Raw genomic sequence first — 109608 nt, 5'->3', positions numbered from 1 at the left:
AGTTGCTCGACGACATGGCGATGAGCGGCGCTGTCCGGTTCCGGGGCAGCGCCGAGCGCCGCTTCAAGCTCGGCGCGCGTCGCGAAGATCATCGTCGAGGGGCTTTCCTCGGCGAAGAAATACCAGCCGTCGTGATCCGGCTCACAGCCGAAGATGCGTGACAAAAGCAGCCGTTCGAGCGGCGTCATGTCGGCATCGGGAATGGTCTGCTGGATCACGGTCTGTTCGAAGTAATCGGCCATGGGGTGTCTCCAGAAACAACAAACCCGGCACAATGGCCGGGCGGGTGGAAGGGAATGGCTGGCGCTGTCAGTCAGGGTCTCTCGCGTCTGCGAGAATGGCTTCGGCCTTCGCGATCGCAGCGTCTGCACGCTCACGCCAGTACGCTGCGTCAGCCGGGCCGCCCTCGGGCGCGTGCGCGAAGACTTTGAGGAGCCCGAGCAGGACCTCGTAATGCTCGGACTTGCGTTGGAAGCTCTCTCCGAACTGCGTGGGGATTGCTAACGCCGGCCCGCTGTAGGGCTGTGTGTCACCAGGCCAGGCGCCGGTGACATAGGTCTCGCCAGAGGACTCGTAATCTTCCTTCTGGTCCGACCAGTCGTCGTCTTCGATGGCGAGACGACAGGCGGCTGCGAGTGTATCGGCTTCGTAGCTGTGCTGCCGGAAGATCGGCAGCCTATAGGTGGTTTCGATGGTGAATTTGGCCATGATGACCTCCTTGAAATGCGAAAAGCCCGGCGTGACCGGGCTTTTGCGAGCAGAACGGGAGTGGTTGCGGCTAGGACGGTTCAGGCGGCTCGGGCTCGGGATTGCCGATCTTTCCGTCGATCACACGAACGTCGAGCGTGTAGGTTCCGATCAGGGTATCGGCGTCGAGGAATCCCGCGCCCATGAGGCGCGACCGGATGGCGTCGTCGGTCGCTTCGGCGGCCCAGATATATTCGCGACGATCCGCGATCGGATGGCCGTCTTCGTCCTCAAGGTCGAATTCGAGGATAGCTTGAATCTTCATGACGTCCTCCTCACGCTCGGGCAGCTTGCCGCACCGAGGGGGTTGCGGCAGGTTCATGATTGCCGGATGTTGCCGCGAACGGATCGACCAGCTTATGGATCGGCTGCGCGCGACCCATCCAGGGTTCGGGCCGGATGCAGCGAACCCAGTCGGCGAAGCTCGGGATGAACCCGAGGTCTTCGATGACGTGCTGTTCGCCGATCAGGCGGACCGGCACGACACGGCCTGTCGAGATGGTGATCGTCGGGCCGAAGAATCGCTCCAGCATGAAGATGCCCTCGGCATGATGCCGCAGCGCGCGATGCCGGAAGTCGGCGGTGATCGCCTTCGATTCATCGAACCATTGGTGCAGCGGCAGATAGTCTTCCGCGACGCCGCCCCACTTCCTCGCCGAAGAGAGCGCATGGTGATAGCAATGTCCCATCGCTGCCTCCTCAGAATGTGTGGGTGTAGTTTTCGGACGCCGTGTAACGCTCGTTGTAATCGAGCGCGATCGTCCGTTCGGCGACATCGAAGGTGAAATCGCCATAGGCGCCGTCGTTGTTCTCCCAACCACAGTGGGTGTCGGCGAGCAGATCGTAGACGAGACGATCGATCTCGTCGGCGATGCTGATCGTTGTGCGGCCGGGCTCCGGCTGACCCCACACGGCTTCAGCAACCTCGATCCTGGCTTCGGGCATAGTGATGATCGTATCCCCGGCTTTCACCTCGACATTTTCGATCTGGCCGCTGTCGCCATAGCCGTCGAAGCTGACGATGACGTGCGTGACGCCGGCGGCCGCGAGTGCATCGAACAGGGCGGTCTTGTTTAGCGGTTGCAACTCGGCATGCAGTTGGTCCTGGGCGGCACGTTTCGCCTCCCAGGCAGACGGGTCGTTGTTGTCGACTGCGGGGATGTCGGAAGGATTCGTCATGGTTGTCTCCTGAAACAAAATCGCCCGGCGCGACGGCCGGGCGGAGTGAGGTGGATAGGGAGATGAGCGGGACGGCGCGTGCCGCCCCGCTCCCGGTCGTTACTCGGCGGCGACCGCAGCGGGCTCGTCGGTCTCGTCCTCGCCGCTGCCGTCCTCGTCGTCGGCGAGAAAGGCGGGGAGTGCTTCCTCGTCGCCATCGGCGTCGGCATCGGCCGTGTCGGCACCCATCGCCTCAGAACCCCGGAGCGGCTCAGGCAGCCAGCCGGTGCCGTCGAGCAGCCGTTCGGCTTCCTTCGCCATGTCCGCCTTCTTGAGATGGTCGATGAGCTGCGCCGATTGCTCGCCCTTCGCCTCCCGTACCGCTTCCAGGATGCGAGGCTTGGTGACGCGGCCGAGATAATTGTCGACCGTCGGCCGCCATCCGGCGTCCACCATGTCGAGCCCGACGGCGTGCGCGAGCCGGTCGGCCTGGACGAGACGACGCTGGACGCCGTGAACGGAGACGCCAGGACCGCCGTAGCGATCGCCCTTTTCATAGAGGGCGTTGACGCCGAAGGAGACGCAGTGCGCCAGCAACGCGCCCCGGCTGGCGTCGTCGAGTGCAGCGAGCCAATCCCACAGCGCAGCCTCGTCTTTCGGCATGTCGGCCTTCCAGGCGTCGTGCCGTTCCGCGACCGCTTTGGCGGACGGGCTGTCCTTGAGGTCGGCAGACTGGATCGAGAAAAACACCTGCCGCACCGATGCCTCGAGGCAATTGCCCGCGGCGCTGTGCTGGAAGCTGTCGAGGCAGAGCTTGTGCAAGAGCGCCGTCATCGCGACATGCGGGTTGTTCGCTACGGCATCGCGGAGCGCCAGCGTGCGGTAAGCGGTCAGCTCGCTGACCAGCCGATCCGGCAATGGCTTCACAACATCATCGTCGTCGTCCTCCGGCTCGGGTTGGCCGCCGATGGTGATGATGGCGCGTTGAACTGCCGGCGTGGCGGTGTCGGTCCCAGCTTGCTCGACGGAGGACTCGTCGCCTTCCTGGTCAGGTTCGATGACCGGCGCCTCGTCCTCGGGACGGACATAGCCGCGATCGACCAGGAGCTGGCCGTCATGGTCGATGCTGACGAAAACGCCGGCACGGGCGATGTCAGCCGGATCGAAGATCTGCGGCCGGGTTTCGAACGCCTGAAGCGCGGTTTCGATCTCGCCGAGCCGCTGGTCCACCTCGTCGGGCAACTCGTCGGCATCCTGATATTGCGCCTCGAGCTGGTCGTACTCGGTGCGCAGCGCCTCGCGCGTGGCGCGCTCCTCGTCGGTGAGATCGGCCGGCACACCGTCGAGTTGGCGCAGGCCGTGGTCATGGCCATAGGGAAATTCGATCCCCACGGCGATCCACTTCCAGCCCTCGGCTGCGACGGTCTCGGCTTCGGCCTTCAGCTTCTCGGTGACCAGGGTTTCGAGAAGGCCGACATTCTCCAGCCAGCCGCCATCGTCCTGCTGGAAGAGATCGCGCATCACGATGCCTCCGGCGCTCTCGTAGGCGTCGATGCCGACGAACAGCACGCGCTTGTCGGAGGCGCGGACCGTCTTCTCCGTCAGCATACGACGGATCTGATACGGCTCCTGGCCATAGGAGCGCTGGAGCGCATCCCAAACCTGCTCCTGGCGCGCATGATCGGTCGTCACGGTGAACGCCATGAGCTGTTCGAGCGAGATGCCATCCTCGGCATAGACGTCGAGCAGCTTCCCGGAGACCGCGGCGAGGCGTAGCCGCTGCTTGACGACGTTCACGCCGACGAAATAGGCGGCGGCGATGTCTTCATCCGACAAACCCTTCTCGCGCAGGGTCTGGAAAGCCCGGAACTGGTCGAGCGGGTGCAGCGGCACGCGCTGGACGTTCTCGGCCAGCGAGTCGTCCTCGGCGAGAATCTCGGTCGAGGGATCGCGGACGACGCAGGGGATCGGGGCGGTCTTCGTCAAGCGCTTCTGCTTGACGAGAAGCTGCAGCGCCTGGAAGCGCCGGCCGCCGGCGGGCACCTCGAACATGCCGGTCTCGGCGCCATCGGCATCGAGCACCGGCCGGACGTTGAGGCTCTGGAGCAGGCAGCCGCGACGTGCAATGTCGGCGGCGAGGTCCTCGATCGAGACGCCGGCCTTCACGCGCCGGACGTTCGACTGGGAGAGGATGAGCTTATTGAGGGGAATGTCGCGCGAGGCGCTGAGGGTGATCTTCTGAACGGCACTGGCCATCGGGATATACTCCGCGACGGGCGCCGGGAGACTCTCTCTCGGTTTTCGACCCGTCACGAAGACCGGCGCAGCCCTCTTCCTCTCGGAGGACCGCGCCGCAAAGCCGACGAACCGGAAAGACGCGAAGCCGGAATCCCGCATTTCCGCATTTCCGGATTTCCGGGAAATCAGACCCCGCACATGCCTTCACACTCGTTGGGCCAGAGATCGAGCTGGCGGTGATCGCCGGCGTTGGAGAGATCGGCCTCGTCGAGCGGCACGGCGGAGCGATGCAGGAAGACCTGGCCGCGAATGCCGCGAAAGCCGGTGCGGATCGCGCGATCGACAAGAACAGCGTCGGCCCAGGCTTCGGCATCGCTGTCCCGCATCCGGCGCCAATGGGCGTCGGAGTGGAAGGGACAGCCGATGCAGGCGCTCTTCGGCGGAACGGGATAGTCGTGCCGTGCCAGCCAACGGAGGCAGTCGTGCCGCGTCATTCGCCGCTCGATCAGCGGCCAACGATTGACCTGCCAGTCCTCAAACGAGGGTTTCATGCGGATCGCCTCGTCGAGCGAGATCCCGATCCATTGCTCGACGATGGGAGCGCGGGGCGAGCGGCGGCCCGCGAGTCCGACGAGCTCGCGCACCTTCCGTCGGATCGGCACGATCTTGTAGTCCTTGGTGCATTGGCGACGGATCATCCCGACGTCGATGCGGTCGGTGGCCACGATGCGTTGGCCGACGACGATGAGTTCGCCATTGTCGTCTTCATCGAGAACCGGGATGGCCGTGCCTGCGCGCGTCACGTTGCGCGTGAAGGCGGGGATCGACGCCCACCTTGCGCCCTGGGCGCCTGCGATCAGGTCGTCGCGGATGTTGCCGCCCGAGACGATGTGGACGGGGTACGGCAGTACGTTGGGCGACATGAGCCAGGCCAGGTGGTCGTAGACGGCCTTCGGCTCCCAGCCGGTGTCGGAGAAGATGGCGCAATCCGGCATCGGCCCAACCTCGCCGTGGGCGGCCATGAGCGCCAGCGTCGTCGACTGCACGCCGGCGCCGAGGCTGAGCACCCGGAGCCGGATCGAATCCGGCACAGGGGCGTCGCTGAGAGCCGTGGGTGTGAGGAGGTCCAGCATCACGCCGCCTCCGCTGTGGATGCGGCGTGGGTGCCGGCATCGGCTTCGGGCAGGAAGCCGAGAATCCAGTCGGCCGCCTTGCTGGCCTGCGACGCCGCTCGCACGACGGCGCGATTGTCCTCGCGCATCACCTCGAGCCAGGAGCCGATGTAGTCGGCATGGCGCACGGTTGGGACGATGCCGAGCGAAGCGCAGCAGAAGGCTGCATTCATCTCCGCCACCAGCTCCTCGAACGCATACTTCTTCGTGCCGAAGGCGCCGGTGAGGTCGCGGCCGAGGCGGGAGGGGTGGCCGCTGGCATGCCCCAGCTCGTGTTAGGTCCTGCCCACAGGATGTCCTTTCTGTCCTTTCAGGGCTATCCAGAAGGACACCCTGCACAGGCCCCACTCTCCTTCTTCGCCGAATGGGGTGGGCCCGAGGGCCCACCCCATTCGGCAGCGATCGAGGAGAGGTATGGCGGAGTTGTTGTTCTCGGCAGAAACGTTCAGGCCCGATGGCTCATCGGTTCTGGGCGTGCCGATGCTGCTCGACGCGAAAATGCGACTGATCGAGCCGGCCTGTGCCTGGCTGATGCATGTCGCGCTGGTGCGTGGGCGGACGCGCAGCCCCGAGACCTGGCGCACCTACGGCGAAGCGCTCTATGACTGGTGGCAGACGATTGAGGCGAATGACTGGCGCTGGGACAGTGTCGGCTCTGGTGAGATCGCAGCATACCGGGACAATATGTTGCATCCACCTGATGACGACGAAAAGCCGCTGGCGCGCAGTACGATCAATGGCCGGTTGCGCACCATCGCCCGGTTCTACCACTGGTGTGCCGGGACCGGCCTGATTGATCGAACGCCGTTTACGGCAAGCGACGTCGCACTGTCGCGAAGCCGCCCGCCAGGCTTCTTCGCTCATATCGATGCGAGTGGCGGCCGCGAGCGCGTCAACGAGCTGACCGTGCGCCATGTGACGATGCTGCCGCGTCCGCTGGCGCCGTCGGCGATCCGGCGGATCATAGCGGAAATGCCGGTCAGGGACCGGCTCGTTGTCGAATGGGCGGTCACGACCGGGATAAGGCGCATGGAGATCGCCGGGTTGAAACTCCGCCTTCTTCCGAAGGCCTGCGCCGAACCGATGATGCCGGTGCGAATCGACGCAACAAAGGGCGGAAAAGCCCGCGTCATCTATCCGCCGCCCACGCTTCTGGATCGGACGTGGGCTTATGTGCGGGAGGAGCGCGCCGTCACGGTTAGAAAAATGCAAGCTCGCGCTGGGCCCACTGACCCTGACGCGCTGTTCCTGACCGTAAGGGGGCAGCCGATGACGCCCCGGCGGGTTGGCGCGATGTTCAAAGCGGCGGCAGACGGCGCAGGCGTACCGGCGACGTTCCATGCGCTGCGCCACACGTTCGCGGTAGCGATGCTGAGGTTCCTGCAGCGCGAGGCACAAACCCATCCGGACCTCAATCCGCTGCTCGCGCTGCAGGTGTTGATGGGGCACGCCGATCTTGCGACCACAGCGATCTACCTCCGCGTCGTCGCAACCGACCTCTCGATCATCGAATCCTCAGTCGATGATCTCTATGCGGCACTGCTGTAGTGGCACGCCGCCGGAAGAATTATCGGGTCGCACCATCGCCGATCCCGCTGATCAGCGAGCCCGGTACGCTCGTCGTCAACTTCGTACAAGCAGACGGCACGCTCAAGCGTTCGTTCGATTTTACAATGTTCGGAAAAGTGCCGATGGCGGCCGAGCTGGCGCTGGCGTTCCGACATCATCTTGGCGACAAAGCAGCGTCAACTCGCATCAGCACCTATCGTCGGCTTCCCCTGTGGTTCTCGTTCATCAAGGAACATGATGATGCAATCACGTCGATGCGTGACGTCGATACAGCGGTGCTGCGCGCGTTCATCGCATCGCTCGATACCAAACCCTGGGTGAAGGCGACGAGACATGGGGCATGGTCGTGCATCAAGCAGTTGATCGCATGGTTGCAGCGAAACCGGCCCGAGCTGACCCACTCCGACCTTGATATCCCGTTCAACGCCTTCCCACGCAAGAATGCCGAGACACCGCCTCGAGCGGTGCTGAGCCGAAACGAGATGGAGCGCGTGCTAGCCGCAGCCCGCGCCGATATCACTGCCAGCTGGGCGGTGTTCCAGGCTGGGTGCGCGGCGCTTGCGCGCCTCGACCGTGCCGCGATCGCGGCTGAGGACGATCTGGCGCGGCTTGATCTGGACGATATCGGGGTTCTGCTTGCGATAATCTGCGATCGGTTCGGCGGGATCGTGCCACCGACGCGGGTGATGTCGAAGCCGGGAGCGAAACTGTGGCGCCTTCACTTCGCGATGCTGCGCCATGGCGCCAATCTGAAGGTGGCGGCTCATCTCTACATGATGCCGGAAACGATCGTGCCCTACATGATCGCGATCGGCGCGCAGACCTACGCCAATGCCGAAGCGCTGCGCTTGCTTCGTCGCGACTGCATGAGCGAGCACCTCCTGCTTGACGGCCGCGTGCTCGTCACCTGGAGCAAAGGGCGCTCGAGCCGCGAACAACGGCGCAGCTTCCTCAAGGATAAGAGCTTCTCGGTCCCGACGTTGATCGAGCAAGTGCTGGCAATGACGGCTGCGCTCATCCCGCATGCGCGGCCCGAGGACCGGGACCGCCTGTTCCTGATCGACAATATGAACAGCTCGCGGATCGTCGGCGTGATACCGAACTATCTGGTATCGGCGCATGTCCGGCGCTTCGTGAAGCGTCACGATCTGCGAGACGATCTGGGCAGGCCCTTGCAACTGAGCATCGCCGCGCTTCGGGCATCTGGGCTGACGCTGGCGCATGAGAGGCTGGGCCATGATATCCTGAAAACCCAGGCGCTGGCGAACCATGCGACGCCGGACACCACGCAGCGTTATGTGGATCGGCCGCTCGTCCGACAAGCCCAAGCCATCGCCGTTGGCGCCTTGCAGGCCCGGTTCGTCGAGATCGTGCGGGGGGAGCCGGATGCGGAAATACCCGAACAGCCTGACGTCGACGTTCGCCGTGCGTCGGCCTCGGGCTTCATCTGCGCCGATCCGATGGGTGGGGCGGCGGAAGGCCAGCGTGCGGGCCAACTCTGCACGGCCTGGCTGGGGTGCTTCACCTGCCAGAACGCGGTCATCCCGCTCGATGTGGAGATGCTGGTTCGGCTTAACGCGACGCGATCGGCGCTGATCGACGCGCGAAACGGGATGGTGCCGGGTCGTTGGCGGCTGCTCTATGCCCCCAAACTGGAGATCCTCGAACGCGATATTCTGCCGCGCTTCCCGGACACGCTGCATGATGCAGCGGTCGACCGTGCGCTGCCCGTGCTGCCGCCGATCGAATGAGCGTGCGGCCACAAACGAGGGCGGGGGCGCCGGCCTGGGAAGATATGGCCGTCTCGCCCTGGAGCCGATTCGGCGACGACGAATGGCGCCTCGACATCAGGACGTCGGGTCGCCGCGCCGATCAGAACCGGCTGCGCTGGGTCGTTGCGATGCCAAAGGATGCGAGGATCGGCATCGGGGAGCGCGCGGCCCTGATCCATGCCGCGAAGCACTTCCTCTGGTCGATGCGCGTCGATCCGCCAGCGGGACGAAAGCGATCATCGCTCGCGTCGCTTCATATGAAAGGCCTGATTCTGCGCACGCTGATCGGGTGGATGGCGATCGAGGGGCTGCGCCGCTTCTCCGACATCGACCCGAGCGCTGTCGATCGCCTGTGCGTTTGGTTGCGCGGTCGTCCCGCCCGCAATGGAAAGGCGCGGGTCAGCCCAAGCACGGTGAGCAACTACCTGCTCGCCATAAAGGATCTCTATCGGCAAAGAACCAAGCTGAGCGATGCTCCGCGCGTCGATCCGCTGCCGTTGGACACGACCTTCGAGGCGGCGGGCGTCACGCGCGCGACCAAAGGGACAATCCCGTTCATCCCGGATGAGGTCGCCGTCGCGATCCTTGGCGAAGCGTTGCGCTGGGTGGAGGAGCATGGCGAGACGATCATCGAGGCTGAAACGATCCGCTTACGAGCCAGGGCCATCGGCCTCGCTACCGGCATCTCCCGCCAAGCCTCCTACTATGTGCGCAGGGCGCTGCGGCAAGCGCATCTGACGGGACCGCTGGGGGACAAGTTGGATGGCGCTTACGCCGTCCGTCACGCCGCATGCCACCTCGTCGAAGCCTGCTACATCGTCATCGCGGGCTTCGTCGGGATGCGGGTGAGCGAGATCCTGTCGATGAAGGTCGGGGCGATCGAATACCGCCCGATCGGCGAGACCGGCGTGGATCAGGCCTATGTGGTGGCGCGGTTGTTCAAGACGGTAGACCATCCCGAGGGGCGGGAGGAACGCTGGGTTGCCCCCGCGCCGGTGGTGCGGGCCGTCGATCTGCTCGAACAGCTGAGCGCCCCGCTGCGTGCCGCGTCGGGACGCGATGAAATCTTCCTGGTCAAGAACACGCAATATGGCGAGATCGTGCCGGTGACCCACATGCACATCGGTTGGCGGATCAACGACTTCGCGCGGCACGTCGGCGTGCCCGAACATGAAGGAAAGCCTTGGTCGTTCAGCACGCACCAGTTCCGCAAGACCTTCGCTCGGTTCGTGGCACGGCGGGATCGATCACAGCTTCTCGGGCTGGCCGAGCACTTCAAGCATGCGTCGGTCGCGATGACGGCCCGAAGCTATGTGGGGAACGACTTCGATCTGCACGGCCTTATCGACCATGAGAGCCGCGCCGAAACCGCCGCAGCGCTCGATCAAATGCTGACCAGCAAGCGCCTTGGTGGCCGGATGGGGGAGCGTATCGTTGCCGGCAATGTCCGGTTCCGCGGCCGTGCCGGTGAGCAGGTCCGGCGCGACTATATCGCATTTATCCTCGCGGAGACCGATCTCCGGGTGCATGCCTGCGATTATGGCTGGTGCGTGTTCCAGCAGGAAACGGCGCGCTGCGGCGGTGAGGCCGGGCCGAGCGAAGCCGGGAGGGCGCCAGCGGTGTGCCTGTCGTGCGCGAATATGGTCGTTGAGGAGCAGCATGCCGGCTACTGGCGAGATCGGCGTGCGCGCAATGCTGCCCTGCTTCCCCGAGCCGGAGCGATGACAGCGGCGGTGCTGACCGAGGCGATCGAACAGTGCGACGGCGTGCTGGCAAAGATCGGAGGGCAATATGAGGGGAACTGATGCGTTGCGCCGATCTGACGCGGTCGCAAGGAGCTACCGGGCTGCACTCGCCAGACTTGTGCGCGGCGAAGGGCGGCATGCCGATCATGCTGGGCGCGTCGTGCGGATCAGCCCGGCTTCGGTCGCGCGCGAGGCTGGGCGTAGCCGCAATCCGCTCTACACGACCCATCGCGACATCCTCGACGAGATCGAGGCGGCGGCGGGTGGCCCAACACCGGCGACCGATCTGGCAGCGCGCATCGCCGAGCTTGAATCCGATCTGGCGGACCTGAGGGCAGCCGCGCGCCGTCATGCGGAAGAGAAGCGTCTTTTGGCGAGCGAGAACCTGACGCTGCTTCATCGCGCGAGGACGGCCGAGGACCGGCTCGCCGGCAGCCTACGGCGGATGCCGGACGCACCCGCCGCAATCCCAATTACGCCGCAGCGCTGAGTTGCAGCGCCGGCTGCTGTGCGTGCATCCAGTCGACCCCCGCCTGGGCTTTGCTCGCCGCAGTGAAGATGGCGGAGGTATCGTTCTACAGCACCCTCGCCCGCGCCGCCCGCGACAAGGACACTTGCGATGTTACCTACTTCATGCAGGGCCGTGCGATGCCAGTTGATCGGTTCGAAATAGGCCTGTGGCGGCGGCACCATCACGAAGTCGGGGTCTGGCGCGTAGAAGGCGCGGTTACCGCCGATGCGGAAGTCGACGCCCGTCGCGCGGATCAGGGTCTCGACCCGGGGTTCGATCAGGTCGGGCGGCAGCGGCGGTGCGACGGCCGCCACGTCGGCCGGCAGGTTCTCGCACTGCGCGGCGTTGAAGACGGTGAACCGCTTCAAGAACGGGATCGCGGCGGCTTCCTCGCCGGTCTCACGCGCCCGCCGCTTCTCGTCCTCGGGGGTAAAGCGGTCGGCATAGACGACGGTGGTGCCGTGTTCGCCCTTGCGCACGTTGCCGCCGAGGCCGAGGGCCTGGCGAAACGTGAGCCAGCTCTGGGCGGGGAAGCCATGCTCGATGACGGCGCCCCAGAGGATCAGGACATTGATTCCCGAATATTGCCGCCCGGTCGCGGCGTTCTTTGGCATGGCGAGCGGCGCCTTCGCCGCCGCCGTGCCCCACGGCTGGACCCAGGGCAGTCGGCCTGCCACCAGCTCGGCGATGATCTTTCCGGTGATTTCGTCATAGAGGCTCGCCCGGTCCTGGCCGGGGCGCGCCGAAGCGGTCTTTCTGGACATCGCGGATCTCCGCGACGGGCGCCGGAGGCCTCTCCTCCAGCCCTGAACCCGTCACGGCGAACCCGGTCCGCACTCTCACTCTAAAGGGGGCGTTGCGGGGCAGGCTGTGCTAAAAGTCGCAGCCGCCACGATCATATCGCAGCCGCTCAGGCGGCGCGGAGCGCCTCGATCAGCGGACAGCCTGGATCCTGCCCCGCGTCGCAAGCCCGCACCGAGTCGGCCAGCACCCGCTCCATCCGCTTCAGGTCGGCGATGCGCGTGCGCACGTCTTTCAGATGCGATGCGGCGAGGTTGCGCACCTCGGCGCAGGACGCGTGCCCGCCGCCTGCAAGGCCCAGCAGGGCGCGCACCTCGTCCAGCGTGAAGCCCAGCTCGCGGGCCCGTCGCACGAAGCCGAGGCGGCCCACGTCGTCCGCGCCATAGCTCCGGTAGCGGCCCCGCCGGGGCGGGGCCGGCATCAGGCCGATCCGCTCGTAGTAGCGGATCGTTTCGATGTTGCAGCCCGTGCGCCGGGACAGTTCGCCAATCGGAATCGCGGTATCCGCCATGCTGTTCGCGCCTCTCAATTTTGGGCTTGAGTCTGTAGTCGCTACAGATCGTATGTAGTGATCCTCAGCCCCCACGGGCAAGCTGCAGTCCTGATTGTAGCGTCGCTCTGACGGTTCCACGAAGTCGCCGAGGCTATTGCGATGCCCATCCAGAATCCCCTCACCCGCGCGGCCGACAAGGCGGGCGTCATCGGCTCGATCGTCACCGCCATGGGCTGCGCGGCGTGCTTCCCGGCTCTTGCGAGCCTTGGCGCCGCGCTGGGCCTCGGGTTTCTGAGCCAGTACGAAGGCGTCTTTATTCGTTACCTCCTGCCGCTGTTCGCCGTGATCGCCCTCGTCGCCAACGTGGTCGGCGGACTTCGCCATCGCCGGTGGCCGCGAATGGCGCTGAGCGTCATCGGGCCGATCTTGGTGCTGGCGGCGGCTTTGCTCATGGCCACCCGCGGTTGGCCGACGGCGTGGCTCCTCTATCCCGGACTGACCTTGATGGTGGTCGTCGCGATCTGGGATCTCGCTGCACCGCCTCGCAATGCGCCCGCGCCACCCCGCGAAAGGGCTGTTTCCTAACGTGATGGCGGAGTTGATCGGAAGGAGAGTCGACTTGTCAGAACCCAAAAGCGGCCGCAGTGCGTTGGCGCTAGGAGGCGTAGCCGCCATTCTGGCATCGACCTGTTGCCTCGGCCCGCTCGTCTTGGTCGCCCTCGGGTTCAGCGGCGCCTGGATCGGCAACCTGACCGCGCTGGAACCGTATCGTCCGTTGTTCATCGGCGCAGCGCTGATCGCCATGGTCTTCGCCTACCGCCGAATCTTTCCCCCGGCCCGCGCCTGCGAGCCCGGCGAAGTCTGCGCCGTGCCCAAGGTCAGGACCACCTACAAGGTCATCTTCTGGGCGGTCGCAGCGCTCGTCCTTGTCGCGCTGGCGTTCCCCTACGTCCTGCCCCTGTTCTACTGAAAGGAAGTCCCCATGAAGACGCTCGTCTCCCTGATCGCCCTGATGGGCGCGCTCAGCTCGCCCGCGTGGGCCGCGACGAAGACGGTCACCCTGGCGGTGCCCGGCATGACCTGCGCGGCCTGCCCGATAACCGTCAAGACGGCGCTTGCCAAGGTCGACGGCGTCGAGAAAACCGAGGTCAGCTTCGAAAAGCGCGAGGCCGTCGTCTCCTACGATGACGCCAAGACCACGGTCGCCGCCCTGACCAAGGCGACGGCGGGCGCGGGCTACCCGTCCACCGTGAAGCGCTGAGGAGCCTGCCCCGTGACCGCCGCGATCGCCCTGCGCATTGACGGAATGACCTGCGACTCGTGCGCCACGCACGTGAGGGAGGCGTTGGAGCGCGTCCCAGGCGTGCGCTCGGCCGCCGTCTCCTATCTGAAGGCGCGCGCGGAGATCGCGGCCGATGCGGGGGTTAGCTCCGAGGCCCTTGCGGCCACGGTCGCGACGCTCGGCTATCGCGCCTCGGTCGCCGACGCGGGCGGCGCGCAACGCGGCGCCGGCGGCGTCCCGCTGCACATCGCCGTCATCGGCAGCGGCGGCGCGGCGATGGCGGCGGCGCTGAAAGCCGTCGAGCAGGGCGCGAAGGTCACCCTTGTCGAGCGCGGCGTCATTGGCGGAACCTGCGTCAACGTCGGCTGCGTGCCGTCCAAGATCATGATCCGCGCGGCGCATATCGCCCATCTACGTCGCGAAAGCCCGTTCGATGACGGGATCGGGGCCTGTACGCCAGCGATCCTGCGCGAGCAGCTGCTGGCCCAGCAGCAGGCGCGCGTCGATGAGCTGCGGCAGGCGAAATACGAGACCATCCTGGCCGACACCCCGTCCATCACGGTGCTGCGCGGCGAGGCCCGCTTCGCGGACGCCCACAGCCTGCTCGTGCGCCAGTCCGACGGGGTCGAGCAACATGTGACCTTCGAACGCTGCCTAATCGCCACCGGCGCCAGCCCGGCCGAGCCGCCCATTCTGGGGTTGTCGGATACGCCGTACTGGACCTCGACGGAGGCCCTTGAGAGCGAGACCCTCCCATCGCGCCTAGCGGTGATCGGCTCATCGGTCGTCGCTGTCGAACTGGCCCAGGCCTTCGCTCGGCTCGGCAGCAAGGTGACGATCCTGGCGCGCCATACCCTGTTCTTCCGTGAGGACCCGGCCATCGGCGAGGCGGTCACGGCCGCCTTCCGCGCCGAGGGCATCGAGGTGCTGGAGCACACCCAGGCGAGCAAGGTCGCCTACGCCGATGGCGAGTTCGTCCTCGCCACCGGCCAGGGCGAACTGCGCGTGGACAAGCTGCTCGTCGCGACGGGCCGGGCGCCCAACACCCGGACGCTTGTCCTGGAGGCGGCCGGCGTCGCCGTCAACGCGCAGGGCGGCGTCGTGATCGACACGGCCATGCGCAGCAGCACGCCGCACATCTACGCCGCCGGCGACTGCACAGACCAGCCTCAGTTCGTCTATGTCGCGGCGGCGGCCGGAACCCGGGCGGCGATCAACATGACCGGCGGTGAGGCCGCCTTGGACCTGGCCACGATGCCGGCGGTCGTGTTCAGCGATCCGCAGGTCGCCACGGTCGGGCTCAGCGAGGCGGAGGCCCACCGCGCCGGGATCGAGACCGACAGCCGGCTCCTGACCTTGGACAACGTCCCGCGCGCGCTCGCCAACTTTGACACCCGCGGCTTCATCAAGCTGGTCGCCGAAGCTGGTAGCGGCCGGCTCATTGGCGTCCAGGCGGTGACGCCGGAGGCGGGCGAGATCATCCAGACGGCCGCGCTCGCCATCCGGGCGCGCATGACCGTCGGCGAGCTGGGCGACCAGCTGTTCCCCTATCTGACCATGGTGGAAGGCCTGAAGCTCGCGGCCCAGACCTTCTCCAAGGATGTGAAACAGCTTTCCTGCTGCGCCGGTTGAAGGTTCAGTTTGGGTGGCGAGCGGAGCGCGCGTGATGACGACGCCCACCTCACACGCTGAAGCCACCGGATGGCCCGCCGTCGAGTTTCGAGGCGGCGTGATCATCCCAGACTGGGGAGCGGTCACGACACCACAGGCCCAAAACGCCCTGAGGGCCGTCGTCGAGGCCTTCATCGGCCCCAAGTGGGATGGGCTGGATGAGACCGAGAGCCGAATCCACGGCATCGTCCTGAGCGCCTACGCCATGAGCGGGCACGCTCCGGAGGCCGCGGACGTCGCCGCCGGGGCCGGACTCGCCATCGCTGAGACCGACAGCGTGCTGCGGCGTCTGGCCGGGCGCGACCTCCTCATTCTCAACGTTGCCGGCCGGATAGGCGGCGCCTATCCGTTCACCGATGGTCCGACTGAGCATCACGTCGAGACCGGCGGGCTCTCCGTGGGCGCCATGTGCGCCATCGACGCGCTCGGCGTCGGGGCGATGCTGGAGCGCGACATCACCGTCCGCTCGGCGTGCCGTCAGTGCGCCCGTGCGCTCGCCATCCACACACGGAGCCACGGCCGCCAACTGGATCAGGTCGAGCCTTCGGGGATCGTCGTCTGGTCCGGCCATCGCTACGCCGCCGGTTGCGCGGCGTCTTCGCTCTGCACCCTGCAGGCCTTCTTCTGCGATGACGCTCACCTGGAGACCTGGCGCACGAACAGCCTGGCCGCCGATCAGGACGGGGTGCGCCTGAGCCTGTCCGAAGCGCTGGAGGTCGGCCGCGCGATCTTCGCGCCGATGCGGATGGAGTTGCGGCCATGGCCTACGACCTGATCGTCATCGGCAGCGGCACGGCGGCCCAGGTTGCCGTTGCGAAGGTCCGCGCCGCCGGCTGGTCCGTCGCCGTGATCGATCACCGGCCGTTCGGCGGCACGTGCGCGCTCCGCGGCTGCGATCCCAAGAAGATGCTGGTAAGCGGCGAGGAAGCGATCGACGCGGCCAGGCGCATGGCCGGGCATGGCGTCGAAGGCGCCCTAGCGATCGACTGGCCCGGCCTGATGGGGTTCAAGCGGACCTTCACCGATCCCATCCCCGCCAAACAAGAACATCGCTACGCCGAGTTGGGCGTCGACGCCGTCCACGGGCTCGCCCGCTTCGCCGCCCCAGACACGATCGAGGTGGACGGCCGGACCTTGCAGGCCCGCCACGTGCTGATCGCTACCGGGGCGCGGCCGATCCCGCTTGGCATCCCGGGCGAGGGACTGGTCGTCACGAGCGACACCTTCATGGAGCTTGAACGCCTCCCGCGCCGGATCGTGCTGATCGGCGGCGGCTACGTCGCCGCCGAATTCTCGCACCTGGCGGCGCGCGCCGGGGCCGAGGTCACCATCCTGCAACGGCCTGCGCGGCTGCTGCCGAATTTCGATCCCGACCTGGTCGGCTGGCTCATGCCGCGCTTCCATGAACTCCGCATCGCCGTCGAGACCGGCGCTACGGTCACCCGTGTCGAGCCGGTCCAGGGCGGCCTGCTAGTCCATGCCAGCCGTCCGGGCGCGCCGGACCTCGCTGTCCCGGCCGAACTGGTGGTGCACGCCGCAGGCCGCGGGCCCGACCTCGACGCATTGGACCTCGCGGCGGGCCAGGTCACCGTGCGCGACGGCCGCATGCAGCTAAACGACCATCTGCAAAGCGTCTCCAACCCGCGGGTCTATGCCGCTGGCGACGCGGCCGGCGTCGGGCCGCCCCTGACGCCGGTCTCCAGCCACGACGCCAGGGTGGTGGCCGCCAACCTGTTGGACGGCACGTCGCGCAAGCCGGACTATCGCGGGGTCCCGAGCGTTGCCTTCACCGTGCCGCCGATCGCCGCAGTCGGACTCTCGGAGGCGGAGGCCCGTCGCCGCGGGCTGGTGTTCCGCATCAACGCCGCCTCGACGCCGGACTGGTTCACCGCCCGCCGCTTGGCCGAGCGGGTCTACGGCCACAAGGTGCTGATCGAGGAGCACAGTGACCTGGTCCTCGGCGCGCATCTTGTGGGGCCGGGCGCCGACGAGGTGATCAACCTCTTCGGCCTGGCGATCCGCCACGGCCTGACCGCCGCCGACCTTCGCTCCACCATGTTCGCCTATCCGACCGGCGCATCGGACCTGGGTTACATGCTGTAGCGCTCGCCAATGCCTTAGACTGAAGGCCCTCGGCCGATGTAGGAAAATCTCAGTGTACGAACGCAAGACTGTGACTACGTCTGTCCGAGAGGCGCGAACACTACTAGAATCTACACCTGATTCAGGCCTGCCCTGAGGTGTTCGTGAGCTTTATCGAAGGAACAGAACGCGGTCAGGCCAGCCTGCTTCCGCCTTGCCTCGACGATTATGTCGCCCCGGACGCGCTCGTGCGCATCGTCGATGCGTTCGTCGCTAGTCTCGACCTGACTGAACTGGGTTTTGGCCGCACCGTCGCCGCGTCCACCGGCCGTCCTGGTTACCGCCCGGGCGACATGCTCAGGCTCTATATCTGGGGCTATCTCAACCAGCTCCGATCCTCGCGCCATCTGGAACGCGCATGCACTCGCGACCTTGAAGCGCTCTGGTTGCTCCGCCGATTGGCCCCAGACTACCGCACGATCGCCGCCTTCCGGCACGACAACCCGGAAGCCATCATCGCTTCGAGCGCCGCCTTTATTCAGTTCTGCAGGGAAGCCGGCCTGATCAGCGGCCGTCTCGTCGCACTGGATGGGACCAAGATGCGCGCGGTCGCCAGCTCCAAGAATATCGCCGGCGCAGATCGGCTTGCGCGCGACCTGGCGCACACGGAAAAGGAGATCGGCTACTACCTGGACCGGCTCGACATCATGGACGAGGCGTCGGCCAAGGGCTTCGACGATCAGCCGAAGCACCGCCAGGCGTTTACGGATGCAATCGCCGCTCTGCGCCGCCGAAAGGATCGTCTTGTGCGCCGCCAGCAGGTTTTGGCGGATCGCGATGAGAAGGTGCTCGTTTTCGGCGAGCCTGACGCCAAGCCTATGGGCTACGGCCGCGCGCCCAAGTTCCCTGCGTACAACATGCAAAGCGTCGTCGATGTCGACAGCGGACTGATCATTCATCACGACGTCGCCAACGAGGCGAACGACAGCCAACTCCTTCACCCCATGTCGCTGGCGGCGATGGAGGTGTTGGAGATCGACCGGCTCAAAATCCTGGCCGATGGCGGCTACTCGAACGCCCAGGCTGTCGCCGAATGTGAGCGTGACAACATCGAGGTGGCTGCGCCGATCAAGCGTGGCGCGATGAGCTCCGACTTCTTCCGGCCGATCCAGTTTACCTACGATGAAGTGTCCGACACCATCCGATGTCCGGCCGGCGAGACCCTGAGGCCGTCGGGCAAGCACACGCGCAACCGCGCCATCCGATACCGAACGTCCACGTGCAAGGACTGTCGACTGAAATCCCGATGCACGCCCGGCGCCCAGAGGACGATCCATCGACTTTTCGATCAGGCGGCCCTCGATCGGATGGAGGCTAGGATCTACGCCGATCCGAGCTTGATGGTGACGCGCCGATGTACTGTTGAGCACCCGTTCGGCACGATTAAGCGAATGTCGGGCGGCGGCAGATTCCTCACACGAGGGCTCAGAGCGGTGAAAGCGGAGGCCGCGCTCTCGATCTTGGCTTTCAACATCCTCCACGCGGTGAACGCCTTCGGTGCGGAGCGTCTAACGCCAGCGGCCTGAGCCGCACGGCGCATCGCTGCAGTCGCCGGTGCTCTGTGCCGCCGAGTTTTGGCACAGCCTGGGGGTCTCCCCGCAGATGGGGGTGTGCCGGCGACCGCGGCGCCGGCCAGGGGGAAGACTTTCCCCTTCTAAATCAGAGAGTCTTGGTTCACGGCCGTCTTGCGCTTGACCCAAGGCTCAGTCGTTCGATTCATCTCAATCAGGTGGTCGGGAAAGCATCGCTTCTGAAAGTCCATCAAATCGTCGAACGTGCCGTGGAGCCACTGATCGTATTCGTGCGCCAGCAAGAGCACCGGCATGCGGTCATGGATAGGCCTGATCGCCTCGTTGCAGTCGGTCATGGCGCCGGAATAGACCGGCCCCCATTCCTCGCTGTCGCGCCACAGACCGCCCCAGCCGAAGATGGGCTGGTTTTTGACATTGAACCACGTGCGGGTCTTGGAGCCCTTCGCGCCCTCGGCCTCGGCGAAGCTTGTCACCGGGATGATGCAGCGCCATTCCGGTTTGCGCGCGAGCCCTATCCAGAAACCCTTCGCGAGATCGGCGATATTGTTGACGGGAATGGGTTTTGACCCCGGCTTCATTGTCTTCAGCCGTACTGGAAAGCCCCAGGTCATCGACTGAAGGACGCGGGTTCCGTCGACCTCACGCATCACCATGCCGGGGGTGCCGGGATAGACCTCTTCGCCGGCGTTGGTAGCCGGCGTCGTCGAGACGCCGAAGTGGTCGGCGAGATCCTGCAGGCTGCTCTTGACGGTGTAGAGGTTGCACAAATCTATCGACTCCGGCGTCGTTGGGCTGCGGGGTCGCAGCGTATCACGTCCGGGTCGACCATGCGCAGGAGGGCTGCCGGGTCGCCAGGAGCGTCGCCCAGCCAGACCGGCCAGTCCGCGGCCTCGAGGATCAAGGGCATGCGGTCATGAAAAGGAGCGATGGTCGCGTTGGCCTCGACGGTGATCACGCAATAGCTGCGCTCGACGCGATCACCCGGCCAGACGAAGGACTCCCATAAGCCCGCCCAGGCCATCGGCTTGCCATCGGCGCGGGTGACCACGTAGCGCTGCGGCCGGCCGTCCGTCTCGGTTCTGACGTAGTATTCTGTCGCCGGCACAATCGCCCGCCGGCTTCGAAAGGCGTCGGCGAACATCGGCAACTCTTGAACCGTTTCCGCCCGCGCATGGATCGGCCGCACCGCCGTCGCCGGCCGCTCGGTCTTGTACGGAAGCAGGCCCCAGACCAGGTCGCCGAATTCGCGCTGGCCGGATTTGGGATTGCGGCGAATGACCTTGGCGACCGCGCCGGGCTTACCTTCTTCCATGATCGCCTGACGCCTCCTCGGTCCTGTCGAGCGCTTCCAGACGGTCGGGCATATCGAGCATCTTCAGGGCGGCAGCGGTCAGCGCCTCGGCCATCGTCGGATAGGTTTCGGCGGAACTCATCGAGACTCCGTCCGGAAAGGTCACGGTGGCCTGATAGCCGTTGCCCTTGGGCGTGGCCGACAGCGTGATGGTGGACATGGGCGCGGCTCCCGTATTCCCGCGTGGCGATGAAGTTTAGCGTATGGCTGAGCTTTGAGACATTCGTCGGCTGCTGGAGAGATCAGTGGAAGTTCCGGCTCTTCACCTTGATGGTGTCGATGTGAAGGTCGGGAATATAGATGTCGCGGGTGCGCAGCCCCTTGGGCGGCAACTCGCGCGGATCGGGCCCGCCGCCAGCATGGGTGACTTGGTCGCCTCGGCCGTGCGGCAGTGGGAAGGCGTCTCGCTCGCCGACTGTGCCAAGCTCGGCCGAGAGGTCGGTGAGCTTGTGCGCGACCAGGTGAACGACCTCGCCCTCGCGCTGGATGCGGCCGCGGACGGCCATCATGCTGGCGCCCATCACGACGCGGCGGAATCTCTCGAACACCTGTGGCCAGACCACGAGGTTGGCGATGCCGGATTCGTCTTCCAAGGTGATGAACATGACGCCCTTGGCGCTGCCCGGCCGCTGGCGGACAAGCACGAGGCCGGCGGCCTCGAGCCAGCGGCCGTCGCGTGCCTGCATGGCTTCAGTGCAGGTGACGACACGACGTGCGATGAGGTCGTCGCGCAGGAACGCGATCGGATGGCGGCGCAGTGTCAAGCCGACATGACCATAGTCCTCGACCACCTCGCTGCCGGCCGTCATCGACCGGAGCGTGACGGCCGGCTCGTCGATCTCTGGGAGGGGTTCATCGTCGCGCGCGGCGGCCGCGAAGAGTGGAAGCGGCTCGTCCCGCAGCGCCTTGATCGCCCACAGAGCTTCGCGGCGTGCGAGCGCGAGCGACGGCCGGAAGGCGTCGGCTTCGGCGAGCTGGACGAGCGCTGCGGCGGGCACGCCGGCGCGCCGCCAGAGGTCATCGATCGAGACGAAAGGCCGGTCAGCGCGAGCGGCGACGATCGTGGCGGCCTGGGCGTTGGCCAAGCCCTTTACCATGCGCATGCCGAGGCGCACCGCGAAGCGATCTTCGTCGCCAGCGGTCTCTAGCGTGCAGTCCCAGCGGGAGGCGTTTACGCAGACCGGGCGAATTTCGACGCCATGGGCCTGGGCGTCGCGAACGATCTGCGCCGGGGCATAGAAGCCCATGGGCTGCGCGTTCAGGAGCGCCGCGCAGAACACGTCGGGATGCCAGCACTTCACCCAGGACGAGGCGTAGGCGATCAGTGCAAAAGAGGCTGCGTGGCTTTCCGGAAATCCGTAGCTGCCAAAACCCTCGAGCTGCTTGAAGGTCTGTTCGGCGAATTCCTGCTCGTATCCATTGGCGACCATGCCAGAGATGAGCTTCTCGCGGAAAGCCGAGACGCCGCCGGTGAACTTGAAGGTGGCCATGCTCTTGCGGAGCTGGTCGGCCTCGCCGGGCGTGAAGCCGGCACAGACGATCGCCACCTTCATCGCCTGCTCCTGAAACAAGGGCACGCCGAGCGTCTTGCCGAGCACCTGTTCCAACTCGGGTTTGGGATAGACGACGGGCTCCAGCCCCTCGCGTCGGCGCAGATAGGGATGCACCATGTCGCCCTGGATCGGGCCCGGCCGGACAATCGCGACTTCGACCACCAGGTCGTAGAAGGTCCGCGGTTTGATCCGCGGCAGCATCGACATCTGCGCGCGGGATTCGATCTGGAACGTCCCCAGCGTGTCGGCCTTACGGATCATCGCGTAGGTGCGCGGATCTTCGGCTGGGATCGTCGCGAGATCGAGGTTGATGCCCTTGTGCGCGGCCAGCAGGTCGAACCCCTTCTTCATGCAGGTCAGCATGCCGAGCGCCAGCACATCGACCTTCATGAAGCACAGCGCGTCGATATCGTCCTTGTCCCACTCGATCACCTGGCGATCGATCATGGCGGCCGGCTCGATCGGCACGAGGTCGTCGAGGCGGTCATGGGTCAAGACGAAACCGCCCGGGTGCTGGCTGAGATGGCGCGGCGCGCCCATGAGCTGGCGGGCGAGATCGAGCGCCAAGCGCAGGCGCCGGTCGGAGAGATTGAGGTTCAGCTCTTGAACGTGCTTGTCCTCGACGCCGTCTTCCGACCAGCCCCAAACCTGCGAGGACAGCATCTTGATGAGATCCTCGGTCAGGCCGAGCGCCTTGCCGACATCGCGGATCGCGCCCTTGGTGCGATAGCGAATGACGGTCGAGCAGAGTGCCGCGTGGTCGCGCCCGTACTGCTCGAAGATCCACTGCATGACGATCTCGCGCCGCTCGTGCTCGAAATCCACGTCAATGTCGGGCGGCTCGCGACGCTCCTCGGAGACGAAGCGTTCGAACAAGAGGTCGTTCCTGGCCGGATCGATCGAGGTGATGCCGAGCACGTAGCAGACGGCGGAGTTGGCGGCGCTGCCCCGGCCTTGGCAGAGGATGTCTTTCGAGCGGGCGAAGCGGACGATCGAAAAGACGGTGAGGAAATAGGGCGCATAGCGCAGCTTCTCGATCAACCCCAGCTCATGGCGTAGGGTCTGCACGACCTCGTCGGGAAGCCCCTCGGGATAGCGCCAGGCCGCGCCCTCCCAGGTCAGCTTCGCCAGCGTCTCCTGCGGGGTGAGCGACGGGTCAGCGCGCTCTTCCGGATATTGGTAGGCGAGCTCGTCGAGAGAGAAGCGGCAGCGCGCCACGATCTCGAGCGTCCGCGCCAGCGCCTCGGGATAGCGCGCGAACAGGCGGTGCATCTCCTCGGGCGGTTTCAAGTAGCGATCCGCGTGACGCTCGCGGCGGTCGCCGATCTCGTCGATGGTGGCGTTGTGGCGGATACAGGTCACGACGTCCTGCAGGATGCGTCGGCCCGGCTCATGGAAGAGCACGTCATTGGTGACGATGGTCGGCACCCGCATGGACGTCGCGAGATTGGACAGTTCGTGAAGGCGGAGCTGGTCGTTGGGGCGGCGACGCAAGGAGAGCGCCATGTAGGCGCGATCGCCGAAGGCCTCGCGTAGGCGCCGCAGGTGCAAGCCACACTCCTCGTCGGCGGTGTCCGGCACGAGAACGGCAATCAGGCCGTCGCCATAGGCGACGAGATCGGCCCAGGCGAGGTCGCACTGGCCCTTGCCGGCGCGCTTCTTGCCGAGCGACAGCAGCCGGCAGAGGCGCGAATAGGCAGGCCGGTCCGTCGGATAGACCAGGACTGATACGCCGTCGTGGAGGTCGAGGCGACAGCCGACGACAAGCCGGACGCTCGTGGCCTTTGCGGCCTCGTAGGCGCGCACGATGCCGGCCAGCGAGTTGCGATCGACGATGGCAAGCGCCTCGATGCCCATGACCGCGGCGGTGGCGAACAGCTCGTCGCAAGACGATGCGCCCCGCAGGAAGCTGAAGTGCGAGGTCACCTGCAATTCGGCGTAGCGCGGGCTGCTCATCCGAAGATCCCATGCAGGAACCAGCGCTGCGAGCCGGTCAGTGGATCTTCGCCGTCGCCGGCGCGGAAAACCCAATAGCGCTCGCCCGCGTCGTCCTCGATGCGAAAATAGTCACGCACCGCATCCAGCTCGGGATCGCGCTTCCACCATTCGCCGAAGACGCGCTCGGGACCGTCCGCGCGCTTCACCCGTCGGCGCATGCCGCGCCAGGTGAAGTATACGGGCGGATGGTCCGGCAGTAGGGCGACGGTGTCGATCGGTTCGGGCGGGGCGAGCAGGCGCGAGGGCCGTGGCCAGTGGCCCGGCCACTCCGCGCCGGTCTCCGGCGCCAGCGCGTGGATGCGCCGCACTGAACGCTCCGGTACATCGCTCGCCACAGGCGCCGCGCGATAGAGGTTCGCCTCGCCAACGCGATTGGCGAGCAAATCGATCAGGCCGGACACATCCGGCTCCGGCTCTTCGACCAGGCTCGACGCCGCCTGCTTCGGCGCCAGCGGTTCTGCGAAGGTGGCGGCGAGCGTCATGACCTCGATCCCGAAACCCGGGTCGATGGTCTCGATCTTGTCGCAAAGCAGCCGGGTCATGCGCTTCGCGTCGCGCAGGGGCAAGCCGGTGCCGACGCGCACCGCCTGCGCGCGATTGTCGACGCGCTGGCAGATCAGATCGAGCCGTCGCGCGCCGAGGCCCTTCAGTTCCAAGGCGTCGCAGAGCTGGACGGCGAGCTTGCCGATATAGCGCGCGATCGTCTCCGCCGCGCCGATGGGCTCGGCGAAGGCGCGGCGGACTTCGATCAATGCCTCGGGACGGACGGGCTCGATCGGCTCGGCGAGGCGGCCGGTCGCCTGGTCAAGGCGCCGGCCTACTTCGGGACCGAAGCGCAGCGTCAACGGCGCGCGTGGTTGCGACAGCAGGTCGGCGACACGCTCGAATCCGAGCACCCGAAGATCGGCCACCAGGACGGGTGCGAGCCGCAGCGCCGCGAGCGGCAGCGGCGCGACATCGCCTGCGACCGCCCCCGGCTCCGACACAAACCCTGGCCGGGCGCAGAAGCGCGCCAGGGCATGAGCCGCGCCCCAGGAGTCAGCGATGGCGGCGCGGGCGCGCAGACCGACGCTGGCGAGCTTCTCCACCAGCATCGCCACCATGGCGGCCTCGCCGCCATGGAGGTGATCGGCGCCGGTGGAATCGATGACGATGCCGTCGGGCGGATCGGCGGCGACGATCGGCGCAAAGCGTTGCAGCATCCAGAGCGCCACCCTCTCCAACGCCTCGGCGTCCGCCGCCGTGTCGGCGTCCTGGATCACCAGGCCCGGCACCAGCGCCTGGGCCTTGGTCGCGGGCATGCCGACGCGCAGGCCGGCGGCCTGGGCGGCGGCATCCGCCGCCAGAACCACCCGCCTTTGCCCGTCCCGGCCGGCCAGGATCAGCGGCGTCTCAGGCGGAGGCGCTGTGTTGCCCGCCTTCCGCCTGACCCGGTCCGTGGACAAGGTCGGCAGGAAGACGGAGATGACCCGTGTCATCGCACGCCTCCAGTTCGAAGTCCGCGCTCTCCCCGGCGCGGCAGCGGATCAACTCGACCAGCCAGCGCGGGCGGCCGACGCCCGGGACAGGCAGCGCGGTCGAAGGCAGCGCCGAAATGCGCCAACGGGTCGTGGCGGCGGTGGGCTGACCGAAATCCGACGCTTCGGTCTGCCGGCGCCAGCGACGCAGCGCGATGCCGATTGTTCCAGACCCTTCGGCGGCGAGTTGCAGCCGCCGGGAGGCTGTCATGTTTAGCCGGGCGACTTCCGCCACCACGGCGCCGAGACCGCCGTGCCGCAGGCCCTCCTCAACACAGGCGAGGACCGTCTTTTCGTCGCCACCCTCGAGGTAGATGACGCGGTCGGATTTCAGACCCGCTTGGGAAAGCGCCGGCGCGAACAGGTCTGGCCTGGTGACACACCAGAGCACTTTGCCCCGCGTGCGCGCTGCAATGCCGGCCGAAAAGAGTGCGGCGGCGGCGCCATCGATCGCCCCGTTCCCGCCGCCAGCGACTTCATGCAGCGCACCGCACGGGAGCCCACCGTCTGGAAGGCGCGAGTCCACTGCGGCGAGACCGAAGGGCAACACCGTTGTGCCACGCCGGTGCCGCCCCTCGATTTGGCGGACTTGGGCGCGCAAGGACTCGATAGCGGACAGCGGCCGCACGTGTAGCGTTGACCTCTTGAGCGGAAGGGGACATAATGTTCCTTATTTGTTCTACACAGCATGCGTCAGAGTCAAGAGCTGTTGCGCGCGGTCGTAGGCAACCGTCCGACGATCACCGTCCTCGATACGCCATTGGGTCAGGGTATCGGTTGACCGTGCCATCGGGGTTCAGGCAATCGGCGCGGGATGCTTTTAGAATGAGGCTGCTGGACTCGTAGATGACCCCGCCGAGCCGCCAACTGAAAATCCCTCGCTGTTCGACAAAGGTCAGCAATGGCGCTCCGCTGCAGCCGCCAAGCGCCCAATCGCTGGGGATGCTGGGACGCAACCCGACATCGAAGTCATGCTCATGGTCGAACACCAGAGTGATATCGGTGTTGCTAACGCCACTGGCAACGGCGAGCGCGGTGTAACCGACCCAATCGATTTCCACGAGCGAATTACCCCGATAGGGGCGCATCTCCCGGCCGTCGCCAGGAAAGCCCACAAAGAAGACGCCGCAGTCGATCGCCGGCGGCGCGGGCGGCCACGACATCTGACTGCCGGTCAGGATGATCTTGCCGTTGGCGTAGTTGGCAAGCTTGTCGACTTCGTCATGGGCGACCCGGAACGTCGCAACGTCGTAGGCAGAGTCAGAGGCGATGTGTCGGCTCGCCAAGTCGAAGCGGACATCGCCGACCATGCAGACTGCGTCGGGGTGCTCGTTCTTCGCCGCAAGGAAGCCCTGATAGACATGGTTCGCTGTGACCAGAAACGGACCGGCGCCGCAATCGAGCAGAAAGGCGGACCCGTTGTCGAGGATCAAAGGCTTGCGATCGCGCGCGGTGATCCAGCAGATCGGCATGACATAGCTCGCGGCGAGGTCCCGCATCGCCTTAGCCAAACCGCCGCGCATCAAGCGGATCGCTTCGTCGCGCGAGGGTTGGCTGACGGAAGCCAGCCCGGCGGCGGGTTCTGCGAGATTTCTCCCTGCTACGGCCACGGCGCCTGTTCTGCCCGGAATTCACGCAGACACGCTTCGATCTCCCGGTCGCATTTCCCCTCGGGGTCGTCGAGCCACTCCTTCCAGTCCGGGGTCTGCATCAAGTCGAGCACGGTGGGTTCACGGCGATCGGGATCGTCGAGGGTCTCACCATACTGCTTGCGCACCAACGGCGCGGCCAGTTTGGGTGGGATCGGCACGCGGGCGTGCGGATTATGATACAGGTCGATCACCAACGCGCAGCCCGAAGGTTGGCGCATCACCGCGACCGCGCTGATCGAAGTGTTGTCCTGGCGGGTCAAGGCCGCTTTCCTTCCGTATCGCGTCCCAAGGAAGCGCGGCTCGTGTGCCGGGTCAGCCGAGACCTCGAAATGCAGTGTGTCGCGGCCGAACATGGCTTGGAGGACGTGAACCCGCTCCAGGTGAAAACCGATCGTCTTGTCGAAGAAGCAGACGACGGTGGGGAAGCCCCGCTTAGACGCCTTCCGCAACTGGGCTGACGCGGCCTTGATTGGCCGCCGCAGCCTGGCGCCTGGGTCGACCCAGCGAAAGCCGGCGCCGCCATCCAGCATCTCGCCCATCAGCGCAGAATCCTCGGGCGTTTCGTCGAGTTCCTTGATCTCGACGAAGCACCAGTGCGGCTGGAGGTGGAGGGCGTAGTCGGGGCGCTTATGGCCTGGGGTATGCGCTTCGCGGATGCGCCGATAGGTGACGCCCTGTGCTCGGCACCAGGCTTCGAAGGCGAGTTCAGACTTGGTGGACACGACACTCATGGCGGTCGGACTGGTCCGGGTTGCAACTGCGTCGGTCAAATGTGGCGTGCCCAGCCTGCCGCAACAAGTCCGCCGGCCGGTCGGCGCTCTCCACCTCATTCAGGCTGCGCTCAATCGTTCCGTCGCACGAAGGCCCCAAGTCCGGCGAAGATCTGATCGACGGTCGCCAGGCAGTGCTGCACGAACGTCTCGCTCAGATAGAAGACCCACGGTTTGCCGTCGCTGGTCGCCTGGTTGAACCAATCCTCTGGCCAACCGGCCGCCACGATTCTGCGTTCGAACGCGCTCCGCTCATCATCGGGCCACTCAAAGCCGAGATGGAACATCTTGTTCCGGTAGCCGAAGAGCGCCGACAGCGTCTTGTGCAGATCAGCCGGCAGGTCTGCGGCAAGTCCGGTCGCATCTGCCAGCTCCACAATGCCGTCGACCAGATGAGGCCGATCCGGGGACGCGCGTCGGCAGTCCCACTGCTTATCTTTCGGCATGGTCCATCGCGCATGAGGGATGGGAGCTCGGCCGTTGCGGTCCAAAAGATCGCGGATGCCGGGAAACGCTTGCTTGAATAGCGACTCGACGAATGGAGCCAGCATGCCCACCGCCGCCATGCTGTGCGCGGCATCCTGAAATACCGACTGATGCAGGTGATCAATCCAATCATCGACGGCGCGCTCGTTCGCGCTGCCGGATGCCTGCTTGGCGAAGGCTTCGATCTCCTTGATTTCGTTCGAAAGCGCTTCGTCGGCTTGGCCATGGAGACGCAGCAAACCACGGATGGCGTAGAGTTGGGCGTCATAGTCTGGCGAACCCAGGACAAACGACGCCAGAAACCGATCGTCAAACTCTGATAGATCCATCGGCATGTGTAGCTCACCGTCCGAATTGGAGGCGGCGCAGGAACGTCCGTGCCGTGATGAGGACCAGGTGCAGCCGGAACGTGCTGTGGTCCTCGTCGGAGAGCCCGGGATGCGAACCTTCGGTATGCAGCATCTTGAACACGCCGTTGATGTAGTTCTTGCCGTCCTGAGTCCATTCGTTTCTGTCGACAGCTAGAAAGCCGATCTCGGCGAGCAGGGCCCGGCGGTTCTCCGACGTTGGAAGCTGGGCGGCCTCGGCGGGGCGGACGTTGCGAGCGATATCGTCGAACAGGCTCTCCATGAAGGTTCGAAGCTGACTATTTGCAGCGGCCCAGTCGCCCCGCGTGTGCGCCTCGATCGCTTGGCCGAGGTGGCCCAGCGGTGTTTCGAACCGGAAGGTCTTGAGGAGCTGATGAACCTCGTCGTCGGTGACGGGCAGGTTCAGTTCGTCTGGCAAGGCCGCGCGCAGCGTGGGATTCCGCCCGTAGTCGTCCCACGACAAAACATAGCCGTCGCGGGCCAGCCCGCGCGCGAACGCGGTCTGGATGGGGAGTGTGGGTTCGCTATGGGCGAGCTGAACGGCCTCCCGCACGATAGCCTCGGCGAGCGTCATGCTCCCCTCGGTCGTTTCAAGGACTGCCGCCGGCCTTTGAACAACGATCCTGCCGAGGAGGTCGCACTTCTTGGTGACGCTCAAGCCAGTGCTGGACGGAATGTCATCCTCCAAGCCAAGCCGCAGTACCATCTGGTTGAAGCGACCTTGACTATGCCCTTCGAGAAGCTCGACCGCAGCGATCAATGTGGGCCGCGTGAAGGGCATGGTGCGCATGAAGTACTACCTCGCTGGTGATCGTCGCGGTCGAGACTATGCCATTTTGCCCACCGATGACGCTGTCATCTCAGAGATCATATCTCGATAGGCGTAGTGAATAAGGTCTCGCACCAATTCGAGGAGGCCGCTCCAGGGAAGACCATCGAACGGATCGCCGTGGGCCATACTATTGCGGATAGCCGCCAGCGTAGTCTGCGGAGGTGACTGCGTTGCTTGGCGCGCAGTGCGCGCGGCATCAGTCTCGTACAGGTGCGGAAGGACCGAACCGCCGTATTTGCGCACGAAGGACAAGGCGCCGTCGGTGAGGCCGTCGCCCTCGACCATATAGCGCAGCAGACCTTCTAGTGTTGCCGGATGCCGGCCGCGCTTTGGCGCCCGGGCGCCATATCGGTCGCGCAATGCCAGTTCGAGCGCGGTGAGCGCCACGAGTTCGCCGGCCTTGATGAGGTCGAATTCTAGCCAGGCGAGCGTGTAGAGCTTCTGGGCGCGCCGATATTTCGCCGACACAATCAACGGCACGGCAGGATGAAGATCGTGCTGTCGCAGAAACGCCAGCCATTCGGAAGCGGCGCGGAATTCTAGCATGCCGCCGATGTTGCCTCTCGTCGGCCATGGGACGATGAGAGGCAACGCGGTCCGATCGGGCCAATCAAAGAAGATCGGCGACTCCTCTGGATCAAGCATCGCGGCTTTTGTCAGTCAATTCAGCCAGGAACGCCGTGCCCACGGAGACGGCTTGTTCGGCGGCGTCCGGGTCAACCTCGACGCCGTGAGACGCTTCATTCATGACGCGCAGCGCCTCTATGAATTTCCGCGTGGTCGGTGGGGCCAAGCCGCGCCGCTCGAGATCCTGCAACATAGGGCCGATGCCGGTTGGGCGCGTCGGGGCAAAGCCATTGGCTGCAGCGTAGTCGCGGAGCGCGCGTTCGATCTCGATGCGCAGCTTCACCACGGACATCAACGGAAACTCCCGTCCGAGTTCCTCGATCGTCGGAAGCTCCTTCTGGAGTCGAGACGGTAGCGACGGGGAGACTTTGTATTGGGCGACCCCCATTGGCTTGGCGGTGTCGCGGAGTGAGTATTCGACCACCACCTCGTTGCGGCCCTTGCAGAGGATAATTCCGATAGTCGGTTGGTCATCCTTATGCCGTAGTTGGTCGTCGACGGCCGAAAGATAGAAATTCATCTTGCCGGCGAATTCGGGCTTGAAGTCCTCGATTTTAAGCTCGATCACCACGAAGCAGCGCAGGCGCAAATGGTAGAAGAGCAGATCGAGATAATAGTCCTGACCGGCGACTTCGAGATGATATTGGCTGCCGACAAACGCGAACCCTTTGCCAAGCTCGAGTATCAGCGCGCGGAGATGCTCGATCAAACCGCGCTCAAGATCCCGCTCCAGCATCTCAGGTCCGAGCGATAAGAAATCAAAGCTGTAGGGGTCTTTGAGAATCTGCTGCGCGAGTTCGGACTGACCGGCTGGCAGCGTCCGGGTGAAATTCGTAAGGGCGCTGCCTTGGCGGGCAAACAGGCCACTTTCGATCTGGTGGACGAGGACGTTGCGGCTCCAACCGTTCTCGATAGCCTGGCGAGCGTACCAGGCCCGCTCCGGGGGCGCCTTTACGGCGTCAAGCAGGCGGACGTTATGGCCCCAGGGCAATAGTGCAACAACCTGTTGCACAAATTCGAGATCGGGCCATGCCTCCGCGAACGCACGCATGTATTTGAGGTTTCGGGCGGAAAGGCCAGTCATTTGTGGGAAGGCGCGCCCGAGATCGACCGCAAGCCGGTCGATGACCTTGGTGCCCCAGCCCTCGCTTTCCTGACGGGAAAGGATGTCTCTGCCGATCTCCCAGTAGAGAAGCACGAGTTCGCGGTTCACCGAAAGCGCCGCGCGCAACCGAGCCTCGGTGATGCGCTGCTTCAGTTCCTCGACGAGCGCGGCGTATCCATGCGCGTCCCCGCTAGGAGCCGCGGTCGTGGTATTCCCTAGGTGGTGGTCCCCCTTGGTGGGCCGTGCTTTGGGGGAACGTCGGCCCGCCACTGGTCAGGCCGCTTCCTGAGACTGCGCATCAGTCGTCGCGACAATCCGCAAAGACTTCTCCTTTGCCGCCCTCGTGCGCTTCTTGTTCAGCATCGCCACGACGAACGCATTCCACTTCTTCATCGCGGCCCGCTTCTCTGGCATGTAATTCCACCGATCGTAGCTCTTCGAGCTGACGTCCTGGAGCGTGTGATTTTGGAGGCGGTCGCGAATCTCCTTCGACAGGCCAGCCTGGCCAGCCAGCGTCTTCCAGGTGCGGCGCAGATCGCGGTTGGTTACAACCGGGATCACCTCCCGCTCTCGTTGACGCCACATGAACGAATAGAGCGTCCCGTGGCTTACGGGTTTGGTCGGGTCGGTCGCGGATGGAAAGAACCAGCCATGCGCGTTGGGCTTGATCGACTCGATCAACTCAGCCGCCACTTCCGGTACGGGGATGGCATGCGGCTTACCATTCTTGGTCTTCGACCAATCGATAATCCGTTCCTTGGCGTCCCATTGATCGATATGCAGGCGGGCAATCTCTTCGACGCGCTGTCCGGTGAGCATCAGAATGCGTACGGCCCGAGTGTAGGGTGGGTGTACTGGCGCATCAGGACATTCCAGCCAGCGATACAGACGCATGAACTCCTCTTCGTCGAGCCAACGGGTTCCGACGTTTTTAGGCTCTGTCGGAATGCCGGCCGCGGGATTGTAGACGAGCCGGAATCGCCGCTGCGACGCGCTTCGGTAGTCATGTTCCGATTTCAGGCCCCAGCTATATGCGGATCGAATGTAGCTGCGGACGTGGTCCGCCATTGAACGCTTGCCGCGATCGTAGATCGGTCGGATGAGGTCGGTGATTTCATCGGGCTCGATGTCACGAGCAGGGCGGTTCCGGCCCAGCGTGTCGGCGATCTTGTTCAAGCCCTTCTCTGCTTCTTTCCAAGACGATTTGCCCGATGCCTTGAGGTGGGCGACGTAGGCTTCGAACAGATCTGCCACGGTGCCGGGTCGGGTATCTCCAGCGATCTTGATGCTGCGACCCTTCTGGATCATATCGGCGAAGTCGCGGGTGAAAACTTCGCGCGCCTTGCTGAGCGACATTGACGGGTAGGAGCCCAGCTTCTTCTTGAGGCGTTTTTGATCGCGCCACTGCTGCGCCATCCAATCGGCTGTGACGCGAGTTGGCATCGGCTTCATAACGAGGACGAGGCGGCCGGTGCCGTGTCCCTCGCCGTCGACCAGACTTAGCTGTTTGCCGGTCTGCTCCACCTGCTTCAGGGCGCGGCGGATTTCTCCATCGGTAAGGCTTGGCACTGGGCTCTCCCATTGGCTCTCAAGTGGGGTCGCCAGCCGGGTAGCAGGGGTCGGCGACTGGGGTCACGAGGGCGACTGATCCCCCTCGAAACCGACCCCAATATGCCACAGCGTCCGGCTCTACGACAAGCCAGAAAATCCAAGTGATTCAATAGGAACGAACGTGATCGAGCGTGATCTAGAAAGCCAGAGTGGGATGGTTGTGGACGAGGATCATCGCCGCCGCGCCTGATTCCATCGCTCCCTTGATCACCTCGCGAACATGGACGGCGGCCTGGTCGACGGTGCCCTCACTCATCAGCAGGTCGGCGATCAGCTCGTTCCTCGAATTGAGGTGGAGCACGCGGAACGCCTCGCGGGTGCGGCCGGCAAGATCGACGCGGAGGTAATCGAGCAGCGCTTGCCAATTGCCGAGCACCGGCCGGTTGATCACTTGCGCTTTCAATTCCCGGTTGAGGATCGCCTTTACCAGCCGGATTGCCGCGGCCGACGCGTCGCCCATGCCGTCGACCTTGGCAAGCGTCGCCGCATCCGCCGCCAGCACGCCCGAAAGACCGCCGAACCGGGTGAGCAGCGCCTTGGCGAGCGGCTTGGTGTCGCGGCGGGGGATGGCGAGGCCGAGCAGATATTCGACCAGCTCATGATCGGCGAACGCCTCGCCGCCCGCGTTCAGCAGCCGCTGGCGCAGCCGGGCGCGGTGGCCGTGATGATCGGGGGTGGGGGCATCCATATGCTGTGGTTAATCTGGCGACGGGGCGGGGGCAATTGATTGTGCGCGGACAAGAAACTGCCTTTCTTCCCGCGTCACCCCGGCCTTGAGCCGGGGTCCCGCTCGATCCCGGCAGTCGAAGAAGCAGGACCCCGGCTCAAGGCCGGGGTGACGGGAAAATCTTGGTAAAGGACCGCTGTGACGCCGCCCTGACAAGCCCGCATCGCCCAACGGTTGACTCGACCCCCGGTGCTTTCTAAACGGGCCGCGCTTTGGGGGCTTGGTCTTCCAGTGCCGGCTGTCGCCGCCCTTTACCAAAGGCGGCGGCATTTTCTTATCAGGATGGGCTGTGGGTTTCGCGTTGGCCGACGATCGCCAGAACGGATCAGACGACCTTAGCGCGCGCATCGCGCGGGCGAAGGCGGCGGCTGAGCGCCCGGCGGTGGGCGACAAGATCGCCGAGACGCGCGGCTGGTCGGTCGCGATCGAGTTCGTCGGTATGGTGCTGGTGTCGGCGGCGATTGGCTATGGCATCGATACTTATGCGGGGCTGGGCACCAAGCCGTTCGCGCTGATCGGCATGCTGCTGCTCGGCTTTGCTGGCGCGGTGTACCGCGCGATCCAGGAATCGCCGCAGTTCGACGTCGATTCCGGAAACGAGAAGGATTGAAGGCGACCGACATGGCCGGCCCGATGGAACAATTTGCGATCAAGGTGCTGAAGCCGCTGGCGCTTGGCGGCTATGACGTGTCGTTCACCAATTCTGCGCTGTGGATGGCGGTCGCGACCGTCGCGATCGCGGCGTTCCTGTTCATCGGCACCGCGCGCCCGCAGCTGGTGCCGGGGCGGATGCAGGCGGCAGTCGAATATCTCTACGATTTCGTCCGCAACATGATCGACGCCAATGTCGGGGCAGAAGGCCGCCGTTTCGCCCCGCTGATCTTTACGATCTTCATCTTCGTGCTGGTGTGCAACCTGTTGGGGTTGATCCCCTGGGCCGGGACCTTCACGCCGACCAGCCATGTCTCGGTGACGTTCGGGCTCGCGCTGATCGTCTTCGTCACGGTGTGCATCGTGGGCTTTGCCAAGCATGGCTTGCATTTCTTTTCGCTGTTCTGGCCTTCGGGCACCAATGTCTTCATCGGCGCCTTTGTGTTCGTGATCGAGATTCTCTCGTTCCTCAGCCGCCCGTTCACGCTCGCTATTCGTCTGTTCGCCAACATGACCGCGGGGCACGTGCTGCTGCAGGTGTTCGGTGGCTTCGTGATCGCGCTCGGCTCGATCGGCGCGCTGCCTTATGTGCTCGGCGCGGTGCCGCTGGCGGTCAGCGTGGCGCTGTGCGCACTCGAGCTGCTGATCGCGGTAGTGCAGGCCTATGTTTTCGCGCTGCTCGCGTCGCTCTATCTGAACGACGCGATCAATCTTCACTAACGTTTTGACCTATCAAGAGAAGGAAACGACAATGGACGTGGCAACTGCAGCTAAGATCGGTGCTGGCCTGGCAGCGATGGGCGCCGGCTTCGCGGCAATCGGCGTGGGCAACATCTTCGGCCAGTATCTGAACGGTGTGGCGCGCAACCCGGAAGCCGACGCCAAGCTCGGCGGCCGCGTGATCTTCGGCTTCGCGGTGACCGAAGCGCTCGGCCTGATTGCGGCGGTTATCGCCTTCGTGCTGGCGTTCCGCTGAGTATTTCACCTCTCGGCTGATCGGATCGACCCTTGCCTCAGTTTGAATTCGGCACTGTCTTCTGGCCGCAGGTCTTCTGGCTCGCGGTGTTTTTCGTCGTCCTGTATTTCGGCGTCGTCGGCCCGACCCTGCCCAAATTGGGCCGTGTGATGGCCGAGCGCGAGAACAAGGTGACGGGCGACATCGCCCAGGCCGAGGCCGCCAAGGCTGATGCTGATGCGCTGCAGGCCAGTCACGACGCGAGCGTTGCCGTCGCTCAGGACAAGGCGCGCGCCTTGGTGGCCGAAGCACGTTCAAAGGCCAATGCCAAGGTCGAGGCCAAGCTGAAAGACGCCAACGCCAAGCTCGACGCCCAAGCGAAGGCTGCCGATGCCGCGCTGGCGCAGGCGCGCGGCAAGGCGCTGGCTGAAATCGAGGCCGTCGCCGCGGATGCTGCCGCGACGATCGTCGACAAGCTGACCGGCGTGCGGCCTGCCGACAACGCTGCCCAGGCAGCCGCGCGCGCGGCGCTGGGCTGAGGGGGGCGCGACGATGTTCGAACTGCTCACTGCCGCCGCCGGCGCCAATCATGCGGAAGGCCCGGTGCTACTCGGCTTTGACGCCGAGGGCTGGGTCTATATCGGCCTGTCCATCTTCATCCTGCTCGCGATTTTTGTCGGCAAGGCGCCGCAGAAGATCACCGAGACGCTCGATGCGCGGATCGCCGAAACCAAGCGCCAACTCGACGAAGCCGCGCGGCTGCGTGCCGAGGCCGAAGCGCTGCTTGCCGAAGCCAAGGCCCGCAACGAAGCGAGCGCGGGCGATGCCGCCGCGATCATCGCCAATGCTGAGGAAGAAGCCAAGGCGCTGATCGCCAAGGCGGAGACCGACGCCGCCGATCTGGCGCAGCGCCGCGCCAAGATGGCCGAGGACAAGATCGCCGCGGCCGAGCGCGCCGCGATTGCCGAGGTCCGCGCCACTGCCGCCGATGCCGCCGCGCGCGCCGCCGCCGCGATCATCGCCGAGCGCCACGATGCCGCCGCCGACAAGCCGCTCGTCGACCGCGCGATTTCGGGGCTCGTGCGGATCAACTGATCCTGCCGGGCGGCCGCGACAAGCGACGCCTTTATTCCGCCGCACCGGTTGCGTTAAGCTACCGATCAAGCTCCCGCGACTCGCGCGGGAGGATATGGAAGGATGCCCGCATATGAAGTCCGCTGCTGCCATTGCCTTGCTTGCCCTGACGACCGCCGCGCCCGCTTTTGCGCAAACCGCGCCGACGACGCCCGCCGCGCCGACCGCGCCTGCGGCGACCGGCAAGTTCACGCTCGACACCCCGATCGAGACGATCGTCGCCGATCCCAAGGGCAAGGCGGTAATCGACGCCGATATTCCGCCGCTCACCAGCCACCCGGCCTATGATCAGTTCAAGTCGATGAGCCTCAAAGCGCTGCAGCCGCTGTCCAACGGCGCGATCACCGACGATCTGCTCAAGAAGGTCGCCGCCGACCTCGCCGCGATCAAGTAAGCGTTGCCCCCGCCGCTGCCGGTTCCGCCAGGTCCGGCAGCGGCGAGGCCTGGCCGGTCACTTCCCTCTTGTCGACGGCGCGGTACGCGCGCACGATAGGGCGTTGCTCAATGGTCGAGGGGAGCGATCATGCGTGCGATCCAGCTGCTGATTTCGGTCGTCATTTACGCGATTTTTTTTGCGACATTTCTGTATCTGATCGGCTTCACGGTCGATTTGCCGATGCTGCCGATCACCGTCGACCGCGGCCCGGCGGCGCCGCTGGGTGAGGCGCTCGCCATCGATACGCTGCTGATCGCGGCGTTCGGCATTCAGCACAGCGTGATGGCGCGGCAGGGGTTCAAGCGCCTCTGGACGCGCATCGTGCCGCCGGCGATGGAGCGCAGCGTCTACGTGCTGGCCGCGAGCATCATGCTCCACATCCTGTTCGTCGGCTGGCGGCCGATCACGACGCCGCTCTGGTCAGTCGGGGGATCCGCCGCGCTGGTGCTCTGGGGCGTGAACGCGCTCGGCTGGGCGATGGTGCTGCTCTCGACCTTCCTGCTCAACCATTTCGAGCTGTTCGGCCTCGCCCAGGCATATCGCGCGCTTGCCGACCGCCGCGCCGCCGATCCTGCGTTCCACACGCCGTTGCTCTACCGGCTCGTGCGCCACCCGCTTTACCTCGGCTTTTTCATCGCCTTCTGGGCGACGCCGGTGATGACCGTCGGGCATCTGGTGCTCGCGCTCGGCATGTCGGTCTACACGCTGATCGCGATCGGCTATGAGGAGCGCGATCTGGTGGCGGCGTTCGGCGACCAGTATCGCGCTTATCAGGCCCGCGTCGGCATGCTGGTGCCGGGGCTTGGCAAAACGCGGGGGTGACGGATCGCGCGGGAGTGCCCAGACGGGGCGTCCTCCCGCGCCAGTCCGGCCGCTGTCGATCAAAGCTCGGCGAAAAGATCGACTCGGTTGCCGTCGGGGTCGGCCAGGAACGCGTAGCGCTGGCCCCAAAAGGCGTCCCAGGGCTCTTTGAGACCAGTGTGGCCCGCGGCCACCATATGCGCATAGACCGCGTCGACTTCGGCGGCGTCGTCGCACCGGCACGCAAAGGTCACGCGCTGGCCGACCGGGGTAACCCAATGCGGGTTGCTCTGCCGCACCATCTGCTCGCTCACCAGGCCGATCGTCGGCGCGCCGGGCGTGGCGATTTCGACCTGCGGCTCGTCGGCGCGGTCGAGCGGGGCGTTCAAGCCCAGCGCGGCGTAAAAGGCTAATGACTTGCCCATGTCGCTGACAACGATATCGATGGTATTGGGGACAACGGCCATGGGATCAACGCTCCTTGATTGATTCGATACGCTACGGTAGCGTTTCATATGACTGAGTCAATCCCAACCGGTCGGCCGCGCAGCGAGGAGACGCGTCAACGCTTGCTTGCGGCAGCGCTGACCTTGCTGGTCGAGCGGGGTTATGCCGGGCTGTCGATCGAGGCGGTCGCGGCGGCGGCAGGATCGGCCAAGACGACGATTTATCGCTGGTGGCCGAGCAAAGCCGAATTGGCGGTGGACGCCTTTTTCGACGGGACCGAAGCTGATCTCCGCTTGCCCAATGGCGGCGCGGCGCGCGACGATTTCCGAGCGCAGATCCTGGACCTTGCGGAGCTGCTGCGCGGCGACCGCGGGCGAGCCTTTGCCGAAATGCTGGGCGGCGCGCGCAGCGACGCGGTGCTGGCCAAGGCGCTCGGCGAACGCTGGCTGGCGCCGCGCCGCCGCTGGGGCTTTGAGCGGATGCAGCGCGCGGCGGCGGCGGGGGAGTTGCGCGCCGGCGTCGCGATCGGCCCGGCGCTCGCGCTGCTCTATGCGCCGCTCTACACCCCGCTGCTGTTCGGCGAGCCATTGCCCAATCGCGACACGGTAGAGGCAACGCTGGCGCTGGCGTGCAGCGCCATCTTCGTTTGACCTTTGCGCAAGCCCGGGTGCGACCCTAGATCGGCGCTGCAATGACCGATCCCAATGCCCCGACGCGCTTCAACGAGGAAAAAGCGACCTACGCCGTGCGCGGTGCCGACGCGCCCGATCTGGAGGCGGGCGTCGCGGCGATCCGCAATGTGCTGAAAACGCTGCCGGCGCGGCCCGGCGTGTATCGCATGCTCGATGCGCGCGGCGATGTGCTTTACGTCGGCAAGGCGCGCGCGCTGAAGAACCGCGTGACCAATTACACCCAGGTCGAGCGCCTGCCCAAGCGGCTCCAGCGCATGGTCGCGCAAACGCGCGCGATGACGATCGTCACCACCAATAACGAGGCGGAAGCGCTGCTGCTCGAGGCGCAGCTGATCAAGCGCTATCGCCCGGCGTACAACGTGCTGCTGCGCGACGATAAGTCGTTTCCGTTCATCCTGCTCCGCGCCGATCACGAATTTCCGCGCATCCAGAAGCATCGCGGCGCGCGGCGGATCAAAGGGGACTATTATGGCCCGTTCGCCAGCGCTGGATCGGTCAACACCACGCTGAACGCGCTGCAAAAGCTGTTTTTGCTGCGGAGTTGCACCGACGGCTTCTTCAAGACGCGCGACCGGCCGTGCCTGCTCTATCAGATCAAGCGCTGCTCGGCGCCGTGCGTCGGGCGGATCGACGCGGCGGGCTATGCCGAGCTGGTGAGTGATGCCAAGGATTTCCTGGCGGGCAAGTCGACGCAAGTGCAGGCCAAGCTCGGCGCGCAGATGCAGGCGGCCGCCGAAGCGATGGATTTCGAGCTCGCCGCGATTCTGCGCGACCGGTTGCGCGCGCTGACCTTCATCCAGGGCAGCCAGGCGATCAATGCGGAAGGCGTGGGCGACGCCGACATCTTCGCGCTCGCCGCTAAGCAGGGGGTGATGGGCATCCAGGCGTTCTTCATTCGCGGCGGGCAGAATTGGGGGCATCGCAGCTTCTTCCCCGCCCACACCGCCGATGTGCCCGAGGAGGAAGTGCTGACCAGTTTCCTCACCCAATTTTACGAGGAAGTGCCACCCGCGAAGAATGTGTTCGTCGATCGCGAGCTGCCCGAGGCGGCGCTGCTGACCGAAGTGTTGAGCACCCAGGCGGGGCGGCGCGTCGAGCTGTCGGTCCCGCAGCGCGGCACGCGCCGGCGGCTGCTCGACCAAGCCAAGCGCAATGCCAAGGAAGCGCTCGACCGGCGGCTGGCGGAGTCGACGACGCAGGCCAAGCTGCTGCGCGAAGTCGCCGAGCTGTTCGAGCTGCCCGAACCGCCGCAGCGCATCGAAATCTACGACAACAGCCACATCCAGGGCACCAATGCGCTGGGGGCGATGGTCGTCGCCGGGCCCGAGGGGTTCCGCAAGGGCCAGTATCGCAAGTTCAACATGAAGCGCGCCGAGACCGTGGCGGGCGACGATTACGGCATGATGCGCGAGATGTTCCAGCGGCGGTTTGCTCGCGCGCAGGATGAGGATCCCGATCGCGAGGATTGGCCCGATCTGGTGCTGATCGACGGCGGGCGCGGGCAGTTGAACGCGGTGCGCGAGGCGCTGGAAGAGCTGGGCATCGAGGATGTCTGCTTGGTCGGCATCGCCAAGGGTCCGCATCACGGTCGCGACGGGCGCGAGGTGTTCCACCTGATGGACGGGCGCGAATTCCAGCTGCCGGTCAACGCGCCCGTGCTGTTCTACCTCCAGCGCTTGCGCGACGAGGTCCATCGCTTCGCGATCGGCGCGCATCGGGACAAGCGCGCCAAGGCAATCGGCGCCAGCCCGCTCGATGAAGTGCCCGGCATCGGCCCGGCGCGCAAGAAAGCGCTGTTGATGCACTTCGGCACCGCCCGCGCGGTACGCGGCGCGAGCCTGGAGGATTTGCAGAAAGCGCCGGGGGTATCGGCAGCGGTCGCGCGGCAAGTCTACGATTTCTACCATAGCCGCTAAGGGCACGCTTGCCCCTAGCGGCCATGGCAATCATCAGAAGCGGATGCCGAAGCCCGCCAGCGCGCGATGGCGTGAGGTGTGGTCGTTATATTGCGAAAAGCGATATTCGGTATCGATGAAGAAGTGCTTGCCCAGCGCATATTCGGCGCCGCCGCCAACGGTGAAGCCCTCGCTATTATACCGCTGATAATAGCTGCCGGCGCCGCCGGGCGCGCTGCTGTTGAAGAATTTGCGCTGGTAATTGGTCACGTAGCCGCCTTTGCCGTAGATCAGCAGCGCCGGCGCGACTTGTAAGCCGACGCGCGCGGTGGCGGCGACTTCGCGGAAGCTCTTGGTGCAGGCATTGCCGCCCGATTGCGGCGCGCAAACCTGCGCATCATCGCCGCGATAATAGCTCACTGAAGGCCCGATCACGACCGGGCCGATCTGCCCGTCAAACCCCGCTTCGGCGCCATAGCCGACGCCGTCATGCGTCTTGCCGAGCGCCTGGAAGCGATCATAGGCGACCTGGCCGGCGACGCGAAAGCCCAGGAAGCGCGACCCGTTGGTATCCGATTCGTTTGCGGTGCCCTCAGGCGCGCTCGTGGTGGTGTCGGGCGCGGGCGCAGGGGGAGCGGGTTGATCCTGGGCGAAGGCGGGCGCTGCCGCGATCGATAGGGGCGCGAGCGCGCAGGTGGCGATGAAACGCAGGGTACGCATGGATTAACCTCCGAGAACAGGCCGATTTTCAACGACCGCCCCCGAACCACCGACCGCTTCGATTGGTTCCGCGCTGGTGTCAATTCGTGACACAGCAGCGATTCTTGGCGGCGAGGTGGTGCTTGGCAGCAACAGTTGCGCGCGGCATAACCGCTGCCGGGGTAAAATCCGTTGGGGACGGGGAGTATGGCGTCAGTCGCGGGGGCGTTCGGGTTGGAGCAGCAGCAAGTCGCGCAGCCGGAGCAACGGCGTGGAGCAGCGGCTGCCGAACCACGCCCCGCCAAGATCGCCGATGCCGCATTGCGCGCACTGCAGCACCGCCTGATCCCGGTCGATATCGCGCTCGATGATGCGCTGGCGGGGCGCTTGCCCGTGCTGCCGGTGCTCGATCGGGCGGCACAGGGCTATGCCGTGGCGGGGCTCGCGGTCGAGAAGCTCGACGATCTCGCGACGGCAAGCGGCGGCATGATCGCGGTGGTGCGGCGTCACCATGTCCGCAGCTATGCCGAGCTCGCCGGCGGGTTCGATCGCTATTTCGCGATGCTGCCGCCGCGCACGCGCTCGATGCTCGCTGTGCAGGCGGAACGGATAGCGGCGCTGTCGGGCGGAGCGGTGGCGGTTGCGCGTTTTCATCATGCCGCGGCGGTCGAGCCGTTCCTCGATCAGGTTCATCGGCTGGCGCGGCGCGGGGTGCAGCATCGCGCGCCGGGCGCTCTGGCTGCCGATGCGGATGTCGAGCGCGGTCTTGTCGCCGCCGCCCAGCACAACAAGCTGCGCTGCTGGGTGCTCAGCATCGCGGGCGAGCCGGCAGCTTATCTCCACGCGCGCATTGCCGGCGATACCGTGCGGATCGAGCATTATGGCCAGGATCCCGCCTTTGCCGATCTGGCGCCGCTTGCGGTGCTGCTGCTCGATGCGATCCGCGACTTGTTTGGCGAGGAGCGGTTGCGGCGAGTGGATTTGAGTGCCGCCCGGTCGCGGTTGTTCGACGATCTGGCGACGGGCGGCGTCGCGAGCGTCGATGTCACCTTGCTGCGGCCGTCGCTCGCCAATCGCATCGGCGGGGTAGTGCTGCGCGGTTATGATCGCACCCGGCGCATGCTCGCGCCGCTAGGCGGCATGGTGCGCTTGCCCAATCTGCGTCGGCGCCAGCCGCAGGATTGAGCCCGCGATTTCCGCCGCGCCGGGCGCCGTGCTAGCGCGGCGGCGATGCAGTTTCGCGGTGAAGCCCTGGTCCTCGCGGTTCGTGCGCATGGCGAGCATGGCGCGATCGTCCGCGCGCTGACGCGCGAGCATGGTGTCCAGCCCGGCTATGTTCGCGGCGGCCATTCGCGGCGGCTGCGCCCGGTGCTGCAGCCGGCCAACCGCGTGATCGGCGAATGGCGCGCGCGCACCGAGGAGCAATTGCCGGCGCTGACGGTCGAGCTGATCCACAGCCTGGCCCCGCTCCACGCCGAGCCGCTGCCCGCTGCCGCGCTTGACTGGCTGACCGTGCTGACCGTGGCGGCGCTGCCCGAGGGCCAGGCATTTCCCGCGCTGTTCGACACGCTGGAAGCGGTGCTGGCGGCAGTCGAGGCAGCACCGGCGGCGCGCGGCTGGGCAGCGGCGCTGGCGCGCTATGAGCTGCTGTTGCTCGCTGAGCTGGGCTTCGGGCTCGATCTCAGTCGTTGTGCCGCAACGGGCGCGACCGACGATCTCGACTGGGTCTCGCCCAAAAGCGGCGGGGCGGTGAGCCGCGCGGCGGCAGCGGGGTATGAAGCGCGGCTGTTCCCGCTGCCGGCGTTTCTGCGCGCGGGCGGCGAGGCGGATTGGCCCGATATCCTCGCGGCGCTGGCGATCACCGGGCATTTCCTGGCGCGCGATGTGCTGACCGATCGGCAGGCGGAAATGCTTGTGGCGCGCGCGCGGCTGGTCGATCGGTTGAAACGAGCGGTTGCGTGAGGCGCGTCGCGCTCGCAAAGCGGGTGCAAGGAAAGGGGACCATCGTTTGACCTTGATCGCAATCCTGCCCGGTGACGGCATCGGCCCGGAAGTGACGCACGGCGCGCGCCGCGTGCTTGAGGCGCTGGGGCTCGGCCTCCGCTTCGAGGAAGCCCTTGTCGGTGGCGCGGCGTATCACGCGACCGGGCATCCGCTGCCGCCCGAAACGCTCGATCTGGCGCGCCGCGCCGACGCCATCCTGTTCGGCGCGGTCGGCGATCCCAGCTGTGATGCGCTCCCCCGCGCCCTCCGCCCCGAGCAGGCCATTCTCGGCCTGCGCAAGGAGCTCACGCTCTTCGCCAATCTCCGCCCGGCAAAGATGTTCGCGGGCCTGGAGGATGCCTCGGCGCTCAAGCCCGATGTCGCCGGTGCGATCGACCTGCTCATCGTCCGCGAGCTTAACGGCGACGTCTATTTCGGCGAGAAAGGCCTGCGCACCACGCCCGCGGGCCTGCGCCAGGGCTATGACGTGATGAGCTATGACGAGGCCGAGGTCCGCCGCATCGCCCATGCCGGCTTCCAGGCGGCGGCCAAGCGGCGTGGCCGGCTCTGCTCGGTCGACAAGGCCAATGTGCTGGAAACCTCGCAGCTGTGGCGCGATGTGGTGATCGAGGTCGCCGCTGATTACCCTCAGATCGCGCTCAGCCATATGTATGTCGACAATGCCGCGATGCAGCTGGTGCGCAATCCCGGCCAGTTCGATGTGATCGTGACGGGCAATCTGTTCGGCGACATCTTGTCCGACCAGGCGAGCATGTGCGTGGGGTCGATCGGCTTGCTGCCGTCTGCCTCGCTCGATGCGGCAGGGAAGGGGCTGTACGAGCCGATCCACGGCTCGGCGCCTGACATTGCCGGGCAGGGCAAGGCCAATCCGTGTGCGGCAATCCTCTCGGCGGCGATGATGCTGCGCCATTCGCTGGGCGAGACGGGGGCGGCGGATCGGATCGAAGCGGCGGTGGCGACGGCGCTCTCAGCAGGCGCGCGGACTGCCGATCTGGGCGGCACACTTTCGACCGAGGCGATGACGGAAGCGGTGCTGGCGGCGCTCGCCTAGGGCCAGCTCGCCAGCCACATCCAGCGGAGGAACGCATCCGGCCCCTCCAGCGCCGCAGCGGAGAGGATCGGGTAGAACCACAGGAAAAGCGCGGTGCTCACCGCTACCGCGATCCACCCCAAACGCCGCCGTCCGTCCGGGTCGAGCGCATGCGCCATCCCCGCAATCGCCAGCGGCAGGCACAGGCTGGCGCCGTAATAATAATAGAAAAAGCCGATTTTCTTGGGGATGATGATCCACGGCAGATAGGCGCCCGCCCAGAGCGCCACCGGCGCCAGCAGCGGCCAGGCGCGGCGGCGCGCGCCCTCGATCAGGCCGTAGCCGAGCCCGATCAGCCCGCCCCACATCACCGCCGGATTGCCGAGCATCAGCACGCCGCGCTCGACGCCGTCGACGGGCTCGTAAAGATACCAGATCGGCCGCAGATCGAGCGGCCAGCTCCACCAATTCGATTGATAGGGGTGGCTCGGCATCGGCAGCGTCTGCTCGGCATAGATATCGGCCTGGAACGGGATCAGCGTGGCGAGCGTCAGCGGCTGGTCGGCATAGAAAAAGGCCGGCGCGAAGGTGATGAAATAGGCAAGCACCGCCGGCGCCGCGAACAGAGCGCCCGCCGTGATCGGGCCAAGTCCGCCAAACAACCCGCGCGGCCGCAGCGTCGCCGCGCCCAGCGCCAATCCAGCCAGCCCGAACCACGGCAGCGCCGCCCATTTCGCCGCGACCCCCAGCCCGAACAGCGCGCCGGCGAGCGCCACATAGCGCCCTGCGTTCCGCGCGTGGACGGCGGCGAGCAGCACTGCGATTGCCGCCAGCGCTAGCGCCGCCATCGGCCCGTCGAGCATTGCCAGCCGCGCTTCGACGAACAAAGTGAAGCCGGTCAGCGCGATCAGCGCGCCGACGATCGCCGGCCTCACCTCCCGCCACAGCTGCCAGCCGATCGCGAAAATCGCTATCACCGTCGCCGCGCCGCACAACGTCATCGGCACGCGCCAGCCCCAGGCATTGTCGCCGAACAGCAGGATGCCGGCGGCGATCAGCTCCTTGGCGAACAGCGGATGCTCGATATTGACCGGCCCGGTCAGCGCGAGCAGCGTGCGCGCCGCCGGCACATAATGCGTCTCGTCGAAATAGGGGCGGGGATCGCGCGCCAGCCCATTTAGGAACAGCACTTCCGCCGCCGCGCCGAGCCCGATCATCGGGCGCCAGGGGAAGCGAGCGGGGTCGGCCATGCGACCGCGCTTATCGCCCGGCCAAGATTTGCTGTCACGCCCTATCGCGCTTGGGCATTGACGCGGGCTTGGCGGGCGCGGCAAAGCGGCTCGGATGAAGCGCCGCACCGGACAGGACCGATCGATCACGCAAGCCTGGCGTCCTGCCACCCAAGCGGTGCGCGGCGGCACCGCGCGATCCGAATGGGGCGAGACGTCGGAAGCGCTCTTCCTCACCTCGGGCTATGCTTATGATTGCGCGGGCGACGCCGCCGCGCGCTTTGCCGGCGATCAGATCGGCATGACCTATTCGCGGCTGCAGAACCCGACGGTCGAGATGCTCGAACAACGCATCGCGCTGCTCGAAGGCGCGGAGGCGTGCCGGACGATGGCGACGGGCATGGCGGCGATGACCGCGGCCTTGCTCTGCCAGCTCCAGACCGGCGATCATGTCGTCGCCGGGCGCGCCGCGTTCGGCTCGTGCCGCTGGCTGGTCGATACGCTGCTGCCCAAATTCGGGATTGCGACGACGGTGGTCGATGCGCGCGATCCCCAGGCGTTCATCGATGCGGCGCGGCCTACGACCAAGGTCTTCTTCTTCGAAACGCCGGCCAACCCGACGATGGACGTGGTCGATCTGCAAGCGGTGTGCGACATCGCGCGGGCGCGGGGCATTACGACCGTGGTCGACAACGCCTTCGCCACGCCGGCGCTGCAGCGCCCGCTCGAATTCGGCGCCGATGTGGTTGCTTATTCGGCGACCAAGATGATGGATGGGCAGGGCCGCGTGCTCGCCGGCGCGGTGTGCGGCACCGAGGAGTGGATCACCGGCACATTGCTCCCCTTCACCCGCAACACCGGCCCCACGCTCAGTGCGTTCAACGCCTGGGTGGTGCTGAAGGGGCTTGAAACGCTCGACCTGCGCATCCGCCGCCAGAGCGAGAATGCCGTGAAGGTCGGTCGCTTCATCGAAGGCCGCGTGCCGCGCATCCTCCATCCCGGCCTGCCCAGCCACCCCCAGCACAATCTCGCGAGGAGCCAGATGGCGGCGTGCGGGCCGATCTTCGCGTTCGAGGTCGCCGAAGGGCGCAAGCAGGCGCATGGCCTGCTCGATGCGCTGGGGCTGATCGACATCAGCAACAATATCGGCGATTCGCGCTCGCTGATGACGCATCCCGCCTCCACCACGCATTCGGGCGTCGCCGAGGACAAGCGACTGGAGATGGGCGTGACCGAGAATATGCTGCGCCTCAATGTCGGGCTGGAAGACCCGGAGGACCTGATCGAGGATCTCGATCAGGCGCTGACGGCGGTGGGGCTGTGAAAGCGCTGTTCCCCTTCACTGCCGAAACGCATGGCGTCACCGTGCGCGTGTCGGTCAGCTATCTCGCCGAACAGTCCGAGCCGGATCGCGGCCGCTGGTTCTGGGCGTACCATATTCGCATCGAGAATGAGGGGCCGGTCGCGGTGCAGTTGCTCACCCGGCACTGGATCATCACCGATGGTCGCGGCGCGCGCCATTCGGTCGAGGGCGAGGGCGTGGTCGGCGAGCAGCCGTTGATCCTGCCGGGCGCGAGCTTCGATTATGTCTCGGGCTGCCCGCTGGCGACGCCGACCGGATCGATGCAAGGCAGCTATCACATGATCGACGCCGACGGCGCGGGGTTCGACGTCGCTATCCCGAAATTCGCGCTCGTCGCGCCGGCGGTGGCGAGTTGAAGCGGACCCATCTGCCCTTGAACGGCCTGCGCGTGCTCGATGCCGCCGCGCGGCATTTGTCGTTCACGCGTGCGGCCGATGAGCTAGCGGTCACCCCCGCCGCCGTCGGCCAGCAGATCCGCGCGCTCGAGGAAACGCTGGGCGTCGTCCTGTTCCGCCGCACGACCAAGGGCCTGGAGTTGACGCCCGAGGGCGAAGCGGGGCTGGCGGCGCTGCGCCATGGCTTCCTCCAGTTCGAAGAAGCGGTGCGCGCGATGCAGGCGGGGCAATCGTCCAAATCGCTCACCATCGCCGCGCCGCGCGATCTTATGCACAAATGGCTGATGCCGCGCCTCGCCGAAATCGCGCGCAATGATGGCGAGCTGCGCTTCGTGCTGGTGCCCGCCGACGACGATCTCGATTTCACCGAAGCCAATCTCGATCTTGCGGTGCGCTGGGGCGAGGGGCCGGGCGAGCATGAGGGCGAGGCGCTCGAGTCGGACGGGATGATCACCGTTGAGCGGCCCGGCGGCGGTGTCGATACGCGGATTTCCTGGCCGGGCTGCCTCAACGATCCCGAGGTGTCGCTGGTCCGCGTCGGCGATGCCGGGTTGGCGATCGACGCGGCGGCGGAAGGGCTGGGCCGCGCGACGGTGCCCGAATTGCTGGTCCGCGCCGATCTCGCCGCCGGTCGTGTCGTCGCGATTGGCGAGCCGCGCCCGTATCGGTTCGGCTATTGGCTTGTCGCGCCGCTTCCCCAATGGCGGCAGAAGAAGGTTCGAGCGCTGGTCGATGCGCTGACCGCATGAGCGAGCGCTTCGCAAGCGCCCGGCTCGACATGCGCCCGCAAACCCCCGACGATGCCGAGGCGCTGTTCGAGGCTTATGGCGATATCGAGCTGATGACTTATTGGTCGAGCGCGCCGCATGCCGATGTCGAGCAGACGCGCGCTTATCTCGCCACGCGGTTCAGCCCGACCGGCGGCTATGACCCCAATGCCGATTGGCGCGGCTGGTCGGTCTACCTGAAGGGCGATAATCGCGCGATCGGCACGCTGGCGGCGGGGCTCAAACGCAACGGCGTTGTCGAGATCGGCTATATGGTCGTGCGCCGGCTCTGGGGGCAGGGCTATGCCCGCGAAGGCGTGACGCGGCTGCTCGACTTGCTGTTTGTCGAGGAACGCCGCCGCCGCGTGATGGCCGATACCGACCCGGACAATGCGCCCTCCAACGCGCTGCTCAAATCGCTGGGCTTCACGCTCGAAGGTCATCTCCGCGGCGAGTGGGACACGCATATCGGCATCCGCGACAGCCTGATCTGGGGCTTGTTGCGCGACGAATGGCTGGCGCGGCGTTAGTCGGCTGTAACCGATCAGCGACCTCCTACGAATGCTCCCTCGTCTCACTCTTGGGGGTTCATCATGCCATCTCGTTTTCCCGCGCCCAGCATGGACAGCGCGATCACCGTGCTCCGCTGGTCGCTCGTGTTCATCTTCCTGTTCTTCGGCACCGCCAAGTTCGCGGCTTATGAGGCGGAAGGGGTCGCCAAGATCGCGAGCCATTATCCGCTGTTCGCGTGGATGTACCCGCTCTGGGGTCCCTATGTGGCGAGCAAGGTGATCGGCGTCATCGAGCTATCGACGGCGGCGGCGCTGGCGCTCGGCCAGTGGAACACGCGGATCAGCCTGCTCGGCGGGCTGATGGGCATGGCGACGTTCCTCGTCACCTTGAGCTTCACGCTGGGCGCACCCTTATGGGAAAAGGGATATGGCTTCCCCTTCATCGGCGCGATCGCGCAGTTCCTGTTCAAGGACGCCGGGCTGTTTGCGGCGAGCTATGCGGTCTTTGTATTCTCAGCGCAGCGATTGCGGGCCGCCGACACCTCGGCCGCCTGAATGGTCCAACGGTTTAGTTGCTGGCGGCAGGCTTCGCGGGCGGCGCGTCCACGGAAAGATCGAGCATCTCGATATGGCCGTCGACCGACCGTTGTTGAATGCCCGTCCCCGTGCCTTTTCGCCAGAGCGAGGTAAGGGTGTAGCGTTCGACGCGCGCCACACCAGGGTCATTGGCATCGCGGTCGAGCGGCAGATAGCGGCGGGCGGCGATTGACGCGAGCAGCTGTTTTACCCAGCCCGAATCGTCCAACTTGCTGCTTTTGCGAATAACGTCGGGCTCGCTGACATGGCCGTCTGGTGTTACGAAAAACGCTATGTCGACCCATTGGTCGTCAAAATTTTGCGTTGCCAATTGGTCGAGCTGGGTTTCCCAAGCGCTTCGACCCGCCGGGCTGGTCGGAGCGACACCCTCAATGAAATCAGCTCGCCCGTCCACGCCGCGCGCGCTTTTGCCGATATCGGCGATCGACGGCGCGAAGACCAATACCGGCCGGGACGTTCCCGGCAGCGTCTTGATCGCCTGCTCGACCAGCATCGGGGCGCGGGGATCATGCGCGCGATTGGCCATCTGCGCTTTCAGCAGCAGCGCTGCGCCGACAAATGATTTTTTTTGAGGGTCCTTTTCGGCGATCATCCCGTCCAGAATGCGTTCCGCCTCGGGGCTTAGCTTGCCTTCCTCGCTGCCCTGCTTGTCGAAAAGATTTGCCAGCCGCAGCAAGGCGAGGCCCTCGACATTGGCGACCCCCAACCGCTTGGCGCGATCAGCTGTGTCCTCGTAGATGCGCTGCGCTGTCAGCAGCGCACCCAGCCGCGCCTGCATGTCGCCGATCTCCAGGCGCCCCGCCAAGACACGGGGATCGTCGCCGGGCAGGCCTTGCTTCAGTGCATCAAGGGCGTCGATTGTTTCGATGCGATAGCTCTCCCCTTCGCCCAAATGAGCAGAGACGCGCGCGCTGGCCCGGACCAGACTGGCAACCTGCACGGGGAATTTGCTGGCGAAGCGACGGTCGCGCCCACGCGCGGCGTTCAGCGTGTTGCGGGCACCTCGATAGTCCCCGCTGATGAACTGATTTTCGGCATGGGCGAGGGCAGCGGCGATGTCCTGATCGGGCGGGCAGTGGCGCTCGACGCAGCGTCGCACCGCATCGGCACTGTCCTTCAGCCTGATCGCGGTGACGATAATTGGCTTCTGTGCATTGGTAGCGGCATCAGCCTTGTTCGCCGGTTTGGGCGCGGCAGCTTCCAGATCGGTACCCGCCAGGACGAGCAGTGACGCCAAAAAAAGCATGTCCGTCTCTCCGCTACTTCACCCGCGCATCGTATCATGCGGCCATAACAGCGGCAAGTGAAGGACTTAGGGCGGGCAAGCCCTTATCGCGCCGCGTCTAGCGACCTTGGGTTGGGTAGGTCGGCTCCGGGAAGTTGTTCACACCGAAGGACACACCAAAGGAGCGTTGATCAGGCACATAGAGCGAGCGGTTATCATCGCGGCGCGGGCGATTGACGAAGGCAAGCATCGCACGCGCATCAGCGCGCAGCGCCGGATTTGTGCGATCATCCTGGATCACCTCGAGCAGGGCAAACCTGACCCAACGCTCGTCGCGCGCGATCAGCTGAACATAAGCGGCCTTGACCTTCAGCTCGTTCGCCAATGAGGAGTCGCCCAAGCGCGCTGCGCTGCGCGACAATTGGAGCAGTTGCGCAGACGTGCGATGGATTGTCTCGGCATCCCGCGGCACAAAGTCTCGCTCGACTTGCTGGGCTTCGACCAAAATAGCGCGGCGATCAGTAACGTTGACGGTTGGGTTGGCAGGAGCGGCCAACGCGATTGCCAGGGCGATGCAGGGCAGCATAATATTGTCCCCGCTTGTAAATGCCCTTTACTATCTTATGGCTTGTGAGGGCGAGTCAAGTAGCCGACTTGACTAAAGAATTTACGCGTCGATCGCGTCTTCTTCCACTCGCGCGGCATTTTCCTGGATGAAGGCGAAGCGGTGGGCGGGGTTGTTGCCCATCAGCCGGTCGACCAGGTCTTTTACGCCGGCCCGCGCTTCATATTCTTGGGGCAGGGTGATGCGGATCAGGCTGCGGCTCTTGGGGTCCATGGTGGTTTCGCGGAGCTGGCCGGGGTTCATTTCGCCCAGCCCCTTGAAGCGGCCGACTTCGACCTTCTTGCCCTTGAACTCGGTTGCTTCCAGCTCGGCGCGGTGGGCGTCGTCGCGGGCGTAGAGGCTCTTGGTGCCCGCCGTCAGCCGATAGAGCGGCGGCTGGGCGAGGTAGAGATGCCCCTGGCGGACGATGTCGGGCATTTCTTGGAAGAAGAACGTCATCAGCAGAGTCGCGATATGCGCGCCATCGACATCGGCGTCGGTCATGATGATGACGCGGTCGTAGCGGAGGTTGGCGGGGTCGCAATCCTTGCGGGTGCCGCAGCCGAGCGCCTGCACCAAGTCGGCGATTTCCTGGTTCGCCAATATCTTGGCACTGGTTGCTGAGGCGACGTTCAAGATTTTGCCGCGAATGGGCAGGATTGCCTGGGTCTTGCGATCGCGCGCCTGCTTGGCCGAGCCGCCGGCCGAGTCGCCCTCAACAATGAACAGCTCGGTGCCTTCGGGGCTGTCGGCCGAGCAATCGGTGAGCTTGCCGGGCAGGCGCAGCTTGCGGGCGCTGGTCGCGGTCTTGCGCTTGACGTCGCGCTCGGCCTTGCGGCGCAGGCGCTCGTCCATCCGTTCGAGCACATAGCCGAGCAGCGCTTTGCCGCGCTCCATATTGTCGGACAGGAAATGGTCGAAATGGTCGCGCACCGCGCGCTCGACGAGCGTGGCGGCCTCGGGGCTGGTCAGGCGATCCTTGGTCTGGCTCTGGAATTGCGGATCGCGGATGAAGACGCTGAGCATCAGCTCGCTGCCGGTCATCACGTCTTCGGGCGCGATGTCCTTAGCCTTTTTCTGGCCGACCAGATCGCCGAACGCGCGGATGCCCTTGACGAGCGCGGCGCGCAGCCCCGCTTCGTGGGTGCCGCCATCGGGGGTGGGGATGGTGTTGCAATACCAGCTATAGCTGCCATCGGACCAGAGCGGCCACGCGACCGCCCATTCGACACGGCCCTGGCTGTCCGGGAAGTCTTGGCTGCCGGAGAAGAAATCGGCGGTCGCGCAGTCGCGACCACCAAGCTGTTCGCGCAGATGGTCGGCGAGGCCGCCGGGGAACTGGAACACCGCCTCCGATGGAGTGTCATCGGTGATGATCTCCGGCGCGCATTTCCAGCGGATTTCGACGCCGGCGAACAGATACGCCTTGGATCGGGCCAGCTTGTAAAGCCGCGCCGGCTTGAAGTGCATCTCCGGCCCGAAAATCTCGGTATCCGGCACGAAGCTGACCGAGGTGCCGCGGCGGTTGGGCGTGCCACCGAGATGTTCGATCGGGCCGAGGGTGACGCCGCGCGAGAATTTCTGTCGATATAGCTCACGGTTACGCGCAACTTCTACCACAGTGTCCGAAGACAGCGCGTTGACGACGCTGACGCCCACGCCATGCAGCCCGCCGCTGGTCGCATAAGCCTTGCCGGTGAACTTGCCGCCGGAATGGAGCGTCGAAAGAATGACTTCGAGCGCGCTCTTGTCAGGGAATTTCGGGTGCGGGTCGACCGGGATGCCGCGGCCATTGTCGGTGATGGTCAGGCGGTTGCCGGGCTCCAGCACAACCTCGATCCGCGTCGCATGGCCGGCGACCGCCTCGTCCATGGCATTGTCGAGCACTTCGGCTGCGAGGTGGTGCATGGCGCGCTCGTCGGTGCCGCCGACATACATGCCGGGGCGGCGGCGCACAGGCTCCAGCCCCTCCAGCACTTCGATCGCGCTGGCGTCATACTCGGTCGACGCCTTGGATTGGGAAGCGAACAGATCGTCGGACATGGCGCGGCTATAGGGGGCGGCGAGTCGCACGCGCAAGACGCGTGCTCAACGGCGCTGTGGATGACTGGCCGGTGAGCGCAGCGTTTGCGGCGTGCGTCAGCGCACGCGCGGGCCGCCGAACGGCAGCGGCGGCGGCGGGCGACGATCGCGGCGCGGCAGCTGCGCCTGATAGGCATGGCCGCAATGATCGACGCAATAGGGGAAGCCGGGATTCACCTTCTCGCCGCAGAAATGGAAATCGGGCTCGCCAGGGTGACCGATCGGCCATTTGCAGATGCGGTCATTGAGGTCGAGCAGCGTGGTCTTGCCGGCAATCTCGGGCGAGGGCTTGGCGGGGACGAGCCGGCGCGGTGGCGCGGGCGCGATCGGTGCCTGCTGCTCGCCGGGTGCCTGGCGCAAGAAGCCGCCGGGGCCGACCGAGCGCATGATGACGGTGGGTGCGGCATCGCTCGCCGGTGCGGCTGGCGTCGCCGGGGCAGGCTGCGGCGGCACGGGATTGGCGGCAACGGGCGCGGGTCGCGGTTCGGCCTTAGGCGCCGGTGCCACAGCGGGTTTCGGCGTCGCAGCCTTGGGCGCAACGGGCGGGGGCGCGGCGGCGGGCTTGGCCTCGGGCTCGTTGGGCTTGACCGGGGAAGGGCGCGCCTGAAGGCCCAGGCGATGGGCCTTGCCGATCACCGCGTTGCGGCTCACGCCGCCCAGCGCCTCGGCGATCTGGCTGGCGGTCATGCCTTTTTCCCACATCGTCTTCAGCGTATCGATCCGCTCGTCGGTCCAGCTCATTCACTCTCTTTCACTCTTCAGCCGTCGCGCTTCATGCCTGCTTGGCAGATGGCGCGCCAGCGATTACCGGCGTGGTGATGACTGACCCAGTCCCCAGCACGCCCCGGGCCGCATCGCCCGCAATGATCAGCACCGCACCGGGCGTGCCGGTGATCAAGAGCGTCAATTGGGGCGGGATGCGCACCCTCTATGTGAAGGAGGTGCGCCGCTTCTTCAAGGTCCAGTTGCAGACGATCTGGGCACCGGCGGTGACGACGCTGCTGTTTCTGGTGATCTTCACGGTCGCGAGCGGCGCGCGCCGGCCGGTTTCGGTCGGTGGCGAGACGGTGGCGTTTGCCGATTTCATCGCGCCGGGGCTGATCGTGATGGGCATGCTGCAGAACAGCTTCGCCAATTCGAGCTTTTCGCTGCTCGTCGGCAAGATCCAGGGGACGATCGTCGATTATCTGATGCCGCCCTTGTCGACGGCCGAACTGCTCGTCGCGATGGTCGGCGGCGCGGTGACGCGCGCGGTGCTGGTCGGGCTGGCGGTGTTTCTGGCGATGCAGCTTTGGCCAGGCGTGCACGTGTTTCCGCGCAACATCGGCGCGGTGCTGTGGTTCGGGCTGCTCGGGGCGAGCTTCCTTGCGCTCGTCGGCATCACCACGTCGATGTGGGCGGAAAAGTTCGATCACGCCGCCGCCATCCAGAATTTCCTGATCGCGCCACTGACCTTGCTGTCGGGTACCTTCTATTCGGTCGATCGGCTGGCGCCGGCGTTCCGCGCGTTCAGCCATGTGAACCCGTTTTTCTACATCATCTCGGGCTTTCGCTATGGTTTTCTGGGAGTGAGCGACTCGCCGGTGTGGATCGGCGCGATCGTCGTGTTGGGCTTGGACGTCGTCATGGCAGTGCTGTGCTACACCCTGCTCAGGCGCGGTTGGCGGCTGAAGAGCTAGCCCGAAATCCCGTATCCGTGCCGCAACAATATCAGTTGCTGGTTGAAACCTAATCCGCTAAATCCGCGCCATAACAGGAGGTGGGGATGCGGTTGGGGGTTGTCGCAATACTGGGCGCGCTGGCGGCGATGCTCGCCGGGTGCAGCAGCCCGACCACCACGACCGCCGCGCCGCCGCCGCCAGAAGTCCGCATCGCGACGATCGGCGCGACCGATCAGCCCGCCAGCGTCACCGGCGTCGGCACCGTTGCGCTGCGGCGCGAGGCGCAGCTCGGTTTCACCAGTGCCGGGCGCATCCTGAGCATCGCGGTCAATGAAGGCGATCGCGTCCATGCCGGGCAAGTGCTCGCGTCGCTCGATACGACCACCGTCCGCGCCGACCTCGCCCGCGCCGCGGCCGAGCGCGATCGCGCCGTTGCCGAATATAAGCGCAGTGCCGTGCTGATGGGGCAGGGGTGGATCACCCGCCCCCGCCTGGAAACCGCCAAGGCCGCGCTCGAAGCTGCCGATGCTGCTGTCGCCCAAGCGCGCTTCCAGGCGAGCCACGCGACGATTGTCGCACCCGGCCCGGGCGTCGTACTGTCGCGGCTCACCGAGCCCGGCCAGGTCGTCGCGGCAGGCACGCCAGTGCTCAACGTCGGCGACGAGGCAAGCGGCTATGTGCTGCGCGTGCCGCTCTCCGATCGCGATGCCGCTCGGCTGGTGATGGGCGCGCCCGCGCGCGTGACGCTGGCGGCGCTCGGCGGCGCGACGCTTACCGGCCCGGTGATCGAAATCGGCGGCCGCGCCGACAAAGCGACCGGCACCTTCATCGCCGAAATCCGCTTGCCCGCCGATCCGCGGCTCAAATCGGGGGAAATCGGCGACGCAACCATTACCGCGACCGGCGCCCCCGACCGGCAATTGAGCGTGCCCGCGCCTGCTATTTTCGCCGCGCGCGCCGGCACCGGCTTTGCTTATGTGCTCGATCCGGCGCGGCCGATCGTTCACCTTCGCCAGGTGTCGATCGGCGAGGCGACTGATGACGGTATCCGCGTGCTCGTCGGCCTGTCGCCGGGCGAGCGTGTCGTCACCTCGCGCGTCGATCGGCTCAAGGACGGGATGACCGTCCGCGTCATCGGGCCAGCTAAGTGAACCTTACCGCGCTGGCCGTCCGGCGCTGGCAGCTGACGCTGCTCGTCTTTCTGCTGCTCGTCACGATGGGCGTCTCGGCGTTCCTGTCGATCCCGCGCTCGGTCGATCCGCATTTCCCGGTCCCCAACATCGTCGTCATCGTCAATCTGCCCGGCGCCGACGCCGCCGACATGGAAGAAACCGTCGCCAAGCCGATCGAGGATCAGCTCCAGGGTCTCGACCATGTCCGCGAAATCCGCTCGACCTCGACCGACGGCTCGGCGAGCGTAGTAATCGAGTTCGAGCACGGCACCGATGCCGAGCAATCGCTCGACCGGGTGGTGCGCGAAGTCGGCTCGATCCGCGATCAGCTGCCGCAGGGCATCCGCCAGATAACCTATCGTCGCTTCCGCACCACGGAAGCTGGCGTGCTGCAGCTCGCGCTGGTCAGTGATACCGCCGATTGGCTGCGGATGAACAAATACGCCAAGGATTTGCACGACAAGCTCAACGTCGTCCCCGGCGTGCGTGCGACAGTGATCGACGGCGCGGCGAGCCCGGAAGTGCGCGTCGCGGTGGATAGTGGGCGATTGTCGGAGGCGCGGCTGCCGGCCTCGGCGGTGTCGAACGCCATCCAGCAAGGCGGCATCGATGCGCCGGCGGGCACGGTGACGGGCGGCGGCCGGCGCTTCAACCTCGATGCCGGCGGCGCGTATCGCTCGCTCGACGCCATCCGCGCCATCCCCTTGCGCGCCAGCGACGGGCGGCTGGTGCGGGTGGGCGACGTCGCCAATGTGAGCTGGGGGATTGCCGAGCAGCTCCACATCGCGCGCTTCAACGGCCATCGCGCGCTGTTCGTGACGGTGAAGCAGAAGGACGAGGTCGACGCGGCAACGCTGCGCAAGGCATTGGTCGATGCGGTGGAGGCGTTCCGCCCCAATCTGCCGCCCGACATCAAGCTGGAAGTGGCGTTCGACCAGACGCAGGACATTGCCCGACGCCTCAACCAGCTCGGCCGCGATTTCGGCATCGCGCTGGCGCTGGTGCTCGTCACGCTCTTCCCGCTCGGCTTCCGCCCCTCGCTGATCGTGATGATCTCGATCCCGTTGAGCCTGGCGATGGGCGTGCTGTGGCTGGCGCTGCTCGGCTATTCGCTCAACCAGATCAGCGTGTCGGGCTTCATCCTGTCGCTCGGCCTGCTCGTCGACGATTCGATCGTGGTGACCGAGAATATCGAGCGCCACATTCGCGATGGCGACACGCCGGTCGACGCCGCGATCAACGCGACGCGCGAAATCGGCGCGGCGGTGCTGGGGGCGACGGGGGTGCTGATCTTCGCTTTCCTGCCGCTCGCCTTCCTGCCCGAAGGGTCGGGCGATTTCGTGCGCGGTCTGCCCGTGTCGGTGATGGTCACGGTGGCGAGTTCGCTCGCCGTGTCGCTGACGATCATCCCCTTCGTCGCCAGCCGCTTGCTGCGCCCGCACCACCAGCCCAATCGCGCGCTGCAACTGGTGATGGCGGGCATCCACCGCCTCTACGCGCCGGTGCTCCACGGCGCGCTCAACCGGCCGCTGCTATGGTTCTGGGGGGCGCTGGCGCTGTGCATCGGCGCGTTCGCTTTGGTGCCGGTGCTCGGCTTCAGCCTGTTTCCGCCTGCCGAGACGCCCTATTTCGTCGTCCGCGTCGAAACCCCGCAAGGCAGCAGCCTCGCCGCGACCGATCATGCCGTCCGTGATGTCTCCGCCATCATCGCGCAGGAACATGGCGTGGTCACGCGGATGGACAATGCCGGGCGCGGCAACCCGCAGATCTTCTACAACACGCCGCAGCAGGAGCTGAACGCGCGCTATGGTGACATTTTCGTCACGCTCGACAAGTGGGACCCGGCGAGCTCGCCCCAGCAGATCGAGCGGTTGCGGGCACGGCTGAACCGCTATCCCGATGCACGCGTGACCATCAAGATTTTCGAGAATGGCCCTGGCGTCCAAGCGCCTGTCGAGGTCCGCATCAGCGGCCGCAATCTGGCGGAACTCAAGCGCTTGTCGGACGAGGTGGTTGCGCAAATGCAGCAGGTCGATGGGCTGCGCGATATCGATAGCCCGATCGCTTATGACCGCGTCGACATGGATTTGGGGCTGGACGAGGCCAAGGCGGCGCTGCTCGATGTGGCACCGGGCGAGGCACGCCGCGCGCTGCGGCTCGCGATCAGCGGCGAGCAGGCAAGCCGGCTGCGCGACAGCGAGGGCGATAGCTGGCCCGTCACCGTGCGCCTGCCGCTCGGCGATACCCAGCCGATTTCGGTCTTGAGCCATGTTTATGTGCCGACGCTCGCCGGCGGCAGCGTGCCCTTGCTGTCGATCGCGCAGCCGCATTTGAAAAGCGTGCCGCCCGAAATCACGCGCTACAAGCTCAAGCGCACGGTCACGGTGACGGCGTTCAACAAATCGGGCTATCTCACCTCGAAGCTGACGACCGAGGTCGTGAAGCGGCTGAAGAATATCGCGCTTCCCGATGGCTACAGCTTCAGCCTGGGTGGCGAGGCAGAGTCGGCGCAGCGCAATTTCTCCGGCCTTGGGCCGATCATCCTGCTCGCGACCTTCGGCATCATCGGTGTGCTGGTGCTGGAGTTCGGGCGGTTCCGCGAGACCGCGGTCGTCGCCGGCGTCATCCCGCTCGGCACGTTCGGCGGGCTGATCGCGCTGTTCCTGACCGGCAACTCGCTGAGCTTCCTCGCGATCATCGGCTTCGTCGCGCTGATCGGCATCGAGATCAAGAATTCGATCCTACTCGTCGATTTCACCACCCAATTGCGCGAGCGGGGCATGGCGTTGCGCGAAGCGATCGAACGCGCGGGCGAAATCCGCTTCCTGCCGGTGCTGCTCACGTCCGTCACCGCGATCGGCGGCCTGCTGCCGCTCGCGGTCGGCGGCTCGGCGCTCTATTCGCCGCTCGCCTGGGTGATCATCGGCGGGCTGGTGAGCTCGACCCTGCTCAGCCGCATCGTGACGCCGGTCATGTACCTGCTAGCGGTGCGTCGGAGCGAGCCGACGCATGGTGTTGCACTCCCCGTCACCACCCCGTAAAAAGCGCCTCCAGGCGGCCGCTGGGGTCGCCTTTTTGCGTTAGGGAGCTTTTCCGATGCCGATCACCCCGCTGATGCCTGTCTATCCCCGGAGCGGGGTGCGGCCGGTGCGAGGCGAGGGCGCGTATCTGATCGGCGAGGACGGCCAGCGCTATCTCGATTTTGCCAGCGGCATCGCGGTCAATTGCCTCGGCCATGGCCATCCGCGTTTGGTGCAGGCGATTGCCGACCAGGCGGCGGCGCTGATGCACGTCTCAAACCTCTACGGTAGCCCACAGGGCGAGGCGCTGGCGCAGCGCATCGTCGACATCAGTTTCGCCGACACGGTGTTCTTCACCAATTCGGGCACCGAGGCGATCGAATGCGCGATCAAGACGGCGCGGCGCTATCACTTCGCCAATGGCCAGCCGCAGCGGCACAAGCTGATCACCTTCAACAACGCCTTTCACGGCCGCACGATGGGCGCGATCAGCGCGACCAACCAGGCCAAGATGCGCGACGGCTTCGAGCCTTTGGTGCCGGGCTTCGCTTATGCGCCGTTCAACGATCTCGACGCCGCGCTGGCGCTGATCGACGATACGACTGCCGGTTTCCTGGTCGAGACGATCCAGGGCGAGGGCGGCATTTCGGTCGGCAGCCCCGAGTTCATCACCGGTCTGCGCAAGGCCGCCGATGAGCACGGCCTGCTGCTTGTGCTCGATGAGGTCCAGTGCGGATATGGCCGCACCGGCAAGATGTGGGCGTACGAGCATTACGGCATCGAGCCCGACATCATGTCGGTCGCCAAGGGCATTGCCGGCGGCTTCCCGCTCGGCGCGTGCCTGGCGACCGAGGAAGCCGCCAAGGGCATGGTGATCGGCACGCATGGCTCGACCTATGGCGGCAATCCGCTGGCGATGGCGGCGGGTATGGCGATCCTCGACGTGATGGGCGAGCCGGGCTTTCTCGATCATGTGACCGCGATGGGCGATCGGCTGCGCGCGGCGCTCGAGCAGATGATCCCCAATCACGATCACTTGTTCGAAAGCGTGCGCGGCAAAGGGCTGATGATCGGCCTGAAGCTGAAGGACGGCGTCACGCCACGCGATTTCGTCGCGCATGCCCGCGACAATCACCAACTGCTGACGGTGGCGGCCGGCGACAATGTCGTCCGCATCCTGCCGCCGCTGGTGATCGACGAAAGCCACATCGCCGAGGCGATCGAAAAGCTGAGCGAGGCGGCGCGGGCCTATGTGCCTGCCGAGGCAGCGTGAGGGCTAACCAAATCCTCCCCCATGGGGGGAGGTGGCAGCCGCGCCAGCGGCTGACGGCGGGGGTGGAGGCCCAGCGATCGTCGCTCGCGGCTAACCCCCTCCACCACTTCGTGGTTCCCCTCCCCCGGCGGGGGAGGATTTAGCGGTGCGCCACTTCCTCAACCTCAGCGATGCGGGCGGCGACGCCATCGCCGCAATGATCAACGACGCTATCGATCGCAAGGCGGCGCGCGCCGGCTGGCCCAAGGGGCGCCCAGATGCTGACGCGCCGCTGGCCGGGCATGTGCTGGCGATGGTGTTCGAGAAGAACTCGACCCGCACCCGCTTCAGCTTCGACATGGCGATGCGCCAGCTTGGCGGCACCACGATTGTGGCCGAGGCGGGCAGCATGCAGCTCGGCCGCGGTGAGACCATCGCCGATACCGCGCGCATCCTGTCGGGCTATGTCGACGCGATCATGATCCGCACAGATGATCACGCCAAGGTCGAGGAAATGGCGGCTTGTGCCAGCGTGCCGGTGATCAACGGCCTGACCGATTATTCGCACCCCTGCCAGATCGTCGCCGACCTGCTGACCATCATCGAAAGCGGCAGGGCGCTGCCGGGGCTGAAAGTCGCTTGGCTGGGGGATGGCAACAACGTGCTGACCTCGATCGTCGAGGCGGCCGGGCTGATGCAGTTCGACGTCACCGCCGCTTGCCCGCAGGGTTTTCAGCCCGCCGATGAGGCAATCGCGCTCGGCAAGGGTCGGGCGCGCTGCGTCTCGAGCCCGCAGGAAGCGGTCGAGGGCGCCGACATCATCGTCACCGATACCTGGATTTCGATGGGTCAGGCGCATGCCGACACCAAGCTCGCCGCGTTGATGCCGTATCAGGTCACGCCCACGCTGATGGCGGCAGCCAAGGCGGACGCGAAATTCCTCCACTGCCTGCCTGCGCATCGCGGCGAGGAAGTGGTTGCGGAGGTGATCGACGGCCCGCAGTCGCTGATCTGGCACGAGGCGGAAAACCGCCTGCATGCGCAGAAGAGCATTCTGCGCTGGTGCTTCGGGCAGATCGGGTGAGTTGAACGGGCCGATAGAGAGCCTATCTTCGGCGCTTTCCGTTGCACTTCCTGCAGCAATGACCCGTCATGCCGGACTTGTTCCGGCATCCACCGCGCCATTGCTTGCAGCGATTGCGATGGCGGCACCGTGGACCCCGGCACAAGGCCGGGGTGACGAAAAGGATTGCGCGCGTCACGCTCGCTGACGGGATGATAGGATGACCATGGACACCACCCCCAATCTCGACATCGCGCTCGGCTTCACCATCCCCGATCGGCACGCGCGCGGCCGGTTCGTGCGGATGGGGCCGGTGCTCGACGAGATATTGTCGAAGCACGCTTACCCGCCGGCGATCGAAAAGCTGCTCGCCGAAGCGCTGACCGTCACCGCGCTGATCGGCTCGACGCTCAAGGATGCGGGCGGCCAGCTCACGCTGCAGACGCAATCGGAAACCGGCGTCGTCCGCTTGCTGGTCTGCGATTTCAAGGGCGGCGAGGTGCGCGGCTATGTCGAGTTCGACGCTGACCGGCTCGCCACCGCCCCCGCCGAGCCGACGCTGTTCGCGCTGTTCGGCCAGGCGTATCTGACGATCACCTTCGATCAGGCGCTGACCGGCGAGCGCTACCAGGGCATCGTGCCCTTGGACGGCGATACGCTGGCCGAAGCGGTGCAGAGCTATTTCGTCCAGTCCGAGCAACTGCCGACGCTGGTGCGAGTCGGCATGCGCAAGCACGCCAATGGCCATTGCATCGTCGGTGGGCTGTTCCTCCAGCATTTGCCGGAGGGCGAAGAAGGGCGCGAGCGGCTGCACACTCGGCTCGACCATCCCGAATGGCAGCATGTCGAAGCACTTGGCGCGACGATCGAGGCAGATGAACTGACCGATGCCGACGCGACGCTGGAGACGCTGATCTGGCGCTTGTTCAACGAGGAGGGCGAAGTGCGCGTGCTCACCGCTTTGCCGTTGGCGCGCGGCTGCCGGTGCACGGCGGATTATATCGCGCAGGTGATCTCGAAATTTCCGATCGAGGAACGGCGCGCCATGGCTGACGAAAATGGCGTGATTACCGTCGATTGCGCGTTCTGCGCGACCAAATTTCCGTTTCCGGTGACTGATCTCGCCGCGTAACGGTCATTGCTAAACCGCTCGCGATACCCCATGATATAAGGTGACGGGATAGAACAACGTCGCGCCGTCGCATGTTACCCCGGGCGAGCTGATTGGGGGCTCGCCGGTTGAGTGCAGGAGCGGCAATGATGATCAGGCAAGGGCGAATGGGTTTGAGCGAGCGCCGCGTCGCGCTGGCGGGCGCTGCTTTGGCGGCGCTGACCGCCGCCGCGCCGCTTCATGCGCCGATGCTCGCCGTGATGCGGGCGATCGAGCCGGGCCAGTGGGAATTGCGCGAAGTCGGCTCGTCGGCGGCACCCCATCTGATGTGCCTGATCAGCGCCGATCAGCTGATCCAGCTGCGCCATGCGACCGCAAGCTGCACGCGCTATGTCGTCGAGGACAAGCCCGAGACCGCGACGGTCAATTATAATTGCCAGGGCGCGGGCAGCGGCCGCACCACGATCTCAATCGATACGCCGCGCCAGTTCCGCCTGCAGACGCAAGGGATCGCGCAGGCCGCGCCGTTCGATCTCGATTATGCCGGCAAGCGGGTCGGCGCCTGCCAGACGACGAGCCGTTAACCGCGGCTTTACCGGTGTTTGCTAGGGAGGGTGACGTGTCTTCTTGGGCACGCTTTCCTCCCATGGCTTCTTGAAAGAAGCTAACTGGGCCGCCTCCTTCAAAAGGGGCGGCCCGCTTCTTTTGTGGCCGTGATTGGCGGACCACTCAAAATCCTCCCCCGCCGGGGGAGGTGGCAGGCGGAGCCTGACGGAGGGGGCAGCCCCCTTACGCGCCATGGGCATTCCTCCCCCTTCACCAGCTTCGCTGGTCCCCTTCCCCCGAAGGGGTAGGATTGATTGGTGACACCGGTTGCACCCGTCGCCCCTAGCCATTAGCTCGCGCAGCGATGACTATACCCCAATCCCTTGCCGTCGCGCTCGTGTCCGGCGGGCTCGACTCGATGGTCTCCGCGGCGCGCGCGCGCGAGGAGGGCCATCAACTCCTCGCGCTGTCGATCGATTACAACCAGCGCCATCGCGTCGAGATTGCGGCGGCGCGGCGGATCGCGGCGGCGCTCGGTGCGGTCGAGCACATCGTGCTGCCGATCGATTTGTCGGCGTTCGGCGGATCGGCGCTGACCGACGATATCGCGGTGCCCAAGGATGGCGTCGGGCCGGGCATCCCGGTGACGTATGTGCCGGCGCGCAACACGATTTTCTTGAGCCTGGCGCTGGGCTGGGCAGAAGCGGCGGGCGCGAGCGACCTCTATATCGGCGTCAACGCGCTCGATTATTCGGGCTATCCCGATTGCCGGCCCGAATTCATCGCCGCGTTCGAAGCGATGGCGAAGCTGGCGACGCGCGCCGGCGTGGAAGGCGCGCCGTTCCGCATCCACGCGCCGCTCCAGCACATGACCAAGGCGGAGATCGTCAAGGAAGCCGCCCGCCTCGGGCTCGATGCGGGGATGAGCTGGTCCTGCTACGATCCCGCGCCGGGCGCGCTGCATTGCGGGCTGTGTGATAGTTGCCGGCTGCGGCAACGCGGTTTCGAGGAAGCGGGCGTTCCCGATCCGACCGTCTACGCCGCGCACCCCTGAGCCGCCGGATGAGCTACGCCGTCAAAGAGATGTTCCTGACATTGCAGGGCGAAGGCGTGAATGCCGGGCGCCGCGCGGTGTTCGTCCGCTTTGCCGGGTGCAATTTGTGGTCGGGGCGCGAGGCGGATCGGGCGAGCGCGGTCTGCCGTTTCTGCGATACCGATTTCGTCGGCACTGATGGCGATGGCGGCGGCCGTTTCGCCGATGGCGGCGCGCTGGCGGCAGCGGCGGTGGCGCTGTGGGGCGCGGGTAGGGCCGATCGCTTCGTCGTGCTGACCGGGGGCGAGCCAATGCTCCAGGTCGATGATGCGCTGGTCGAGGCGCTGCACGCCGCCGGCTTCGAAATCGCCATCGAAACCAATGGCACGCTTCCCGTTCACCCCGGTATCGACTGGGTGTGCGTCAGCCCCAAGGCTGGCAGCGTCGTCGTCCAGCAAGCGGGCGATGAACTGAAGTTGGTCTGGCCGCAACCGGGCAGCGATATCGACGCGATCGAGCGCTGGGATTTCCGCCACTGGCTGATCCAGCCGATGGACAGCCCGACCGCCGAGCAGAACCGCCAGGCCGCGATCGATCTGGTGCTGGAACGCCCGCGCTGGCGCCTCAGCCTGCAGACGCACAAGCTGTTGGGGTTGCGGTAGCGAGGACCTCCCAACCGTCATCCCAGCGAAAGCTGGGATCGCTGGCAGAAAAGTCCGTCGCTATCGGCAAGCGATGCCAGCTTGCGCTGGCATGACGTTAGTCGCGTCAGCTCGGCTGCGGGCCGCAGCGCTTGGTGTCCCATCGGTTCTTGCGGATCCAGCAATTGGGGGCAGTGAGCCGCGTGTCGAACAAGGTTTCCTCGAACGGCCCGCGCCCGGGGAATTGCTGCTCGCCCGCCGGTTTCAGGCTGTTGCGCAGCTCGCGCAGCCGGGCTGCCGCCAGGTCGCTGAACCCGCCGCGCTTGGTGAAGATCGCATCGGTCGCGATCTGCGAGGCGGTCAGGCAGAAAATATATTGCGCGGTCACCGTCGAATAGCCCGAATAGAGCCGCTCACCGAAATGGTCGAGCGCGGTGGTGCCCTTGGCCTTGTTGCCCTTGTTGGTCCGCGCGAAATAGCCCTGCAGCGTCGCCCATGATTTGGCGAGCTCCGCCTTATGGTCGACGAGGATCGCGTTGTAATTGTCGACCGCCAGCAGCTGCGGCTCGAACTGGCATTGCAGCGCGGCGACGTTGAGCGCCGAGCGCATCGCCCAGGTCATGCCCGCGCGCAGTTCCGCCGGCGTCGCGCCGGGCAGTTGATAGCCGATATCGGCTTCGTCGCCATTCATCGGCGCGCCGGTCATCACGGGATTGCGCAGATAGAATTGCGCCGATGCCGGCATTGCCGCCGCCAGACTTGCCCCGGCGAGCACCAGACCAATGACCAAACCCCGCACCCACGCCATGTTACGCTACCCTCATGCTGAATCATTCCCGGCGGTGCCTGCGTTAAAGGCTTTGCGCGTCAATCCCAAGACCCATTCGGCGCAGCCCTGACGCGTTCTGCCCCGCCGCGGGGCATCGAAAGCAGTGCATAACGAAAAAGGGCCGCCCGTTCGCCGGACGACCCTTTCCTCAATGCAACGGGCGGCCGCGCGCAGCGGCCGGCCTGATCAATGCTTGTTCGACGCCATCGCGTCGCCCGACGACATCGCGTCGTTCGAGGCCATCGCATCGTTCGACGCCATCGCCGCGTCATTCGAGGCCATCGCGCCATCGGTCGAGGTCATGTTGTCGGTCTGCATTTCGTCGGTGGTGTTCAATTCCGAAGTCATCGCATTGTCGGTCGTCGCCTCGGTCTTGTGGCCGCAGGCCGACAGCGCCAGCGCCGCGCTAGCGACCATGGTGCCGGCAATCGTCTTGGTGAAGAGTGCACGCATTGAAGAAGCTCCCGGAAAATAGAGACGGATTTGGCCGGCTTGGCTTGCCCTGATGTCCAAATCTGCGCCGCATTTAACCGGATAGGGCAGGCCCCTCAAGATTCTAATTGTCGCAGCTTGTAAAGCTATTGAGAAAGCTTGAGAATTCATGGCGCAGCGCCAGATCGAACGCGGCCATATCGGCAGCAACGCCAAGGTCCGCGACGCTCGTCACGCCGAAATCGCTGATCCCACATGGCACGATACCGGCAAAATCGGCCAGGTCCGGCGCGATATTGACCGAGAAGCCGTGGAGCGTGACCCAGCGCTTCACCCGCACGCCGATCGCGCCGATCTTGGCTTCGGCGCCATGCCGGTCGATCGTCCAGATGCCGATGCGGCCCTCGGCGCGGAATGCCTCGATGCCCAGCCGCGCCAGCGCCGCGATCACCCAGCCTTCCAGCGCGTGGACGTAGCAGCGCACGTCGCGCCCGCGCTGCGCCAGGTTGATCTGGACATAGCCGATCCGCTGGCCCGGCCCGTGATAGGTATAGCGGCCGCCGCGACCGCTCGGGAAGACGGGGAAGCGCGGGTCGATCAGCTCGACCGGATCGGCGCTGGTGCCGGCGGTGTAGAGCGGCGGATGCTCGAGCAGCCAGACGAGCTCGCGCGCTTCACCGGCCAGGATTGCGGCGGCACGCGCTTCCATCGCCTCGACGGCGGCGGGGTAGGGGACAGGCGCGGTATCGACACGCCACTCGATGTCATCGGGAGCCGGGCTCATGCCCGTGCCGATGCGCCACTCGCGTGCGCCGCGCAAGCATTGGCAAGCGACGCGGCAATCGATTAGAGTTGAGCGGATTGCGGTTATCATGGCTGCGATAGGGAGACGGGGCGATCATGGTTCGAATGAGCGATGTGTGGGATCGGGCAACCGAATTTCTGGGTGACAATCTGCGCGCGCTTGCCCCGATCGGGCTGCTGATCGCGCTGCTGCTCGCCTTTCAGCAGGGGCTGACGGTGATGAAGGATGGCGCGGCGCCGGGGACCAGCGCGCTCATCTCGATCGTCGGGTTCGTTGCCTCGATCGTCGCGCTCGTGGCGCGGCTCGGGGTGCAGGCCTTCGCGATCGACACCAATGCCGGGCTGAGCGAAGCGCTGGCGCGCGTCCGGCGGCGCGTCTGGGTGGTGATCGGCGTGTTCTTCCTGCTCGGCATCGCCGCGGTCGTGCTGTTCATTCCATTCTTTGCGCTGATGATCGCCGGCGGCGTGCCGCCGACTGCCTTTAATGGCAACAAGATCGATCCGGCGGTGTTCCAGAGCATGCCCGGCTGGGTTGGCTGGTCTTTGTTCGTCTACGGCTTGGCGCTGGTGGTGGGCCTTTTGTGGATTGCCGCGCGACTGTCGCTCACCGTGCCGGTCGTCCTGTTCGAGCAGCAGGGCATTGGCGCGTTCGGTCGCTCGTTCGAGCTGACGCGCGGGCTGGCGCTGCGCATCCTCGGCGCGCTCATCCTGATCGGGCTGGTTGGCGCCGTCGCGGCCCTGGCAGCGAAGGCGGTGTTCGGCTCGGTGCTGCGGCTCGCGCTTGGCGATGGTGGCCCACTCGGCGCGGGTGCGGTGCTGACCATCCTGATCGTGGCGATCGTCGCGACGGTGTTCTCGCTGATCGGCGATGCCTTCACCGGCAAGCTTTACGTCGCCGCGCGTGGTGGGCTCGCGGACGCCGGCATCGACGCTGCATGACGATGGATCTGCCCCAGGCGGTGACCGCCGCCTGGGCGATGTTTCGCCGCGACCATGAGGTGATGGTCGCGCTGGCCGGGCTGTTCCTGCTCGTGCCGTCGCTTGCCGTGCTGTTGCTGGTGCCTGCGCCGCCGCCGCCCGTCGCCGCGAGTGCTGGCGAGGCCGCGATCGAACATTGGGTGGACCTTTATTTCACCTGGGCAGGGGCGAATGCGCCGGTGATGCTGGCGGGGGTTGCCTCCTCGCTGTTCGGCGCGCTTGCCATCACCGTTTTCGTCATGGATCGCGCGCGGCCCAGCGTCGCCGAGGCGATGGCGCGCGCGCTCCGGTTGTTTCCGGTCTATGTCGTGCTCTCGGCAGGCGTGGCGATCGTCGCGTTCCTCGGCATGCTCGCGCTGGTCGTGCCCGGGCTGTGGATCGCGGGCCGGGCGATGCTGATCGCGCCATCGCTGGTTGAGGAAGGGACGCAGCCGCCCGGCCCAGTGATGCAATCGCTGCGGCTGACGCGCGGCAATGGCTTGCTGGTGGCGGGGCTCGCCGGCATCGGCCTGTTCGGGGCGCAGCTGGCCGCGCTGCCGCTGCTCGCGCTCGACGATGCGTTGCGGGCAAGCATGCCCAACCCCATCGCGATCACGCTCGTCGATACGCTGATCGCCGCGATCGAAGCATCGCTGGCGCTGGCGCTGGTGCTGATCCGCATCGCGCTGTACCGCCAGGCGACCGGCGCGGCGCGCTAGGCTCGGCTCAACTCCACGTCGCGAGCGGCGGCAGGCTCATCAGGATCGCGTCGATATTGCCGCCGGTCTTGAGGCCGAACAGCGTGCCGCGATCATAGACCAGGTTGAATTCGGCATAGCGCCCGCGCCATTCGAGCATCCGCGCGGTGTCCTCCGCCCCGAACGGCGTCGCCATCCGCCGGCGGACGATGCGGGGATACACATCGAGGAATTGCCGGCCGATATCCTGGATGAACGCGAAATTGGCGGCGAAATCGCCTTCCAGATGATCACAGAAAATCCCGCCGACGCCGCGATGGACCTTGCGGTGCGGGATGTAGAAATACTCATCCGCCCATTTTTTGTAGCGCTCATAATAATCGGCGCCGTGCGGGTCGCACGCGGCTTTCATCGCCGCGTGGAATTCGGCGGTGTCCTGCTCGTACGGCGTCGGCGGGTTCAAATCGGCGCCGCCGCCGAACCAGCGCTTGGTCGTCACCAGGAAGCGCGTGTTCATGTGCACCGCCGGCACATGCGGGTTGGCCATGTGCGCAACGAGGCTGATGCCGGTGGCGAAGAAGCTCGGGTCTTCCGCCGCGCCATGGATCGACTTGGCGAAATCGCCTTCGAACGCGCCGCCAACGGTCGAGACGTTGACGCCGACCTTCTCGAACACCTTGCCCTTCATCACCCCGCGCACGCCGCCACCGCCCGGCGCGCCTGAAGGATCGGTGCGGTCCCAGCCGGTATAGTCGAACGCCGCGTCCGAGCCTGCTTCGCGCTCGATCGCCTCGAATTCGGCGCAGATCAGGTCGCGTAGATGCTCAAACCACTGGCGGGCGGCGGTCTGCTGGTCATCGAGAGGCTTCATCGGTGTTCCTGGTGCGGATGTTAGTGGTGATCAGGGCAATCGCGATCGAGCTCGCGGTCGATCAGCGCTTTCACGTCATAGCCGAAGATGGTGAGGCCAGTGATGTTGGCGTCGGTAATGGCGACGCCCGAAAGGTTGACATTGTTGATCGTCGCGCCGGCGAGGTTGATGTTGTCGAAGCGTGCATTGCCCAAATTGACATTGTCGAACTCGGCATCCTTCAACGAGCAGTCGTTGAAGCGCACCCCGTCCCAGCGTTGTCCTTTGATCTCGCGTGGCGCGTTCATGCGTCTGCCTCCCCCGGCCAGCCCCCGGTCTGGCGCAGCGCTTCGGCAAGCGCAATCCCCGCCGCAATCGCGACGTTGAGCGAGCGCCGGCCCGGTGCCAGCGGGATGGCGACGCGGGCATCGGCGCGATCATGGACATGCGCCGGCACGCCGCTCGATTCCGCGCCCATCAGGATGATGTCGCCGGACGTGAAGGCGAAGCGATCGATCCGCTCGGCGCCCCGCGTTGTCATCAGCACCAGCCGGCCCGGCGTCGCAGCGAGGAAAGCCTGCCAATCGGCGTGGCGGCGGACCTCGGCTTGCGCGGCATAATCCATGCCGGCCCGCGCCAGCGCGCGGTCGCTATAGGCAAAGCCCATCGGTTCGATCAGGTCGACGGGCACATCCAGGCACGCGGCGAGGCGCAGCATGGTGCCGACATTGCCGGCGATATCGGGCTGGAACAGCGCAAGCCGCATCTGCAGCGCTATGGCCAAGCGGCAAACACACGTCCAGCGACAAGCATAACGGCGCTTCCGCCGCGCTCGCAATATGGTCAAAATGCTGTTGGCAAAACCGCGAGCGCGCGTCTATCAGGCCTCGAATCGCTGCCCTCACCGGGGCGGCGGCGCAATCGTATTGCCGGGGTCTCAACGGGCCGATCCTCGCGATATCAACTGTGCAAGGGAAGCTAGATGGCAAGTCTTGAAACCGCTGCTCCGACCGGCGACCTGACAGGCCAAGGGGAAGGCGGCCATCGCCGGCGCGATTTCCTCAACGTCGCTGCGGTCGCCTGGGCCGGCGTGGGCGTTGGCGCGGTCGCGCTGCCGCTGATCAACCAGATGAACCCTTCCGCCGACGTGCTGGCGGAATCGACCACCGAGGTTGATCTCTCCAAGATCGAGCCCGGCCAGGCGATCAAGGCGCAGTTCCGCAAGCAGCCGCTGTTTGTCCGCAACCTGACGCCCAAGGAAATCGCCGAGGCTGATGCGGTCGACATTAAGACGCTGCGCGATCCGCAGACGCTGGAGCAGCGGACCAAAGGCAAGAAGAACTGGCTGGTGACGCTCGGCGTCTGCACCCATCTGGGCTGCGTACCATTGGGTGCGGGCGAGGGCGAGGAAAAGGGCCAGTTCGGCGGCTATTTCTGCCCGTGCCATGGCAGCCAGTACGACACCGCCGCGCGGATCCGCAAAGGGCCGGCGCCCAAGAACCTGGCGGTGCCGGATTACAAATTCACCGGCGATACCAAGATCGTGGTCGGTTAAGGGGTAAAAGACGATGAGCTTTTCCTGGGCCAAGAAGTACGAACCCAAGAACCCGTTGATGAAGTGGGTTGATGAGCGCTTGCCGCTCCCCCGCTTCGTTTATGACGCGGTGGGCGCGGGCTATCCGGTGCCGCGCAACCTCAACTATTTCTGGAATTTTGGCGTGCTCGCGGGCGCGGCGCTGATGATCCAGATCGTCACTGGCGTCGTACTGGCGATGCATTATGCCGCCAATGGCGCGATCGCGTTCGACTCGGTTGAGCACATCATGCGCGACGTCAATAATGGCTGGCTGATCCGCTATGCCCACGCGACCGGCGCGTCGATGTTCTTCATCGTCGTCTATATCCACATTTTCCGCGGCCTCTATTTCGGCTCCTACAAGGCGCCGCGCGAAATGATCTGGCTGTTGGGCGTCGTCATCTTCCTGCTGATGATGGCGACCGCGTTCATGGGCTATGTGCTGCCCTGGGGCCAAATGAGCTTCTGGGGCGCGCAGGTGATTACCGGCTTCTTCTCGGCGATCCCGGGCGTGGGCGAGACGATCCGCATCTGGCTGTTGGGCGGCTATGCGCCGGACAATGCCGCGCTCAACCGCTTCTTCTCGCTCCACTTCCTGCTGCCCTTCGTGATCCTGGGGGTGATTATCCTCCACGTCTGGGCGCTGCACATTCCGGGCTCGAACAACCCGACCGGCGTGGAAGTGAAGGGCGAGCAGGACACCGTGCCGTTCCACCCCTATTACACCGCGAAGGACGGGTTCGGGCTGGGCGTGTTCCTGCTGGTGTTCGCGGCGATCCTGTTCTTCTTCCCCAATGCGCTGGGGCACCCGGACAATTACATCCCGGCCAATCCGCTCTCGACGCCGGCGCACATTGTGCCCGAATGGTATTTCTGGCCGTTCTACGCGATCCTGAGGGCGTTCACCGCCGATTTCATCCTGCCCGCCAAGCTGTGGGGCGTGCTGGCGATGTTCGGGTCGATCATCCTCCTGTTCTTCCTGCCGTGGCTGGACTCGTCGCCAGTGCGTTCGGGCAATTATCGGCCGACTTTCAAGATCTTCTTCTGGATCCTGGTGGCAGACGTGCTGGTGCTCGGCTGGTGCGGCGGTTCGCCGGCGGAGCCGATCTACGTCATCACCAGCCAGATCGCCGCGGCCTATTATTTCGCGCATTTCCTGATCATCCTGCCGATAATTGCGGCCATCGAGCGGCCCAAGCCGCTGCCCAATTCGATCACCGAGGCAGTGCTGGCGAAACATGGCGGCGCGGCGCCGGCGCATGCGGTTCCGGCGGAATAAGGGGGCTATCGTTCAATGCTTCGTGCAATCCTCGGCCTCGTCGGTGCTGGCTTCGTGCTGGTGCTCGGCATCGCGCTCTACAGCAGCATCAGCGGCGTCATCACCGATCCGCCGGTCAAGACCGCGCAGGAGGAATTCCACCTCCACCCCAAGAATGTCGCTTTCCCCTCGGACGGCGTGTTCGGCAAATATGATCTGGCGCAGCTGCAGCGCGGCTTCAAAGTCTATCGCGAAGTCTGCTCCAACTGCCATTCGCTGAGCCATGTCGCTTTCCGCGACTTGACCAAGATCGGTTATTCCGTCGCGCAGGTGAAGAAGATCGCCAGCGATTGGGACGCCAAGAACAAGCAGCCGACGCTCGACCCCAAGACCGGGGAGCGCAGCGATCGCGGTAACACGCCTGCCGACCATTTTCCGATCGTTTATTATCCTGGCCAGGGCAATCCGCCTGACTTGTCGCTGATCACCAAGGCGCGGCATGGCGGCGGCGCTTATGTCTATTCGCTGCTGACCGGCTATGCCGATCAGAATGGCTACAAGAACCCGCCGGGCTCGGACTTGCCGCAGGGTGTCGAGCTGCTGAAGCGCTTCCCCGACGCCAAAACGCCGGACGGTCTCTATTTCAATCCGTATTTCGCCAACCTCAACATCGCGATGCCGCCGCCGCTGAGCTCGGACGGGCAAGTGACCTATGACGATGGCACCAAGTCGACCGTCGACCAGAACGCCAAGGACGTCGCCGCGTTCCTGACCTGGGCAGCCGAGCCCGAACTGCCGGCGCGCCACGCACTCGGCTATGCGGTGATCGGCTTCCTGCTGTTCTTCCTCGTGCTGGTCTATGGCGCGTATCGCAACATCTGGCGCGATACGGCGCATTGATGGCGACCACCACCGCGCACGAGGAGATCAAGCGCCGCATCCGGACGATCCCCGACTTCCCCAAGCCGGGGATCATGTTCCGCGACATCACGACGCTGCTGCTCGATGCGGAAGGGTTGAAGCTGACGGTCGATGCGATGGTCGCGGCGACCGACGGGCCGGTTGATCTGGTTGCGGGTATCGAGGCGCGGGGCTTTCTGTTCGCCGCTGCCATCGCGGTGCCGCTCAACGCCGGCGTCGTCTTGATCCGCAAGGACGGCAAGCTCCCCGGCGTGACGATCGCCGAGGATTATGTGCTGGAATACGGCATCGATCGCATCACCATGCACGAGGATGCGTTGGTCCCCGGCCAGCGTGTGCTGCTCGTCGACGACTTGATCGCGACCGGCGGCACCGCGCGCGCCGCGATCCGCCTGCTCCGCAAGGCTGGCGCGCACGTGACGCAAGCGCAGTTCGTCGTCGATCTGCCCGAGCTTGGCGGCGCCGACGCGCTGCGCAGCGACGATGTGCAGGTCGACGCGCTGGTGGCGTTCGAGGGCCACTAAACGCTACCCAGATCCTCCCCTGTAAGGGGAGGGGGACCATTCGCGGCACGCGAATGGTGGAGGGGTATGGCGCGATCGAGCGGGCGACACCCTTCCGTCAGCGCTGCGCGCTGCCAGTTTGGGGTCGGATCGTCCCCCGGACGATCCTTGGCCGTGCGGGGCACGGCCAACCGCAAACTCCCCTTGAAGGGGACGATTTAAGTCAGCCCGTCGGCCGCGTCCGGATCAGCCCGATCGAGATCACCGACATCACCGGCTCGTCATGCTGGTTGAGGACAATCGTCTTGCCGCGATAGCTGCCCATATCGGGCCGGCTGGTCGAGGCGCGCTTGTCCAGCACTTCGCTTTCGCAGCGCAGCGTGTCGCCGGGATAGACCGGCTTCAGCCAGCGCAGCTCGTCGATGCCGGGCGAGCCCAGCCCCGCCTGCTGGTGGTTCTTCATATCCTCGACCAGCATCGCCATCATCATCGCGGCGGTATGCCAGCCCGAGGCGGAAAGCCGCCCGAAATAGGTCTGCGCCGCCGCCTCGTCGGAGAGATGAAAGGGCTGGGGATCATATTTCGAGGCAAAGTCGATCACTTCCTCGCGCGTGACCCGATAGCTGCCAAACGCCCGCCGCGACCCGACCTCGATATCCTCGAAATAGCGCATGTTTCCGACTCCCTTCGGTTTCAAATCGTCGAAACCGTCATCCCCGCGAAGGCGGGGATCCATTGTTGCTGAACGCTCAGCTTCTCACAACCACTGGCCAGAATGGATTCCCGCCTGTGCGGGAATGACGAGGCAGCGAAATCGGTCTGCTGCTACACATTAAACCTAAACAGCATCACGTCGCCGTCCTGGACGATATAGTCCTTGCCTTCCTGGCGCAGCTTGCCCGCCTCGCGCGCGCCGGCCTCGCCGTTGAACTGGACGTAATCGGCGAATGCGATCGTCTCGGCGCGGATGAAGCCGCGTTCGAAATCGCTGTGGATCGCGCCCGCCGCCTGGGGCGCCTTGGCGCCGCGCTCGACCGTCCAGGCGCGCGCTTCCTTGGGGCCGCAGGTGAAGAAAGTGATCAGGTGGAGCAGATCATAGCCGGCGCGGATGACGCGGGCGAGGCCGGTCTCCTCCAGCCCCAGCTCCGCGAGGAAATCGCCGCGATCCTCGGCCGGCATCGTCGCAATCTCGGCTTCGATCGCGGCGGAGACGATCACTGCCTTGGCGCCTTCCGCCGCCGCCTTGGCGAACACGCGTTCGGACAGCGCATTGCCCGTCGCCGCATCACCCTCATCGACATTGCAGACGTAGAGAACGGGCTTGGAGGTGAGCAATTGCGCCTGGGCGAACACGCGGCGCTCATCTTCGTCCTTGGGCTCGGTCAGCCGAGCGGGTTTGCCCGCGCGCAGCAGCTCCAGCGCCTGGCCGAGCACGCTGGCGGCGGTCTTGGCTTCCTTGTCGCCCTGCGCGGCCTTCTTGGCGAAGTTAGGCACGCGCTTCTCAAGGCTCTCCAGGTCGGCGAGCATCAGCTCGGTCTCAACCGTCTCGGCATCGGCGATCGGATCGACCTTGCCCTCGACATGCGTCACGTCGCCATTTTCGAAGCAGCGCAGCACATGGACGATCGCGTCGACCTCACGGATATTGCCGAGGAATTGGTTGCCGAGCCCTTCGCCCTTGCTCGCGCCGCGCACCAGCCCGGCAATGTCGACAAAGCCGAGCTGGGTTTCGATCACCTTGGCCGAATGCGCGATCTGGGCGAGCTGATGCAGCCGCGGATCGGGCACCGCGACGTTGCCGACGTTCGGCTCGATCGTGCAGAAGGGATAATTGGCCGCCTGCGCCGCCGCCGTTTCGGTCAGCGCGTTGAACAGGGTGGATTTGCCGACATTGGGCAGGCCGACGATACCGCAACGAAATCCCATGAGTGTCCCGGAAATGATGAAAGCTGGATTGCGGGTGCGGATAGGGCGTTGCCGGGGCAATTGCCAGCATCAAGACAGGGCCATCAATTCGTCGCTAAAGATGCACGGTTAATCGCTCGGTAACCATAGCGACGGTGCGGGCTGCTCTTGCTCGCGTCGTCAGCTTTCGGGGTGCCGCGTGAAGACGCACGCCGCGGCGCCGCCAGGGAGGGGATGCGCGAAGTGCCATCGTATGCGGGGGGTCGCATCGGCACTTCGCGCATCGACCCGGCTTCAGCGATAATTGAAGCTGATGCTGATCCGCTCATCCGTGCCCTTGCCGGCATGCGGCATCACTTCGTGGCGCAGCCAGCTTTCCCAGAGCAGGATGGTGTCGGGCTTCGGCTCGACATGAATGAAGGTCCGCAGCGCCTCGGGCGCGTCCTCGCGGCGCGTGGGCGCCGCCATCATCAGGGATAGGCGCGGGTCCTCGAAGCGGATCGCGCCGCTCCCCGGGGGCACCGCGATATAAATCGTGCCCGAGATGATGCTGTGCGGGTGGATATGCCCGCTATGCGTCGCGCCCGGCTTCATCACATTGACCCACAGGCTGTCGAGTTTGGGCTTGCGGGTGCCGAGATCGAAGGCGCACTGGCTCGCGAAGCCTGCGGCGTGGCGATTGAGCGCTTTCGCCAGATCGCCGAACGCCGGGTCGCGCTGCGGCAGGTCGTTGAGCGAGGCGTAGGAGGTGTAGCCGCGATAGCCATGCGCCTTGCTCCACGCGCGCCCGGCGGTGTCGTCTTGGGCAAGCGCGAGGCAGGAGCGATGCAGCTCGGCGAGCAGCGCGTCGTCGGCAAGCGCAGCTTCGTAAAGCGGGGTGGTGAAGAGCGAGCGGGTCGGCATTGCCATCGGTTAGGGGTGGCGAGGGCGTTTGGCCAGTGGTTCCCGCCCTCGCTTCCCCGGCGAAGGCCGGGGCCCAGCCCCGACAGATAAGCGCGCGGCAGCGCGCTCTGCGCTCCCGCGCAGAACTTTGCCGGACTGGGCCCCGGCCTTCGCCGGGGAAGCGGAGAAGTTATCCTGCCGGCTGGACCCCGGCCTGCGCCGGGGAAGCGTGGGAGGCTCAGCCGGACGCTAATCCGACTGCTGCAACCTGAGCGCCACATCGTTCATGAAGCGCGCATCATCGCCTTGCGCCAACCACTCGGCTTCCGCCGCAACCGCGCCGAGCATCGCGGCGAGCGGGTCCATCTCGGCCTTGGCGTAATTGCCCAGCACATGGCCGTGCACCCGGTCCTTGTGGCCCGGGTGGCCGATGCCCAATCGCACGCGGCGGAAATCCTCGCCGATATGCGCGACGATCGAGCGGATGCCGTTATGCCCCGCCGTGCCGCCGCCGCGCCGCACCTTGACCTTGAACGGCGCGAGATCGAGCTCGTCGTAGAACACCGTCACGTCTTCAGGCGACAGCTTGTAAAAGCGCATCGCCTCGCCGACCGCGCGGCCGCTCTCGTTCATGAAGGTCGCGGGCTTGAGCAGGACGAGCTTTTCGGTGCCCAGCCGCGCCTCGATCGCCCAGCCCTGAAAGCGCTTCTTGGGCGCGTCGAAATTGTGCAGTTCGGCAATGGCGTCGACTGCCATGAAGCCGACATTGTGCCGATTGAGCGCATATTGCGCTCCCGGATTACCAAGACCGGCCCAGAGCTGCATCGTCAATCACCCCTCCCCTTCAGGGGAGGGGCAGGGGTGGGGACTCACCGCAAGCCAAAGCCTCTGCCGCACAGCCCCATCCCCAACCCCTCCCCTGAAGGGGAGGGGCTCCGTTGCGCTGTTACTCCCCGCCCGCAGCCGGGGTTTCGCTGTCGCCTTCGCTCGACTTGAGCGCTGACGGTGCGACGATCGTGGCGATGGTGAAGTCGCGATCCTCGATCGCCGATTTGGCGCCCTTGGGCAGCGTCACCGACGAGATGTGGATCGACGCGCCGACCTCGAAGCCCTTGAGCGACACCTCGACATCGTCGGGGATTTCCGCCGCATCGACGACCAGCTCGAGCTCGTGGCGCACCACGTTGAGCACGCCGCCGCGCTTGATGCCCGGGCACTCGTCCTCATCGGTAAAGCGCACCGGCACCGAGACGTGCACGGTCGAATGCTCGCCGATGCGCAGAAAGTCGGCATGGACCGGGCGATCGGTGACGGGATCGAACGCGACGTCCTTGGGCAGCGTGCGCACGGGCGCGCCGCCGACGTCGATCATCACGACCGAATTCATGAAATGGCCGGTCATGAGCAGGCGATAGAGCGCCTTTTCCTCGACATGGACGGCCTGGGGATCCTGCTTGTTGCCGTAGATTACGGCGGGCACGCGGCCGTCACGACGCAGTGACCGAGAGGCTCCCTTGCCAACCCGATCGCGCGTCTCGGCAGCGAGCGTCAACACTTCGCTCATCTGTCATTCTCCGAAACATGGTATCAACCCGGCCAAGCCTCCAGGGATGACCCTGACCGGAAGCGCGGGTGCATAGCGGAAAGGGCGGGGCAGGGCAACGCTATTCGATGCGGGTGACGCGCAGGCCACGGCGCGCGAGCAGTGCCAGCAGCGATTGCTCGCCGGCGAGGTGACCGGCACCCACCGCGACCAGCACTGCGCCGGGCTGGTGCAGCCGGCTCGCGATCCAATCGGCCCAGCGGCGATTGCGCTCGGTGACGAGGCGCTCGGCGAGCTTCTGGGGCAATGGATCGGCGAGCGCTGCCAGCCTGCCCGCTTCCCACGCCGCCAGGGTCGCTGGATAGCGCCGGGCCGGGTTGGCGAGATCAGCGAGGGTCGCGCTCAGCAGCGCGCGCTGCTCCGTCTCACTCAGCGCATCGAACAATGCGAGCTGGCTGTGGATCGTTTCAAGTGCGGCCTGTTGCTTGTGCGCGGCGCGGAAGCGGCTGGCGAGCACGGCTTCGGGTGCCGCGTCACGCTCGGCGCCATCCGCCACCGCATCGCCCGATCCGATTGCCGTCGCGATTGCCCAGGTCTTCAGCGCGGCGGCGGTCTCGGGCGCCAATCCGGCAGCGGTGAGCGCCTTGACGAGGGCAGGGCGCTGCTCAGCGGCTACCCGCCCGAGCGCCGGCACGGGCGGGTCGAGCCGTGCCAGCCGGTCATAATCCGGCGCGCCATCACGAAACTCGGCGTCAGGGATTTCGGTCACCAGCGTGTCCGCCCGATCGACCGCCGTGCGGATCGCCGGCGTCTGCCAGTCCACCCCGGGCGGCAGTGCGTGGATCGTGCCGAACAGCCAGATCACCGTATCGGCATCGCGCACCATGAACAGGGCCGGCCGCGCCGGGGTCGAGCGCGGCCGGGAACAGGCGGCGGGCGTCAACACCGCCGCCAGCAGGGCGAGCGCGGGGCCAAGCGCTCGCCAAGGGGGCAGCAGCCGGATCAATAAGCGATCCGCTCGGCCTTGATATGATATTTGGCGGCGAGCTGCGCCTGCACGCTGTTCGCGCCCGCCAGATGCCCGGCGCCGACCGCGATGAAGATCGTGCCCGGCTGCTTCAGCCGCTCGTTGATCCAGTCGGCCCAGCGGCTGTTGCGATCGGTGAGCAGCGTCTTGGTGATCAGCGGGCTCTCGTCATAATCGCGGTTCATCACTTCGGCGAGCTTGTCCGGCTGGCCCTTGGCCCAGTCGTCGACCATCTCGGCGATCGTGCTGTCAAACTTGTCGGCGTCCTTGATGCCGGACAGCAGGAACTTAACCTGCTCGTCCTGCGGCAGATCCGCGAAATAATGGAGCTGTTGCGACAGCGTTTCCAGGCCGATCACCGGCTTGTGCTCGGCCTTGGCGGCGGCATCGAGCGTGCGCTCGGCACCGCTTTCGGGGTTGTAGCCCGATTTCAGGAGCAGCCCGTTCGACAGCGATATTGAGGCGAACCAGGGCTGGAGCGGATCAAGCTGTGCCGGCTGCACGCCAAGCTTGGCGAGCCCCGCCTGATAGGCCGGAAGGTTGGCCGGCGGGATTTTCGACGTCAGCGTCTTGCCGCTGGAGTCGATCGCAAGCGGCAATACGATGCCCTTCGCTTCTTCGGGATCGGGCAGCGGGATTTCGAGGACGAGCTGATCGGACTTGTCGAACGCCGTCTTGACCGCGTGGTCAAACCAGCTGAGGCCGGGCTTCAACACATGGACGGTGCCGAACAGATAGATCGTCGTGTCCTTGTCCTTCACCACCCACAAAGCGGGGTCGGCGGGGATGGTCGCAGCGGTGGGGGCGGGCGTGGCGGCTGGCGCGGTCTGCGCCATGGCGGGCCCGGCGAACAGCAGCGCGAGCGATGCACTGAGAACGGCTTTACGGAACATCATGAATTCAGTCCTTTTCATGGAGCAAAGCAAGCTTCGTCACGCCCGCCAGTGCTGGTAAGTCGCGACCACCAGGAGAACCAGCAAGGCGCCGAAAAACGCGAGGGTAAGGTCGATTTGATTGTCGAACGCGGCGTTCCACGAGAATACCAGTGGCGCGCCAAATAGAATGATGGCGCCGAAGATCGCGATCGTGTTGATCGCCCGGCGGCGCTTCAGCTCGTCGGCTCGGCGCCACCCGAGCCATCCGCCAACCGCTGCGATCAAGGTTGAAAGCGCGGCCGGTGCCGCGTGAACCCAGCGCGGCTCTGCTGCGGGGCCGCCCGTCAGTCCATTGAACAGTCCGGCGGTGAAAGGCAGGCCAGCCACCGCGATCACCAGGCCGATAATCAGGAAATCCCTGATCCGGCGGACCTGACGCAAGCGCTCGCGCTCGGCCGCTTCGCCAATGCCGGGTTCCAAGCTATGCAACTGAGCATCGGTCATTGCCTGTCTCCTCAATCCGCTTACTCAACAGCCAGTCGGTCAATCACGCACCTTGAACACCAGGTACATTGCGACCATGCTGAAATATCCGATCAGCCAGATGCCGAACGCGCTGGGCTGCGGCACCAGCCGGCCCGCCGCAAGCAATTGCCAGGCCGGGTAGCCGCCCAGCACGGCGAGCAGCCCGCCGGTCATGCTTTGCAGGTTGCGGCGGACTTTCAGCTCGTCGACCTGGCCGAAAAAATAGACGGGGAGGCCGACCAGACCGATCACGAAGCCAAGCGCCAGCACCGTGGCGGCAATGGGGCTCAGCACCAATTTGGCAGGATCAAACCAGCCATTGGTAGTCGCGTGCCCTTCCGCCACCGCCGCGCCGATGAACGCGCCCAGCACGCCGCCGAACAGGCCGCAGCCGGTGAGCACGATCAGCCGGTAGCGCGCACGCTTGCGCGCGGCGAGTTCTCCCGGCCCCAATTGGCGTGCGTCAGTCATTGCCATCCCCATCATCGAAAATCTCCTCGATCCGCAGGTCGAACAGCCGCCCGATCTTGAAAGCGAGCGGGAGCGACGGGTCATATTTCCCCGTCTCGATCGCATTAACTGCCTGGCGCGACACGCCGAGCCGGCCGCCAAGCTCCGCCTGGCTCCAGTCGCGTTCGGCGCGCAGCACTTTCAGCCGGTTTTTCATGTCGTCGTCCATCGCCCCGTCATCGCGCGATGACGGCGAAAAATGAGACGAAGACGGTGAACAGGCTCGAGCCGAGCACGATCCACTCGTCGCGGCGGCTCATCCGGTTGTTGCAGCCTCTGCGCATCGTCAGCACCTCGTTCGGTCGCCCGACCCAATGTCAGGTGACGCTGACTAAATGACAGCGAGTCGCGACATTGTCAAGTGACCCTTACTAAAGGTCGCTGGTGCCTGACGTGCTACTCCACCCGCACCACGCGCACACCGCTGGCGCGCAGATGCTCGATCACTGATCCCGTGCCGATAAAATGGCCGATTCCTGCGGCGAACAGGTAGGTGCCCGGCCGGCGCAGGCGGCGCTTCAGCTCAGTCGCCCAGGCGCGGTTGCGGTCGATCATCAGCGGCTTGGCGAAGGCCGGCGTCGCCCGAATCGCGTTGAGCTCGCGGGCCAGCGCCGAATCGGGCGTCACGTCGCCGCGTGCCCAGGCGTCGAGCGGGGCGTGGCGCTGCGCCGCGGTGCGATCGGGAGCGTCGAGCGCGGCATCCAGCAGGCGGCGCTGCTCGGCCTCGGGCACGGCGTCGACCGCGCGCAGCACGTCGCGGGTACGGTCGATGCCGATCACCGGCTTCTTCGCGGCGCGGAACTGCTCGGTCAGCCAGTCATCCGCGCCGGGGCCGGGCACGTCGCCGGCGCGCACGTCGCGGGTGTAACCGATCGCGACCGCCGCGACCCAGGTGGGCAAGCCGTCGAGCAAGGTCGCAGCATCGGGCGGCAAGCCGGCGACGAAGTGGCGCAGCGCCGCGCGGTGATCGGGCGACACGCGCTCGGCAAGCGGCGGCAGCGCATGGCCGACCGGCGCCTGATCGATCAGCCGCGCGGCATCGTCATCATCGCCCGCCGATTCGACGATCAGCCCGCGCGAGCGCCGCGCGATCGCTTCGAGCAGCGGCGTTCGCCACTGGAAGCCCGGCGGCAGCACATGGATGGTGCCGAACAGATAGATCGCCGCGCGCCGGTTGCCGATCCGCCAGATCGCCGGGCGCGGGCGATAGCTCTGCCGCGCGCCGCCCACCGCCATATCCTCGGCAAGCTCCCGGGCACGCGCGGCGCGGGCATTGGCGAGCGCGGTGTCGCGCGGCGCGATCCTGAGATCGGGCGCGAAGCTGGGATAAGGCAAATGCGGCCCGCGATCCGCCGTCGCCGCGTTCGTCGCCAGGAGCAACGCCGCCGCGATCAGCCGGCCGACCGTCTTGGCGCCCGATCGCGCGGAGGGGGTCGGCGGCGTGCGCATGGCCTGCGCCTTAGGTGCGGCGGCTCGTCGCTCCGGTCAATCCTTTCATCGCAATCGCGGGGCCAGCAAGTGCCAATACGAAGCATTGACCCCTTGGGCCGCATCGGTCAAAGCGCGGCGCAGTTCGTTTTGCAGGTGCGAAGGCCACCGGTTTGACTGCCCAACCACTCAGCTTCCAGCGCATGATCCTGACGCTCCACGATTATTGGAGCGCGCGCGGCTGCCTGATCCTCCAGCCTTATGACATGGAAATGGGCGCGGGCACTTTCCACACCGCGACCACGCTGCGCGCGCTGGGGCCGGACCCGTGGAACGCCGCCTTCGTCCAGCCCTGCCGCCGGCCCACCGATGGCCGCTATGGCGAGAACCCGAACCGGCTGCAGCATTATTACCAATATCAGGTCATCCTGAAGCCCAGCCCGCCTGACCTGCAGGAGCTGTATCTGGGCAGCCTCGCCGCGATCGGCATCGATTTCACGGCCCATGACATCCGCTTCGTCGAGGACGATTGGGAAAGCCCGACGCTCGGCGCGTGGGGGCTGGGCTGGGAAGTGTGGTGCGACGGGATGGAAGTGACCCAGTTCACCTATTTCCAGCAAATGGGCGGCTTCGACTGCAAGCCGGTCGCGGGCGAGCTCACTTATGGGCTGGAACGCCTCGCCACGTACATCCAGAACAAGGACAGCGTGTACGATCTCGCGTTCAACGACGCGCAGGGCAACACGCCGCAAATGACCTATGGCGACGTCTTTCTCGAAAACGAGCGCGAGATGAGCGCGTGGAATTTCGAAGTCGCCGACACAGAGTCGCTCTTCGACCAGTTCCGCAAGCATGCCGCCGAATGCGAAAACAGCCTCGCCGCCAACCTGCCGATCCCGGCTTATGAGCAGGCGATCAAGGCGAGCCACGTCTTCAACCTGCTGCAAGCGCGCGGCGTGATCTCGGTCGCCGAGCGCCAGGCCTATATCGGCCGGGTGCGTGACTTGGCGAAAGGCGCGTGCGCGGCGTGGATGGCGAAGAACGGGTGGAGCGCGTGATGAGGCGCGTTTCCGCTCGCTCGCTGCCTTCCCCGGAGAAAGCCGGGGGCCAGTTGCGTGCGGTCCAATGCTGGGCCCCGGCCTTCGCCGGGGAAGGCCGGTGAGATGACCGACTTCCTCCTCGAACTCCGCTCGGAAGAAATCCCCGCGCGCATGCAGTCGAAGGCACGCGAGGACCTAGCGCGGCTGTTCGCGGCCGAGCTGGACAAGGCCGGGCTCAAGGCGGGCGAGCTAGTCACTCATGCCACGCCGCGCCGGCTGGCGCTCATCGCGCGCGATTTGCCCAATGAAACCGCAGCGGCGTCGGAAGAAATCAAGGGCCCCCGCGCCAACGCCCCCGAACAGGCGCTGGAGGGCTTCCTCCGCAAGACCGGCCTGACGCGCGATCAACTCGTCGAGCGCGACGGCGTGCTCTTCGCGGTGATCGACAAGCCCGGCCGCGCGACGGTGGACGTGCTCGCCGAGGCGATCCCCGCGATCATCCGCGCGTTCCCCTGGCCCAAATCGATGCGCTGGGGCGAGGCGTCGCTCTCGACCGAAAGCCTGCGCTGGGTGCGGCCGCTCCAGGGCATCGTCACGCTGTTCGGCGGCGAGGTGGTGCCGTGCGAAGTCGCCGGCATCACTAGTGGCCGGGCCACCATCGGCCATCGCTTCATGTCCTCGGGCGTAATCGCGATCGAGAGCCCCGCGACTTATGCCGAGCAACTCCGCGCCGCGCACGTCATTGTCGATCAGGACGAGCGCGCCGCTCTCATCCGCACCCGCGCAGCCGAACTCGCCGCCGAGGCTGGCCTCGCGCTGATCGAGGACGAGGGGCTGGTCGCCGAGAATGCCGGCCTCACCGAATGGCCGGTGCCGCTGCTCGGCCGCTTCGACGACGCGTTCCTCAGCGTGCCGCCCGAGGTGATCCAGCTGACCGCGCGGGTGAACCAGAAATATTTCGTGTGTAGCGACAGCGCGGGCAAACTTGCCGGGCCCCATCAAAGTAATACTTTGATGGGATCCCTTGCCAACGCCTTCATCTGCGTCGCCAATATCGCGGCGGCGGATGGCGGCGCGAAGATCGTCGAGGGCAACCGCAAAGTGCTCGCCGCGCGGCTAAGCGACGCGCGTTTCTTCTTTGAAACCGACCTCAAGGTGCCGCTGGAGGCGCAGGCGAAGAAGCTCGACCGGATCGTCTTCCACGAGAAATTGGGGACGGTAGCGGACAAGGTCGAGCGCGTCGCCAAGCTGGCGCGCTGGCTGGTGGAGTCCGATATCGTCATCCCAGCGCAAGCTGGGATCGCTGGCGATCACGCGGAGCATAGGCTGCAAACGACCCCAGCTTTCGCTGGGGTGACGAAAGAGGAACTCGCCGCCCTCGCCGAACGCGCCGCCCGCCTTTGCAAAGCCGATCTCGTCACCGGCATGGTCGGCGAATTCCCCGAGCTGCAGGGCGTGATGGGCGGCTATTGCGCGCTCGCGCAAGGCGAAGACCAACGCGTCGCCGCCGCGATCCGCGATCACTACAAGCCGGTGGGCGCAGGCGATGACGTGCCGACCGAGCCGGTGACGGTGGCGGTTAGCCTGGCGGATAAGCTGGATACGTTGGTTGGGTTCTTTTTAATTGATGAGCGTCCCACAGGATCAAAGGACCCGTTTGCTCTGCGTCGGGCGATGCTTGGATTGATCCGGACCGTAGTCGAAAACAGAATGCGCGTAGGACTTACATCCCCTTTCCAGACGGCGATGGTTTTGCAAATTCAAAATATTGCTTGGCAGCAAGTCATTCCATTTGAGGAAGACTTTTGGGCAATCCAATCCCGACGATTTGCCGAGACACTGAGACCGTCCTTAGCCAACGCAGCGCTTGAGGCCAAAGACGAGAAACAGCGGGATCTAATCGAGCGGGGGATAGACAACGCTAGGTTACTGAATCAATTCCTCGCCGACCGCCTCAAAGTCCAGCAGCGCGAAGCGGGCGTTCGCCACGACCTGATCGATGCGGTGTTCGCGCTGGGCGGCGAGGATGATCTTGTCCGCCTGCTCGCTCGCGTCCGCGCCCTCCAATCCTTCATCACCACCGAGGATGGGGCGAACCTGCTCGCCGGGTACAAGCGCGCGGCGAATATCCTGAAGAAGGAGGGCGCCGCCCCCCTCCCTGGAAGGGAGGGGCTGGGGGTGGGTCGACCCACGCGCGGCGCTGCCCAGCTTCTACCCACCCCCGACCCCTCCCTTCCAGGGAGGGGAGTGGAAGCCCTGTCCTACACCCCCGAAATCGCCGAAGCTGATCTCATCGCCGCGCTCGACGCCGCCGCGCCTGCTGCGGCCGACGCCATCGCGCGCGAGGATTTCGAAGGGGCGATGGCGGCGCTCGCCACGCTGCGCGCGCCCATCGATGCGTTCTTTGACACGGTGACGGTGAACGACAGCGATCCCGCCAAGCGCGCGGCGCGGCTCGCACTGCTGGCGCGGGTGCGCGACGCGGTGCATGCCGTGGCCGACTTCTCGAAAATCGAAGGATGAGCGGGGCCCATGGTCACTGCGAACATTCGCGAACATTCGCCGATTTCTCTTGGCGGATAAGCTACTTAGCGAAGGCGGGCGAACCAGCATGACAAAGTACGTGTATCGCTTCGGCGGCGGCGTGTCGGATGGCGGCAAGGGCGACAAGAACCTCCTCGGCGGCAAGGGCGCGAACCTTGACGGCATGGCGTCGATCGGCCTGCCGGTGCCGCCCGGCTTCACGATCTCGACCGAGATGTGCACGCGCTATTATGAAGACGGCGAGGTCTTCCCGGACTCGCTGCGTGCCGAAGTCGCCGAGGGGCTGACGCATATCGAGCGCGTGACCGGCAAGGCGTTCGGCGATGCCGCCAATCCGCTGCTCGTCTCGGTCCGCTCGGGCGCGCGGGTGTCGATGCCGGGGATGATGGACACCGTCCTCAACCTCGGCCTCAACGATGCGACAGTGGAAGGGTTGGCGGCGACCAGCGGCGACGCGCGCTTTGCGTGGGACAGCTATAGGCGCTTCATCCAGATGTATTCGGACGTGGTGCTCGAGCTCGACCATGGCGCGTTCGAGGAAGCGCTGGAAATCGCCAAGGAAGACCAGGGCTATTTCCTCGATACCGAGATGACCGCTGCCGACTGGCAGGCGCTGGTGGCCGAATACAAGGCGCTGGTCCAGAAATTATGGGGCAAGCCCTTTCCGCAGGATGTCCATGACCAATTGTGGGGGGCGGTTGGCGCGGTGTTCGGATCGTGGCAGTCGGAGCGCGCGAAGGTCTATCGCCGGCTGAACGGCATCCCCGGCGATTGGGGCACCGCGGTCAACGTGCAGGCCATGGTGTTCGGCAATATGGGCGACACCTCGGCCACGGGCGTGGCGTTCACCCGCGATCCGTCCAAGGGTGACCGCGCTTATTATGGCGAGTTCCTGATCAACGCGCAGGGCGAGGACGTCGTCGCCGGCATCCGCACGCCGCAGTACCTGACCAAGGCGGCGCGCGAGGCGGCGGGGGCCAAGCCGCTCAGCATGGAAGAGGCGATGCCGGAAACCTATGCCGAGCTCGCCCGCGTGTTCGACCTGCTCGAAACGCATTATCGCGACATGCAGGACATCGAATTCACCGTCGAGCGCGGCAAATTGTGGATGCTGCAGACGCGCTCGGGTAAGCGCACAGCCTCCGCCGCGCTCAAGATCGCGGTCGACATGGCCAATGAAGGGCTGATCACCCGGGAAGAAGCGGTCGCGCGGGTCGATGCGCAGGCGCTCGATCAGCTGCTCCACCCGACGCTCGACCCCAAAGCGCCGCGCGATGTGCTGACTCGCGGTCTGCCGGCGAGCCCCGGTGCCGCCTCGGGCATTGTCGTGCTCGACAGCGAAAGCGCGGAACGGCGCGCCGAGCTGGGCGAAGCGGTGATCCTGGTCCGCGTCGAAACCTCGCCCGAGGACATTCACGGCATGCACGCGGCCAAGGGCATCCTCACCGCGCGCGGCGGCATGACCAGCCACGCGGCGGTGGTGGCGCGCGGCATGGGCCGGCCTTGCGTGTCGGGCGCGGGCACCATCTCGATCGACCTGAAGGCGCGGGTGATGCGCGTGACCGACGCTGGCGGCGTCCGCGAAGTGAAGGAAGGCGACACCATCACCATCGACGGCGCGACCGGCGAAGTGATGCTGGGCGCGGTGCCGACCGTGCAGCCCGAGCTTGCCGGCGATTTCGGCGTGCTGATGGGCTGGGCGGACGAAGTGCGGCGGATGAAGGTCCGCGCTAACGCTGAAACCCCGCTCGATTGCCGCACCGCGCGCGAATTCGGCGCGGAAGGCGTGGGGCTGTGCCGCACCGAGCATATGTTCTTCGATGCCGCCCGCATCACCGCCGTCCGCCAGATGATCCTGGCCGACAACGAAGCGGGCCGGCGCGCCGCGCTCGACAAACTGTTACCCGAACAACGCCGCGATTTTATCGAAATTTTCGACGTGATGGCGGGGCTGCCGGTGACGATCCGCCTGCTCGATCCGCCGCTCCATGAATTCCTGCCGCATGAGGAAACCGAGTTCGCCGATGTCGCGGATGCGGCCGGCGTCGGCATTGAGGCGCTCAAGCGGCGCGCGGCCGAGTTGCACGAGTTCAACCCGATGCTCGGCCATCGCGGTTGCCGGCTCGGCGTGACCTATCCCGAAATTTACGAAATGCAGGCACGCGCGATTTTCGAAGCGGCGATCGAGGTCGGCAAGCGCACTGGTGCCGCACCGATCCCCGAAGTGATGATTCCGCTCGTCGCCACGCGGCGCGAGTTGGAGCTAATGAAGGACGTCGTTGATCGCGCGGCGAAGGCGGTGTTCGCGGAAGCTGGCGCGACGGTCGACTATCTCGTCGGCACGATGATCGAGCTGCCGCGCGCCGCGTTGATGGCCGACAGGATCGCCGAGGTTGGCGCGTTCTTCTCGTTCGGTACCAACGACTTGACGCAGACTGCACTTGGCGTCAGCCGCGATGACGCCGCGCGCTTCCTGACCGCTTATGTCGACAAGGGGATCTACGAGCGCGATCCGTTCGTCAGCCTCGACATCGAAGGCGTCGGCCAGCTGATCGAGCTCGCCGCCGAGCGTGGGCGCAAGACGCGCCCCGACATCAAGCTCGGCATTTGCGGCGAGCATGGCGGCGATCCGGCGAGCATTGCGTTCTGCGAGAAGGTGGGCCTCGATTATGTCTCGGCCTCGCCCTATCGCGTGCCGATCGCGCGGCTAGCAGCGGCGCAGGCGGCGCTCAAGGCGCGCGGCTGATGCTGCTCGCGGCGGCACTGGCGGCGGCGCAGGTTGCTCCTGTGCCGCCCGACGCGCTGGCGCATGCGCAAGCCGAGGCGCTGATCGCCGGGCTCGACGAGCAGCTGCTGGCCACGCGCAGCGCCACGGCAACGCTGGGGGAATGGTGCGCGGCGCATAAGCTGGCGGCGGACCCGACGATCGTCGCGGTTGCCGATCACGGCCCGCCGGTCGCACCGACGCCAGAGCAGCGCGCGCATCTCGGCATCGGCGCCGACGAGGCTGTATCCTACCGTCGCGTCCGGCTGATGTGCGGCGGCCATGTGCTGTCGGTGGCGGAGAACTGGTTCGTCCCCGCCCGGCTCGACCCGGCAATGGTGACGGCGCTCGGGAGCACCGATACGCCGTTCGGCCGCGTGATCGCGTCGCTCAAACCCTCGCGGCAGACGCTCTCGGCCGAGCGGCTGTGGCATCCGGTACCGGCCGGCTGGGAACAGCGGTCAGCAAGCCCGGTCGCGCGCCGTTGCGAGGCCGTACCCGCCGAATTGCTCCGTCACCGCGCGCTGGTGCTCGACGGCAAAGGCCGCCCGCTTGCCGAGGTTGTCGAGACCTATCAGCGCGATATGCTCGCTTTCCCGACGCCCTGGGCGCGCCGCGCGGCGCTGCGTTGCGCAACCGGCCGGCGTTGATCTAAACTGGCGCGCATGCGGGGGCTGGTTCGCTATCTGATCGCGATCGTCATCGGCGGGCTGATTGGCACCGGCGGCGCCGTGCTCGCGGTGCGCGCCGGCGGCTTCGGCACGCAGGAGCGGATCGGTCCGTGGACGACGGGCAAGGATTTCGGCACCACTCAAGCCAGTGCCTATACCCGCGCGGTCGTGGCGCTCTACGGCCTGCTCGCGCTGCCGGCGAGCGAGGCGCGCTACTACACCGCCGATAGCGACGATGCCGGCAGCCGCTCGATGCCAAATGCCGCTATCGCGTCACCGGCGGCGCGCTGCCGGCGGCGTGGTGGAGCCTGACCGTCTATGATCGCGCCGGCTATCTGATCGCCAACCCGGCGAACGTCTATTCGGTCGGCAGCATCGCGTTGCCGCCCGCCGAACCGGCGCATTGGCAAGTGGTGGTCGCACCGACTGCGCAACCTGGCCACTGGCTGCCGAGCGGCGGCGAGGGTAACATCGCGCTCACCTTGCGCACCTATCTTCCCGCCGAGAGCGGCAAGGTCAGCCTGACGCGCGCGCAAGTGCCGAGCATCGTCAAGGAGGGCTGCTGATGGCCTCGCGCTGGCTGGGGCCGGGGATCGCCGGTGTGGTGGTCGCGGCGGTCGCGTGGCACGTCACGATGCTGGCGGTGCCGCGCGCGCTGATGCACCTCGCTGAGTATCGCATTGCCAGCGTTGCCGGCATCAATCGGATGATGCACGGCCCGATCGTCACCGCGCAATCGCGCGCCATCGTCCGGCCGAGCCCCGATCTGCTCTATTCGACCTGCGTCTACAATGTGTCCCAGCACCCGGTGCTCGTCGATGTCCAGCCGGTCGCGGCACCTTACTGGTCGCTGTCGGTGTTCGATCGCAAGACCGACGTCGCGTTCGTGCGCAACAACCGCCAATCGGGCGGCGCGGCAATCCGAGTGGCGATCCTGCACGTCGGCCAGGTGGCGCACGCCGGCTACACGCCGGTCACGGTAGTGGGGTCAAGCGGCGTCGCGCTGGTCCGCATCCTGATCGATCGCACCAAGCCGACCGACGCGATCGACGCCGCGCGCCGGCACTCGACCTGCCGCGCGGCTTAGCGCTAGCGATCAGGCGTCGACCAGCGCGTAACGCTCGTTGAACTCGGCTTCGTTGCCGGCGCGGAGCAGCGCGGCTTGCGACCGCCATTGCTCGCGCGCGATGAAGCCGGCGGGCACGCCCAGCCGTTCCTCGAGCGCGATTTCGTCTTCGGCGCTCAGCTTCTCGATCTCTTCGAAGCGCGTGACGCCCAGCGCGCCGAGCTTGTGCGAGAGGTTCTCGTCAAGGCCACGCAGTCGCGTGAGGTTGTCGGCAGCGTGCGCCTCGGCGACGGGAGCAGCGGCCTCGGTTGCCTCATGGGTTGCCACAGCCTCGTCATGGGCAGCAGCCGGCGCGTGAGCCTCATGCGCTGCTGCTTCATGCGCTGCTGCGTCGGTGGGCGCTGTCGCGGCGATTTGCGACATGTCGGGCACCGGCGCGGCCCAGGCGGGCATCGCGACAGCGGGTTCGGGCGCCGGAGCAGGTTCGGGCACAGCAGCCGGCGCTTCCACGACCGCAACGGGCGCCGCTGGGGCCTCGACATGCTCGGGTGCTGGCGCCGGCGCTGGAGCTGTTTCGACGACGGGCGCCGCCGCCTTGGCAGTCTTCGCCGCGGCCAGCTCGCTTTCCAGCTCGGCAATGCGCGCCTTCTGGGTGCGAAACATGTCGTCCGCCTGGGTGCGATAGGTGGCGTAGAACTCGCTTTCCTGCGCATAGCGCTTGCGCCATTTGCGGCCCGAGCCGCGCAGAGCGAAGCCGAGGAGCAGGCCGAGCACGGCTGCACCGCCGGCGGTTTCCCACGCCAGCTGCGGCTGGCTCAGCACCTGATGAACGATCGGCTGGTCGGTTACGCTACGCACATAGGGAGCAAGGCTCGAAAAATCGGGCAAGCTTGGCATCGCGGCGCCTTTTCCTGGAAGGAGTCGTTACGCCTCGTATTGTGCCGTTTTAAGCCCCGTCGATCAAGCGCCGTCTGGCCCTAAATGCCGTGCTTGAAGGCGTCCGAGATCGAGCACGCCGCCGGGCCGAGAATGACGACGAACAGCGTCGGCAGAATGAACAGGATCAGCGGCACGGTCATGATCGCGGGCAGGCGCGCGGCCTTCTCCTCGGCGCGCATCATGCGCTCGTTGCGGAATTCGGCGGAGAGCACGCGCAGCGCGGAAGCCAGTGGCGTGCCGTATTTTTCGGTCTGTACCATGGTGGTGACGACGCCTTTGACCGCTTCCAGATTGACGCGCATCGCCAGATTCTCGAACGCTTGGCGCCGATCGGTCAGGAAGCCGAGTTCGATCGAGGTGAGGCTGAACTCGTCGCCCAATTCAGGGTAAGCGCGACCGAGCTCCTTGGCGACGCGCGCGAAAGCGGCGTCCACGGTGAGTCCCGCTTCGGCACAGATGACGAGCAAGTCGAGCGCGTCGGGCAAGCCCTTGCGGATCGCGTCCGATCGCTTGGAAATCTTGTTCGACAGATAAATGTCGGGCGCCTTGTACGCGACGATGAAGCTCACCGCGACGACGCCATAGGCCTTGATCGGCGACCAGTCAGCGAAGGCGTTGGTGCCATAGACGAGATAGACCATGAATCCGCCGAACACGATCGGCGCCACCATCCGCGCGAAAATGACCGCAACCGCATATTCCTTCGAGCGGATGCCGGCCTGCATCATCTTGATCTGGATTTGCTTGACCTGGCTGTCCTGCAGCACCTTCAGCGACTGCAGCACGTTGCGGATGCGGTCGGTCGTCTGGTTCTGCTTGACGAGCTTGGCGCGGCGCTTGGTCGATGCGGTGATGCCCGCCTTCAGCTGCTCGCGACGGTCGTTGAGCGCTTTGACGCGCTTCGCCATCGGATCGCGGACCGTGGTCGCGGCGTAGAGCGCGACGAGGACCATGAACGCGGCAAGGCCGGCCAGCACCGTCGCGACGCTGATCACGTCGACGCCGAGCAGGGTAGGACCGGCATGAGTGGTGGGCACGGCGTCGGTTCCCTAGATCTCGAAGTTGATCATCTTGGCCATGATGAAGGCGCCAATCGCCATCCACAGCATGCCACCGCCGCCAGCGACCATCAGCCGCTGATCCTCGAAGAACTTCTGCATATAGCTGCCGTTCACGAACCAGATCAGCACGAACACGATGAATGGCAGCGAGCCGATGATGTAAGCCGATGCCTTCGATTCCGACGACATCGCCTTGATCTTGAGCTTCATCTGGCCGCGCTGGCGCAGTACGGTGGCGAGGTTCGACAGCGTTTCCGCCAGGTTGCCGCCGGTTTCGCGCTGGATCGCGATCGAGATGACGAAGAACTGGAATTCGGGCGTGCCGAGCCGGTCAGCGGTTTCCTGCAGCGCCAGGTCCATCGACTTGCCGATCTTCATCTTGTCGGTGATCGCGCGGAACTCGACGCCGACCGGGCCGTCAATCTCGGCGCCGACAACGGCCATTGTCTCGGTGATCGGCAGACCCGAGCGCAGGCCGCGGACGAGCAGCTCGATCCCATCGGGGAACTTGGCGTTGAACTTGGCGACGCGACGCTGAATCAGCTTGCCGATGAACCAGTGCGGCAAGCCCGCACCCATCAGCAGGCCGACGAACAGCGCGAGCAGCAGCGGTGCGCCGCGCAGCCATAGCAGCATCGCCGGCACCAGGATCAAGCCGCCCGACACCATGCCGTACTGGCCGACCGTCCAGGTACGGCCCGTCATCGCGAGGCGCTTCTTGAGGAGCGCGGGGTTGGGCAGGAAGCGCATCACCGCTTCGTCCATCCGCGTATTGCGGCCAGCCGAGATGCGGCGCGCGATCTGTGCTTCCACGACCGCCGCAGTCGCTCCATGGCGACCACGCACCGCCGTGAGGCGACGGTTCATCACGCGCTGCGGTGAGGGCCCGCTAAAGGCAAACGCCAGCATGCCGATAACGATGATCGCGGCGGCGGCCATGATGAGCATCGGCATTGAAAGCATGTGCCTGGGTGTCCCCGGTTACGCGTCGGTCAAACTGGCGGGCCGCCCGCTTGCGCGGGCTGGACCGGTTACTTCTTCTTGCCGCCCTTCGGCATGATCGATTTGAGGTCGGCGAACTTGCCGAGCAGCGACTGGCCGGCGCTCTTGGCCTTGCCGCCCTTGGGCTCGGCCGTGCCGCCGGCGGCGCCATCGAGCGCGTCGATCAACTGTTCGGTCAGCTGGTAAAGCGGTTGAGCGGTCTTGCTGCCTTTGCCAGCCTCCGCGATCGACTTGCCGAGCTTGGCCGCTTGGGCGGCCAGCTTTTGATCGAACGGCACGACGAAATCGACTTTGCGTTCGATCGAGCTTTCAAAATCCTTGCGTGAAATTTCGAGCTGCGGGCTGTTGTGCACGCGGTTGGCGAGGATCACGATCTGCGACTGGGCCGCATTGGTCTTCATCCACGACAGCAGGCGGATCGTGTCGCGCGCCGACGCCAAGGTCAGCTCGGTGACGATCACCGTGGCGTTGATATCGCTCATCAAGTGCGGATATTGCACCAGCATCAGCCGCGGCAGATCGGTAATCGTGCACTCGAACGCCGCGCGCATTTCGTCCTGGAGCTGATAGAAGGCAGAACCGTCGCTCAGCACCGGTGCGTTGATGGGCGCTTCGGCCGAGAGAATGGCGAGATTGTCGTTCGCCTTCACCATCGCGCGTTCGATGAACAAGCCGTCGATACGGCTCGGATTCTCGATCGCGTCGGTCAGGCCACGGCCGGGTTCCAGATCGAGCGCGAGGGCGCCCGTGCCGAAATGCACATCGAGATCGAGCAAGGCAGTGGTGCGGTTGATCTTGCTGCTGGTCAGCCAGGCAAGCGACGTCGCGATGCTTGACGCGCCGACGCCGCCGCGCGTGCCGATCACCGCGATCGAGCTGTGCGGCCGTTCCGGCGCGCTATCGCCCGCCTTGGGCGCACTCAGGATCGCCATCGCATTGGCGAAGCTGTCGCGCAGCTGATCGGGCGAGAGCGGCTTGAGCAGATAATCCTGAATGCCACTCGCCACCAGATCGCGGTACAAGCGCACATCGTTGACCATGCCGCTGGCGATGACCAGCGTGCCGGGCTCGCAAACCTCGGCGAGCGCGTTGATGTCATTGAGCGGATCGCCCGACTCGGACAAGTCGACGAACAGGATATTGGGGCTCGCGCTGACGGACAGCGTCTGCACCGCGTTGCGCAGGCCGCCCTTGTTGACCCGTTCGGGCTCCCAGCCCATTTCAACCGCGATCGGCCGCAGAATTTCCGCCGTCGCCTCGTCGCTGACGAAAGCGATGAAGGGATCACGCAGACCCGCGCGCATGGTCCAGGGAGCGTTCATTACTTGGTTGTCCCTTCCGACTTCAACCCGGCCGCGCCCGTATTGGGCGCCTTGCGCAGCGTTTCGATCGCCTTGGTCGCGATGCGCGTGTCCACCGTATGGGCGCCAGGCTGGCCGCGGACGAGATCGTCCGGGTTGGCGACCATCGCCGCCAGCGAGCCGTTCACGCCGCAACCGAAGTTGGACGAGGTGTGGCTTTCAAAATTGGGCTTGTTGTCGCGGCTGAAATCGGGGCAGCCAGGAACGCTGGCGCTCGAGCGGATAACGACTACGCGGACCGATCCGGGGGCAATTTCGCCCTGGGTGATCGGCGCCGCTTCATCGAGGAACATGCCGTAATCGCCCAGCACGCCGGCGATTTGCGCGCGCGCGCCATGGCCGACGCCAGCCGGATCGTCGACTGCGACATGGTCGCCATAGCCAAGCCGCATGGAGGCGAGCCAGCCTTGCAGCCGCGCGTCTTCGCCAGCAGCGAGATAGCCGCCATTGGTGACGACATCGAAGGCGTAATTCTCGTGATGCACCACAGGCTGATGCGCCGGCTCGATGCCGCGATTATAGGTGCCGGTGCACGCTGCCACTGCCATCAGCGGCGCGGTGAGGATCAGCTTTGCGTAGCGATAGTCCATCTCGTTCGTCCTTCGCGTACAATCAGTTGAGGCTGAACCCGGGCGCGGCGCCCGACGGCTTGGTCTTGTCGGCGCGCGGGCTGTTGGGCGGTGGCGCCTTTGGGTCGATTGCGTCCGGCCTCTGGCGCGGATCGTTGGCGGGCGCGGCCGGCGCGGGGGCGCCATTGCCGACGCCAGGGGCGGCACCAGAGCCCGTATCCATCGACGGCTTCGGACGATCGCCGCCCGACTTGCCGCCGCCGAGATTGCCCAGGAACACGCGGCCAAGGTCGGTCGGCGCTTCATAGCCGTCCGTCGGCAGCTTGATCTCGTTGGCGTTGACCGGCTTCACCAGATAGGGCGTGATGACGATCACGAGTTCGGTCTCGCCACGCTGCCAGCTGTTCGAGCGGAACAGCGCGCCCAGCACCGGCACATCGCCGAGACCGGGTGTCTGGTCGATCGAGTTATTGTGGTTGTTCTGGATGAGGCCGGCAATCATCAGGCTCTGGCCCGACCCCAGCTCGACGGTCGTTTCCGCGCGCCGCGTGGTAAGCGCCGGGATGGTCGTGCCGTTCAGCTGCACCGCACCTGCCGAAGTCAGTTCAGAGACTTCGGGGCGCACGCGCAGCGAGATGCGGCCGTCGGCAAGCACTGTCGGCGTGTAAGCGAGGCTGATGCCATAGTCCTTATATTCGACCGATACGGCGCCGAGGCCCTGGCTGACCGGGATCGGGATCTGGCCGCCGGCAAGGAACGTGCCCGTCTCGCCCGAAATCGCGGTCAAGTTGGGGTTGGCGAGCGTCGTCACCTGGCCGTTGCGCTCGCCGAGATCGAGCGAGGTCAGCAAGTCGGCGCCGAACAGATGCCCGGCAATGCCGATTGCCGTGCCAATGCCCTGGCCGGCGGGGAAGCCATAGCTGGTCGCCCCGGGCAACAGCCCCGAGGCTACATAGGGGACGGGATTACCCTGCGCATCGACCGGCGTGCCATTGGGCGTGAAGTGATCGATCGGCGCGCCGGGCTGGGTCGAGATGGTGCCCTGGCGGCCTTGGGTGATGTTGAACAGCGGCTTGCCGGCAGGCGCGACGCCGCGGTTCTGCAGGTTCACGCCGATATTTTTCACGAAATTGCGGCTGACTTCGGCAAACTTGACTTGCAGGTTCACCTGCAGCGGCGTTGCCGCGTGCAGCCGGTTGACCACCGCGATCTTCAACGCTGCCGATGGATTCGACGTGTCGATCCCGGGATTGAGCAGGGACGTGACCAGCCGCTCGGCCTGCGCGCTGTCCTCGGGCGAGGCGACGATGCCGTTGAGCACGGCGATCTGCCCCACGGTGGTTATTTTGATGTCGGCGTCAGGCATCGCCACTTTCATCATGCGGTCGATCGAGGTGATGTTCTGGCTGACGCGAACGTTGGTCGCGTAGACGACTTCGCCGCTCGCGCTGGTGGCAAACACCGTCGCCTCGCCGAATTCCTTGCCGAACAAGTGAATCTGGTGCGGGTTGCTGATATAGACGTCGGCCGCGCCCGGGTTGGATACCCACACATCGGTCGCAGCCGCCGGCAGCGTTATGAGCTCGCCCTGGCCAATCGACAACAGAACCTCGCTGGTCGGGCGCTGGGCGCCCGCCGGCAGCGATGCGACCCGTGCGGCATGGCCGCCCGCGCGCAGCGCCGGTCGCACGACCCGGCTGGCACCGCCTGCATAGGCAGGGCCGATTGGCCCGGCGGTAAGCGCGACGGCGACCGTCGCCCCCACCGACCGGTGCAAGAAGCTCTTGATGCTCATCTTAGTTCTTCCCCCCAACCGGAACGACCGTCACGTTGTTGCCCCGCGCAACGCGCACGACCGGGCCAACGACCGTTCCCCCAATGCTGCCGCCTGCAGGCGCGCTACCGCCGCCAAGAACCTGTGGCGCGACCGTTTCCGCCGGCTTGCCGGGCACCGTGGTGCGCTGGAACCGCGATACCTCGCCGCCGGTCACGAAGGTCGATTTGCCCGACATCGGCATGGCGGCCACCTTGGCCATCATCTTCTTGTCGGCATCGGGATCGTTGCTGTCGGGCACCTTGACGTCACCCGAGGCAATCGCTTCCTCAAGATCATGGCTGGTATCGGCGATCGAGCGCAGCGCGAGCGAAAGCGTGCCGAGCTGCTGGACGACCGCCAGCTTCTCGGCGAGCTGCGGCGTCGCTTCCACCGTCACGTTCGAGAAAGTGCGAACGACGGTCTTGCCGTTTTCGTCGACATTGTCGGTGCGCTGGTCGGTCGCGAGGACGCGCAGGTTGCGCAGCACCGTTTCCGAAACCTTGAGCGGCGGACCATCGCCGCCACCGGGGACCGACTGGGTTAGTACGAGATCGACCCGGTCACCCGGGAAAACGAAGCCCGCCACCGCGCTCGCACCCGAAATCGGCACGGTGACGGCGCGCATACCCGGCCCGAGCGCGGCCGCGAGGAAGCCGCGGTCACCCGGATGGACGAGCGCGCCCTGCGTGATCGGCTGGCCCGCCGTGATCGCGGTGCGCACGACGGTGCCTTGCAGCGACTTCATATCGGTGTTCTTGCGCAGGAAATATGCGTTCTCGACCAGGTCCTTCGGCCAAGGCTGAAAGCGCAGCGCCGTCGCGTCGAGAATGGTGCCGACCGGCAACGCCTTGGTCGCGACGAGGATTTCAGGCCCATCGACGGGCGGCGGTGCCACCACGGCGGCGCCGGCCTGCGGCGTGGCCGATCCGGCGACGAGGCTGCGCGCCATGAAAGCGGCCAGCGCTGCTATCAGCAGCGCGCCGACCAGAAGGACCATCTTCCTGCTATCCATGACGCTTCAGACCTTTCGGGCGCGACAAAAAAAACCTGTTCCGCCGTTAATCTTTCAACTGAAATGGTTAAAAAGCGGTTCGCGAAACGCGATCAGCGCTGCCATCGCGATTGCAACGCCGTAGGGGATCTCCAGCGCGGCCTGCCGGCGACGCCAGCGGTGCTCGATCAACATCACCAATGTGAGTACCCCGCCGAGGATCGACATCAGCACCAGCATGTGGAGCAGCGGCAGCGCGGGCAGCCAGAGACCGAGCGCGCCGATCAGCTTCACATCGCCGCCGCCCATCTGGCCGAGATAGAAAGCCGCACAGAACAGCGCGAATACGCCAAGGCCGACGCCAAGCTGGATGGCCATGCCAGGCCAGGGTTCCAAGCCGTTGGCATACCACCACAGCGGCGCCAGCAGCGCGATCGCGGCGTTCTTCCAATTGGCGATTTCGCGGGTGCGCGCATCTTCAATGCCTGCCGACACCAGCAGCAGCGCCAACACGCCCAGAAGCGCAATCGTCATGAAGCCCCAGCCCATGACGCAATTCCCTAGACGTGACGGCTTTCTAAAAAGTAACCAGCGGTCATGCTTAGTCCGTTGCTGTATCGCCGCGCGATTCCCGCCAGTGCCCGCATTACCGAATGGACCGGCCCCGATGGCTGGGCATTCCGTCGCTTCGATTGGCCGTCCGAGCAGGCGGTGCCGCGAGGCCGCATCCTGTGGCAGGGCGGGCGCGGCGATATTTTCGAGAAATATCTGGAGCTGTTCGCGCATTGGCACGAGCAGGGCTGGGCGATCACTTCGCTCGATTGGCGGGGGCAGGGCGGCTCGGGCCGGACAACGCCCGACCCCCATGTCGGCCATATCGACGATTTCGCGCACTATATCGCCGATTTTGCGGCCTTTTGGGCGACCTGGTCGAGCGAAGGCACCGGGCCGCTGGTGCTGATGGGGCATTCGATGGGCGGCCATCTGGCGCTACGAGCGATGGTGGAAGGTGCCACACGCCCGGATGCCGCCGTGCTCGTTGCGCCGATGATGGGGGTGCGCAGCCCGCTGGGCGCGGCCTGGGGCGAGCGCTTCGCGCGGATCATCGGTGGCATCGGCAACGATGCGCGGCCGGCATGGAAAGCAAATGAAAAGCCCGGCACGCTCGAAACGCGCCAGTCGCTGCTCACCCATGATCGCGATCGCTATGAAGACGAGCTGTGGTGGCAGTCCGCCGATCCCCGGCTGTTGCTCGGGCCGCCAAGCTGGCGCTGGGTGATCGAGGCATTTGCCTCGACCCGGCAATTGCGGCGCGACCCGCGGCTGAAGACGATGACGGTGCCGACGCTGATGCTGGTGGCGATGGCGGATCAGCTCGTCACGCCGCGCCATGCGCTTGGCGTTGCCGGTCGATTGCCCGACATCCGCGTTGTCCGTTTCGGCAAGGAATCGGCCCACGAAATCCTGCGGGAGGCGGATAATGTCCGCAACCGCGCGATCGGCGAGATCGACATTTTCCTGTCGTCGCGAGCGAAGCCGCAAGCGTGAGCGACCATTACGACATCGCCATTATCGGTGCCGGCATCGTTGGTGCGAGCCTCGCGGCAGAACTGGCGGGCAAGGCGCGGGTGCTGCTGATCGAAGCCGAGACGATGCCCGGCTATCACTCGACGGGCCGGTCGGCGGCCTTCTGGCATGAAACGCTGGGCGGGCCGCTCGTTCAGCCGCTGACGCGCGCCTCCTACCCGGCGCTGGCCGATGGCGGCTTCCTCAAGCCGCGTCATTCGCTCGAAGTCGCGGAAGCAGATACCGTTGCTACGCTCGACAGCTTTGAGGCCAATTACCGCGCCATCGGCGTCGGTCTTGAGCGGCTCGATCATGACGGCATCCGCCGCTGGGTGCCGCGCGCAAAGCCGATCTTGGTGGCCGGGGTGCTCGAAAAGCTCGGCGCGGATATCGATGTCGGTGGACTGCACGGCGCAGTCTTGGGCCGGTTCAAACGTACGGGCTGCAATTTGATCACCGACCGGCGGATCGAGGCGATCGAGCGCACGGGCGCCACCTGGCGGTTGGCAGCAGGCGACTGGTCGGTGAGCGCCGACATCGTCGTCAATGCCGCCGGTGCCTGGGCCGATCAGGTCGCAGCGATGGTCGGGGCGCGGTCGGTCGGCATCGTCCCTAAACGCCGCACCATCGCGCAGGTTCGCGTCGATGGTGACGATGTGCCCGACACGCTGCCGCTCACCATGGACATCGCCGGCACTTATTATTTCCGCCCCGAAGGCCCGAACCGCTTGTGGCTCTGCCCGCACGACGAAACCCCCACCGAGCCCGGCGACGCTGCGCCCGAAGAGATCGACGTCGCGATGGCGATCGACCGGTTCGAAACGGTGACCGACTGGCGCGTCGTTGCGGTCGAGCGGAAATGGGCGGGGCTGCGCAGCTTCGCGCCTGATCGGCTGCCGGTTTATGGCTTTGACCCTGGCGTGCCCGGTTTCTTCTGGTGCGCCGGGCAGGGGGGGTATGGCATCCAGACCGCGCCGGCGGCCTCGGCAATGTGCGCGGCGCTGATCACGGGTGAAACGCCAGGGCCGATTGCCGCCGATATCGATCCGGCGCCTTATTCGCCGGCGCGATTTTAGCGATATCCGTCACCCCAGCGAAAGCTGGGGCCGCGGGCGGCGTGAGACCCCAGCTTTCGCTGGGGTGACGATCATGTAGCTATCGCCTTCGCCGCATCGCTCGCCAGCTTGTCGGCGCGTTCATTGTCGGGATGGCCGGCATGGCCCTTCACCCAGCGCCAGTCGATGCGGTGCGGGCGGGAGGCGTCGATCAGCGCTTGCCAGAGATCGGCATTCTTGACCGGCTTCTTGTCGGCGGTCTTCCAGCCATTGCGTTGCCAGCCGTGGATCCACTTAGTCAGCCCATCCATCACGTAGCGGCTGTCGGTCGAGAGCGTGACGCGGCACGGTTTCTTCAGCGCGCGCAGGCCCTCGATCGCCGCCATTAGCTCCATGCGATTGTTGGTCGTCGCGGGCTCGCCGCCGGAAAGCTCGCGCTCGGTGTCGCCGAAGCGCAGCACCACGCCCCAGCCGCCCGGCCCGGGATTGCCCTTGCACGCGCCATCGGTGGCGATTTCGACGAGCGGGAGTTCGGTCATGCGAACAGGCTGGCGCTGCGCTCGGTGTAGAAATCGAGGCGGCGCAGATAAGCGAGCGGGTCCTTACGCGTCACCAGCGCGTCGGCGGGCGTGTTGAGCCAGTCCCAGGCACGGCTGAGGAAAAAGCGCAGGCAGGCGCCGCGGGCGAGCAGAGGTAGCGCAGCCAGTTCGGCATCGCTGAGCGACGTGACCGCTTTGTAACCCTGGACCAGCGCGGTTCCGACCGCCGCGTCATAGCTCTCGCCTCGCGCATCGAACGCCCAGGCACTGTGCATGACGGCAAGATCGTAAGCACGGAAATCGGTGCAGGCGAAGTAGAAGTCGATCAGTCCGGTCACGCGATCGCCGAGCATCAGGACATTGTCGGGGAACAGATCGGCGTGGATCGCGCCGGTCGGCAAGGCGCTTTCAGCCGGCCACGCGCTCAGCACCGCGTCCGCGACCGGCGCGACGCGGGCGTGCAGGGCGGGTGCAATCTTGTCGAGGTCATCGCCGCAGCGATCGAAGAGCGGCCGCCAGCTCGCAGCGCCCATCGAATTGGTGCGTGTCGGCGTGAAATCGGCGGCGGCGAGATGGAGCGCGCCCAGCGCCTCGCCTGCGGCGCGCGCCTGTGCCGACGTCGGGTGTGATACCGAAACGCCCGGCAGGAACTTGATCAGGCAGGCGGGCCGCCCACACAGCTCCTGGATTTCGACCCCCTCGCGGTCCTTGATCGCCGGCGGCACCGGCAAGCCCTTGGCAGCAAGGTGATCGAGCAGTGCCATGAAGAACGGCAAGTCCGCCGCCGCGACGCGCTTTTCGTAAAGCGTCAGGATGAAGCGGCTGCCGGTCGTGTCGACCAGATAATTGCTGTTCTCGACTCCCTCGGCAATGCCCTTGGCCGACACGAGGGCACCGACATCGTAGCGCGTCAGGAACTCGCCAAGCGCCTCGGCCGAAACCTGAGTGTAGACCGCCATCCGCGCCGCCCGATCAGGCGGCGGCGGCGGCTTCCAGCCCGCGCGGTAGCTTGAACGACATGATCTCGCGGGTGGTCTCAACCTCGCGCTCGGTGATCGCATAATGCTCGGCAAGCTTGTTGACGAGCTCGCGCACCAGCACTTCAGGTGCCGACGCGCCGGCGGTGATGCCCAAGGTCTTGACGCCTTCGAGCCATGACCAGTCGAGCGCTTCGGCGCGCGGGATCAGCTTGGCGCGCGTGCCCTGGCGTTCGGCGACTTCGACCAGCCGCACCGAGTTGGACGAATTGGCCGCGCCGATCACCAGCATCGCATCGCACTCGTCGGCGATTGCCTTCACCGCTGCCTGGCGGTTGGAGGTCGCGTAGCAAATATCCTCGCCGCGCGGCGGTTTGATGTTGGGGAAACGCTGCATCAGCACGTTGACGATCTCGGCGGTGTCGTCGACCGACAGCGTCGTCTGCGTGAGGAACGCAAGATTGCCCGGATCGGCGGGCTGGAACGCCTCGGCATCCTCCAGCGTCTCGACAAGCGACATCGCACCCTGCGGCACCTGGCCGAAGGTGCCGATCACTTCAGGGTGACCGGCATGGCCGACAAAGACGATGTGCCGCCCGGCCTCGACCAGCCGCTCGGCCTGGCGATGCACTTTGGAGACGAGCGGGCATGTCGCGTCGAGATACGTCAGGCCGCGCTCATCGGCTTTGGCAGGCACGGCCTTGGGCACGCCGTGGGCGGAAAACACGACCGGCACGCCGTCCGGCACTTCTTCCAGTTCCTCGACGAAAATCGCGCCTTTCTCGCGCAGGCTGTCGACCACGAACTTGTTATGAACGATCTCGTGGCGGACATAGACGGGCGCGCCATATTTCTCGATCGCGAGTTCCACGATGTGGATGGCGCGGTCGACACCGGCGCAAAAGCCGCGTGGCGCGGCGATGATGAGTTCCAGGGCGGGCTTGTCGGCTTCAGTCATAATATGGTGCCTCTACGCGATTGCTTGCGCCCGCGAAAGGCGGTTCCTATGGTGGACCGAGAAACGGGCAACGAACGGCCCGAACCATTTTCGGGATTATATCGATCGTGAACGTCAGCAAGTCGGCCCCAATCAGCAAGGGCGTCCTCCTTGGCGCGTCTCTCGGCGCGCTGCTCATATCGGGCTGCGCGAAGAAGGGCGAAATCACCTATAACGGCATTACCGCGGTGCGCTCGGCGTGCCCGGCAGTGGCGATTCCGGTACAGACCGGCGACATCACCCTGTTCAACCCGTCGAGCAGCCACACTGAAGAGGCGCTCGACGTGACGGCAATCATGACCAACGTCCGCTCGACTTGCGACGACAGCACCGACAAGGTCCGCACCGACATTACCTTCGACGTTGACGCCCGGCGCGCCGATGGCGGCGCTGCGCGCGACGTGACCTTGCCCTATTTCGTGGTGATGATGCAGGGCGGCACGCAGATCGTCTCCAAGCGCATCGGTCAGGCATCGGTGCATTTCGAGGCGGGGCAAGCGCGCGCGCATGTCAGCGGCCGGGCGACGGCGACGGTCGACAAATCTGCGGCGACACTGCCCGATTCGGTGCGCAAGCTGCTGCTGCGCAAGCGCCGCGCCGGTGAGGAAGACGCCGCTACCGATCCCTTGTCGCGGCCGGAAATCCGCGGGCCGCTGCAGCGCGCGACGTTCGAGGCGCTGGTCGGTTTCCAGCTGACCGACGACCAGCTGAAATATAACGCGACGCGCTGACCGCCGCGCCATCCACGATAATCGTCGCTACCACCTTAGGGGACGATTGACTCGGCCCTAGCGCCGCGTCAGGAGGACTGCGCCGATGACGGGCAACCGGCATCAGCGCGCGCGGGAGAGACCCCGGCTCAAGGCCGGGGCGCCGAAGGAGCAACCGCCCCGGAAACTCTCAGGCACAGCGGACCGCGCGTCGCTGCAAACGGCACTCTGGAAAGCGGCCCGGCGATTCGTCGTCGAGCCCACCGAAGGGGTAAGCCCGCCGGCGGTCGCGCCGGCAGGTCAAAGCTCTCAGGTTCCGTGACAGAGGGGGCACCGGGCGAGGCGGCATGACGTGCCGGCCGGTCGGGTGCCGATCCTCCTGTGCCGGAGCCTATGGTGAGCGACGAAGACGACCTGCCCGAAATCGAAACGCTCGCGTTGCCGCTCGATGGCTGGCACCGCGCCCGCGGCGCGCGGATGGTCGAGTTTGCCGGCTATTGGATGCCGATCCAGTATGAGGGCATTGTCGCCGAGCATTTGTGGACGCGGCAGAGCGCCGGGCTGTTCGACGTCAGCCACATGGGCCAGCTGCATCTGTCGGGCGAGGGCGTGGAGGCGGCGTTCGAAGCGCTGGTCCCCGCCGATATTGCCGGGCTGGGCGTTGGCCGGATGCGCTATTCGCTGCTCCTCAACGAAGAGGGCGGCATTCTCGACGATCTGATGATCAGCCGCTGGGGGCAGGGGCTCTATGTCGTCGTCAACGGCGCGGTGAAATGGGACGATATCGCGCATATCCGCATGGAGCTGCCCGACGAGATCGTCCTCAACCACATGGAAGATCATGCACTGCTGGCGCTGCAGGGGCCCAAGGCGTTAGCCGCGCTCAGGCGGCACGTGAGTGGCGAATATCCGCTGGATACGCTTAAGTTCATGATGGGTGGCCGCTTCACGATTGCCTGCGTCGAGGCGTGGATAAGCCGGTCGGGCTATACCGGTGAGGACGGGTTCGAAATATCGATTCCTGCCGATGCCGCTGAGACCGTCGCCGAGCTGTTGTGCGGTGAGCCCGAGGTGAAGCCGATCGGCCTTGGCGCGCGCGATTCGCTGCGGCTGGAAGCGGGGCTGCCGCTTTACGGCCACGACCTCGATCCCGAGACGACGCCCATCGCCGCCGATCTCGGCTTCGCGCTGTCCAAGCGCCGTCGCGAGGAAGCCAACTTCCCCGGCGCCAGGCGCGTCCTTGCCGAACGCGAGAGCGGCCCGGCGCTGAAGCGTGTCGGCCTGACGGTCGAGGGCCGCCAGCCGGTCCGCGAAGGCGCCGATGTGCTCGATGCGACCGGCAAGCCCGTCGGCCGCGTTACGTCAGGCGGCTTCTCGCCCAGCCTGCAGCAACCGATCGCGATGGCTTATGTGCCCGCCGCGCTCGCTGCGCCCGGCACCCGCATCACGCTCGGTCAGCGCGGCAAGACGCATGCCGCGACCGTGACGCCGATGCCCTTCGTTCCACACCGCTACGTCCGTTGAGGGAGGACCACCAATGAGCCGTTATTTCACCGAAGATCATGAATGGATCGACGTCGATGGCGACATCGGCACGGTCGGCATCACCAGTTATGCGCAGGAGCAGCTCGGCGACATCGTGTTCGTTGAAGTGCCCGAGGAAGGCAAGGAACTGGGCAAGGGTGACGAGGCGGCGGTGGTCGAAAGCGTCAAAGCCGCGTCCGACATTTACTCGCCCGTCTCCGGCGTCGTGATCGAAGGCAATGCCAAGCTCGGCGACGAGCCCGCGACGGTCAACGAAGATCCCGAAGGCGATGGCTGGTTCTTCAAGCTGACGCTGAGCGACACCAGCGAGCTCGACGAGCTGATGGACGAAGCCAAATATGAGGCGTTCGTCGCGAAACTCTAACGCTTGCCGTCATGCCAGCGAAAGCTGGCATCTCAGGCCAAGGCGGAACTGCCCGAGACCCCAGCCTTCGCTGGGGTAACGATTTCAGGACATCATGAATGCGCTACCTGCCCCTGACCCAATCCGACCGCCAGGCGATGCTCGCGACCATTGGCGCCGCATCGATCGACGATCTCTTCGTCGACGTGCCCGCCGAAGCGCGGCTCGACGGCCCGATCCGCGATTTGCCCAATCATGCCAGCGAAATGGCGGTCGAGCGGCACATGAAGGCGCTGGCGGCGAAGAATGTGGTCGCGGGCGACGTGCCGTTCTTCCTCGGTTGCGGCGCTTATCGTCATCATGTGCCCGCCACGGTCGATCACCTGATCCAGCGCGGCGAGTTCCTGACCGCCTACACGCCCTACCAGCCCGAAATCGCGCAGGGCACGCTGCAGATGCTGTTCGAGTTCCAGACGCAGGTTGCGCGCCTGCTCGGCACCGATGTGGCGAACGCCAGCATGTATGACGGCTCGACCGCGTGCTGGGAAGCAATCGGCATGGCGCGGCGCGTGACCAAGCGCGCCAAGGCGATCCTGTCGTCGGGCCTGCACCCGCATTATGTTTCGGTCGCGAAGACAATGGCGAAATATACCGGCGATGTCCTCGAAACGGCGCTGCCCGAGCTGACGGCGGATACCGATATCGATCGGCTGATCGCGTCGATCGATGACGAGACGTCGTGTGTCGTCGTCCAATATCCCGATATCCTGGGCCGCATCGCCGATCTCAAGCCGCTGGCCGATGCGTGCCACGCGAAAAAGGCGCTGCTGATTGCCGTTGTCACCGAGCCGGTGGCGCTCGGCGCGATCAAATCGCCGGGTGAGATGGATGCCGATATCGTCGTCGGCGAAGGCCAGTCGATCGGCGTCGGCTTGCAGTTCGGCGGGCCCTATGTCGGGCTGTTTGGCTGCAAGGAGAAGTACGTTCGCCAGATGCCCGGTCGGCTGTGCGGCGAGACGGTCGACGCCAATGGCAAACGCGGCTTCGTGCTGACGCTCTCGACCCGCGAGCAGCATATCCGCCGCGAGAAGGCGACGAGCAACATCTGCACCAACTCGGGGCTGTGCGCGCTGGCCTTCTCGATCCACATGACATTGCTCGGCGAGCGAGGCTTGCGCGATCTCGCCGCGATCAACCACGCCAATGCCGTCGCGGCGGCGGAGCGGCTGGCACAGGTGCCGGGCGTGCGGCTGGTGAACGACATTTTCTTCAACGAATTCACGATCGAATTGCCGAAAGAGGCACGACCCGTGGTGCGCGCGCTGGCGGACCGGCGTGTGCTGGCCGGTGTGTCGCTCGGGCGGCTTTATCCGGACGTCGCGGCGCTGGAGAAGGGGCTGGTCGTGGCGGTGACTGAGACCGCGACGGCGGAGGATATCGACGCGCTGGCGACGGCGCTGACGGAGGTGCTGGCATGACGATCAACGCAAGCGGCTGGCGGCCCGAGATCAGCGCGGGCAGCGGCGAGGGCGCGGCGACCTTCACCGGCAATCGGGCGCTGATGCTCGAAGAGCCGCTGATCTTCGAGATTGGCGATGGCGAGACGACGGGGGTGGATCAGGGCGCCCCGGCGCCGGGCGGCGATCGCCTTGGCGCGCTGGCCCGTACCGCGCCCATCGGCTTGCCAGGCCTGTCCGAACCCGAAACGGTACGCCACTACACCCGCCTGTCGCGCCAGAATTATGCCATCGACCTCGGCCTGTTTCCGCTCGGCAGCTGCACGATGAAGCACAATCCGCGCCTTAACGAGCGGATGGCGCGGCTGCCCGGCTTCGCCGATATCCACCCGCTCCAGCCGGTCGACACTGTGCAAGGCGCGCTGGGGGTGATCAACGAATTGGCGGTGTGGTTGATCAAACTCACCGGCATGCACGGCGTCGCGATGAGCCCCAAGGCGGGCGCGCATGGCGAGCTGTGCGGCATCCTGTGCATCAAGGCGGCGCTCGAGGCGCGCGGCGAGGGGCACCGCAAGGTGATCCTGGTGCCCGAAAGCGCGCACGGCACCAATCCGGCGACGGCGGCGTTCGCGGGCTTCGCGGTTGAGGACATTCCGGCGACACCCGAGGGCCGCGTTGACTTGAACGCGCTGAAGGCTCGGCTCGGGCCGGACGTCGCGGGGGTGATGATCACCAATCCCAATACCTGCGGCCTGTTCGAGCGCGACTTGAAAGCGATTTCGGACGCGGTGCACGCGGCGGGCGGCTACGTCTATTGCGACGGCGCCAATTTCAACGCGATCGTCGGCCGGGTGCGGCCGGGCGACCTTGGCGTCGATGCGATGCACATCAACCTGCACAAGACCTTCTCGACCCCGCATGGCGGTGGCGGGCCGGGTTCGGGACCGGTCGTACTCTCCGAAGCGCTCGCGCCGTTCGGGCCGCTGCCGTTCACCGAGCGCTGGGCCGACGGGCATTTCACGCTGGTGGAAGAGGAAACCGTGGAGGACCGCCACCCGCACACCTTTGGCCGCATGACCGCGTTCCACGGCCAGATGGGCATGTTCACCCGTGCGCTGACCTATATCCTGAGCCACGGCGCCGATGGCCTGCGCCAGGCGGCTGAGGACGCGGTGTTGAACGCCAACTACATCCTGCGCAGCCTGGAGGATGTGCTCGACGCGCCGTTCGCAGCGTCCGGCCCGTGCATGCACGAGGTGCTGTTCTCGGACAGCGGCTTGCCCGATGGCTTCTCGACGCTCGACATCGCCAAGGGGCTGATCGACGAGGGCTTCCACCCGATGACGGTCTATTTCCCGCTCGTCGTCCATGGCGCGATGCTGGTCGAGCCGACCGAGACCGAAAGCAAGGCGACGCTCGATCAATTCATCGGCGCGCTGCGCAGCGTTGCCGAGCGGGCTAAGGCGGGCGACGCCGCGCTGAAATCCGCGCCGCATTTCGCGCCCCGCGCGCGGCTGGATGAAACCCAGGCAGCGCGGAAACCCGTGCTGGTGTGGCAGGATGAGGAACCGCACGCTGCCGCCGCCGAGTGACGATGCGGGAACGTTAGACCCAAGGGGGCATGAGCCGCCGCGATCCCATAAAAGGAGGCGTGTGCGCTTCCCGGCCCGTTTCCGGGGGCGTCGATGAAGCGGGCGGGTGCTTTTCGCCGTGCCGGTTTATGCGCAAATCCGGCCGGAAATGACTGGCTGAACCGGTCGTGCGAAAAGCCCGTGCGCTCGCCTGAACGGACTGCTAACGCTCGGAAATCCGATCGACGGATAGAGGGGACATGATGCAACCGCACGCCGCACCGTCACCGATGATCGGCTATGCCATCACCGCCGTTGTGGTCGTCATCGCCCTGGCGTTTCGGATGCGGGGGCTGCAGCGAGCGCGGCGGTTGAAGGTCGAGCAATTGTGGATCGTACCGGCGATTTACAGTGTGTTCGGCGTTGTGCTGTTCGCGGCCTCGCCGCCGACGCCGTTGGGGTGGCTGCTGTCGGCGGTTGCGCTGCTGCTCGGCGCGGCACTCGGCTGGCAGCGCGGGCGGATGATGCGGCTGACGGTCGATCCCGAAACGCATGCGATCAACCAGCAAGTCTCGCCTGCCGCCCTGATCTTCATCGTTGTGCTGATTGCGGTGCGAGCCGGCCTTCGAGACGTGGCGCAGTCGGGCGTTGGCGGTGTTCATCTGAATGCGCTCATGCTGACCGATGTGCTGGTGGCGATGGCGCTCGGCTTGCTGACGGTGCAGCGGCTGGAAATGTATCTGCGGGCGCGCCGCTTGTTGACCGAGGCACGCGCAGGGGCGGCGGTTTCCACCTAGGTCCCCGCGATCGCGCGCTCGGTTTTCTCGCGGCGCAGTCGATGCTCACGCCAGACGATGTAGAGCCCGCTCGCCGCGATGATCGGCGCGCCGGCCCAGGTGGACCAGCTCGGTACGTCGCCAAACACGACAAAACCGAGCAACGCTGCCCAGATGAGGCCGCTATAATCCATCGGCACGACGACCGAGACCGGCGCCGCCCCAAGCGCGCCCGTCATCATCAGCTGAGCGACGCCGCCGATCAGCCCGACGCACGC

Annotated in this window: 116 protein-coding genes, 2 pseudogenes and 2 riboswitches (2 of these 120 cut by a window edge); of the genes and pseudogenes, 58 read left to right on the top strand and 60 right to left on the bottom strand. The window is 65.8% G+C overall.

Features of this window, described 5'->3' with window-relative positions:
* From ACLB0R_RS02360 to ACLB0R_RS02325, 8 genes and pseudogenes are all read right to left on the bottom strand, one after another.
* Window positions 1–242, bottom strand: partial view of a hypothetical protein gene (locus tag ACLB0R_RS02360; RefSeq protein WP_416641770.1) — the start only. The gene continues 313 nt to the left of window position 1, outside the view; the window shows 242 of its 555 coding nt (coding positions 1–242); its start codon is at window positions 240–242; its stop codon lies off the left edge, out of view.
* Window positions 243–309: 67 nt separating this feature from the next.
* A complete protein-coding gene (locus tag ACLB0R_RS02355; protein ID WP_416641769.1) occupies window positions 310–708 on the bottom strand; it encodes a hypothetical protein in 399 nt (132 codons plus the stop codon).
* A gap of 70 nt (window positions 709–778) precedes the next feature.
* The gene (locus ACLB0R_RS02350; RefSeq protein ID WP_416641768.1) at window positions 779–1012 is read right to left on the bottom strand and encodes a hypothetical protein; all 234 of its coding nucleotides are present in this window, start codon (window positions 1010–1012) and stop codon (window positions 779–781) included.
* 10 nt (window positions 1013–1022) lie between these two features.
* Entirely contained in the window at window positions 1023–1436 is a 414-nt protein-coding gene (locus ACLB0R_RS02345; RefSeq protein ID WP_416641767.1) for a DUF6915 family protein, read from the bottom strand.
* Between the two features lie 10 nt (window positions 1437–1446).
* Window positions 1447–1926 (bottom strand): DUF6878 family protein, encoded by a 480-nt coding sequence (locus tag ACLB0R_RS02340; RefSeq protein WP_416641766.1) that lies wholly within the window; start codon window positions 1924–1926, stop codon window positions 1447–1449.
* A gap of 99 nt (window positions 1927–2025) precedes the next feature.
* Window positions 2026–4161, bottom strand: a complete 2136-nt coding sequence (locus ACLB0R_RS02335) for a ParB/RepB/Spo0J family partition protein (RefSeq protein ID WP_416643077.1) — start codon at window positions 4159–4161, stop codon at window positions 2026–2028.
* Between the two features lie 167 nt (window positions 4162–4328).
* Window positions 4329–5276: a hypothetical protein gene (locus tag ACLB0R_RS02330; RefSeq protein ID WP_416641765.1), complete on the bottom strand. Its 948-nt coding sequence runs from the start codon at window positions 5274–5276 to the stop codon at window positions 4329–4331.
* A pseudogene (locus ACLB0R_RS02325) lies at window positions 5276–5590 on the bottom strand (zincin-like metallopeptidase domain-containing protein); the annotation flags it as partial. The gene ACLB0R_RS02330 and the pseudogene ACLB0R_RS02325, both read right to left, overlap by 1 nt.
* A 139-nt stretch (window positions 5591–5729) precedes the next feature.
* Here ACLB0R_RS02325 and ACLB0R_RS02320 point away from each other — a divergent pair.
* From ACLB0R_RS02320 to ACLB0R_RS02305, 4 genes are read left to right on the top strand one after another with little or no spacing between them, the layout of a single operon-like run.
* On the top strand, window positions 5730–6863 hold the full coding sequence (locus ACLB0R_RS02320) for a tyrosine-type recombinase/integrase (protein ID WP_184107147.1): 1134 nt from the start codon (window positions 5730–5732) through the stop codon (window positions 6861–6863).
* On the top strand, window positions 6863–8635 hold the full coding sequence (locus ACLB0R_RS02315) for a site-specific integrase (protein ID WP_184107145.1): 1773 nt from the start codon (window positions 6863–6865) through the stop codon (window positions 8633–8635). Before ACLB0R_RS02320 ends, ACLB0R_RS02315 begins: the two co-directional genes overlap by 1 nt.
* Before the next feature lie 44 nt (window positions 8636–8679).
* On the top strand, window positions 8680–10461 hold the full coding sequence (locus ACLB0R_RS02310; RefSeq protein ID WP_240456262.1) for a hypothetical protein: 1782 nt from the start codon (window positions 8680–8682) through the stop codon (window positions 10459–10461).
* Window positions 10462–10519: 58 nt separating this feature from the next.
* Window positions 10520–10891 (top strand): hypothetical protein, encoded by a 372-nt coding sequence (locus tag ACLB0R_RS02305; protein WP_298674892.1) that lies wholly within the window; start codon window positions 10520–10522, stop codon window positions 10889–10891.
* On the opposite strand, the gene ACLB0R_RS02300 is transcribed toward ACLB0R_RS02305, so the two are convergent.
* Together ACLB0R_RS02300 and ACLB0R_RS02295 are read right to left on the bottom strand one after the other, a co-directional pair.
* Window positions 10798–11676 carry an ArdC family protein gene (locus ACLB0R_RS02300; protein WP_416641762.1) on the bottom strand — a complete coding sequence of 293 codons (879 nt, stop codon included), beginning with the start codon at window positions 11674–11676 and terminating at the stop codon, window positions 10798–10800. The two genes, ACLB0R_RS02305 and ACLB0R_RS02300, sit on opposite strands and share 94 nt — an antisense overlap.
* A 146-nt stretch (window positions 11677–11822) precedes the next feature.
* Window positions 11823–12224, bottom strand: coding sequence for a MerR family transcriptional regulator (locus ACLB0R_RS02295; protein ID WP_172274861.1), 402 nt, complete (start codon window positions 12222–12224; stop codon window positions 11823–11825).
* A gap of 141 nt (window positions 12225–12365) precedes the next feature.
* Between ACLB0R_RS02295 and merC the strand changes: the two genes are divergently transcribed.
* The 7 genes from merC (at window position 12366) to ACLB0R_RS02260 (ending at window position 18827) form a co-directional block, all read left to right on the top strand.
* Window positions 12366–12791, top strand: a complete 426-nt coding sequence (merC, locus tag ACLB0R_RS02290; protein WP_172274863.1) for an organomercurial transporter MerC — start codon at window positions 12366–12368, stop codon at window positions 12789–12791.
* A gap of 4 nt (window positions 12792–12795) precedes the next feature.
* Entirely contained in the window at window positions 12796–13176 is a 381-nt protein-coding gene (merT, locus tag ACLB0R_RS02285; RefSeq protein WP_434953685.1) for a mercuric ion transporter MerT, read from the top strand.
* 12 nt (window positions 13177–13188) lie between these two features.
* Window positions 13189–13467, top strand: coding sequence for a mercury resistance system periplasmic binding protein MerP (merP, locus tag ACLB0R_RS02280; protein ID WP_172274869.1), 279 nt, complete (start codon window positions 13189–13191; stop codon window positions 13465–13467).
* A gap of 12 nt (window positions 13468–13479) precedes the next feature.
* Window positions 13480–15120: a mercury(II) reductase gene (gene merA, locus ACLB0R_RS02275; protein WP_172274872.1), complete on the top strand. Its 1641-nt coding sequence runs from the start codon at window positions 13480–13482 to the stop codon at window positions 15118–15120.
* Window positions 15121–15154: 34 nt separating this feature from the next.
* Window positions 15155–15934, top strand: a complete 780-nt coding sequence (locus tag ACLB0R_RS02270) for an alkylmercury lyase family protein (protein WP_416641757.1) — start codon at window positions 15155–15157, stop codon at window positions 15932–15934.
* Entirely contained in the window at window positions 15919–17262 is a 1344-nt protein-coding gene (locus ACLB0R_RS02265) for a dihydrolipoyl dehydrogenase family protein (RefSeq protein WP_172274878.1), read from the top strand. Before ACLB0R_RS02270 ends, ACLB0R_RS02265 begins: the two co-directional genes overlap by 16 nt.
* A gap of 143 nt (window positions 17263–17405) precedes the next feature.
* Window positions 17406–18827, top strand: a complete 1422-nt coding sequence (locus tag ACLB0R_RS02260; protein ID WP_172274881.1) for an IS1182 family transposase — start codon at window positions 17406–17408, stop codon at window positions 18825–18827.
* Between the two features lie 128 nt (window positions 18828–18955).
* Here the strand turns inward: ACLB0R_RS02260 and ACLB0R_RS02255 are convergent, their stop codons facing one another.
* The 14 genes and pseudogenes from ACLB0R_RS02255 to ACLB0R_RS02190 all read right to left on the bottom strand — a co-directional run.
* Window positions 18956–19600 carry an SOS response-associated peptidase gene (locus tag ACLB0R_RS02255; protein WP_416641754.1) on the bottom strand — a complete coding sequence of 215 codons (645 nt, stop codon included), beginning with the start codon at window positions 19598–19600 and terminating at the stop codon, window positions 18956–18958.
* 2 nt (window positions 19601–19602) lie between these two features.
* Window positions 19603–20145: an SOS response-associated peptidase gene (locus ACLB0R_RS02250; protein ID WP_416641752.1), complete on the bottom strand. Its 543-nt coding sequence runs from the start codon at window positions 20143–20145 to the stop codon at window positions 19603–19605.
* Complete coding sequence (locus tag ACLB0R_RS02245; protein ID WP_416641750.1) at window positions 20132–20344, bottom strand: hypothetical protein; 213 nt, start codon at window positions 20342–20344, stop codon at window positions 20132–20134. The genes ACLB0R_RS02250 and ACLB0R_RS02245 overlap by 14 nt, the downstream gene beginning before the upstream one ends.
* Before the next feature lie 82 nt (window positions 20345–20426).
* A complete protein-coding gene (locus ACLB0R_RS02240) occupies window positions 20427–23693 on the bottom strand; it encodes an error-prone DNA polymerase (RefSeq protein WP_416641748.1) in 3267 nt (1088 codons plus the stop codon).
* Window positions 23690–25213, bottom strand: coding sequence for a Y-family DNA polymerase (locus tag ACLB0R_RS02235; protein ID WP_416641746.1), 1524 nt, complete (start codon window positions 25211–25213; stop codon window positions 23690–23692). Before ACLB0R_RS02235 ends, ACLB0R_RS02240 begins: the two co-directional genes overlap by 4 nt.
* Window positions 25128–25853, bottom strand: coding sequence for an ImuA family protein (locus tag ACLB0R_RS02230; protein WP_434953684.1), 726 nt, complete (start codon window positions 25851–25853; stop codon window positions 25128–25130). The genes ACLB0R_RS02235 and ACLB0R_RS02230 overlap by 86 nt, the downstream gene beginning before the upstream one ends.
* 139 nt (window positions 25854–25992) lie before the next feature.
* A complete protein-coding gene (locus ACLB0R_RS02225; protein ID WP_434953683.1) occupies window positions 25993–26862 on the bottom strand; it encodes a hypothetical protein in 870 nt (289 codons plus the stop codon).
* The gene (locus ACLB0R_RS02220; RefSeq protein WP_416641741.1) at window positions 26853–27674 is read right to left on the bottom strand and encodes a hypothetical protein; all 822 of its coding nucleotides are present in this window, start codon (window positions 27672–27674) and stop codon (window positions 26853–26855) included. The genes ACLB0R_RS02225 and ACLB0R_RS02220 overlap by 10 nt, the downstream gene beginning before the upstream one ends.
* Window positions 27675–27745: 71 nt before the next feature.
* Window positions 27746–28495: a hypothetical protein gene (locus ACLB0R_RS02215; RefSeq protein ID WP_416641740.1), complete on the bottom strand. Its 750-nt coding sequence runs from the start codon at window positions 28493–28495 to the stop codon at window positions 27746–27748.
* A gap of 7 nt (window positions 28496–28502) precedes the next feature.
* Window positions 28503–29318, bottom strand: coding sequence for a hypothetical protein (locus ACLB0R_RS02210; RefSeq protein ID WP_416641738.1), 816 nt, complete (start codon window positions 29316–29318; stop codon window positions 28503–28505).
* A gap of 36 nt (window positions 29319–29354) precedes the next feature.
* Window positions 29355–30005, bottom strand: coding sequence for a hypothetical protein (locus tag ACLB0R_RS02205; protein ID WP_416641736.1), 651 nt, complete (start codon window positions 30003–30005; stop codon window positions 29355–29357).
* A complete protein-coding gene (locus ACLB0R_RS02200; protein ID WP_416641735.1) occupies window positions 29998–31362 on the bottom strand; it encodes a PDDEXK nuclease domain-containing protein in 1365 nt (454 codons plus the stop codon). Before ACLB0R_RS02200 ends, ACLB0R_RS02205 begins: the two co-directional genes overlap by 8 nt.
* A gap of 3 nt (window positions 31363–31365) precedes the next feature.
* Window positions 31366–32661 carry a tyrosine-type recombinase/integrase gene (locus tag ACLB0R_RS02195; RefSeq protein ID WP_416641733.1) on the bottom strand — a complete coding sequence of 432 codons (1296 nt, stop codon included), beginning with the start codon at window positions 32659–32661 and terminating at the stop codon, window positions 31366–31368.
* A gap of 190 nt (window positions 32662–32851) precedes the next feature.
* Window positions 32852–33391: pseudogene (locus ACLB0R_RS02190) on the bottom strand (JAB domain-containing protein); the annotation flags it as partial.
* A 328-nt stretch (window positions 33392–33719) separates the two neighbouring features.
* Here ACLB0R_RS02190 and ACLB0R_RS02185 point away from each other — a divergent pair.
* The 7 genes from ACLB0R_RS02185 (at window position 33720) to mddA (ending at window position 37428) form a co-directional block, all read left to right on the top strand.
* Window positions 33720–34040 carry an AtpZ/AtpI family protein gene (locus ACLB0R_RS02185; RefSeq protein WP_416641732.1) on the top strand — a complete coding sequence of 107 codons (321 nt, stop codon included), beginning with the start codon at window positions 33720–33722 and terminating at the stop codon, window positions 34038–34040.
* Window positions 34037–34801: a F0F1 ATP synthase subunit A gene (locus tag ACLB0R_RS02180; protein ID WP_416641730.1), complete on the top strand. Its 765-nt coding sequence runs from the start codon at window positions 34037–34039 to the stop codon at window positions 34799–34801. Before ACLB0R_RS02185 ends, ACLB0R_RS02180 begins: the two co-directional genes overlap by 4 nt.
* A 31-nt stretch (window positions 34802–34832) precedes the next feature.
* Window positions 34833–35057, top strand: a complete 225-nt coding sequence (locus ACLB0R_RS02175) for a F0F1 ATP synthase subunit C (RefSeq protein WP_375390701.1) — start codon at window positions 34833–34835, stop codon at window positions 35055–35057.
* Between the two features lie 32 nt (window positions 35058–35089).
* Entirely contained in the window at window positions 35090–35575 is a 486-nt protein-coding gene (locus tag ACLB0R_RS02170) for a F0F1 ATP synthase subunit B family protein (RefSeq protein ID WP_416641728.1), read from the top strand.
* Window positions 35576–35588: 13 nt separating this feature from the next.
* Entirely contained in the window at window positions 35589–36131 is a 543-nt protein-coding gene (locus ACLB0R_RS02165; RefSeq protein ID WP_416641727.1) for a F0F1 ATP synthase subunit B family protein, read from the top strand.
* Between the two features lie 112 nt (window positions 36132–36243).
* Window positions 36244–36564, top strand: a complete 321-nt coding sequence (locus tag ACLB0R_RS02160; protein WP_416641725.1) for a hypothetical protein — start codon at window positions 36244–36246, stop codon at window positions 36562–36564.
* 129 nt (window positions 36565–36693) lie between these two features.
* Window positions 36694–37428 carry a methanethiol S-methyltransferase gene (gene mddA / locus ACLB0R_RS02155; RefSeq protein ID WP_416641723.1) on the top strand — a complete coding sequence of 245 codons (735 nt, stop codon included), beginning with the start codon at window positions 36694–36696 and terminating at the stop codon, window positions 37426–37428.
* 59 nt (window positions 37429–37487) lie between these two features.
* On the opposite strand, the gene ACLB0R_RS02150 is transcribed toward mddA, so the two are convergent.
* Window positions 37488–37874, bottom strand: a complete 387-nt coding sequence (locus ACLB0R_RS02150; protein ID WP_416641721.1) for a VOC family protein — start codon at window positions 37872–37874, stop codon at window positions 37488–37490.
* A gap of 48 nt (window positions 37875–37922) precedes the next feature.
* Between ACLB0R_RS02150 and ACLB0R_RS02145 the strand changes: the two genes are divergently transcribed.
* On the top strand, window positions 37923–38504 hold the full coding sequence (locus tag ACLB0R_RS02145) for a TetR-like C-terminal domain-containing protein (RefSeq protein ID WP_416641720.1): 582 nt from the start codon (window positions 37923–37925) through the stop codon (window positions 38502–38504).
* A gap of 41 nt (window positions 38505–38545) precedes the next feature.
* Window positions 38546–40462, top strand: a complete 1917-nt coding sequence (uvrC, locus tag ACLB0R_RS02140; protein WP_416641719.1) for an excinuclease ABC subunit UvrC — start codon at window positions 38546–38548, stop codon at window positions 40460–40462.
* A 33-nt stretch (window positions 40463–40495) separates the two neighbouring features.
* Here uvrC and ACLB0R_RS02135 read toward each other — a convergent pair whose 3' ends face one another.
* Window positions 40496–41161: an outer membrane protein gene (locus ACLB0R_RS02135; protein WP_416641717.1), complete on the bottom strand. Its 666-nt coding sequence runs from the start codon at window positions 41159–41161 to the stop codon at window positions 40496–40498.
* Between the two features lie 186 nt (window positions 41162–41347).
* Here ACLB0R_RS02135 and ACLB0R_RS02130 point away from each other — a divergent pair, with 186 nt between their 5' ends.
* The 3 genes from ACLB0R_RS02130 to leuB are packed head-to-tail and all read left to right on the top strand — an operon-like array spanning window position 41348 to window position 44195.
* The gene (locus ACLB0R_RS02130; RefSeq protein WP_416641715.1) at window positions 41348–42325 is read left to right on the top strand and encodes a GNAT family N-acetyltransferase; all 978 of its coding nucleotides are present in this window, start codon (window positions 41348–41350) and stop codon (window positions 42323–42325) included.
* A gap of 45 nt (window positions 42326–42370) precedes the next feature.
* Window positions 42371–43102, top strand: coding sequence for a DNA repair protein RecO (gene recO, locus ACLB0R_RS02125; protein WP_416641713.1), 732 nt, complete (start codon window positions 42371–42373; stop codon window positions 43100–43102).
* 52 nt (window positions 43103–43154) lie between these two features.
* Window positions 43155–44195 (top strand): 3-isopropylmalate dehydrogenase, encoded by a 1041-nt coding sequence (gene leuB, locus ACLB0R_RS02120; protein WP_416643076.1) that lies wholly within the window; start codon window positions 43155–43157, stop codon window positions 44193–44195.
* On the opposite strand, the gene ACLB0R_RS02115 is transcribed toward leuB, so the two are convergent.
* A complete protein-coding gene (locus ACLB0R_RS02115; RefSeq protein WP_416641711.1) occupies window positions 44192–45424 on the bottom strand; it encodes a glycosyltransferase family 39 protein in 1233 nt (410 codons plus the stop codon). The genes leuB and ACLB0R_RS02115 overlap by 4 nt on opposite strands.
* 94 nt (window positions 45425–45518) lie before the next feature.
* On the opposite strand from ACLB0R_RS02115, the gene ACLB0R_RS02110 reads away from it, so the two are divergent.
* The 5 genes from ACLB0R_RS02110 to ACLB0R_RS02090 all read left to right on the top strand — a co-directional run bounded on the left by ACLB0R_RS02110 (window position 45519) and on the right by ACLB0R_RS02090 (window position 48995).
* The gene (locus ACLB0R_RS02110) at window positions 45519–46727 is read left to right on the top strand and encodes a trans-sulfuration enzyme family protein (protein ID WP_416641710.1); all 1209 of its coding nucleotides are present in this window, start codon (window positions 45519–45521) and stop codon (window positions 46725–46727) included.
* On the top strand, window positions 46724–47122 hold the full coding sequence (apaG, locus tag ACLB0R_RS02105) for a Co2+/Mg2+ efflux protein ApaG (protein ID WP_416641708.1): 399 nt from the start codon (window positions 46724–46726) through the stop codon (window positions 47120–47122). Before ACLB0R_RS02110 ends, apaG begins: the two co-directional genes overlap by 4 nt.
* A complete protein-coding gene (locus ACLB0R_RS02100; RefSeq protein ID WP_416641706.1) occupies window positions 47119–47910 on the top strand; it encodes a LysR family transcriptional regulator in 792 nt (263 codons plus the stop codon). Before apaG ends, ACLB0R_RS02100 begins: the two co-directional genes overlap by 4 nt.
* Entirely contained in the window at window positions 47907–48458 is a 552-nt protein-coding gene (locus tag ACLB0R_RS02095; protein ID WP_416641704.1) for a GNAT family N-acetyltransferase, read from the top strand. The genes ACLB0R_RS02100 and ACLB0R_RS02095 overlap by 4 nt, the downstream gene beginning before the upstream one ends.
* Window positions 48459–48521: 63 nt before the next feature.
* A complete protein-coding gene (locus ACLB0R_RS02090; protein WP_416641702.1) occupies window positions 48522–48995 on the top strand; it encodes a DUF417 family protein in 474 nt (157 codons plus the stop codon).
* A gap of 13 nt (window positions 48996–49008) precedes the next feature.
* On the opposite strand, the gene ACLB0R_RS02085 is transcribed toward ACLB0R_RS02090, so the two are convergent.
* The 4 genes from ACLB0R_RS02085 to ACLB0R_RS02070 form a co-directional block, all read right to left on the bottom strand.
* On the bottom strand, window positions 49009–50283 hold the full coding sequence (locus tag ACLB0R_RS02085) for a hypothetical protein (RefSeq protein WP_416641701.1): 1275 nt from the start codon (window positions 50281–50283) through the stop codon (window positions 49009–49011).
* 97 nt (window positions 50284–50380) lie between these two features.
* Entirely contained in the window at window positions 50381–50848 is a 468-nt protein-coding gene (locus tag ACLB0R_RS02080; RefSeq protein ID WP_416641700.1) for a hypothetical protein, read from the bottom strand.
* Window positions 50849–50929: 81 nt separating this feature from the next.
* Window positions 50930–52909 (bottom strand): DNA topoisomerase IV subunit B, encoded by a 1980-nt coding sequence (gene parE / locus ACLB0R_RS02075; protein WP_416641698.1) that lies wholly within the window; start codon window positions 52907–52909, stop codon window positions 50930–50932.
* Between the two features lie 96 nt (window positions 52910–53005).
* Window positions 53006–53689, bottom strand: coding sequence for a GcrA family cell cycle regulator (locus ACLB0R_RS02070; protein WP_416641697.1), 684 nt, complete (start codon window positions 53687–53689; stop codon window positions 53006–53008).
* 122 nt (window positions 53690–53811) lie between these two features.
* Here ACLB0R_RS02070 and ACLB0R_RS02065 point away from each other — a divergent pair, with 122 nt between their 5' ends.
* The 9 genes from ACLB0R_RS02065 to queE all read left to right on the top strand — a co-directional run bounded on the left by ACLB0R_RS02065 (window position 53812) and on the right by queE (window position 64468).
* Window positions 53812–54627 (top strand): ABC transporter permease, encoded by an 816-nt coding sequence (locus tag ACLB0R_RS02065; protein ID WP_416641695.1) that lies wholly within the window; start codon window positions 53812–53814, stop codon window positions 54625–54627.
* Window positions 54628–54713: 86 nt separating this feature from the next.
* Window positions 54714–55760: an efflux RND transporter periplasmic adaptor subunit gene (locus ACLB0R_RS02060; protein WP_416641694.1), complete on the top strand. Its 1047-nt coding sequence runs from the start codon at window positions 54714–54716 to the stop codon at window positions 55758–55760.
* Window positions 55757–58822, top strand: a complete 3066-nt coding sequence (locus tag ACLB0R_RS02055) for an efflux RND transporter permease subunit (RefSeq protein WP_416641692.1) — start codon at window positions 55757–55759, stop codon at window positions 58820–58822. The genes ACLB0R_RS02060 and ACLB0R_RS02055 overlap by 4 nt, the downstream gene beginning before the upstream one ends.
* A 55-nt stretch (window positions 58823–58877) precedes the next feature.
* Window positions 58878–60074 (top strand): aspartate aminotransferase family protein, encoded by a 1197-nt coding sequence (locus ACLB0R_RS02050; protein WP_416641691.1) that lies wholly within the window; start codon window positions 58878–58880, stop codon window positions 60072–60074.
* Window positions 60075–60219: 145 nt separating this feature from the next.
* Window positions 60220–61137 carry an ornithine carbamoyltransferase gene (argF, locus tag ACLB0R_RS02045; RefSeq protein WP_416641690.1) on the top strand — a complete coding sequence of 306 codons (918 nt, stop codon included), beginning with the start codon at window positions 60220–60222 and terminating at the stop codon, window positions 61135–61137.
* A 199-nt stretch (window positions 61138–61336) separates the two neighbouring features.
* Window positions 61337–62248 (top strand): Hsp33 family molecular chaperone HslO, encoded by a 912-nt coding sequence (locus ACLB0R_RS02040; RefSeq protein WP_416641689.1) that lies wholly within the window; start codon window positions 61337–61339, stop codon window positions 62246–62248.
* A 125-nt stretch (window positions 62249–62373) separates the two neighbouring features.
* Window positions 62374–62811 carry a DUF3617 domain-containing protein gene (locus tag ACLB0R_RS02035; protein WP_434953682.1) on the top strand — a complete coding sequence of 146 codons (438 nt, stop codon included), beginning with the start codon at window positions 62374–62376 and terminating at the stop codon, window positions 62809–62811.
* Window positions 62812–63137: 326 nt separating this feature from the next.
* On the top strand, window positions 63138–63827 hold the full coding sequence (gene queC, locus ACLB0R_RS02030) for a 7-cyano-7-deazaguanine synthase QueC (protein WP_416641686.1): 690 nt from the start codon (window positions 63138–63140) through the stop codon (window positions 63825–63827).
* A gap of 8 nt (window positions 63828–63835) precedes the next feature.
* On the top strand, window positions 63836–64468 hold the full coding sequence (gene queE, locus ACLB0R_RS02025) for a 7-carboxy-7-deazaguanine synthase (protein WP_416641685.1): 633 nt from the start codon (window positions 63836–63838) through the stop codon (window positions 64466–64468).
* 106 nt (window positions 64469–64574) lie between these two features.
* Here queE and ACLB0R_RS02020 read toward each other — a convergent pair whose 3' ends face one another.
* The 3 genes from ACLB0R_RS02020 to lipB form a co-directional block, all read right to left on the bottom strand.
* Window positions 64575–65255, bottom strand: a complete 681-nt coding sequence (locus ACLB0R_RS02020) for a hypothetical protein (protein ID WP_416641683.1) — start codon at window positions 65253–65255, stop codon at window positions 64575–64577.
* Between the two features lie 207 nt (window positions 65256–65462).
* Window positions 65463–65729, bottom strand: a complete 267-nt coding sequence (locus tag ACLB0R_RS02015) for a hypothetical protein (RefSeq protein ID WP_416641681.1) — start codon at window positions 65727–65729, stop codon at window positions 65463–65465.
* A gap of 103 nt (window positions 65730–65832) precedes the next feature.
* Entirely contained in the window at window positions 65833–66492 is a 660-nt protein-coding gene (gene lipB, locus ACLB0R_RS02010; protein WP_416641679.1) for a lipoyl(octanoyl) transferase LipB, read from the bottom strand.
* A 125-nt stretch (window positions 66493–66617) separates the two neighbouring features.
* Here lipB and ACLB0R_RS02005 point away from each other — a divergent pair, with 125 nt between their 5' ends.
* Window positions 66618–67451, top strand: a complete 834-nt coding sequence (locus ACLB0R_RS02005) for a hypothetical protein (protein ID WP_434953681.1) — start codon at window positions 66618–66620, stop codon at window positions 67449–67451.
* Window positions 67448–68188 (top strand): hypothetical protein, encoded by a 741-nt coding sequence (locus ACLB0R_RS02000; RefSeq protein WP_416641676.1) that lies wholly within the window; start codon window positions 67448–67450, stop codon window positions 68186–68188. The genes ACLB0R_RS02005 and ACLB0R_RS02000 overlap by 4 nt, the downstream gene beginning before the upstream one ends.
* Before the next feature lie 7 nt (window positions 68189–68195).
* Here the strand turns inward: ACLB0R_RS02000 and hemF are convergent, their stop codons facing one another.
* Genes hemF through ACLB0R_RS01985 form a run of 3 tightly spaced genes read right to left on the bottom strand, consistent with a single transcriptional unit; the run spans window position 68196 to window position 69783 of the window.
* Window positions 68196–69038: an oxygen-dependent coproporphyrinogen oxidase gene (hemF, locus tag ACLB0R_RS01995; protein WP_416641674.1), complete on the bottom strand. Its 843-nt coding sequence runs from the start codon at window positions 69036–69038 to the stop codon at window positions 68196–68198.
* A 20-nt stretch (window positions 69039–69058) separates the two neighbouring features.
* Window positions 69059–69325: a pentapeptide repeat-containing protein gene (locus tag ACLB0R_RS01990; protein ID WP_416641673.1), complete on the bottom strand. Its 267-nt coding sequence runs from the start codon at window positions 69323–69325 to the stop codon at window positions 69059–69061.
* Complete coding sequence (locus tag ACLB0R_RS01985; protein WP_416641671.1) at window positions 69322–69783, bottom strand: tRNA (cytidine(34)-2'-O)-methyltransferase; 462 nt, start codon at window positions 69781–69783, stop codon at window positions 69322–69324. The genes ACLB0R_RS01990 and ACLB0R_RS01985 overlap by 4 nt, the downstream gene beginning before the upstream one ends.
* Before the next feature lie 216 nt (window positions 69784–69999).
* On the opposite strand from ACLB0R_RS01985, the gene petA reads away from it, so the two are divergent.
* Genes petA through ACLB0R_RS01965 form a run of 4 tightly spaced genes read left to right on the top strand, consistent with a single transcriptional unit; the run spans window position 70000 to window position 73296 of the window.
* Window positions 70000–70572, top strand: coding sequence for a ubiquinol-cytochrome c reductase iron-sulfur subunit (gene petA / locus ACLB0R_RS01980; protein ID WP_416641669.1), 573 nt, complete (start codon window positions 70000–70002; stop codon window positions 70570–70572).
* A gap of 13 nt (window positions 70573–70585) precedes the next feature.
* Window positions 70586–71872 carry a cytochrome b gene (locus tag ACLB0R_RS01975; RefSeq protein ID WP_416641667.1) on the top strand — a complete coding sequence of 429 codons (1287 nt, stop codon included), beginning with the start codon at window positions 70586–70588 and terminating at the stop codon, window positions 71870–71872.
* Window positions 71873–71887: 15 nt separating this feature from the next.
* The gene (locus ACLB0R_RS01970) at window positions 71888–72751 is read left to right on the top strand and encodes a cytochrome c1 (RefSeq protein ID WP_416641665.1); all 864 of its coding nucleotides are present in this window, start codon (window positions 71888–71890) and stop codon (window positions 72749–72751) included.
* Complete coding sequence (locus tag ACLB0R_RS01965) at window positions 72751–73296, top strand: adenine phosphoribosyltransferase (RefSeq protein ID WP_416641663.1); 546 nt, start codon at window positions 72751–72753, stop codon at window positions 73294–73296. Before ACLB0R_RS01970 ends, ACLB0R_RS01965 begins: the two co-directional genes overlap by 1 nt.
* Before the next feature lie 202 nt (window positions 73297–73498).
* Here the strand turns inward: ACLB0R_RS01965 and ACLB0R_RS01960 are convergent, their stop codons facing one another.
* The 11 genes from ACLB0R_RS01960 to ACLB0R_RS01910 all read right to left on the bottom strand — a co-directional run bounded on the left by ACLB0R_RS01960 (window position 73499) and on the right by ACLB0R_RS01910 (window position 81991).
* A complete protein-coding gene (locus ACLB0R_RS01960; protein ID WP_416641661.1) occupies window positions 73499–73948 on the bottom strand; it encodes a MaoC family dehydratase in 450 nt (149 codons plus the stop codon).
* A gap of 152 nt (window positions 73949–74100) precedes the next feature.
* On the bottom strand, window positions 74101–75201 hold the full coding sequence (gene ychF, locus ACLB0R_RS01955; protein WP_416641659.1) for a redox-regulated ATPase YchF: 1101 nt from the start codon (window positions 75199–75201) through the stop codon (window positions 74101–74103).
* Between the two features lie 273 nt (window positions 75202–75474).
* Complete coding sequence (locus tag ACLB0R_RS01950; RefSeq protein WP_416641657.1) at window positions 75475–76083, bottom strand: TIGR02466 family protein; 609 nt, start codon at window positions 76081–76083, stop codon at window positions 75475–75477.
* Between the two features lie 228 nt (window positions 76084–76311).
* On the bottom strand, window positions 76312–76887 hold the full coding sequence (gene pth, locus ACLB0R_RS01945; protein ID WP_416643075.1) for an aminoacyl-tRNA hydrolase: 576 nt from the start codon (window positions 76885–76887) through the stop codon (window positions 76312–76314).
* Between the two features lie 121 nt (window positions 76888–77008).
* Window positions 77009–77626 carry a 50S ribosomal protein L25/general stress protein Ctc gene (locus ACLB0R_RS01940; protein WP_416641655.1) on the bottom strand — a complete coding sequence of 206 codons (618 nt, stop codon included), beginning with the start codon at window positions 77624–77626 and terminating at the stop codon, window positions 77009–77011.
* Between the two features lie 100 nt (window positions 77627–77726).
* Entirely contained in the window at window positions 77727–78611 is an 885-nt protein-coding gene (locus tag ACLB0R_RS01935; protein ID WP_416641653.1) for a TraB/GumN family protein, read from the bottom strand.
* Window positions 78608–79528, bottom strand: coding sequence for a TraB/GumN family protein (locus tag ACLB0R_RS01930; RefSeq protein ID WP_416641651.1), 921 nt, complete (start codon window positions 79526–79528; stop codon window positions 78608–78610). Before ACLB0R_RS01930 ends, ACLB0R_RS01935 begins: the two co-directional genes overlap by 4 nt.
* Before the next feature lie 36 nt (window positions 79529–79564).
* Entirely contained in the window at window positions 79565–80011 is a 447-nt protein-coding gene (locus ACLB0R_RS01925) for a hypothetical protein (RefSeq protein WP_416641650.1), read from the bottom strand.
* 39 nt (window positions 80012–80050) lie between these two features.
* Window positions 80051–80503, bottom strand: coding sequence for a hypothetical protein (locus tag ACLB0R_RS01920; RefSeq protein WP_416641649.1), 453 nt, complete (start codon window positions 80501–80503; stop codon window positions 80051–80053).
* The gene (locus tag ACLB0R_RS01915) at window positions 80496–80699 is read right to left on the bottom strand and encodes a helix-turn-helix transcriptional regulator (protein WP_416643074.1); all 204 of its coding nucleotides are present in this window, start codon (window positions 80697–80699) and stop codon (window positions 80496–80498) included. The genes ACLB0R_RS01920 and ACLB0R_RS01915 overlap by 8 nt, the downstream gene beginning before the upstream one ends.
* 239 nt (window positions 80700–80938) lie before the next feature.
* A complete protein-coding gene (locus ACLB0R_RS01910; protein ID WP_416641647.1) occupies window positions 80939–81991 on the bottom strand; it encodes a TraB/GumN family protein in 1053 nt (350 codons plus the stop codon).
* A gap of 182 nt (window positions 81992–82173) precedes the next feature.
* On the opposite strand from ACLB0R_RS01910, the gene ACLB0R_RS01905 reads away from it, so the two are divergent.
* From ACLB0R_RS01905 to ACLB0R_RS01875, 7 genes are all read left to right on the top strand, one after another.
* On the top strand, window positions 82174–83028 hold the full coding sequence (locus tag ACLB0R_RS01905) for a glycine--tRNA ligase subunit alpha (protein WP_416643073.1): 855 nt from the start codon (window positions 82174–82176) through the stop codon (window positions 83026–83028).
* A gap of 105 nt (window positions 83029–83133) precedes the next feature.
* Window positions 83134–85533, top strand: coding sequence for a glycine--tRNA ligase subunit beta (gene glyS / locus ACLB0R_RS01900; RefSeq protein WP_416641645.1), 2400 nt, complete (start codon window positions 83134–83136; stop codon window positions 85531–85533).
* Window positions 85534–85621: 88 nt separating this feature from the next.
* Entirely contained in the window at window positions 85622–88300 is a 2679-nt protein-coding gene (gene ppdK / locus ACLB0R_RS01895) for a pyruvate, phosphate dikinase (protein ID WP_416641643.1), read from the top strand.
* Entirely contained in the window at window positions 88300–88968 is a 669-nt protein-coding gene (locus ACLB0R_RS01890) for a hypothetical protein (protein WP_416641641.1), read from the top strand. The genes ppdK and ACLB0R_RS01890 overlap by 1 nt, the downstream gene beginning before the upstream one ends.
* 15 nt (window positions 88969–88983) lie before the next feature.
* A complete protein-coding gene (locus ACLB0R_RS01885) occupies window positions 88984–89301 on the top strand; it encodes a hypothetical protein (protein WP_416641640.1) in 318 nt (105 codons plus the stop codon).
* The gene (locus ACLB0R_RS01880) at window positions 89277–89555 is read left to right on the top strand and encodes a DUF1214 domain-containing protein (RefSeq protein ID WP_416643072.1); all 279 of its coding nucleotides are present in this window, start codon (window positions 89277–89279) and stop codon (window positions 89553–89555) included. Before ACLB0R_RS01885 ends, ACLB0R_RS01880 begins: the two co-directional genes overlap by 25 nt.
* The gene (locus ACLB0R_RS01875) at window positions 89555–90076 is read left to right on the top strand and encodes a DUF1254 domain-containing protein (RefSeq protein WP_416641638.1); all 522 of its coding nucleotides are present in this window, start codon (window positions 89555–89557) and stop codon (window positions 90074–90076) included. The genes ACLB0R_RS01880 and ACLB0R_RS01875 overlap by 1 nt, the downstream gene beginning before the upstream one ends.
* 9 nt (window positions 90077–90085) lie before the next feature.
* Here the strand turns inward: ACLB0R_RS01875 and ACLB0R_RS01870 are convergent, their stop codons facing one another.
* From ACLB0R_RS01870 to ACLB0R_RS01835, 8 genes are all read right to left on the bottom strand, one after another.
* On the bottom strand, window positions 90086–90952 hold the full coding sequence (locus ACLB0R_RS01870) for a hypothetical protein (RefSeq protein ID WP_416641637.1): 867 nt from the start codon (window positions 90950–90952) through the stop codon (window positions 90086–90088).
* An 80-nt stretch (window positions 90953–91032) separates the two neighbouring features.
* Window positions 91033–92031 carry a type II secretion system F family protein gene (locus ACLB0R_RS01865; protein ID WP_416641635.1) on the bottom strand — a complete coding sequence of 333 codons (999 nt, stop codon included), beginning with the start codon at window positions 92029–92031 and terminating at the stop codon, window positions 91033–91035.
* Window positions 92032–92043: 12 nt separating this feature from the next.
* On the bottom strand, window positions 92044–93018 hold the full coding sequence (locus tag ACLB0R_RS01860; RefSeq protein WP_416641633.1) for a type II secretion system F family protein: 975 nt from the start codon (window positions 93016–93018) through the stop codon (window positions 92044–92046).
* Window positions 93019–93086: 68 nt separating this feature from the next.
* Window positions 93087–94379 carry a pilus assembly protein CpaE gene (locus tag ACLB0R_RS01855; RefSeq protein ID WP_416641631.1) on the bottom strand — a complete coding sequence of 431 codons (1293 nt, stop codon included), beginning with the start codon at window positions 94377–94379 and terminating at the stop codon, window positions 93087–93089.
* Entirely contained in the window at window positions 94379–95008 is a 630-nt protein-coding gene (locus tag ACLB0R_RS01850; RefSeq protein WP_416641630.1) for a CpaD family pilus assembly protein, read from the bottom strand. The genes ACLB0R_RS01855 and ACLB0R_RS01850 overlap by 1 nt, the downstream gene beginning before the upstream one ends.
* Window positions 95009–95030: 22 nt before the next feature.
* Window positions 95031–96782: a type II and III secretion system protein family protein gene (locus ACLB0R_RS01845; RefSeq protein WP_416641629.1), complete on the bottom strand. Its 1752-nt coding sequence runs from the start codon at window positions 96780–96782 to the stop codon at window positions 95031–95033.
* A 1-nt stretch (window position 96783) separates the two neighbouring features.
* Entirely contained in the window at window positions 96784–97815 is a 1032-nt protein-coding gene (gene cpaB / locus ACLB0R_RS01840) for a Flp pilus assembly protein CpaB (RefSeq protein WP_416641627.1), read from the bottom strand.
* 54 nt (window positions 97816–97869) lie between these two features.
* On the bottom strand, window positions 97870–98343 hold the full coding sequence (locus tag ACLB0R_RS01835) for an A24 family peptidase (protein WP_416641625.1): 474 nt from the start codon (window positions 98341–98343) through the stop codon (window positions 97870–97872).
* 48 nt (window positions 98344–98391) lie between these two features.
* Here ACLB0R_RS01835 and ACLB0R_RS01830 point away from each other — a divergent pair, with 48 nt between their 5' ends.
* Window positions 98392–99342: an alpha/beta fold hydrolase gene (locus ACLB0R_RS01830; protein WP_416641623.1), complete on the top strand. Its 951-nt coding sequence runs from the start codon at window positions 98392–98394 to the stop codon at window positions 99340–99342.
* On the top strand, window positions 99339–100436 hold the full coding sequence (locus ACLB0R_RS01825) for an NAD(P)/FAD-dependent oxidoreductase (RefSeq protein ID WP_416641621.1): 1098 nt from the start codon (window positions 99339–99341) through the stop codon (window positions 100434–100436). Before ACLB0R_RS01830 ends, ACLB0R_RS01825 begins: the two co-directional genes overlap by 4 nt.
* Window positions 100437–100507: 71 nt before the next feature.
* On the opposite strand, the gene rnhA is transcribed toward ACLB0R_RS01825, so the two are convergent.
* The 3 genes from rnhA to ispH are packed head-to-tail and all read right to left on the bottom strand — an operon-like array spanning window position 100508 to window position 102889.
* Window positions 100508–100954 (bottom strand): ribonuclease HI, encoded by a 447-nt coding sequence (rnhA, locus tag ACLB0R_RS01820; RefSeq protein ID WP_416641620.1) that lies wholly within the window; start codon window positions 100952–100954, stop codon window positions 100508–100510.
* On the bottom strand, window positions 100951–101913 hold the full coding sequence (gene thrB / locus ACLB0R_RS01815; protein ID WP_416641618.1) for a homoserine kinase: 963 nt from the start codon (window positions 101911–101913) through the stop codon (window positions 100951–100953). The genes rnhA and thrB overlap by 4 nt, the downstream gene beginning before the upstream one ends.
* Before the next feature lie 13 nt (window positions 101914–101926).
* Window positions 101927–102889 (bottom strand): 4-hydroxy-3-methylbut-2-enyl diphosphate reductase, encoded by a 963-nt coding sequence (ispH, locus tag ACLB0R_RS01810; protein ID WP_416641616.1) that lies wholly within the window; start codon window positions 102887–102889, stop codon window positions 101927–101929.
* Window positions 102890–102996: 107 nt separating this feature from the next.
* On the opposite strand from ispH, the gene ACLB0R_RS01805 reads away from it, so the two are divergent.
* From ACLB0R_RS01805 to ACLB0R_RS01780, 6 genes are all read left to right on the top strand, one after another.
* A complete protein-coding gene (locus ACLB0R_RS01805) occupies window positions 102997–103659 on the top strand; it encodes a hypothetical protein (RefSeq protein ID WP_416641614.1) in 663 nt (220 codons plus the stop codon).
* A gap of 102 nt (window positions 103660–103761) precedes the next feature.
* A riboswitch (glycine riboswitch) is annotated at window positions 103762–103855 on the top strand.
* A gap of 1 nt (window position 103856) precedes the next feature.
* Window positions 103857–103973: riboswitch (glycine riboswitch) on the top strand.
* Window positions 103974–104031: 58 nt separating this feature from the next.
* Complete coding sequence (gcvT, locus tag ACLB0R_RS01800; protein WP_416641612.1) at window positions 104032–105162, top strand: glycine cleavage system aminomethyltransferase GcvT; 1131 nt, start codon at window positions 104032–104034, stop codon at window positions 105160–105162.
* Window positions 105163–105175: 13 nt separating this feature from the next.
* On the top strand, window positions 105176–105547 hold the full coding sequence (gene gcvH / locus ACLB0R_RS01795) for a glycine cleavage system protein GcvH (protein WP_416641610.1): 372 nt from the start codon (window positions 105176–105178) through the stop codon (window positions 105545–105547).
* Between the two features lie 98 nt (window positions 105548–105645).
* Complete coding sequence (gene gcvPA / locus ACLB0R_RS01790) at window positions 105646–107004, top strand: aminomethyl-transferring glycine dehydrogenase subunit GcvPA (RefSeq protein WP_416641608.1); 1359 nt, start codon at window positions 105646–105648, stop codon at window positions 107002–107004.
* On the top strand, window positions 107001–108575 hold the full coding sequence (gene gcvPB / locus ACLB0R_RS01785; protein WP_416641607.1) for an aminomethyl-transferring glycine dehydrogenase subunit GcvPB: 1575 nt from the start codon (window positions 107001–107003) through the stop codon (window positions 108573–108575). Before gcvPA ends, gcvPB begins: the two co-directional genes overlap by 4 nt.
* Window positions 108576–108814: 239 nt before the next feature.
* Window positions 108815–109351 (top strand): DUF1453 domain-containing protein, encoded by a 537-nt coding sequence (locus ACLB0R_RS01780; protein ID WP_416641605.1) that lies wholly within the window; start codon window positions 108815–108817, stop codon window positions 109349–109351.
* Here ACLB0R_RS01780 and ACLB0R_RS01775 read toward each other — a convergent pair.
* On the bottom strand, window positions 109348–109608 hold the end of the coding sequence (locus ACLB0R_RS01775; RefSeq protein WP_416641604.1) for a DMT family transporter. The gene runs 648 nt beyond the window's last position; the window shows 261 of its 909 coding nt (coding positions 649–909); its start codon lies off the right edge, out of view; it ends in the stop codon at window positions 109348–109350. The two genes, ACLB0R_RS01780 and ACLB0R_RS01775, sit on opposite strands and share 4 nt — an antisense overlap.

Source organism: Sphingomonas sp. GlSt437 (genome assembly GCF_048015635.2).
Classification (GTDB): domain Bacteria; phylum Pseudomonadota; class Alphaproteobacteria; order Sphingomonadales; family Sphingomonadaceae; genus Sphingomonas.
Note: the sequence above shows the minus strand (reverse complement) of the source record. Positions and strands in the feature narration are given on the sequence as shown.

Excerpts from the sequence above, each read along its gene's own strand:
- ACLB0R_RS02355 (WP_416641769.1), bottom strand. The coding sequence starts at position 708 with ATGGCCAAATTCACCATCGAAACCACCTATAGGCTGCCGATCTTCCGG.
- ACLB0R_RS02350 (WP_416641768.1), bottom strand. The coding sequence starts at position 1,012 with ATGAAGATTCAAGCTATCCTCGAATTCGACCTTGAGGACGAAGACGGC.
- ACLB0R_RS02345 (WP_416641767.1), bottom strand. The coding sequence starts at position 1,436 with ATGGGACATTGCTATCACCATGCGCTCTCTTCGGCGAGGAAGTGGGGC.
- ACLB0R_RS02340 (WP_416641766.1), bottom strand. The coding sequence starts at position 1,926 with ATGACGAATCCTTCCGACATCCCCGCAGTCGACAACAACGACCCGTCT.
- ACLB0R_RS02335 (WP_416643077.1), bottom strand. The coding sequence starts at position 4,161 with ATGGCCAGTGCCGTTCAGAAGATCACCCTCAGCGCCTCGCGCGACATT.
- ACLB0R_RS02330 (WP_416641765.1), bottom strand. The coding sequence starts at position 5,276 with ATGCTGGACCTCCTCACACCCACGGCTCTCAGCGACGCCCCTGTGCCG.
- ACLB0R_RS02320 (WP_184107147.1), top strand. The coding sequence starts at position 5,730 with ATGGCGGAGTTGTTGTTCTCGGCAGAAACGTTCAGGCCCGATGGCTCA.
- ACLB0R_RS02310 (WP_240456262.1), top strand. The coding sequence starts at position 8,680 with ATGGCCGTCTCGCCCTGGAGCCGATTCGGCGACGACGAATGGCGCCTC.
- ACLB0R_RS02300 (WP_416641762.1), bottom strand. The coding sequence starts at position 11,676 with ATGTCCAGAAAGACCGCTTCGGCGCGCCCCGGCCAGGACCGGGCGAGC.
- ACLB0R_RS02295 (WP_172274861.1), bottom strand. The coding sequence starts at position 12,224 with ATGGCGGATACCGCGATTCCGATTGGCGAACTGTCCCGGCGCACGGGC.
- merC (WP_172274863.1), top strand. The coding sequence starts at position 12,366 with ATGCCCATCCAGAATCCCCTCACCCGCGCGGCCGACAAGGCGGGCGTC.
- merT (WP_434953685.1), top strand. The coding sequence starts at position 12,796 with ATGGCGGAGTTGATCGGAAGGAGAGTCGACTTGTCAGAACCCAAAAGC.
- merP (WP_172274869.1), top strand. The coding sequence starts at position 13,189 with ATGAAGACGCTCGTCTCCCTGATCGCCCTGATGGGCGCGCTCAGCTCG.
- ACLB0R_RS02270 (WP_416641757.1), top strand. The coding sequence starts at position 15,155 with ATGACGACGCCCACCTCACACGCTGAAGCCACCGGATGGCCCGCCGTC.
- ACLB0R_RS02265 (WP_172274878.1), top strand. The coding sequence starts at position 15,919 with ATGGCCTACGACCTGATCGTCATCGGCAGCGGCACGGCGGCCCAGGTT.
- ACLB0R_RS02250 (WP_416641752.1), bottom strand. The coding sequence starts at position 20,145 with ATGGAAGAAGGTAAGCCCGGCGCGGTCGCCAAGGTCATTCGCCGCAAT.
- ACLB0R_RS02245 (WP_416641750.1), bottom strand. The coding sequence starts at position 20,344 with ATGTCCACCATCACGCTGTCGGCCACGCCCAAGGGCAACGGCTATCAG.
- ACLB0R_RS02240 (WP_416641748.1), bottom strand. The coding sequence starts at position 23,693 with ATGAGCAGCCCGCGCTACGCCGAATTGCAGGTGACCTCGCACTTCAGC.
- ACLB0R_RS02235 (WP_416641746.1), bottom strand. The coding sequence starts at position 25,213 with ATGACACGGGTCATCTCCGTCTTCCTGCCGACCTTGTCCACGGACCGG.
- ACLB0R_RS02215 (WP_416641740.1), bottom strand. The coding sequence starts at position 28,495 with ATGCCGATGGATCTATCAGAGTTTGACGATCGGTTTCTGGCGTCGTTT.
- ACLB0R_RS02210 (WP_416641738.1), bottom strand. The coding sequence starts at position 29,318 with ATGCGCACCATGCCCTTCACGCGGCCCACATTGATCGCTGCGGTCGAG.
- ACLB0R_RS02205 (WP_416641736.1), bottom strand. The coding sequence starts at position 30,005 with ATGCTTGATCCAGAGGAGTCGCCGATCTTCTTTGATTGGCCCGATCGG.
- ACLB0R_RS02175 (WP_375390701.1), top strand. The coding sequence starts at position 34,833 with ATGGACGTGGCAACTGCAGCTAAGATCGGTGCTGGCCTGGCAGCGATG.
- ACLB0R_RS02165 (WP_416641727.1), top strand. The coding sequence starts at position 35,589 with ATGTTCGAACTGCTCACTGCCGCCGCCGGCGCCAATCATGCGGAAGGC.
- ACLB0R_RS02160 (WP_416641725.1), top strand. The coding sequence starts at position 36,244 with ATGAAGTCCGCTGCTGCCATTGCCTTGCTTGCCCTGACGACCGCCGCG.
- mddA (WP_416641723.1), top strand. The coding sequence starts at position 36,694 with ATGCGTGCGATCCAGCTGCTGATTTCGGTCGTCATTTACGCGATTTTT.
- ACLB0R_RS02150 (WP_416641721.1), bottom strand. The coding sequence starts at position 37,874 with ATGGCCGTTGTCCCCAATACCATCGATATCGTTGTCAGCGACATGGGC.
- ACLB0R_RS02145 (WP_416641720.1), top strand. The coding sequence starts at position 37,923 with ATGACTGAGTCAATCCCAACCGGTCGGCCGCGCAGCGAGGAGACGCGT.
- uvrC (WP_416641719.1), top strand. The coding sequence starts at position 38,546 with ATGACCGATCCCAATGCCCCGACGCGCTTCAACGAGGAAAAAGCGACC.
- ACLB0R_RS02135 (WP_416641717.1), bottom strand. The coding sequence starts at position 41,161 with ATGCGTACCCTGCGTTTCATCGCCACCTGCGCGCTCGCGCCCCTATCG.
- ACLB0R_RS02130 (WP_416641715.1), top strand. The coding sequence starts at position 41,348 with ATGGCGTCAGTCGCGGGGGCGTTCGGGTTGGAGCAGCAGCAAGTCGCG.
- recO (WP_416641713.1), top strand. The coding sequence starts at position 42,371 with ATGCAGTTTCGCGGTGAAGCCCTGGTCCTCGCGGTTCGTGCGCATGGC.
- ACLB0R_RS02115 (WP_416641711.1), bottom strand. The coding sequence starts at position 45,424 with ATGGCCGACCCCGCTCGCTTCCCCTGGCGCCCGATGATCGGGCTCGGC.
- ACLB0R_RS02110 (WP_416641710.1), top strand. The coding sequence starts at position 45,519 with ATGAAGCGCCGCACCGGACAGGACCGATCGATCACGCAAGCCTGGCGT.
- ACLB0R_RS02095 (WP_416641704.1), top strand. The coding sequence starts at position 47,907 with ATGAGCGAGCGCTTCGCAAGCGCCCGGCTCGACATGCGCCCGCAAACC.
- ACLB0R_RS02090 (WP_416641702.1), top strand. The coding sequence starts at position 48,522 with ATGCCATCTCGTTTTCCCGCGCCCAGCATGGACAGCGCGATCACCGTG.
- ACLB0R_RS02085 (WP_416641701.1), bottom strand. The coding sequence starts at position 50,283 with ATGCTTTTTTTGGCGTCACTGCTCGTCCTGGCGGGTACCGATCTGGAA.
- ACLB0R_RS02080 (WP_416641700.1), bottom strand. The coding sequence starts at position 50,848 with ATGCTGCCCTGCATCGCCCTGGCAATCGCGTTGGCCGCTCCTGCCAAC.
- parE (WP_416641698.1), bottom strand. The coding sequence starts at position 52,909 with ATGTCCGACGATCTGTTCGCTTCCCAATCCAAGGCGTCGACCGAGTAT.
- ACLB0R_RS02070 (WP_416641697.1), bottom strand. The coding sequence starts at position 53,689 with ATGAGCTGGACCGACGAGCGGATCGATACGCTGAAGACGATGTGGGAA.
- ACLB0R_RS02065 (WP_416641695.1), top strand. The coding sequence starts at position 53,812 with ATGATCAGCACCGCACCGGGCGTGCCGGTGATCAAGAGCGTCAATTGG.
- ACLB0R_RS02060 (WP_416641694.1), top strand. The coding sequence starts at position 54,714 with ATGCGGTTGGGGGTTGTCGCAATACTGGGCGCGCTGGCGGCGATGCTC.
- ACLB0R_RS02050 (WP_416641691.1), top strand. The coding sequence starts at position 58,878 with ATGCCGATCACCCCGCTGATGCCTGTCTATCCCCGGAGCGGGGTGCGG.
- ACLB0R_RS02040 (WP_416641689.1), top strand. The coding sequence starts at position 61,337 with ATGACCATGGACACCACCCCCAATCTCGACATCGCGCTCGGCTTCACC.
- ACLB0R_RS02035 (WP_434953682.1), top strand. The coding sequence starts at position 62,374 with ATGATGATCAGGCAAGGGCGAATGGGTTTGAGCGAGCGCCGCGTCGCG.
- queC (WP_416641686.1), top strand. The coding sequence starts at position 63,138 with ATGACTATACCCCAATCCCTTGCCGTCGCGCTCGTGTCCGGCGGGCTC.
- queE (WP_416641685.1), top strand. The coding sequence starts at position 63,836 with ATGAGCTACGCCGTCAAAGAGATGTTCCTGACATTGCAGGGCGAAGGC.
- ACLB0R_RS02020 (WP_416641683.1), bottom strand. The coding sequence starts at position 65,255 with ATGGCGTGGGTGCGGGGTTTGGTCATTGGTCTGGTGCTCGCCGGGGCA.
- ACLB0R_RS02015 (WP_416641681.1), bottom strand. The coding sequence starts at position 65,729 with ATGCGTGCACTCTTCACCAAGACGATTGCCGGCACCATGGTCGCTAGC.
- lipB (WP_416641679.1), bottom strand. The coding sequence starts at position 66,492 with ATGAGCCCGGCTCCCGATGACATCGAGTGGCGTGTCGATACCGCGCCT.
- ACLB0R_RS02005 (WP_434953681.1), top strand. The coding sequence starts at position 66,618 with ATGAGCGATGTGTGGGATCGGGCAACCGAATTTCTGGGTGACAATCTG.
- ACLB0R_RS02000 (WP_416641676.1), top strand. The coding sequence starts at position 67,448 with ATGACGATGGATCTGCCCCAGGCGGTGACCGCCGCCTGGGCGATGTTT.
- hemF (WP_416641674.1), bottom strand. The coding sequence starts at position 69,038 with ATGAAGCCTCTCGATGACCAGCAGACCGCCGCCCGCCAGTGGTTTGAG.
- ACLB0R_RS01990 (WP_416641673.1), bottom strand. The coding sequence starts at position 69,325 with ATGAACGCGCCACGCGAGATCAAAGGACAACGCTGGGACGGGGTGCGC.
- ACLB0R_RS01985 (WP_416641671.1), bottom strand. The coding sequence starts at position 69,783 with ATGCGGCTTGCGCTGTTCCAGCCCGATATCGCCGGCAATGTCGGCACC.
- petA (WP_416641669.1), top strand. The coding sequence starts at position 70,000 with ATGGCAAGTCTTGAAACCGCTGCTCCGACCGGCGACCTGACAGGCCAA.
- ACLB0R_RS01975 (WP_416641667.1), top strand. The coding sequence starts at position 70,586 with ATGAGCTTTTCCTGGGCCAAGAAGTACGAACCCAAGAACCCGTTGATG.
- ACLB0R_RS01970 (WP_416641665.1), top strand. The coding sequence starts at position 71,888 with ATGCTTCGTGCAATCCTCGGCCTCGTCGGTGCTGGCTTCGTGCTGGTG.
- ACLB0R_RS01965 (WP_416641663.1), top strand. The coding sequence starts at position 72,751 with ATGGCGACCACCACCGCGCACGAGGAGATCAAGCGCCGCATCCGGACG.
- ACLB0R_RS01960 (WP_416641661.1), bottom strand. The coding sequence starts at position 73,948 with ATGCGCTATTTCGAGGATATCGAGGTCGGGTCGCGGCGGGCGTTTGGC.
- ychF (WP_416641659.1), bottom strand. The coding sequence starts at position 75,201 with ATGGGATTTCGTTGCGGTATCGTCGGCCTGCCCAATGTCGGCAAATCC.
- ACLB0R_RS01950 (WP_416641657.1), bottom strand. The coding sequence starts at position 76,083 with ATGCCGACCCGCTCGCTCTTCACCACCCCGCTTTACGAAGCTGCGCTT.
- pth (WP_416643075.1), bottom strand. The coding sequence starts at position 76,887 with ATGCAGCTCTGGGCCGGTCTTGGTAATCCGGGAGCGCAATATGCGCTC.
- ACLB0R_RS01940 (WP_416641655.1), bottom strand. The coding sequence starts at position 77,626 with ATGAGCGAAGTGTTGACGCTCGCTGCCGAGACGCGCGATCGGGTTGGC.
- ACLB0R_RS01930 (WP_416641651.1), bottom strand. The coding sequence starts at position 79,528 with ATGATGTTCCGTAAAGCCGTTCTCAGTGCATCGCTCGCGCTGCTGTTC.
- ACLB0R_RS01925 (WP_416641650.1), bottom strand. The coding sequence starts at position 80,011 with ATGACCGATGCTCAGTTGCATAGCTTGGAACCCGGCATTGGCGAAGCG.
- ACLB0R_RS01920 (WP_416641649.1), bottom strand. The coding sequence starts at position 80,503 with ATGACTGACGCACGCCAATTGGGGCCGGGAGAACTCGCCGCGCGCAAG.
- ACLB0R_RS01915 (WP_416643074.1), bottom strand. The coding sequence starts at position 80,699 with ATGAAAAACCGGCTGAAAGTGCTGCGCGCCGAACGCGACTGGAGCCAG.
- ACLB0R_RS01910 (WP_416641647.1), bottom strand. The coding sequence starts at position 81,991 with ATGCGCACGCCGCCGACCCCCTCCGCGCGATCGGGCGCCAAGACGGTC.
- ACLB0R_RS01905 (WP_416643073.1), top strand. The coding sequence starts at position 82,174 with ATGATCCTGACGCTCCACGATTATTGGAGCGCGCGCGGCTGCCTGATC.
- glyS (WP_416641645.1), top strand. The coding sequence starts at position 83,134 with ATGACCGACTTCCTCCTCGAACTCCGCTCGGAAGAAATCCCCGCGCGC.
- ppdK (WP_416641643.1), top strand. The coding sequence starts at position 85,622 with ATGACAAAGTACGTGTATCGCTTCGGCGGCGGCGTGTCGGATGGCGGC.
- ACLB0R_RS01890 (WP_416641641.1), top strand. The coding sequence starts at position 88,300 with ATGCTGCTCGCGGCGGCACTGGCGGCGGCGCAGGTTGCTCCTGTGCCG.
- ACLB0R_RS01885 (WP_416641640.1), top strand. The coding sequence starts at position 88,984 with ATGCGGGGGCTGGTTCGCTATCTGATCGCGATCGTCATCGGCGGGCTG.
- ACLB0R_RS01875 (WP_416641638.1), top strand. The coding sequence starts at position 89,555 with ATGGCCTCGCGCTGGCTGGGGCCGGGGATCGCCGGTGTGGTGGTCGCG.
- ACLB0R_RS01870 (WP_416641637.1), bottom strand. The coding sequence starts at position 90,952 with ATGCCAAGCTTGCCCGATTTTTCGAGCCTTGCTCCCTATGTGCGTAGC.
- ACLB0R_RS01860 (WP_416641633.1), bottom strand. The coding sequence starts at position 93,018 with ATGCTTTCAATGCCGATGCTCATCATGGCCGCCGCCGCGATCATCGTT.
- ACLB0R_RS01855 (WP_416641631.1), bottom strand. The coding sequence starts at position 94,379 with ATGAACGCTCCCTGGACCATGCGCGCGGGTCTGCGTGATCCCTTCATC.
- ACLB0R_RS01850 (WP_416641630.1), bottom strand. The coding sequence starts at position 95,008 with ATGGACTATCGCTACGCAAAGCTGATCCTCACCGCGCCGCTGATGGCA.
- ACLB0R_RS01845 (WP_416641629.1), bottom strand. The coding sequence starts at position 96,782 with ATGAGCATCAAGAGCTTCTTGCACCGGTCGGTGGGGGCGACGGTCGCC.
- cpaB (WP_416641627.1), bottom strand. The coding sequence starts at position 97,815 with ATGGATAGCAGGAAGATGGTCCTTCTGGTCGGCGCGCTGCTGATAGCA.
- ACLB0R_RS01835 (WP_416641625.1), bottom strand. The coding sequence starts at position 98,343 with ATGGGCTGGGGCTTCATGACGATTGCGCTTCTGGGCGTGTTGGCGCTG.
- ACLB0R_RS01830 (WP_416641623.1), top strand. The coding sequence starts at position 98,392 with ATGCTTAGTCCGTTGCTGTATCGCCGCGCGATTCCCGCCAGTGCCCGC.
- rnhA (WP_416641620.1), bottom strand. The coding sequence starts at position 100,954 with ATGACCGAACTCCCGCTCGTCGAAATCGCCACCGATGGCGCGTGCAAG.
- thrB (WP_416641618.1), bottom strand. The coding sequence starts at position 101,913 with ATGGCGGTCTACACTCAGGTTTCGGCCGAGGCGCTTGGCGAGTTCCTG.
- ispH (WP_416641616.1), bottom strand. The coding sequence starts at position 102,889 with ATGACTGAAGCCGACAAGCCCGCCCTGGAACTCATCATCGCCGCGCCA.
- gcvT (WP_416641612.1), top strand. The coding sequence starts at position 104,032 with ATGGTGAGCGACGAAGACGACCTGCCCGAAATCGAAACGCTCGCGTTG.
- gcvH (WP_416641610.1), top strand. The coding sequence starts at position 105,176 with ATGAGCCGTTATTTCACCGAAGATCATGAATGGATCGACGTCGATGGC.
- gcvPA (WP_416641608.1), top strand. The coding sequence starts at position 105,646 with ATGCGCTACCTGCCCCTGACCCAATCCGACCGCCAGGCGATGCTCGCG.
- gcvPB (WP_416641607.1), top strand. The coding sequence starts at position 107,001 with ATGACGATCAACGCAAGCGGCTGGCGGCCCGAGATCAGCGCGGGCAGC.
- ACLB0R_RS01780 (WP_416641605.1), top strand. The coding sequence starts at position 108,815 with ATGATGCAACCGCACGCCGCACCGTCACCGATGATCGGCTATGCCATC.